Origin of the sequence: Lactococcus hircilactis (genome assembly GCF_009601015.1) — a bacterium.
GTDB classification, from domain to species: domain Bacteria; phylum Bacillota; class Bacilli; order Lactobacillales; family Streptococcaceae; genus Lactococcus; species Lactococcus hircilactis.
Genome location: NZ_WITJ01000001.1, coordinates 1 through 115,343 on the forward strand (window position 1 = coordinate 1; position 115,343 = coordinate 115,343).

The 115,343-nt window shown below is 36.7% G+C and carries 101 protein-coding genes, 1 tRNA gene, 5 pseudogenes and 1 other annotated feature (1 of these 108 running past the window's edge); of the genes and pseudogenes, 18 read left to right on the forward strand and 89 right to left on the reverse strand.

The window, feature by feature from the left end; translation table 11 throughout:
* Both GHI93_RS12785 and GHI93_RS00005 read left to right on the forward strand, forming a co-directional pair.
* A pseudogene (locus GHI93_RS12785) lies at nucleotides 1-1,037 on the forward strand (hypothetical protein); the annotation flags it as partial.
* 844 nt (nucleotides 1,038-1,881) lie between these two features.
* Nucleotides 1,882-2,061, forward strand: a complete 180-nt coding sequence (locus GHI93_RS00005; protein ID WP_170272341.1) for a hypothetical protein — start codon at nucleotides 1,882-1,884, stop codon at nucleotides 2,059-2,061.
* 123 nt (nucleotides 2,062-2,184) lie between these two features.
* Here GHI93_RS00005 and GHI93_RS00010 read toward each other — a convergent pair whose 3' ends face one another.
* The 15 genes from GHI93_RS00010 to GHI93_RS00080 form a co-directional block, all read right to left on the reverse strand.
* A complete protein-coding gene (locus GHI93_RS00010; RefSeq protein WP_153494458.1) occupies nucleotides 2,185-4,194 on the reverse strand; it encodes an ATP-binding protein in 2,010 nt (669 codons plus the stop codon).
* Nucleotides 4,181-5,233, reverse strand: a complete 1,053-nt coding sequence (locus GHI93_RS00015; protein WP_153494459.1) for a DNA cytosine methyltransferase — start codon at nucleotides 5,231-5,233, stop codon at nucleotides 4,181-4,183. Before GHI93_RS00015 ends, GHI93_RS00010 begins: the two co-directional genes overlap by 14 nt.
* Before the next feature lie 591 nt (nucleotides 5,234-5,824).
* Nucleotides 5,825-6,808 (reverse strand): zeta toxin family protein, encoded by a 984-nt coding sequence (locus GHI93_RS00020; RefSeq protein WP_153494460.1) that lies wholly within the window; start codon nucleotides 6,806-6,808, stop codon nucleotides 5,825-5,827.
* Nucleotides 6,808-7,296 carry a helix-turn-helix transcriptional regulator gene (locus tag GHI93_RS00025; protein ID WP_153494461.1) on the reverse strand — a complete coding sequence of 163 codons (489 nt, stop codon included), beginning with the start codon at nucleotides 7,294-7,296 and terminating at the stop codon, nucleotides 6,808-6,810. Before GHI93_RS00025 ends, GHI93_RS00020 begins: the two co-directional genes overlap by 1 nt.
* A gap of 152 nt (nucleotides 7,297-7,448) precedes the next feature.
* Entirely contained in the window at nucleotides 7,449-8,600 is a 1,152-nt protein-coding gene (locus tag GHI93_RS00030) for a transposase (RefSeq protein WP_153494462.1), read from the reverse strand.
* A gap of 140 nt (nucleotides 8,601-8,740) precedes the next feature.
* A complete protein-coding gene (locus GHI93_RS00035) occupies nucleotides 8,741-10,105 on the reverse strand; it encodes a bacteriocin secretion accessory protein (protein WP_153494463.1) in 1,365 nt (454 codons plus the stop codon).
* 2 nt (nucleotides 10,106-10,107) lie between these two features.
* A complete protein-coding gene (locus GHI93_RS00040; RefSeq protein ID WP_153494464.1) occupies nucleotides 10,108-12,255 on the reverse strand; it encodes a peptide cleavage/export ABC transporter in 2,148 nt (715 codons plus the stop codon).
* A 67-nt stretch (nucleotides 12,256-12,322) separates the two neighbouring features.
* Entirely contained in the window at nucleotides 12,323-14,923 is a 2,601-nt protein-coding gene (locus tag GHI93_RS00045) for a DUF4135 domain-containing protein (protein WP_153494465.1), read from the reverse strand.
* Nucleotides 14,923-15,630, reverse strand: coding sequence for an ABC transporter permease (locus GHI93_RS00050; RefSeq protein WP_153494466.1), 708 nt, complete (start codon nucleotides 15,628-15,630; stop codon nucleotides 14,923-14,925). The genes GHI93_RS00045 and GHI93_RS00050 overlap by 1 nt, the downstream gene beginning before the upstream one ends.
* Complete coding sequence (locus GHI93_RS00055; protein ID WP_153494467.1) at nucleotides 15,617-16,441, reverse strand: ABC transporter ATP-binding protein; 825 nt, start codon at nucleotides 16,439-16,441, stop codon at nucleotides 15,617-15,619. Before GHI93_RS00055 ends, GHI93_RS00050 begins: the two co-directional genes overlap by 14 nt.
* A gap of 36 nt (nucleotides 16,442-16,477) precedes the next feature.
* On the reverse strand, nucleotides 16,478-19,345 hold the full coding sequence (gene lanM / locus GHI93_RS00060) for a type 2 lanthipeptide synthetase LanM (RefSeq protein WP_153494468.1): 2,868 nt from the start codon (nucleotides 19,343-19,345) through the stop codon (nucleotides 16,478-16,480).
* A 273-nt stretch (nucleotides 19,346-19,618) separates the two neighbouring features.
* Nucleotides 19,619-19,807, reverse strand: a complete 189-nt coding sequence (locus tag GHI93_RS00065; protein WP_153494469.1) for a plantaricin C family lantibiotic — start codon at nucleotides 19,805-19,807, stop codon at nucleotides 19,619-19,621.
* A gap of 15 nt (nucleotides 19,808-19,822) precedes the next feature.
* A complete protein-coding gene (locus tag GHI93_RS00070; RefSeq protein WP_153494470.1) occupies nucleotides 19,823-20,038 on the reverse strand; it encodes a hypothetical protein in 216 nt (71 codons plus the stop codon).
* A gap of 135 nt (nucleotides 20,039-20,173) precedes the next feature.
* The gene (locus GHI93_RS00075; RefSeq protein WP_153494471.1) at nucleotides 20,174-20,875 is read right to left on the reverse strand and encodes an NAD(P)H-dependent oxidoreductase; all 702 of its coding nucleotides are present in this window, start codon (nucleotides 20,873-20,875) and stop codon (nucleotides 20,174-20,176) included.
* A 515-nt stretch (nucleotides 20,876-21,390) separates the two neighbouring features.
* Nucleotides 21,391-21,972 (reverse strand): TetR/AcrR family transcriptional regulator, encoded by a 582-nt coding sequence (locus tag GHI93_RS00080; RefSeq protein WP_153494473.1) that lies wholly within the window; start codon nucleotides 21,970-21,972, stop codon nucleotides 21,391-21,393.
* A 370-nt stretch (nucleotides 21,973-22,342) separates the two neighbouring features.
* Between GHI93_RS00080 and GHI93_RS00085 the strand changes: the two genes are divergently transcribed.
* Complete coding sequence (locus GHI93_RS00085; RefSeq protein WP_153494475.1) at nucleotides 22,343-23,290, forward strand: Rgg family transcriptional regulator; 948 nt, start codon at nucleotides 22,343-22,345, stop codon at nucleotides 23,288-23,290.
* Nucleotides 23,291-23,296: 6 nt separating this feature from the next.
* Here the strand turns inward: GHI93_RS00085 and GHI93_RS00090 are convergent, their stop codons facing one another.
* From GHI93_RS00090 to GHI93_RS00100, 3 genes are read right to left on the reverse strand one after another with little or no spacing between them, the layout of a single operon-like run.
* Entirely contained in the window at nucleotides 23,297-24,919 is a 1,623-nt protein-coding gene (locus tag GHI93_RS00090; protein ID WP_153494477.1) for a relaxase/mobilization nuclease domain-containing protein, read from the reverse strand.
* Between the two features lie 3 nt (nucleotides 24,920-24,922).
* Nucleotides 24,923-25,288 carry a plasmid mobilization protein gene (locus GHI93_RS00095; RefSeq protein ID WP_153494479.1) on the reverse strand — a complete coding sequence of 122 codons (366 nt, stop codon included), beginning with the start codon at nucleotides 25,286-25,288 and terminating at the stop codon, nucleotides 24,923-24,925.
* A gap of 3 nt (nucleotides 25,289-25,291) precedes the next feature.
* Nucleotides 25,292-25,552 (reverse strand): hypothetical protein, encoded by a 261-nt coding sequence (locus GHI93_RS00100; RefSeq protein WP_153494481.1) that lies wholly within the window; start codon nucleotides 25,550-25,552, stop codon nucleotides 25,292-25,294.
* Between the two features lie 166 nt (nucleotides 25,553-25,718).
* Between GHI93_RS00100 and GHI93_RS00110 the strand changes: the two are divergent.
* The 3 genes and pseudogenes from GHI93_RS00110 to GHI93_RS00120 all read left to right on the forward strand — a co-directional run bounded on the left by GHI93_RS00110 (nucleotide 25,719) and on the right by GHI93_RS00120 (nucleotide 28,630).
* Nucleotides 25,719-26,918, forward strand: a pseudogene (locus tag GHI93_RS00110) (IS3 family transposase).
* A 57-nt stretch (nucleotides 26,919-26,975) separates the two neighbouring features.
* A pseudogene (locus tag GHI93_RS00115) lies at nucleotides 26,976-27,127 on the forward strand (IS3-like element IS1068 family transposase); the annotation flags it as partial.
* Between the two features lie 564 nt (nucleotides 27,128-27,691).
* Nucleotides 27,692-28,630 (forward strand): hypothetical protein, encoded by a 939-nt coding sequence (locus GHI93_RS00120; RefSeq protein ID WP_170272342.1) that lies wholly within the window; start codon nucleotides 27,692-27,694, stop codon nucleotides 28,628-28,630.
* Nucleotides 28,631-28,930: 300 nt separating this feature from the next.
* Here the strand turns inward: GHI93_RS00120 and GHI93_RS00125 are convergent, their stop codons facing one another.
* The gene (locus GHI93_RS00125) at nucleotides 28,931-29,350 is read right to left on the reverse strand and encodes a YjdF family protein (protein ID WP_343030279.1); all 420 of its coding nucleotides are present in this window, start codon (nucleotides 29,348-29,350) and stop codon (nucleotides 28,931-28,933) included.
* A gap of 230 nt (nucleotides 29,351-29,580) precedes the next feature.
* Nucleotides 29,581-30,162, reverse strand: coding sequence for a recombinase family protein (locus GHI93_RS00130; RefSeq protein WP_153494486.1), 582 nt, complete (start codon nucleotides 30,160-30,162; stop codon nucleotides 29,581-29,583).
* Between the two features lie 330 nt (nucleotides 30,163-30,492).
* On the opposite strand from GHI93_RS00130, the gene GHI93_RS00135 reads away from it, so the two are divergent.
* Genes GHI93_RS00135 through GHI93_RS00160 form a run of 6 tightly spaced genes read left to right on the forward strand, consistent with a single transcriptional unit; the run spans nucleotide 30,493 to nucleotide 34,241 of the window.
* Complete coding sequence (locus GHI93_RS00135; RefSeq protein WP_153494487.1) at nucleotides 30,493-30,894, forward strand: hypothetical protein; 402 nt, start codon at nucleotides 30,493-30,495, stop codon at nucleotides 30,892-30,894.
* 56 nt (nucleotides 30,895-30,950) lie between these two features.
* Nucleotides 30,951-31,745, forward strand: a complete 795-nt coding sequence (locus tag GHI93_RS00140; protein WP_153494489.1) for a hypothetical protein — start codon at nucleotides 30,951-30,953, stop codon at nucleotides 31,743-31,745.
* Nucleotides 31,738-32,421 carry a hypothetical protein gene (locus GHI93_RS00145; protein WP_153494491.1) on the forward strand — a complete coding sequence of 228 codons (684 nt, stop codon included), beginning with the start codon at nucleotides 31,738-31,740 and terminating at the stop codon, nucleotides 32,419-32,421. Before GHI93_RS00140 ends, GHI93_RS00145 begins: the two co-directional genes overlap by 8 nt.
* Nucleotides 32,411-33,085 (forward strand): hypothetical protein, encoded by a 675-nt coding sequence (locus tag GHI93_RS00150; protein ID WP_153494493.1) that lies wholly within the window; start codon nucleotides 32,411-32,413, stop codon nucleotides 33,083-33,085. The genes GHI93_RS00145 and GHI93_RS00150 overlap by 11 nt, the downstream gene beginning before the upstream one ends.
* A 9-nt stretch (nucleotides 33,086-33,094) precedes the next feature.
* Nucleotides 33,095-33,736 carry an ABC transporter ATP-binding protein gene (locus tag GHI93_RS00155; protein ID WP_153494495.1) on the forward strand — a complete coding sequence of 214 codons (642 nt, stop codon included), beginning with the start codon at nucleotides 33,095-33,097 and terminating at the stop codon, nucleotides 33,734-33,736.
* A complete protein-coding gene (locus GHI93_RS00160; RefSeq protein WP_170272343.1) occupies nucleotides 33,717-34,241 on the forward strand; it encodes a DUF1307 domain-containing protein in 525 nt (174 codons plus the stop codon). Before GHI93_RS00155 ends, GHI93_RS00160 begins: the two co-directional genes overlap by 20 nt.
* Nucleotides 34,242-34,847: 606 nt before the next feature.
* Here GHI93_RS00160 and GHI93_RS12945 read toward each other — a convergent pair.
* Together GHI93_RS12945 and GHI93_RS12950 are read right to left on the reverse strand one after the other, a co-directional pair.
* Complete coding sequence (locus tag GHI93_RS12945; RefSeq protein ID WP_211368864.1) at nucleotides 34,848-35,324, reverse strand: SDR family NAD(P)-dependent oxidoreductase; 477 nt, start codon at nucleotides 35,322-35,324, stop codon at nucleotides 34,848-34,850.
* Between the two features lie 9 nt (nucleotides 35,325-35,333).
* Entirely contained in the window at nucleotides 35,334-35,768 is a 435-nt protein-coding gene (locus tag GHI93_RS12950) for an SDR family NAD(P)-dependent oxidoreductase (protein WP_211368865.1), read from the reverse strand.
* A gap of 85 nt (nucleotides 35,769-35,853) precedes the next feature.
* Here GHI93_RS12950 and GHI93_RS00170 point away from each other — a divergent pair, with 85 nt between their 5' ends.
* Nucleotides 35,854-36,213, forward strand: a complete 360-nt coding sequence (locus tag GHI93_RS00170) for a MerR family transcriptional regulator (protein WP_153494499.1) — start codon at nucleotides 35,854-35,856, stop codon at nucleotides 36,211-36,213.
* Between the two features lie 175 nt (nucleotides 36,214-36,388).
* Entirely contained in the window at nucleotides 36,389-37,621 is a 1,233-nt protein-coding gene (locus GHI93_RS00175) for an ISL3 family transposase (RefSeq protein ID WP_153494500.1), read from the forward strand.
* 331 nt (nucleotides 37,622-37,952) lie between these two features.
* On the opposite strand, the gene GHI93_RS00180 is transcribed toward GHI93_RS00175, so the two are convergent.
* From GHI93_RS00180 to GHI93_RS00190, 3 genes and pseudogenes are all read right to left on the reverse strand, one after another.
* Nucleotides 37,953-38,483 carry a hypothetical protein gene (locus GHI93_RS00180; protein WP_153494502.1) on the reverse strand — a complete coding sequence of 177 codons (531 nt, stop codon included), beginning with the start codon at nucleotides 38,481-38,483 and terminating at the stop codon, nucleotides 37,953-37,955.
* Nucleotides 38,484-38,721: 238 nt separating this feature from the next.
* Nucleotides 38,722-38,940: pseudogene (gene tnpA / locus GHI93_RS00185) on the reverse strand (IS200/IS605 family transposase); the annotation flags it as partial.
* 248 nt (nucleotides 38,941-39,188) lie between these two features.
* Nucleotides 39,189-39,512, reverse strand: coding sequence for a type II toxin-antitoxin system RelE/ParE family toxin (locus GHI93_RS00190; RefSeq protein WP_343030287.1), 324 nt, complete (start codon nucleotides 39,510-39,512; stop codon nucleotides 39,189-39,191).
* A gap of 632 nt (nucleotides 39,513-40,144) precedes the next feature.
* Here GHI93_RS00190 and GHI93_RS13260 point away from each other — a divergent pair.
* Nucleotides 40,145-41,304, forward strand: a pseudogene (locus GHI93_RS13260) (IS110 family RNA-guided transposase).
* Nucleotides 41,305-41,456: 152 nt separating this feature from the next.
* Here GHI93_RS13260 and GHI93_RS00200 read toward each other — a convergent pair.
* The 33 genes from GHI93_RS00200 to GHI93_RS00360 form a co-directional block, all read right to left on the reverse strand.
* Nucleotides 41,457-41,933, reverse strand: coding sequence for a hypothetical protein (locus GHI93_RS00200; RefSeq protein WP_153494506.1), 477 nt, complete (start codon nucleotides 41,931-41,933; stop codon nucleotides 41,457-41,459).
* Nucleotides 41,920-43,461 (reverse strand): relaxase/mobilization nuclease domain-containing protein, encoded by a 1,542-nt coding sequence (locus tag GHI93_RS00205; RefSeq protein ID WP_153494508.1) that lies wholly within the window; start codon nucleotides 43,459-43,461, stop codon nucleotides 41,920-41,922. Before GHI93_RS00205 ends, GHI93_RS00200 begins: the two co-directional genes overlap by 14 nt.
* On the reverse strand, nucleotides 43,461-43,856 hold the full coding sequence (locus GHI93_RS00210) for a plasmid mobilization protein (protein ID WP_170272344.1): 396 nt from the start codon (nucleotides 43,854-43,856) through the stop codon (nucleotides 43,461-43,463). The genes GHI93_RS00205 and GHI93_RS00210 overlap by 1 nt, the downstream gene beginning before the upstream one ends.
* Nucleotides 43,857-44,107: 251 nt before the next feature.
* On the reverse strand, nucleotides 44,108-44,356 hold the full coding sequence (locus GHI93_RS00215) for a hypothetical protein (protein ID WP_153494512.1): 249 nt from the start codon (nucleotides 44,354-44,356) through the stop codon (nucleotides 44,108-44,110).
* 65 nt (nucleotides 44,357-44,421) lie between these two features.
* Complete coding sequence (locus tag GHI93_RS00220; RefSeq protein WP_170272345.1) at nucleotides 44,422-47,037, reverse strand: toprim domain-containing protein; 2,616 nt, start codon at nucleotides 47,035-47,037, stop codon at nucleotides 44,422-44,424.
* Between the two features lie 20 nt (nucleotides 47,038-47,057).
* Nucleotides 47,058-55,355 (reverse strand): SNF2-related protein, encoded by an 8,298-nt coding sequence (locus tag GHI93_RS00225; protein WP_153494515.1) that lies wholly within the window; start codon nucleotides 55,353-55,355, stop codon nucleotides 47,058-47,060.
* The gene (locus GHI93_RS00230; RefSeq protein WP_153494517.1) at nucleotides 55,355-56,530 is read right to left on the reverse strand and encodes a zinc ribbon domain-containing protein; all 1,176 of its coding nucleotides are present in this window, start codon (nucleotides 56,528-56,530) and stop codon (nucleotides 55,355-55,357) included. The genes GHI93_RS00225 and GHI93_RS00230 overlap by 1 nt, the downstream gene beginning before the upstream one ends.
* Complete coding sequence (locus GHI93_RS00235) at nucleotides 56,505-56,861, reverse strand: hypothetical protein (RefSeq protein ID WP_153494519.1); 357 nt, start codon at nucleotides 56,859-56,861, stop codon at nucleotides 56,505-56,507. The genes GHI93_RS00230 and GHI93_RS00235 overlap by 26 nt, the downstream gene beginning before the upstream one ends.
* Entirely contained in the window at nucleotides 56,848-57,513 is a 666-nt protein-coding gene (locus GHI93_RS00240) for a hypothetical protein (protein WP_153494521.1), read from the reverse strand. The genes GHI93_RS00235 and GHI93_RS00240 overlap by 14 nt, the downstream gene beginning before the upstream one ends.
* Nucleotides 57,514-57,522: 9 nt before the next feature.
* The gene (locus tag GHI93_RS00245) at nucleotides 57,523-59,421 is read right to left on the reverse strand and encodes a CHAP domain-containing protein (protein WP_246176985.1); all 1,899 of its coding nucleotides are present in this window, start codon (nucleotides 59,419-59,421) and stop codon (nucleotides 57,523-57,525) included.
* Between the two features lie 3 nt (nucleotides 59,422-59,424).
* Nucleotides 59,425-61,848 carry a VirB4-like conjugal transfer ATPase, CD1110 family gene (locus GHI93_RS00250; protein WP_170272346.1) on the reverse strand — a complete coding sequence of 808 codons (2,424 nt, stop codon included), beginning with the start codon at nucleotides 61,846-61,848 and terminating at the stop codon, nucleotides 59,425-59,427.
* The gene (locus GHI93_RS00255) at nucleotides 61,763-62,146 is read right to left on the reverse strand and encodes a hypothetical protein (protein WP_153494525.1); all 384 of its coding nucleotides are present in this window, start codon (nucleotides 62,144-62,146) and stop codon (nucleotides 61,763-61,765) included. The genes GHI93_RS00250 and GHI93_RS00255 overlap by 86 nt, the downstream gene beginning before the upstream one ends.
* Nucleotides 62,147-62,150: 4 nt before the next feature.
* A complete protein-coding gene (locus GHI93_RS00260; RefSeq protein ID WP_153494527.1) occupies nucleotides 62,151-62,984 on the reverse strand; it encodes a hypothetical protein in 834 nt (277 codons plus the stop codon).
* Nucleotides 62,985-63,000: 16 nt separating this feature from the next.
* Nucleotides 63,001-63,321: a hypothetical protein gene (locus tag GHI93_RS00265; RefSeq protein WP_153494529.1), complete on the reverse strand. Its 321-nt coding sequence runs from the start codon at nucleotides 63,319-63,321 to the stop codon at nucleotides 63,001-63,003.
* Nucleotides 63,322-63,347: 26 nt separating this feature from the next.
* Nucleotides 63,348-65,153 carry a VirD4-like conjugal transfer protein, CD1115 family gene (locus GHI93_RS00270; protein ID WP_170272347.1) on the reverse strand — a complete coding sequence of 602 codons (1,806 nt, stop codon included), beginning with the start codon at nucleotides 65,151-65,153 and terminating at the stop codon, nucleotides 63,348-63,350.
* Nucleotides 65,154-65,161: 8 nt separating this feature from the next.
* The gene (locus GHI93_RS00275) at nucleotides 65,162-66,139 is read right to left on the reverse strand and encodes a hypothetical protein (RefSeq protein WP_153494533.1); all 978 of its coding nucleotides are present in this window, start codon (nucleotides 66,137-66,139) and stop codon (nucleotides 65,162-65,164) included.
* 122 nt (nucleotides 66,140-66,261) lie between these two features.
* Entirely contained in the window at nucleotides 66,262-66,612 is a 351-nt protein-coding gene (locus GHI93_RS00280) for a hypothetical protein (protein WP_153494535.1), read from the reverse strand.
* The gene (locus GHI93_RS00285; RefSeq protein ID WP_153494537.1) at nucleotides 66,612-66,899 is read right to left on the reverse strand and encodes a hypothetical protein; all 288 of its coding nucleotides are present in this window, start codon (nucleotides 66,897-66,899) and stop codon (nucleotides 66,612-66,614) included. Before GHI93_RS00285 ends, GHI93_RS00280 begins: the two co-directional genes overlap by 1 nt.
* A gap of 232 nt (nucleotides 66,900-67,131) precedes the next feature.
* On the reverse strand, nucleotides 67,132-67,545 hold the full coding sequence (locus GHI93_RS00290; RefSeq protein WP_153494538.1) for a type III secretion system protein PrgE: 414 nt from the start codon (nucleotides 67,543-67,545) through the stop codon (nucleotides 67,132-67,134).
* Nucleotides 67,546-67,618: 73 nt separating this feature from the next.
* A complete protein-coding gene (locus GHI93_RS00295; RefSeq protein WP_153494540.1) occupies nucleotides 67,619-67,777 on the reverse strand; it encodes an ArsC/Spx/MgsR family protein in 159 nt (52 codons plus the stop codon).
* A gap of 12 nt (nucleotides 67,778-67,789) precedes the next feature.
* On the reverse strand, nucleotides 67,790-67,987 hold the full coding sequence (locus GHI93_RS00300; protein ID WP_153494542.1) for a thioredoxin domain-containing protein: 198 nt from the start codon (nucleotides 67,985-67,987) through the stop codon (nucleotides 67,790-67,792).
* A 75-nt stretch (nucleotides 67,988-68,062) separates the two neighbouring features.
* Entirely contained in the window at nucleotides 68,063-70,810 is a 2,748-nt protein-coding gene (locus GHI93_RS00305; protein WP_153494544.1) for a SpaA isopeptide-forming pilin-related protein, read from the reverse strand.
* Nucleotides 70,811-70,918: 108 nt separating this feature from the next.
* Nucleotides 70,919-71,776, reverse strand: coding sequence for a hypothetical protein (locus GHI93_RS00310; RefSeq protein ID WP_153494546.1), 858 nt, complete (start codon nucleotides 71,774-71,776; stop codon nucleotides 70,919-70,921).
* Nucleotides 71,777-71,812: 36 nt separating this feature from the next.
* A complete protein-coding gene (locus GHI93_RS00315; RefSeq protein WP_153494548.1) occupies nucleotides 71,813-72,196 on the reverse strand; it encodes a hypothetical protein in 384 nt (127 codons plus the stop codon).
* On the reverse strand, nucleotides 72,197-72,673 hold the full coding sequence (locus tag GHI93_RS00320; RefSeq protein ID WP_153494550.1) for a hypothetical protein: 477 nt from the start codon (nucleotides 72,671-72,673) through the stop codon (nucleotides 72,197-72,199). It lies immediately after the preceding gene.
* A gap of 1 nt (nucleotide 72,674) precedes the next feature.
* Nucleotides 72,675-73,232: a DUF805 domain-containing protein gene (locus GHI93_RS00325; protein WP_170272348.1), complete on the reverse strand. Its 558-nt coding sequence runs from the start codon at nucleotides 73,230-73,232 to the stop codon at nucleotides 72,675-72,677.
* Nucleotides 73,233-73,315: 83 nt separating this feature from the next.
* Nucleotides 73,316-74,143, reverse strand: a complete 828-nt coding sequence (locus GHI93_RS00330) for a ParA family protein (RefSeq protein ID WP_153494554.1) — start codon at nucleotides 74,141-74,143, stop codon at nucleotides 73,316-73,318.
* Nucleotides 74,140-74,637 carry a hypothetical protein gene (locus GHI93_RS00335; RefSeq protein WP_153494556.1) on the reverse strand — a complete coding sequence of 166 codons (498 nt, stop codon included), beginning with the start codon at nucleotides 74,635-74,637 and terminating at the stop codon, nucleotides 74,140-74,142. Before GHI93_RS00335 ends, GHI93_RS00330 begins: the two co-directional genes overlap by 4 nt.
* A 183-nt stretch (nucleotides 74,638-74,820) precedes the next feature.
* A complete protein-coding gene (locus GHI93_RS00340; protein ID WP_153494558.1) occupies nucleotides 74,821-76,263 on the reverse strand; it encodes a replication initiator protein A in 1,443 nt (480 codons plus the stop codon).
* A 96-nt stretch (nucleotides 76,264-76,359) separates the two neighbouring features.
* Nucleotides 76,360-76,581, reverse strand: a complete 222-nt coding sequence (locus GHI93_RS00345) for a hypothetical protein (protein WP_170272349.1) — start codon at nucleotides 76,579-76,581, stop codon at nucleotides 76,360-76,362.
* Between the two features lie 788 nt (nucleotides 76,582-77,369).
* Nucleotides 77,370-77,454 (reverse strand) — tRNA-OTHER (locus GHI93_RS00350).
* A 167-nt stretch (nucleotides 77,455-77,621) separates the two neighbouring features.
* Complete coding sequence (locus GHI93_RS00355; RefSeq protein ID WP_153494562.1) at nucleotides 77,622-77,876, reverse strand: hypothetical protein; 255 nt, start codon at nucleotides 77,874-77,876, stop codon at nucleotides 77,622-77,624.
* Nucleotides 77,857-78,147: a hypothetical protein gene (locus tag GHI93_RS00360; protein ID WP_153494564.1), complete on the reverse strand. Its 291-nt coding sequence runs from the start codon at nucleotides 78,145-78,147 to the stop codon at nucleotides 77,857-77,859. Before GHI93_RS00360 ends, GHI93_RS00355 begins: the two co-directional genes overlap by 20 nt.
* 842 nt (nucleotides 78,148-78,989) lie before the next feature.
* Between GHI93_RS00360 and GHI93_RS00365 the strand changes: the two genes are divergently transcribed.
* Nucleotides 78,990-79,556, forward strand: a complete 567-nt coding sequence (locus GHI93_RS00365) for a TetR/AcrR family transcriptional regulator (RefSeq protein WP_153494566.1) — start codon at nucleotides 78,990-78,992, stop codon at nucleotides 79,554-79,556.
* A gap of 40 nt (nucleotides 79,557-79,596) precedes the next feature.
* Here GHI93_RS00365 and pnuC read toward each other — a convergent pair whose 3' ends face one another.
* From pnuC to GHI93_RS00405, 7 genes are all read right to left on the reverse strand, one after another.
* Nucleotides 79,597-80,376, reverse strand: a complete 780-nt coding sequence (pnuC, locus tag GHI93_RS00370) for a nicotinamide riboside transporter PnuC (RefSeq protein WP_153494567.1) — start codon at nucleotides 80,374-80,376, stop codon at nucleotides 79,597-79,599.
* A 24-nt stretch (nucleotides 80,377-80,400) separates the two neighbouring features.
* Nucleotides 80,401-81,507 (reverse strand): nicotinamide-nucleotide adenylyltransferase, encoded by a 1,107-nt coding sequence (locus GHI93_RS00375; protein ID WP_153494569.1) that lies wholly within the window; start codon nucleotides 81,505-81,507, stop codon nucleotides 80,401-80,403.
* 135 nt (nucleotides 81,508-81,642) lie between these two features.
* A complete protein-coding gene (locus GHI93_RS00380; protein WP_153494570.1) occupies nucleotides 81,643-82,458 on the reverse strand; it encodes an NUDIX domain-containing protein in 816 nt (271 codons plus the stop codon).
* A 76-nt stretch (nucleotides 82,459-82,534) separates the two neighbouring features.
* The gene (psiE, locus tag GHI93_RS00385) at nucleotides 82,535-82,966 is read right to left on the reverse strand and encodes a phosphate-starvation-inducible protein PsiE (protein ID WP_153494572.1); all 432 of its coding nucleotides are present in this window, start codon (nucleotides 82,964-82,966) and stop codon (nucleotides 82,535-82,537) included.
* Nucleotides 82,967-83,114: 148 nt separating this feature from the next.
* Nucleotides 83,115-83,618, reverse strand: a complete 504-nt coding sequence (locus tag GHI93_RS00395; RefSeq protein WP_170272350.1) for an LURP-one-related/scramblase family protein — start codon at nucleotides 83,616-83,618, stop codon at nucleotides 83,115-83,117.
* Nucleotides 83,619-83,813: 195 nt separating this feature from the next.
* Nucleotides 83,814-84,968, reverse strand: a complete 1,155-nt coding sequence (locus tag GHI93_RS00400; protein ID WP_153494577.1) for an MFS transporter — start codon at nucleotides 84,966-84,968, stop codon at nucleotides 83,814-83,816.
* 81 nt (nucleotides 84,969-85,049) lie between these two features.
* Nucleotides 85,050-85,364: an ArsR/SmtB family transcription factor gene (locus GHI93_RS00405; protein WP_153494579.1), complete on the reverse strand. Its 315-nt coding sequence runs from the start codon at nucleotides 85,362-85,364 to the stop codon at nucleotides 85,050-85,052.
* 116 nt (nucleotides 85,365-85,480) lie between these two features.
* Here GHI93_RS00405 and GHI93_RS00410 point away from each other — a divergent pair, with 116 nt between their 5' ends.
* A complete protein-coding gene (locus GHI93_RS00410) occupies nucleotides 85,481-86,245 on the forward strand; it encodes a hypothetical protein (RefSeq protein WP_153494581.1) in 765 nt (254 codons plus the stop codon).
* Here the strand turns inward: GHI93_RS00410 and GHI93_RS00415 are convergent.
* The 24 genes from GHI93_RS00415 to GHI93_RS00530 form a co-directional block, all read right to left on the reverse strand.
* Nucleotides 86,193-86,438, reverse strand: a complete 246-nt coding sequence (locus GHI93_RS00415; RefSeq protein WP_153494583.1) for a hypothetical protein — start codon at nucleotides 86,436-86,438, stop codon at nucleotides 86,193-86,195. The genes GHI93_RS00410 and GHI93_RS00415 overlap by 53 nt on opposite strands.
* 35 nt (nucleotides 86,439-86,473) lie before the next feature.
* Entirely contained in the window at nucleotides 86,474-88,228 is a 1,755-nt protein-coding gene (lmrA, locus tag GHI93_RS00420; protein ID WP_153494779.1) for a multidrug efflux ABC transporter LmrA, read from the reverse strand.
* Between the two features lie 133 nt (nucleotides 88,229-88,361).
* Nucleotides 88,362-89,036 (reverse strand): SGNH/GDSL hydrolase family protein, encoded by a 675-nt coding sequence (locus GHI93_RS00425; protein ID WP_153494584.1) that lies wholly within the window; start codon nucleotides 89,034-89,036, stop codon nucleotides 88,362-88,364.
* Nucleotides 89,037-89,063: 27 nt separating this feature from the next.
* Nucleotides 89,064-89,555 carry a flavodoxin domain-containing protein gene (locus tag GHI93_RS00430; protein WP_246176986.1) on the reverse strand — a complete coding sequence of 164 codons (492 nt, stop codon included), beginning with the start codon at nucleotides 89,553-89,555 and terminating at the stop codon, nucleotides 89,064-89,066.
* A 23-nt stretch (nucleotides 89,556-89,578) separates the two neighbouring features.
* Nucleotides 89,579-90,442 (reverse strand): MarR family winged helix-turn-helix transcriptional regulator, encoded by an 864-nt coding sequence (locus tag GHI93_RS00435; RefSeq protein WP_153494585.1) that lies wholly within the window; start codon nucleotides 90,440-90,442, stop codon nucleotides 89,579-89,581.
* Nucleotides 90,443-90,810: 368 nt separating this feature from the next.
* The gene (locus GHI93_RS00440) at nucleotides 90,811-91,758 is read right to left on the reverse strand and encodes an ABC transporter ATP-binding protein (protein WP_153494587.1); all 948 of its coding nucleotides are present in this window, start codon (nucleotides 91,756-91,758) and stop codon (nucleotides 90,811-90,813) included.
* An 11-nt stretch (nucleotides 91,759-91,769) separates the two neighbouring features.
* A complete protein-coding gene (locus tag GHI93_RS00445) occupies nucleotides 91,770-93,314 on the reverse strand; it encodes an ABC transporter permease/substrate-binding protein (protein ID WP_153494589.1) in 1,545 nt (514 codons plus the stop codon).
* A 169-nt stretch (nucleotides 93,315-93,483) separates the two neighbouring features.
* Nucleotides 93,484-95,004, reverse strand: a complete 1,521-nt coding sequence (locus GHI93_RS00450; RefSeq protein WP_170272352.1) for an HAL/PAL/TAL family ammonia-lyase — start codon at nucleotides 95,002-95,004, stop codon at nucleotides 93,484-93,486.
* A gap of 45 nt (nucleotides 95,005-95,049) precedes the next feature.
* A complete protein-coding gene (locus GHI93_RS00455) occupies nucleotides 95,050-95,919 on the reverse strand; it encodes a MetQ/NlpA family ABC transporter substrate-binding protein (RefSeq protein ID WP_153494593.1) in 870 nt (289 codons plus the stop codon).
* A gap of 15 nt (nucleotides 95,920-95,934) precedes the next feature.
* On the reverse strand, nucleotides 95,935-97,041 hold the full coding sequence (locus GHI93_RS00460; protein ID WP_153494594.1) for a thiohydantoin desulfurase: 1,107 nt from the start codon (nucleotides 97,039-97,041) through the stop codon (nucleotides 95,935-95,937).
* Between the two features lie 162 nt (nucleotides 97,042-97,203).
* The gene (locus GHI93_RS00465) at nucleotides 97,204-98,487 is read right to left on the reverse strand and encodes an O-acetylhomoserine aminocarboxypropyltransferase/cysteine synthase family protein (RefSeq protein WP_153494596.1); all 1,284 of its coding nucleotides are present in this window, start codon (nucleotides 98,485-98,487) and stop codon (nucleotides 97,204-97,206) included.
* Between the two features lie 308 nt (nucleotides 98,488-98,795).
* Nucleotides 98,796-100,310 carry a urocanate hydratase gene (locus tag GHI93_RS00470; RefSeq protein WP_246176987.1) on the reverse strand — a complete coding sequence of 505 codons (1,515 nt, stop codon included), beginning with the start codon at nucleotides 100,308-100,310 and terminating at the stop codon, nucleotides 98,796-98,798.
* 177 nt (nucleotides 100,311-100,487) lie between these two features.
* Complete coding sequence (gene rplL, locus GHI93_RS00475) at nucleotides 100,488-100,853, reverse strand: 50S ribosomal protein L7/L12 (protein WP_153494598.1); 366 nt, start codon at nucleotides 100,851-100,853, stop codon at nucleotides 100,488-100,490.
* 102 nt (nucleotides 100,854-100,955) lie between these two features.
* A complete protein-coding gene (gene rplJ, locus GHI93_RS00480) occupies nucleotides 100,956-101,465 on the reverse strand; it encodes a 50S ribosomal protein L10 (RefSeq protein ID WP_153494599.1) in 510 nt (169 codons plus the stop codon).
* 29 nt (nucleotides 101,466-101,494) lie between these two features.
* Nucleotides 101,495-101,618, reverse strand: a sequence feature (ribosomal protein L10 leader region).
* A gap of 136 nt (nucleotides 101,619-101,754) precedes the next feature.
* Nucleotides 101,755-102,942, reverse strand: a complete 1,188-nt coding sequence (locus tag GHI93_RS00485; RefSeq protein WP_246176988.1) for a tetratricopeptide repeat protein — start codon at nucleotides 102,940-102,942, stop codon at nucleotides 101,755-101,757.
* Between the two features lie 78 nt (nucleotides 102,943-103,020).
* Nucleotides 103,021-104,202: an AI-2E family transporter gene (locus tag GHI93_RS00490; RefSeq protein ID WP_153494603.1), complete on the reverse strand. Its 1,182-nt coding sequence runs from the start codon at nucleotides 104,200-104,202 to the stop codon at nucleotides 103,021-103,023.
* Nucleotides 104,203-104,281: 79 nt separating this feature from the next.
* Complete coding sequence (locus GHI93_RS00495) at nucleotides 104,282-105,883, reverse strand: NAD(P)/FAD-dependent oxidoreductase (RefSeq protein WP_153494604.1); 1,602 nt, start codon at nucleotides 105,881-105,883, stop codon at nucleotides 104,282-104,284.
* Nucleotides 105,884-105,901: 18 nt separating this feature from the next.
* Nucleotides 105,902-107,266, reverse strand: coding sequence for an aldehyde dehydrogenase (locus tag GHI93_RS00500; RefSeq protein WP_153494606.1), 1,365 nt, complete (start codon nucleotides 107,264-107,266; stop codon nucleotides 105,902-105,904).
* A gap of 36 nt (nucleotides 107,267-107,302) precedes the next feature.
* On the reverse strand, nucleotides 107,303-107,929 hold the full coding sequence (locus GHI93_RS00505) for a class I SAM-dependent methyltransferase (protein WP_153494783.1): 627 nt from the start codon (nucleotides 107,927-107,929) through the stop codon (nucleotides 107,303-107,305).
* Between the two features lie 24 nt (nucleotides 107,930-107,953).
* A complete protein-coding gene (gene rlmD / locus GHI93_RS00510) occupies nucleotides 107,954-109,327 on the reverse strand; it encodes a 23S rRNA (uracil(1939)-C(5))-methyltransferase RlmD (protein ID WP_153494608.1) in 1,374 nt (457 codons plus the stop codon).
* Nucleotides 109,328-109,439: 112 nt separating this feature from the next.
* Complete coding sequence (locus GHI93_RS00515; RefSeq protein ID WP_153494610.1) at nucleotides 109,440-110,018, reverse strand: sugar O-acetyltransferase; 579 nt, start codon at nucleotides 110,016-110,018, stop codon at nucleotides 109,440-109,442.
* Nucleotides 110,019-110,173: 155 nt separating this feature from the next.
* On the reverse strand, nucleotides 110,174-112,570 hold the full coding sequence (locus GHI93_RS00520) for a carbon starvation CstA family protein (protein WP_153494612.1): 2,397 nt from the start codon (nucleotides 112,568-112,570) through the stop codon (nucleotides 110,174-110,176).
* A 303-nt stretch (nucleotides 112,571-112,873) separates the two neighbouring features.
* Nucleotides 112,874-113,695 carry an ABC transporter permease gene (locus GHI93_RS00525; RefSeq protein WP_153494614.1) on the reverse strand — a complete coding sequence of 274 codons (822 nt, stop codon included), beginning with the start codon at nucleotides 113,693-113,695 and terminating at the stop codon, nucleotides 112,874-112,876.
* A gap of 3 nt (nucleotides 113,696-113,698) precedes the next feature.
* Nucleotides 113,699-114,655 carry an ATP-binding cassette domain-containing protein gene (locus GHI93_RS00530; RefSeq protein ID WP_153494616.1) on the reverse strand — a complete coding sequence of 319 codons (957 nt, stop codon included), beginning with the start codon at nucleotides 114,653-114,655 and terminating at the stop codon, nucleotides 113,699-113,701.
* A gap of 177 nt (nucleotides 114,656-114,832) precedes the next feature.
* Here GHI93_RS00530 and GHI93_RS00535 point away from each other — a divergent pair, with 177 nt between their 5' ends.
* Nucleotides 114,833-115,343, forward strand: the 5' portion of a protein-coding gene (locus GHI93_RS00535) for a TetR family transcriptional regulator (protein ID WP_153494618.1). The gene runs 149 nt beyond the window's last position; only the first 511 of its 660 coding nucleotides appear in the window; its start codon is at nucleotides 114,833-114,835; its stop codon lies beyond the right edge, outside the window.

Genomic DNA, 115,343 nt, shown 5'->3' on the forward strand with positions numbered 1-115,343 from the left:
GTAAAACCGAAGAACAATTAAAAAAGATGGGCGGTCAGGATATTAAGAGTAGTCTTACCGTTCTTAAGAACAAATATCAGGTTGCCGCTGATGTGGTTGACAGAAAGCTAACATTTGGAGAAGTAAAACAACAAATTGATAATGGTCAACCTATTGAAATGGATGTGTATGATAAGGATAATGATGCACCACGAGGGACGGGGGACAATTTGGGGCATGCAGTATTAATTGTTGGCTATGTGATTCCTAAAGATGGCGATATTAGTACGCATGCACCTTACTATGAGATTTGGAATCCGTGGTGGGGGAAAACATTTTATGTTTCTTCTAGTGCTTCAATCATTAACTTATGCGGAACGAACTATGAATGGACAAGAACATGGTATAATTGGAGAAAAGTGATCTCAGATGAGACAACAAAAACAGCGCCTGTTATTACTCAACAAAGAGTGGCGAGTGTATCTAATCCAGAAGCCATTAAAGTAAAGACACTTCCTCAATTAAGTCCAAAAGTACCACTTTATAACCCTAGAACTCCTAACCCAACAGATTATCCTTTTCAAGATTCCCCCCTTCCTCTAAACAATGTTTTGAATGAATTATCATCTGAAATGAAACCTCCTGTTCATGCACAAGCATATTTTTTCGGATCAACCTATGGTTACTCAGATAGTTATGATGGTTCAATAATGAAAGTCTATAAAAACAAAGATGGTCGAAAGATTCAAGCTGGACTTGGCTATGATTTTAAAAATGCTGTAAATGATATGAATACTAAGTACTGGGCGGTAGTGGGTTCTGGGGTAACCCTTTCAATCATCGTTGCAGTTGTAGCCCTCTGCCCAGCGGGTGGGGCTGCACTAACATTCTTGGACACCTTAAACTCATTTGCAGGACAATTTTTAGCACAAGTAATTACAGGGATTGTTGGTTTACCAGGCAATTTCAAGGTCGGCCTTCTTGCGTTTTTCATGGGAAATCTGCTTTCCTACCTGTATGACTCTCATAATGTAGCAGAACTATATGATAAATTTTAATTGTTACGATAAAGGAGAACAACTCTGTTTAAGCAAAAACAAGCGATTATAATGACATTAATTAATGTATTATTTATTATCTTTCTAATTTATGCGTTCTTTAAAACGAATTCTAACTATTTTTTAGTATCAATCTTATTTTTTGTATACTTATTAATATCAGATTTAGTTCATTATATAAAACACTGGAATGACTTATAATCAGTACAAAGCAGCGAAGAAAATCAAGCCTCGCCATCCGAAGCATCCTTTTGGTCAGCCAATCGAAGAACGCCCTAAGCCTATCAATAACCGCTCATAAGAGGCCCGCTACGAGATTGACACGTTGTTTCTCACGAGAACCAAAAACAAGGTGCTATTGACACTCACAGAGCGGAAACATAGAACGGAGATTATCCATCTGAGAGATGGGAAATCAGCACAGGCTGTCAATGTCGAGGTACCAAAGCTTAAAAAAGCATTTGATATCACTGAACCCTCTCCCGTTCAGTTGACACAAAATAAAAAGCATCTGTCATAATTATTTATGGAGGTGCTTTTTGCATGGCAAAGAAAGGTCAAAAGTTTCAACAATTCTCTTTTTACGTCCCAAAATCTAATTGAGTTTCTTAATATTGAAGATTACGATAAAAAGTTATCTTTAAAGACCGACGCCCCGATGATTAAGTATTTGACGTTGTCTACTATTTTATTTTCTAGAATTTTTATAGATAATTTAAGACATTTGAGTAGGAAAATAAAAAGTAATGAAATGAAAAACTATTCGTGAAAATTTTAGAAGAATTTTCAAATAATATAAATTCTACTGATCGGAGTACGTTTATTGAGTGCTTCGATAAGAGATATGAAATTACTAGTGAATTCATATGAATTCATAGAAATTCGCCCTAATATCCTAGCTATTGAGAAATATCAGGGGACGTTTGAAAAATACAGTCTGTATAAACCCGTTGAACATTATTATTTTGACAGAAAAACTGTAGAGTGCTTATTGGATAAATTTAAACAAATGAATTACGATTAAGAATAATTAATGTGATTCTATTTTTTCAAGTTCATTGCCAATTGGACTAATGTCAAATAATTAGGCACAAAAATAATCAGTAAAAAAAGAATATGTAAACTCCCTATGACCATGATAAATTCCTTACTCAACCTTTGATAAATTTGGAACAATTTTAGCATCTTGGATCAATTTCAAATGCTCCCTATACATTTTCTTTGACTTACTTACGATGTCATTGTATTTTACGACTTCAATATTTAAGTTCTTAAAAGTTTCTAATTCATAATGTTCAAATTCAATTTTATTTCCTGAACCGACCGCCCCTGCATCTTCAGTTATTATAAATACTGCTTTTATATCAGTATCAGTAACTGGTTTCAATTCTGGGAATTTTTGTTGAATAGCTTTGCGATATTTCTTAATTTGCTCCAACATCGCCGCAAAAGTGACTCTTGCATGTCCAGTTGGCTCATTTTTCTTTAGCTCAACAATAACAGGATAATTTTCTTCCGCAATTCTGATTAAAATATCAAGAAAAGCCTTTTGGAAATCCCCATCTATATCTGTATTCTGATAAACCTGAGTAGATAAGCTATTAGCGCCTTCTATACTATTTTTGTCAATATTCCAGTACGGATTAATCAACCATGGATTTTCCGCAAGATGAAACTCAAATAATTTCTCTAAACTTGAAGAATCTTCCATTAGTTTTTCCAATTGTTCAATTATTTTTACACGAGATTTAATAATTTCCGCATGACTTAAATCTTCCTTTATAGCAATGTTTTTCATTAACTTTGCAAGTAAATCAAAATGATTTGATGAATTTTCCTCACTTTTCAATGTTTGAAGTAGTTCGTCTGTTTCAACATTATTTATAACCGAGGCAATCGCCGTAACCATTGAATCTACTTCTTCTGATTCCTCATTCTCATCATCATCCAACTTTGAAGAAAATAAATTTAATAATTTACCATTCAAGTCTCTTTGTGTGGGACTTAAATTTGAGAGCCAATCCTTATAGCTCTCATTTTCTTTAATACGATTAGGAAGTTTTTCAACCATGTTTCTTTTTCTAAAATCATTCCATTTATTGATAAAATCTCTTCTAATTCCTTCAACATTATCAATAAATGCTTCAACCTCTTCTAAAGAATCATCAAGTCCTTGACGACTTGATGTAATTGGATCGTCTAAATTAGAAAAATAATCAGCCTGAATTTCTCCAACAATATAACTTTTAGCAATACGAGCTTCTTTTTTATTTTTTAAAATATCCTCATCCGCAACTTTTCCATTTGTGTAAACAATAATATTATCTGTATTTTCTTTCAGATCTTTCGGTTTTCCTACAGAGCCAATCCAACCTTTTATATTATTTGCTTCAATAAAATTTAATACTGAACTAACTCCTTTGAACTTCTCTTTTTCAACATTGCTGTCAAAGATATCATTTATTTCCTGTTCTGAATATCCAAAATAAATTAGATATTCTAAATTTTGATAATAAAAATTAGTCTTCAAAGGAATTTCTTCACCATCATATTGAACCGAAAAATTTTCTTGATTTAAATAAAATCTTCTTGATAATTGCAGAACAGTTGAATCTTTAGTCGCCTTAGTCGGATTCTTTCTTAATTTCTTGCAATGAACGATAAAACCTGATTTAAATGTTTGAAATTTAGCTAAATTTTCTGGTAACGACTCTAACATGATTGTATCTGTTTCATGTTGTTCTCCACTTTCAATCATATCTTTATAACTGAGAGTAAAGCTAATCCACTGATTAGAATTTAATGTTTTAGAATAGACACTATATTCTTCCCCAAGACTAAATGCCGCCAATTTTCCAATTCCTTTTTCTCCCATTGGATTTCGTTTAGGAAAATTTCCAAATATTTTCTCCTCTTGTTTCTTGTTGCCAATAGTAACATATTTAGATTCAAATTCTTCAAAACTTAACCCTTTACCGTTATCTGCTATTATCATAGAATTGTCATCACACAAGTCTATGATGACTTGTGTCGCATAGGCATCATAGGAATTTGCCACTAACTCAGCCAGTGCTGGAGGCATTGAAGAATATAAATTTCTTCCAAGATGCGTAACGGCATTATTGGCAATGGAAAATATCAACTTATTTTTTGTCATAGATCCTCTCCAAATGTTTCAAAATACTTCGCCCGATTACTTCTCCTAATTTAGGAGGCACAGCATTTCCAATTTGCATTGCAATTTTATTTATTGCATAATCCTTCTCATCTTCAATAAATTGATAACTCCTAGGAAAGCTCTGCAAAATAGCCCCTTCACGCAAGCTTAATGCTCGATCTTGCTCCGGATGACCAAATCTCCCGTTTCCGTAACCTGGGAATTGTGTTGTGATAGTTGAAGACGGCTTGTCCCATTCTAATCGACCATAAACAGAACCAAAACTTGCTCCACTTTTTTTCTTGTAGCATTCAGGTAATAAATTTTTATCCCAATCACGCCATGTTCCGCCTTGTTTAGAATTTTGGATTCGCTTTAAATTCAATGCTGATAATTTTCTAGCACGATGCAATGGATCTTTTGGATCAACATCTCCTGCAGCTAATTTAGGCAATTTGGAGATTGCGTCACGTACAGTAGGATAATCTTTTTGATCTAATTCTTTTTCAAAACAGATTTCGCCAAATTTAGATGCCAACAACAATAATCGTTTCCGATTCTGAGGAATACCATAAGCAGGAGCAAACGCCACTTTGTATTCTATTTTGTATCCTTCTTGTTTTAATGTTTTGATAAATTTTTCAAAAATAGGCTCTTGAATAAGTTGAGGAACATTTTCCATTGAAACAATATCGGGCTTTACTATTTTTATTTGTTTCCCAAAATAGTCTAGCAAGTCCATCTTTTCTTTTTTAGACTCACTTTCCTTGTATCTGTGACTGTAAGCAGAAAAAGGCTGACAAGGTGCACAACCAATCATTATCTTAATCTCTGTATCTTCAGGATAATATGACAAAAGTTCTCCATCTTTTAGTTCTTTTATATTTTTATGTATAAACTTAGCCTTATTATTTTTCTCGTAAGCGAAACGACAAGAGCTTTCAAAATCAAATCCCGCCACTACGTTTATTCCTGCTTGTTGAATACCATAGGTTAATCCTCCTACACCACAAAACAAGTCAATAGCGTTAATTTTCATTATTTCTGTCCTTTCATACCGTATCTATTATAACAAATTTTTTTGCAGTTGTTGATAAAAAGTTTTTTGAAGCCTTTCATTTAGTTATACACCTATAAATACCACTAGACCTACAACTAAGTCTAGTGGTACTTGAATCATTAGTAATTCAGTTCCTGCTCTTATTCAACCGCATAATCTGAAGTGACATCTCGCATTTGTTGATGATTTCTGTGGCACGTTCAAGTTTTCTTGAAATTCCTGTTCTTTAGGGTAAGGTTGGTCGGCTGTTTGCTCAATTTGAAAAATTGAAGATTTTAGTTGTACAATTTCATAGATGGTATTTTCCTTATCTTTTGCAATTTTTTCATCAATCTTATTGTTTATATAAGTCAGGATTCCTATTGGAACCAGGATATCCACTCTGAGCGAATATTGAAAAGTGACGTTACATCACTTCATCCAACTTTTCTTTATCTATCCGCTTTGCTAAGCGTTCCATTCCATTCAATCTTCTTTTTGTTATATCAAAAAATTTAGAATAATCAGGAATACTCTCCACCATTTATCATTTCCCCTATGAAGTAATTTCAATCATTATTGATTATTTTGCTATAAATGACGCTCCGAGTCTAAATGAGGTCTTTTTGTGCCCCTCTCTTTAGCTTCAATGAGCTTTTCCTCTCTATCTCGTGCTTGAGTCAATTTTTCTTTAAAGGAACGTTCAGAATATGTTTGTTTTGACAAAACATTATTTTCGGGCTTTCTATTAGAAATTTGATGAAGGACCACTGTTATCAAATCGTTCAATTCATTTGTATTGGCATCAGAACGAGCCTTCATTAAGCTCAATGTTTGTTTGACGGAAGCGTGGAACATTTCAATCTCATCAGCCGTCCACTCACTTCCCCAAATATAAGTCAATATTTCAGATGGGAGTTGAGACGGCATCTCGCTTTGACGATAAAGAATATCCATTGACCGACTCATTAAAGTAATATCTGAAAATATACCCGACTTGCTCAATTCATCCAAATTTTTAGGCATTTTTTCAATGATGAGGTCATGGTGTTTTTTCGGCGTACTTCGTGCTGCTTCTGGGTTAATCTTAAGCATTTTCTCATAGCGATGGATAGTACTTAAATAAGATAGTTCCGGTTTGACAGCCATTGCATAAAGCTCTACATTATAACCCTTATCGCTCAGAAGTTTTGCTGTTTCAAACGGTGTCTCAAACGTTCGTAATGTTCCCTCAATGATTAGATTGTATTTTTTATTACTCAATTCTTCAATCAATGCGCCAACCATCTGTCCTGCAAATTGAGCAGTATAGTTCACGTCTGATTTTCCATATTTTTCTGTCAGGAGTTGGGATTGGGGATGTTGTGGTCTAAAAGAATCTCCGTCAATAGTAATATAATCAGCTTCGTAAGTCTGTTCTAAAAACTTGGTAATACTTGATTTCCCTGCTCCACTTTGACCTCCTAATAAAAAGGCATGAGGAATCTGAGAAGGTTGAATTCCTGCAGTTAAATCCCTAATGTTTAATCTAACTTGCTTATTGAAATAATCCTCAGTAAAATCTTCCAACGACATTAAGCAACCTCATTAATTGGCAAATCTGAAAGAGTGGATACAAAACGTTTAATTCCGTCTAGGTAACCTTGAATTTTGTCTAATTCTTGATTTGTTTTTGTGTTGAAAATTTGCTTGTTTTTTACTGCGGAAAGTTCCATGAACAAAACTTGAAGCGGGTCATTGTCTGCTTCAATATCATGTTTTATCAAATACTTACTCAACTCAGCCAAAACAGTTGCAGCATACTCTTTCATAACTTCTTGGTTTAAGGTTAGTTGATACTGTTCGTTAGTCGTCATTTTATTTTTCTCCATTACTAAGTCTTTAAAAGAAAGGTTCAGAACCAGAGCAATTTTTTCAATCGTCTCTAAATCTGGTTCGTATTTTCCACTTTCATAGTTGAGCACTGCTACATGAGATTTTTCAATTTTTGAGCCAAATTCTCGGATGGTTAATCCCATTTTTTCACGTTCAAATTTCATCTTTTGGGAAATAAAGTAAGCCATATTTACCTCCTCTATGGTAATTTTATATTACCATAATCAGACAAAGTTTGTCAAGCAGCTTAGCCCTCACTTTAATGGTTCTTTGTCAAATCCTGTGGGAAAATTCTTCCCCCTCTAAGAGTAAGTCACTGCGGTGGCTTATTTTTGTTTCATCAATTCATCAAAATAATCCGCTTCTTGAAGTTGCTAAAGCGGCGAAACCCGAAGGCGACGCGCTTGAGCGCCTTGATTTTGTTGTTCATGCCCTCCACGCAGCCGTTGGAGTAGGGCGTGTGCAGTGCCAGGCGGATAGAAGCCTTTTTGGAGGCAAGAAATTGGAACTTTTTCACAAAGGTCTCGGGCAATAGCTCTTCTTTCAATTCGTCAATGATCTCGAAAAACTTCTGGTCGTCGTGCTTCCTGAAAGCTGTCAGTGCGGCCTGCAAGACTTCCCACGCCTCGTCGAGCACGGGTGTATAAGCTTTGAGTTGGAGCACCAAATCATGACTCGAAGTCCACTGGCGTAAGCTGCGGGAATAAAAGCGATTTTCAGAGCAGTCGTCAAAATTCTTGAACAAATAGTTCCAATAGTACTTGAGGTGGCGGTACTGCGGGCTGTGCGTGTCGAATTGCTTCATCTCCTGAACTCGCAGCTGGTTAAAAGCGCGGGTCAGTTGCTGGACGACGTGAAATTTGACTTTGAGTCGAACTTGTCTTGGGAACTTGAGAAAATAAGTCACGAGGTGCTCCAAACGACGGTCATCCAGCAAGGAAACCAGCTTGTGGGTCTGTCCGTCCATGGCGATAAAAGCCATTTTTCCCTTGCAATCTCCTGTGGCTTTAAACTCATCAATGCAAAGCACTTCGGTCAGAAAGCTAAAATGATCTTTTGTGGGCATCTGGTTCAAAAGGCGATAAAAGCTATAAGGCGAGACCTTCAAATCTCGCGCTGCTTCTGAGATTGACTGCTTGCTTTTGAGTTTCAAAATAATTTCTTTTTTGAGCAAAACAGAATCTTTGGTGCCTTTGGAGACCAAGCTTTCGGGCAACTCAGGGGTCGACACTTTGCCGCAGAAACAACATTTGTAGCGCTGAATAGCAATGATCAAAAAGCAAGGAAAGCCCAGATATTCTGTGAGCTGCACCTTTCGAGGCATCGTGCCGTGCTTATGAAATTTGCTTTTGTGACAATGCGGACAAGCTTTAAAGGTGGCTTTATAGGTGACCTTGAGCTCATAGCGCTTGCCCTTTTTGAGGGGCATGAGCGTCTCACTTTCCCAATCCTGAGCTTGCAAAAACAATTCCTTCATGATAGAATCAAACATAGCTTATCTCTTCTCTGTGTGTAGTGATGTACTTACAGTTTAGAGGTAAGTTTTTTATTTTACAAGAAAACAAAATCCTATGAGAATGATTTCCCACAGGATTTATTATAGAACCATAATTAATAGGACATCGTTTATTACTAACTCTCGCCCAATATTTTGTCCTTATAGTAATTAAAATAAGTCTTCTTTCCAGTTATAACTACTACACTCCCTTGGAGACCATAACGAATTTTGGACAAGTCATTTGCATGAATTTTTACTTCGGCTTTAATTTCAAACATATTCAATCCATTTTCAACTGATGGTGCACTGTCTATATCTGTAATCTTCCCTGAGAGTATTACGGGAGTAGGCAAATTTTGTTTAACGGAAAGTCGCATCGTTTGTCCAAGCTTTATAGCTGCAATATCACTACTTGATACATAAGTGGTAACGTAAATTTTCGTATTGCTTACCAACTCAGGATATAACTCCGCAATGGGCGTTCCAGTTGCAATCATTTTTAGTCCTAAAACTTTAGGGAGAACATGTAATATCCCTTTGCTAGGGGCGTACAAAGCTCCCTCAGCATCTGCTTGTTTTTGTAAAGAAATTTTTGAACTCAAGTCCGAAATATTTTCAGCAAGACTCTGCATGGACTGATTGGTCTTTTGCAATTCTTGGGCTTTCAATGCTAAAAGTTGAGCTGACAAACTATTGTCATACGCGTTACTTTTTCCTATACTCGCTAATTGAGTGGTTAAGGACTGTACCTGAGCTTGTAGCTGAGTAATATTAGATTGAATCGTGCTTAAGAATTGACTTTTCAGCGATTCCTTCTGTGATAATTGTGCATTCACTTGATTTTGATAGTTGTTAAATTGCGAAATATATTGATTATGGGAATCCACCGTTTTATTGGATGAAACAGCTGTTTGAAGATCTTGATAATCACCAATCTGTTGATTTAGAATGCTAATTTGCTTATTAATTACTGATTGTTCATTTGAAATTGTCGAATTTTGATCATCAACCGTCTGATTGGCTTTATTAACACTATCTGTTATGGTTTGAATTTGGGCAAGATAATTTTGGTACTCTTGGTAATATCCAAAATTATCAGGCTGAGAAAATTTATTTATTCCTGAATCAATACTGTCCTGAAGGAAAGTAAGGGACTTTTGCTGATTTTGAGTTTTTAATAATTGTTGATTTAGGCTTTCTAATTGTATAGCATTGGACTTTCCATTATATTTCAGAAGAAGCGTATTATTAGCCACAATTTTCCCTTCAGCAAGGTTATTTTCCAGAATTGGATTATTACTTGTCGATTGGATTTGAGCAATAACTTTAATTGGCTGAACCGTCCCTACCCCCGTAACCGTTAACTCTTTATTGGCAAAACATAAAAAACCTACCAGGAAAATCACAAAAACAACAACCGGTAATATTATTAAAGTCGCAAAATTCTTATAACGATAGCTATATAACTCTGCACTTTCTAATAATTTTTCATCAAACATTTTTACACCTCGTATAGTTTTGCATAAAATCCTTGTCTTTCAAGAAGCTCTTCATGACTACCCTCTTCGATAATTTGCCCCTTATCAATTACAATCACATGTTGACTTCTTTCAGCAACTGAAAGTCTATGGGCTATAAAAATTATAGTTTTCTCCAGTTTAAAAAGTGAATCTAAAATTTTCTTCTCAGTAATAAGATCCAGATTACTTGTCGCTTCATCCAAGATTAAAACTTTTGCAGGGGAAAGTAAAGCACGAGCTAATGCAATGCGTTGTTTTTGTCCTCCAGATAAGGTTGTAGCATCACTAGAAAGCGCAGTTTGGTAACCTAGACTCATTTTCTCTATATCATAGCGAATTTCTGATAACTCCACCGCTCGCATAATGTCTTCCTGTGAAACGTCTGTTGATGCCCCTAACGTTAGATTTTCTAAAATAGTACCTGTAAAAATATACGGTTCTTGGGGGAGATAATTAATTAAGCGACGAAGTTGTCGTTTATCAAATCCTTGTACATCAATACCTCCAATAGTTACTTTCCCTTCTGTGGGCTCAAAAAAATTTACAAACAATTTAACAAGAGTCGTCTTTCCAGAACCAGACATTCCGACCAATGTAACTTTTTCGTTCTCATGTATAGTGAGACTAATATCAGATAATGTATTTCTCCCCATTCCATATTGGTAAGAAACATTATCAACTTGAAGTGTACAATCGTTGATAATAAGTTCTGCATGATTATTACCAAATTCACTTTCAACCAGATACACTTCATTCAATCGATTGTTAGCAACTCTTGCTTGCTGAATTTGTGTTTGCAGGTTAATAATGTTTGTAAGAGGTGTGGTAAACGAAGTCAATAATGCATTAAAAGTGATGAGCTGTCCTAAAGTAATTTTTTGATGTATTACTAAAACAGCCCCTGTCCAAAGAACAGCAACATTCAAAACAAGTTGAATAATTGCTTTTAAACTGGCTTGAATAGCTGTATTTTTTTGTAATTTAAATGTCTTTTTCAAATAAGCAACAAATTCTTGATCAATCTTTTGGTAACGACTGTCTTCACTAGCAAGGGCTTTTATCGTTTCAATTCCATTAATGTCCTCAATAATTGAAGAACTTAAAATCGCATTAGCCTGCATTGCATCATAATTTTGTTTTTCAAAGATTTTCATGAAAGCAAAAATAACAACAATGTATAAAGGAATTGATACCAAAACTAGAAGAAATAAATTAAGATTTTGAAAACCAAGTACTGTCCCTGTTAATAAAACAATGGTAAGGTCCAAAAATAGAGACATAATTGCAGACGCCAGTGCATTCAGTATGGAATTAGCATCACTAAAGCGACTAATAATTTCTCCAGTGCGTCGTGTCGCAAAAAATGACATTGGAAGTTCAAAGATATGCTTAATGTAAGACAAGACAACATCAATCGCAAGTCTTTGTCCTAGTACATTTAGTAAAAAAGCTTGAGCAAAGGACAAGATTTGTTGGACAAGATATGTAAATATCAAGGCAACCGAAATTATTCCGAGCATATTCATCAATGCGTTAGGAATATAACTATCAACGATGCTTTGAAGATAGTATGAAGCTACTATGTTGATAATTGTAACTAACAATGACGCTAAGATGATATTAGCTATCAATTTTTTCTGTTTAGCTAGAAGTGGAATAAACGCGGTCAGAGAACTGGTTTTGTCTTTAATTGGCTTATAATCAGGGGCAGGTGCTATTAAAATGGCAATTTTACTCCATTCCTCAGCAAACTCTTTTTTAGATATCCGTCTGATTTTAGCCACTGGGTTTGGATCAGCAATTAGTACATCATCGTTCTTTACTCCAGTAACAACATAAAAATGCGGATATTTTTCTTGCATAACAACATGAGCAATAAACGGATAAGCCATATCTGGAATATCAAATATCGTCATTTCAGCGCGCACTATCCTTGCGTCAAATGAGAGACTCTCTGCTGCCTTTTTTATCCCACGTACTGTCGTCCCCTTCATATCCGTATGTGCTAAAAGTCTAAGTGAAGCAAGTGATTTCTCTGTCCCATAAGTTTTCAGTATCATGGACAAGGCAGCAACTCCACAATCCCGCTCATCAAGCTGAGGTGTATAATATTTTTTCTTGAATTTCATCTTAATCTTCACCTACATTCTTTTTTTGAATTCCAGACAAATAATTCTTCATTTATCAGTAAGAGTTTTATTTTTTATGAAAGTTTTTGATATAGTCAACTAGCGCTTTCTCCATACTTGACTTACCACTTAAAATCCAAAGTGTGAAGGTGATGCCCATGGTACCATTAAAAAAGCATGGAGTATATAAGTTATCCAATCCTTGGCATCTCCAACCAGAATCTTGGAGTAAGTTCACTCCCGTGGTAATATAGTTAAATATTCTTTCCTCTAATCCAGTGTCCTCTAAAATTCCCACCTTAACAGTAAAATACAGGACAATTAAAGCTCCAGAATAGCCATTAACCAGCGTATCGTCTACATATTTTTCTCTATTCTTTGATAATATTCCTTCTATTCCTTGCCTAATGTCTGATTCAAGCCTAACTCTTAACTCTACAAACATATCTTCAGTTTTTGGTTGATTCAATAACGAACAAAGTAAAAATAATCTGCTTAAAATTATCCCTGGCCCTCCATAAGATAATGCACTGAGATTTTTTTTCATTCCTTTTCTTGTATCTTTCCAATTTAACGAGTTCTCATCAAAAAAACCATCTTCTTTATATAGACACTCTATAACGTTACCAAGCATTAGATCGAAACTAAAATATTTTCCTAATATGATGTATGTCATAATATCTCCTGAATATCCATGTAGCAGTCCCGTCAAGTTCTCTTGATTGGTTTTTTCAACATAAATTTTCCCGAGAAATTTGATATCAGATAAGTATCTGTCATCTCCTGTATCTTCATACATTTTATCTAATATCAATAACGCCGTGCCATAATTTGAAAAATCAACTATACCATACTCCTCCTTGATAATTTTTTCTGAAGAAATATATTCTTTTTCATTCAGACCAAAAAGATGTTTTAACAACAAATTTGATTGATAGCCTACTAACCCTGAAACTTCCTTATTTATTTTACCTTCCAGTACAGTTTTTACTATCTTATCATTGACTTGTTTTCCATAATTCATCTTGTAAACAAAATACAAAGATAGACCAAACATATATAAATCGTTTCTGTTATCCAAAACCCTATCTTGAACTGACAAGTCAAGACACCCATATCTAAATTTGTCTTGGACAATCGCAAACTTCGAAAATCTTTTTATCTCAGCCTCTATCCTATTATTATGAAAGTGGTTTTTAGGATTACCGAGCTGCAGCTTTTTCCCTGCTTTCCACAAAAATAGGCTTAGATACTCTAATTCTCTAGAAAAAAACGCGCTGTCTTGTTTCTCTAATCGCCTCAGGAAAGATTCTTTTATTTTTTGGGATGAAAGCCCAAAAAAGTCAGTCGTAAAATAAGGAATTATTCCTTTATCCAAACAGTCAATCTCTTCTCTAACAACATCGTTATTCTGCTTACTTTTTTTTACCAGCAAATCCAAAAAATCGTTAAAGGCTTGTCTGTCCTGCATGTGAACAGGCAAGTGTAAGTCATGTATATATTTTCCATAGAATCCAGTATTCCTTAAAATGAACCTATAGCTATAATTTGATATTTTTCCTAGCTCTGCTATCAACCTCTCCTTATTAGTTAAAATTTTTTGATAACCTTCTTTGAAGCCCCGTACAAAATCATTTGCATATTCATAGGGATTAATCCCGTCAAATGGAATATTTTGATCATTCTGTGTTACTGAGATTATGGAAATTGAAATATCATTTGTTCCCTTCCCTGCAATAGAGTACCCCATCTCTGTTGTTCTTCCACCACTAAAAGAACTCAAATCTATATCACCATAGACTTTTTTCTTCTCGTTGCAATTGAATATCAAAGTTTCTTTCAAAAGAGAATAACTACTCGTTTCTTGAGTAATTGGTACTTCCAAATCCAAAAAGGTCGGTTTCTCAGAAGTTGCAATTACATTACCACTATGAAGATCCTTCGCTCCTAGAAATGTAAAGATGGCTCCCATAAATCCAAAATAAAAATAATAGTCTGGTAGATTCTCAATTGGAGTCGGCGAGTAAGGAACAAATTCTTGAATCAGTAAATTTTCAGATAATATTTTTGTTTTTGGTAATTTTAAATTAAAAATTTTATCAAATACATCTAAAATTCTCTCCCCCGTAATTGATCTCTTTTTTATCACTATTTTTTTATCATTTATTTTTACTACTGCTACAAAATGTTCCTTATGGTAATCCCCCATGAAAGCATTAACTACATTAATTTTTTGTTTTTTGGGACCAAAATTACCGAGAAAATCTATAATATCATCTTCATGAGTGGACAAGACTTCAAAAACCTCAGATACTCTTTCAAGGCAGAGGTTAATTATGATATCAAGTTTCTCTTTCACTAAAGGATACCGCAGGTTGAATTCAGTCATCGTTTCTAGATTTTTCCAAGAACTATTCATCAAAGCATACGATAAACTAGTAGCGTTTTTTTTCTTAAAATTATAAAAATCTATAAGTGAATACGCACATACCTCAGAGGCATATTTTAGTATCTCACTGATGATGGTTTTCTTACACTGATCATTACAATAAAATTTGGAGTTTCCAAAATACCGTTGGTAACTCATTGATAATTGTTTTTCTATTTTTTCAATTTGAGGCAAATAATAATTGTCAAAAACCCCTGAAATAGCATCATAATTTTCCATCAGATAAATCCTTTCCTTGTGTATAATACATTTGCAATTATTAACAATATTACCGAATAAATGATTAGACTGATAATTTGTCCGCGATTAAATACTGCAAAAGAAAATGAATTCCTTACGAAGGTAAAGGGAAAATATTTTATAAAAGAGGACAAGAAGTCAATACTCCCAAGGAGTTTTATAAGTAATGGAACGAGAGAAAAAGTAATCAGTATCGTTATAAATGTATAAACAGTTTTCTTTAGTAAGATACCGATGACAATACCAATAGAAAATAGAAATAGACCATATAAAAGATACGCTGTAATGAGACTTCCAAGTAATTTTACAAGGTTTATTTCTTTGCTGAAAACCACATTATACCCAACCATCTGCAGCCATGAAACTCCACCTACTATTACAGTTGCTGATTCCATACATAATAATTTTCTAAAAAGAATCTCTAAAGAACCACGTCCGCTAATTCTAATCAAGTTGATTGTTTTATAATTAAATTCTCTACCGAATAAATCTGATGCAGTGTACATTAGATAAAATTCTGATATCGTTGAAAACATCGCATAAACATTATCAACTCTAAATCCTCCACCTAAATATTCGGAAGAATAGATGATACTTGCTCCAGACAGAAAAGATAAAACAATAAAAATGAATAATCGTAGTCGCATAATGTCTTGTCGAAAGAATATAACATTATTTTTTATCATCAAAATATACCTCACTTAAATTTAATTTTCTTTTTTTAAAGATTAAATTTCTTTCTTGACAAATTCTTTCAATCTCATCCGTTTTCTCAACAATAACATCTCCTGCATCAGTGTATGTATAATCAACTTTCTTTTCTTTAAGAAGTGAAAGCAACGAAACAACACTTATATCTGGTATATATATTTTATATTCCGCCTCACTACTTACATTTTGTCTTAGTTTCCCACTTTCTAAAATTATATAATTATTACAAATCTGATCTAAATTTTGTAGGATATGACTAGAAACAATAAAGGTAATTCCAAAGTCACTTGCTAAAACTTTTATTAAACTTAGTAGCTCCTTTATTCCTCTGGGATCTAATCCATTTGTAGGTTCATCAAGCAAAATAAATTCATTTGATGCAATTAAAGCAATTAGTAAACCAACCCTTTGCCTCATTCCTAACGAAAGTTTTGAGACTTTTTTCTTCAAATAATTATCAACACCAAGTAAATGCTGATATTGTGAGATGTCTTTATACCCTTTTTCATAAAGTTTGCAAAAGAAGGTAATATTCTGCTTGACCGTTCTATCATTGTAAAGGCTTGGATTTTCTATCAGCACTCCCAATTCTGAAAAATTCTTTACTATTTTTCCTTCACTGTTTGGAAAAATACCTGAAATAATTTTCATTAGTGTTGTCTTTCCAGACCCATTTTCCCCCACAAGCCCTAATATATCACCTTTTTCTACCGAAAAACTTATATCATTAATAATATAGTCCTTGGAGTATCTGAATTTTAGATTTTGAACTTCTAAAATAGCCATACTAATCTCCTTTAATCAGCCTCTACCTTTTATAATCTATACTACTTTTAGTATATCTATTAAATTACACGGATTATTGTAATTAGACATACATACACCAATTCCAGCCAATCCATTCATCAGACTTATTGTCTCTGTCCCCCTGATAATTTTGTCTTTTGCTTCAATATAGTATTGAAACTGTTTTTGAAACAGTTTCAATACTATATCATTATTTCTTCCTAACGAAGAATTGACATAACTACAAATGATTAGGTTTCCCAAATCGCCATGACATAGAGTCAAATTTGTTCCCAATGATCTTTCTAAAGTGATTTCGTATAATTTATTGATTTCTTGTAGCAGAACTTCATCTCTATAACCATCATTGAAAAGCTCAATTCTAGATAAGAGTATTCCTGGTATTCCATGACACCATCCCCATGAGTAATTTGTTCTACCATTATCCTTATACCATACACCTAATTTATTATCATAAAATCTTCGTTCAGAGTTTAAAAATTGGCTAACAATCTCTCCCTCATCTCTTCCTAGAATCTTACCTATTTTATAAAGAGCAACGACAATTCCTGATGACCCGTGAGCAAACCCTGTAAAGTACGTTTTTGGACTTTGCTCAACTGGAAAGAAACTTTCGTCTTCCATAACAGCTTCCTGTAATAAATGCTTATAGCAAAAATCTAAAGTTTCTTCTACTTCTCGCCTAAAAAAATTATCCTCTATATACGAATATACTCGAATCAAAGATAATGCTAGTCCAGCAGTACCATCAATAATATCTAACTTTTTATCTTTAGAAATTCCACTTTTTATCTTATCCAATAATGCCCAAGATTTTTTTTCAAGAATATCCTTCGTGATTATATTCGCTTCATATAAATCAACAAAGTACCTAAAATACATTCCTAAGCCTGTGAAAGCACCCAAAGACATATTTGAAATATCACTTTCAAAAATTATTGATAGCTCCTTTTCTATATCTTCTATCAGTTTTTTCGTAAATCCTTCGATTTCACTTATTTTTGATGACAGCAAAGATTTTAGAATTCCAATATTTCCTGCATAATAATTATTCGGAAGATCTGTCAAAATATATTTTTGATTTTCAAGTTGAGGCTCTGTCCAGAAAAGTGTTTCATTTACTGGGTTTATCAACCTTTTATCGAAAATCTCCTTCACTATGACGCTAACATACTTAGTTAATATATCCGATTCTACTCCAATTCTGTCTCTATTTTTGAGGTTTTTAACATCTGATAGCTCTAAAACACTGAATTTATTTGCGGCAAGCTTAAATACCCAGTCAATCATCTTAACTTGCCTCTTGCAATCATTTGGACCTAGAATTTCAATACGCTCTTTTAACAATGTAAGCGGACTTTTAATAAAATATTTAGGAATTTTTACCCCATCCTCTACAATAATATCTGTTGAATCTGCTTCTATCATAAATTGGGGAATATTAAGCCTTAATAATTCCTTCTGCTCAAATTGTTCAACCTTATCTATATAAGCCTCTGCATTGGGCTTTAGTACCTTTGAAGTTACAGCAAATGCATATTTAATATCTAAAAGACAAACAGGGTTAAATAGAAGTCGTTTAATACTCTCATAATTATTCGTGGGTTTGTTTAAGAATCTTAGAGAAAGATGCGAAAACAGCTTATTTAGGTAGTTGTAATAAGACTCGCTATTATTCTGAATTTCTAAATACACGGTTAAAAAGCCCTGTTTTATGAAAGATACTATATTATCCTCCGACGAGGTCATATTTTCTTTTAGTGCATGAAGCTTATCTTTCCTTACTTCGCGTATTCCATCTGCACAAAAGTTTAGTGGACTAATATTATAATACTCTCCTTTTAGTTTCACAAAGTCAGGTAGAATAGCGGTACTCCTAACAGAATTGTACATACAGTTTATAGCATTTTCTTGCAGGTACTTAGAGCTATCCGATTTTACAAAAAACAATCTATTTGTAAGTACAGTTTCTGCATCAATTATCACTGGATACTCACCGTTTGAAATAAGATTCTCATAGTGAATATCATTTCCTTCTAGAATATACATCATTGCTAAAAGCTGACCTAGTCTTACATAATATCTCTTTTCTTCACTTGCAGAGCCTAGCTTTTGGTATTCTATTTTTTCAACCCATGAATATTGTTTACGATTTATAGACTTAGGAAATTTCAAGTCTAATACCGAAGGATTATTTTCTTGAAGAAAATCAGCAAAACTCTTTAATGCTTCATCAACATCTGTATTTCGAGGTTTATAGAAAAAGTTACCACAATCCGTCTCCACTTCTATAACAAATTTTCCGTTGTGAACATCTCCCTTTTGTAAAGAAAAATTATTGACATTGATTTTTCCATAAGTACCGAGTAGACCAACTGATATAGTCCCTCTATCTTCAACTAACTGATTAAGAAATTCCAAGAGAAATTCCTCTGTCCCTTTCAAAAATAATCCCATTACATAAGTCCAGTATGAGAACTTGGAAGATAAATCTCTCAAAAGCTCATAATTTTCAGCAACAAGCTGAAAATATTCCATTTCGGTAAGCGAGAGACGTCTCATTTCAGATTTAAAAATATTATCACTCATTATTGAAATGTTTGTACCAAAAAAATCTTGAATCGCTTTTGTTAAGTTTTCAGAATCTACCCAATCTTTGTTATGCGTTATCTCAGTTATTATAGACCTAGTACTTAGAGTTACCATTGCTCTATAAAAATCTATTAGTCGAATTTCTTCATTATGCTGGATTCTTTTCCAAGTTCCGTAAAGCACCTCTCCAAAGTATTTTCTTTCAGTTACACCGTTGAAATGGAACCCATTTAACATTTCATTGATATTGTTTCTACTGCTAATTTTTTTCAAGTATTCATTTTGAGACATTTTAGTTCAACTCTTTCTTAAATCAATTACTCATTCTGCTGATTTCTAACTGCTTATTATTTTTTTTTATTATTATTTTTTGAAATAAAAATAGTAATCAATCCAGCTACTATGGCTATTCCTATGTAATACCAGATGCTCATGGGTCATTTTCCTCCTTAAATTATGTTTGCCAAATTTCATGTTTCGTACATAAAAAAGTATATCAAAGGATACACCTTGATATACTTTGAATTTTTCCGTCTAAACAAATAATCTAACCAGCTTATTTACTCATTTACAATTTGCTTGACATTCATGAGTCCATGTACATACATAACCATTATTGCCAAGAGCTAAAGTAACTACGCTAGAAAAGACCAAATTCCATGTCCATCCTTCGCCAGACAATTCATTTAACTCATCAATATCCTCAATTAAAGTAATTGATTCACTTTCCAAACCCAATTCTTTGAAATCCATAATTTTTTCCTCCTTTTATGGATGCCAGCAGCTTTTTGAACATGCAGTTGTTATTCCAAAAAGTGCCGAAACGGCCGTTGCAGACGCAACTGTAGCAGAAATAGCTGAAATTATCGGAGTTGAGGCCCCCGTCGGGTCTTCATCCGTCAATACAAGCTCTTCATCCTCAATTAACGTAATCATGTTCCGTTGAAGGTTGCCTTTGTTTTCGTTTAAGAAATCTTGATTCATCGTATATCTCCTTTCTCAATAAAGTTATATTTGTTTAGATTACAAAAAATTCCATCGCTATTGTTTCGAACTTCCTATCAAGAGAAGTTCATTCATGATACCTCGGTAAAACATATAATCATGATTACGTATTTATTATTCGTTAAAATTCTTAGAATTCAAATAGTCAACCAAACTATCATATTTAATCAAATCTTCCCATCTTTTTTGTTTGCCCGATGTTACCCCATTTTTGATTTCATCCAAAACAATCTTTTTAAAAAATATAAACAAATTTTCCTGTTTTCTAGTAATTACAAATTGATTGTTTTTGATTTTTTTACACATCACGGAAACATTCTTCTTCAACTCTTCAATGTCTTCTTCTAACGTGTTTCTAACAAAATAATTATACTGGACAGATATAATTTCTGATCCCATCGAAAGAAATATATCATGGAAGTAGGTTGATAAGTAATCTGCTCCATTTGATTCAGCGTATGTAAATATAACAACTTTTTTCCCTAATAAAGGAAATTCATGAAGCCTGTATGAAAACTTGTCAAAAGAATTTTTTAAGCTTCCAGGCATCTGATGGATATATACAGGACACAGAATGATTATTCCATCATTATTCAGCATCCCATCTTCAAACGCGGTTTTTTCTCCTTTACTAGCATCAAAAAACGGATCCAATTTTCCATTGCATACTGACTCATTTAGAAACTCTGCTTGATCATAAACTGTAAATTCACAATGTAAAGACACTAAAAATTTCTTCAAGTGTTGTAGTACCTGCGCACCAGTCCCATCAGTTGTAGGACTCCCTTTGATAATAAACAATTTCACATCTGACATAATACCACTCTTCTTTCTAAATTTATCAATTACGACTTTTCAAAAGGACTTCAGCTTACTATTACGTTACGCTTTTACTGCCAATAAATTCACAATATTAGTGATTGGTTAGGTAAAGTGTAAAGTAATTAGCTGACTATCAAACTTTAACAAAAGGTAACTCCTCATTCGTATTCCTTTTATCAGCTAGTTTATCTTCGTACTTGCTAAAACGCTTTACCTCTTGTCTATGATTACATTCTATCACAATAAAACAAGCAAGAGAATTTTGCTTAGGTAACACCTTGTGTCCTGTTTTAACGGTAACCAAAATACCCCCTAGATTTATAAAGCTTTACGGGTTTTTGAATTCTGTTTAGGGACACAAGGTGTTACCTTTTTCTTCCTATTTTTTAGTTATTGTGATGACTTTATTCTTGATTTTTCGACTTTTTAGCTCTTTTTGGGAAACATTTGTCTATTTCGCCAAATAAAAAACTTCGGCGCCAATTAGGAGGCTCGAAGTTTTTGTAAAATTATTTGTGATTAGAGTTAGTTAAAATACCGTAGGGGGAGTATTGAAAAACACATAAGAACTTTTCTTTAAAAAGAGAAGCAGGTTCTGGCTGTTCATCAGTTAGCCACGTAGAAATAAGAGCTAAAATTTCTTTAACTGCTACCTCTGCCAAAAACTTATTGGGAATGATATCCTCCTCGCCTATTAGTTCTAAGTAATTTGTTACTATAGGAACATACTTTTTTAGTAAAAATGATTGCCACTCTGCATCAATGTCAGTACTATACATGACTTTTAGCCAATCACGTTTCTCATATAAAAGCGGTAATAATTTATTCGCAATAAAGCTATTAATATCAAATGTTTTTCCATCCACGAATTCCACCGCTTCCTTTTCGAGACCTCCATCAATCAAATAATGAATCCTGTCTCTGATTTCTTCGATATTTTTAAAATGATACCTATAAATGCTCTCCCTTCGCATTCCAACTTTCTTAGCTACCATGTCAAGTGTGATTATTTTCGTATCTGGTTTTTCCTGAAGGATGCGAAAATAAGCGTCAATAATTTTTAGTTGTGTTTCACTGGTAATAACAAGCATATAACCTCTCCTTTATAAAAAATGGAAGTCTTCTTACACTCTATCCAAAAAGAAACAGACTGCATTGTTACTCTTTATTATTAATACTTTTACCCCATAATAAATGCGTATAAGGGTTGAGCTGCGATCAAAACTGATACAGCAACCATGACCAATACAATTGACAATTTTTTATTTTTCATTTTCACGCCTCCTTCCTCTTACAATCATAGTTTAAGTATAATCTATTATATCACAGTATATTTCGAGAGATATCTTTTTCATCTTTAAATCCTATGCTAAATCCGCATATATTATGCCAATCTACATATTTTTTGGCTTGAAATGGTATAATAGAATAATAAAAAATTTATCGTGATTGGAGTAAATTATGGAAAATGAAGCAAAAAAAGAACTTCTCAGAAAGAGCTACGGTGAAGTATTCCAGATCTTACGAGAAACCAAACATATCTCCCAAACTGTAGCAGCAGGTGGTAAAACACTTCAAGGAAATCTCTCACGCTTTGAAAAAGGCGGAAACATCCCCGCCGTAGATACATTTTTCAACTTTCTGCTAAATATCAAGGTAGATCCTGCGGAATATTTTCATGCCCTAAATAACCATCTAGTAAAAAAAGATATTTTTCTTTATGTAGATATGGTCGGAAAGGCCTACACCCTCCAGGATGCTCCTACACTGGAAGAAATAATCAAAAACCTTGAAAATCAAGAAAAAGACAACTCTAATCTTGACAAATTTACACTTGACCGAATTATGGCAGAAGCTGTCCTATCGCTTATCGACCCTGAATTCAAAATTCCTAAAACTGATGCTGACAGGATAAGAGATTATCTCAAAAACACCAGATATTGGGGATACTATGAATTAAGACTCCTCGGTTGGACATCTCGTCTCTTTGATTTTATTCAACTCACAGAAATCTCGGATCGTGTCATCTTCTTTGCCACTAAAAATGAAGTTTCCCCTCACGTTAAACGTCAAATCATCTTGTGTGAACTGAATATTCTTGATAGTCTTTTACTTCAAAAACAATATACAGCTGCAAAAAGTATCATCAAACATTTAGAACAATACGGGATTCCAGAAAATTTTTACTACGAAAAATCAGGTCTTGTTTACCTAAAAGCGAAATGTGACTACCTTACTGGACATACCGAGAGCTTAGAAACCATGAAGGCTCATCTATCAGCCCTTGAACTCTATGGTTGCACAGGAACAGCGGCTATATGCCGTGAAGAAATTGAAGATATGATAAAGCATCCAAATGCAAGGGGGCTAGTTCCATACGACCGAGAAGACGCAAACAAAGAAGAATAAAAAGCTCTATGCTAAAAAAATATTTCCTGAACTTTTTATTTTCTTCTGATTCTCATGATAAGAAATAAGCTCCTGATAAATATTCCCCTCTGATATTGCCTCATCATACCGCTCTTTTAACAAATCACGACTAACCTTAACAGAGTTAATTTGACTTTTGATCTGCTCAAGTGCTTCGTCTTCAACTCCGTCATCATTGCTGACAATCAATTCTTTAGCCGACTCATTCAAGTCTCTGATTTTCTGGTCGAGTTCATTCAATCTATCCTTTGCCTCTTGTACCACTTCAAGCAGTTGCTGCTCTAATCGCACCAACTGCTCGCCACCTTCCGTCACACCGTGACTGGCTAAAAAGTTAATGGCATCGGTCAATTCGTCAATCGTCGAAATCACTTTTTCTTTGGCGAACCGATTATTGACTGCGCCTGCTGTGTCCATGAAGTAAAAATAATCGTTGGTTTTGAGATAAAGATTATAATTACCGTCTTCTAGCAGGTCGGTCTTATAAGCACCGATAAAGATGATGCCACGCTGCGCAATTCCAAAATCCACATTGATGTAAAGCCCCTTTGTTGTAACATGGTCAATTTGCCAAGGTTCAATCGTGACTTGATAATCGAAATCGTTTTTAACGCTTTCGATTTTTTCTTCGTACTGATTGACCACATCCTCCACCGAAAACGTCCCCGTATTCTTTTTCAGGTGTGCTTCAATTCGATCCAGATTATAGCGCTCTGGGTCAGACTTGACCAAATTTCGCCCGCGGGTATTTCTCACTTGTACATCATCTAGTAAGCGATAAGTTGCCCACTTGCCTGAAAAATCCACGGCTAAGTTGAGAGCCTTAGCTTTTGTTTTGAAATCGTCCAAGTCGAGCGAATGCTCCAGTAGAAAATCCAAACGGGACTTAATCCGCGACTTGAAAATATTTTCCGTCTGCCACTTAGTGTACTTGGCATGAGAATTTTTTGGGGAGAACTCAATGATTTTGGCACCTGCTTTTGAGGCAATCCGATCTGAAATTTTTTGAAAGGCTTCATAGGTCATGTCCTTGGTCTTGCCATTTTTTAAGCGGGGCAACTGCCACTCAAACTGTTTACCTGTCATCGCGTTTGTCGAATTAAAAACAATGTGATTATGCAGATGGGCTTTATCGACGTGGGTCGCAATGACAAACTCATACTCCCCACTTGTTAATTCCATAACCGTTTGTCGGCCCAACTCATGAACTTCTTCAGGGCTTAAGCCGTCTTCAGGAGAAAAAGATTGAATCAAGTGATAAGCCAGCACCGCCTGCTTCCCATTTTTTGCGCGCTCCAAACTTTTTAAGGAGAACTCTAAACGCTTGGTTTTTGGATTAAAAACAAAGTGCTCGCCGTTTTCCTTGGCGGCGAGTTGTTTGGTCGCAATGAACTCCTCCGAGGCTTCATAGACATTATGAATCATGTAACCTGACACCAACTGTTTGGAAAAAGTCTTTTCATCATTCATCATATAGGGAAAGATATTATCCAAATGCCCTATCACTTCGGATTTTTCGACCAAGGTCTTTGCGGCATTCTCAATATAATCCTTAGAATTGCGCAAGCGATCAATAGTGTGAATCGCAAAATGTTTGGTATAAACCATCTGCTATAACCGCCTCTCTTCTTTTTTGACTTGCTTTAGTTGCTCACTTACCATAGCTGTTAGATGAATCCTCTGAGCTTGCAACTGTTGAATATCCGCAGGTGAAATTCCCTGAAACTCATGCGCCAGTTTGGTCAACTGATTGATGTTATTCCCAATCCGATTGACCTCAAAGTTGAGCCTTTTGAGTTCTGAGTAATCCGTGAAATGGACTTCCCCTGTGATAAGCAAAATCCGTGCAAAGTTTTGAAAATTATTAAAGGGACTCGCTTCTACTTTGGCATTGATATAGTCATTTTCTTCATCATTAAATCGAATAAGCCGTTGATGAGAACGGGTTCGATTTTCCTGAGTGCTCTTTCCTTTCATTTTTTATCTTATCCTTCCCCCTTTTGTTCCAAAATCGGGCAGGGGAAACCCAGCTTTTCCCCTGCACCCCATTTGGGAGAAACAGCCTTTCTCCCAGACTAAAGGAAAGTCTTTCCTTCTTGCAAGCATAGTGTTTGGATATCCAAACACAAAATTTATAAAAAGCGCCGAAACTCGTTCGACGCTTTCCATAAGTTTTTTGGGGGTCCCCCAATCCCCCAGAGCACTTTTTTCTGAGAAACTTTTCTCTTTATTTTTTCCCATAAGCTACCAAAATATCTTCAATCAAGGTGTTCACTTCTGCCTCTGACAACTGCTGAATCGTTGCTTTGGCCTCACACAACTCTGCAACTGGATATATACTATAAAAATGGACACAAAATAATGTGTTATATTTTGTCTCATAAGACACAAAACAGAAAGGCTTGCTATGACCTATCATCAACGCTACGACGAGGAATTCAAGCAATCCCTCGTCAATCTCTACCAAACTGGCAAACCTCAAGCAGACCTCTGTCGCGATTATGGCGTTTCCTCTTCTACCCTATCAAAGTGGATTAAACAATACTCTGAGGTCAAACTTGAAGATAATACCGTGATGACTGCTAAGCAAATTCAAGACCTTCAGAAACGCTTGGCACAATTAGAAGAGGAGAACCTTATTCTATCTTCGTTTCACTACGCTGTCCATACTCGCTAAGCAGACAGAGTCTGCAAGTCGTATGGCAACAAAAGCAAGTGCCATCTTCATGCAAAACTCAAAATAAGACTTGAAGCCATCTATCGACTGCGATTCGAACACGTGATACAAACGCTGTGTCGCGTGTTACGTGTCAATCGCTCCACCTACTATCAACTTCTTAATCACACCCCCTCAAAACGTGACCTTGAAAATCAAAAGTATCGAAAGCTTATTTTAGAGATTTACATCCAATCAAAGAAAAGACTTGGGACACGTAAAATTAAAGTCATTCTTCTGCGTGATTATGGCGTAAAACTTTCCGAAGGACGAATTTATCGTCTTATGAAAACAATGGCACTTCCTAAAATGTCAACCTTTAAACCGCATAATAATAGGGATAAGCAGAACCCACATCAGTCGCCTAATCTCCTCAAACAGCAGTTCAATCCTAGCGCCCCTAATCAAGTTTGGACAACTGATTTCACTTATATTTCTATTGGTCCTAAGAAATTTGTTTATCTTTGCGCCATTCTTGATTTATTTTCACGAAAAGTGATTGCTTGGAAAATTAGTCCTAAGATTGATGCGCAGTTGGCCATTGAGACGCTTCAACAAGCAATCAAATCAAGAAAACCTACTCAATCTTTGATTTTTCATTCTGACCAGGGCTCACAATTTAAAACCCAAGCATTCAGAAAACTCTTGGATGAAAATAATATTCTAGCTTCCTATTCTAAACCTGGTTACCCCTATGATAATTCTGTCACTGAGGTCTTTTTCAAGTATCTGAAACTTCGGGAAATCAATCGGAAGACTTTTCATTCCATTCAAGAAGTACAACTTTCTTGTTTTGAATACATTGAATGTTTTTACAACAACTACAATCCTCATTCTGCCAACCAAGAATTAACGCCTAACCAGAAAGAAATGGAGTATTTTAAAATTTAATTTCCATTTTTGTGTCTAATTATTTGACATTATTCCAAATTTGTTCTGTTGAAGTGTGCCCAACATAAGATTAAATTGTTAGAGAAAGAAAATCATTATCTTCAGGAGGAACTTGAACTTCTAAAAAAATTCCGGGTCTTCTTGAAGCGAAGCAAGTAAAACGTTTTGAATTTCTCTTGAAACATCATGGGAAGAGAATAAGACTAAAATAAAAAGGACAGTTGTTTTAGTCTGCTATTTTGCTATTAAATATTGATCTAATTAAGGTTCATTCAACGATAGGTTGGAAATATTATTTGCGAATAATATCTATACTCAATTGGAACATTTGTATCTTTATGTCATCTAGACAATAAGATTTTAGGAACAGCTGTTTTATCGTCTATCAGAAAAGCCAGTCTTTTTTCAGCTTGCCTTGCATAGCGCATTGGAGGAGCGATTTACGGATTTTTCTGAAAATTCTTTGTTGAATTTTGAGATTTTAAGAAAAAACACTATATGTAGTGTTTTTTTTAAAAAAAATAGAGAAAAACACCATATATAGGTATTAAGGTAGCGACTTTTATTTTTGAATGTGATATACTGAAGAATGAGGAAAGGGGGTGGTTAAATTGTATGTGGTAAAAATAAAAAACCAAGAAACGCAATTTCTTGGAGTTGTATTATAGATGAGCAATATCTATAAAGATTACTAAGCAAGTATGCAAAATAAAACCTTTAAATTATTCTCGCATAATTTGCTTAAAATTTCAAATCATACGAGAGGTAAATTATTGAAACAACATAATAAAAAAACTGTTTCAAGTTATTTCAACTTGAATAAAACACAGTCAGAACTTGAATTCTTAGATGTAAGATTGGATACAGATGTTAGATTATATATTGATCCAGCAGCATTTATAGCACTAGATAATAATTGGGGACAAAAATGTACGAAAATAATCAAAGATTATTTTCAAAAGGTGATTAATTATATTAAACAAGGCAATAAAAAGAAAGCATCAGATTTACTTTCAGGATTACGGGAACCTAATGAAATTCATTTAGGAAATTCATTAGGTCCCTCGAATGGTAAGGGGGTAGGGGATGATCGAGCTAAGAAATTATATGATGCACTGTCTGAATCAAAAGCGGTGAGTAGTGGTTTATTGGAGGATTTAGAAGATACTGCATTTATGATTGATGGTATTGGGCCAGATATGATTTCAGATATAATCGCAAATATCATTCGAAAAGAATTAATTGAATTTACACAAAAGATGTGTAAAAAATATGACATACCAAAATATGAAGTTAATTCTGGCCCTATACTAAATCTAGAACAAGAATGTTGGGAAAATATAAAAGTCGAATTACCAGGACCTGAATCTCCAAACGGTCGTTATGAAAAACTAATTTTAATCCCTAAAGATATAGTTTGCCGTACCCCCAGTTATGAGGCTAGAAAATTTAATAATGATAACATAATTCCACTTATTGTTGAGAAGGAGTTTGAAAAAGGTTTTGGGCGACTTTTGAATGGTTCTTTAAAGCCTTATACTAAACGAACTATAAAAGATAGACAAAAAGGACGTTCGATAAAATCTATTAATAGGGATTTCATAAAGGAAAATCCTGAAGTACTTTTGGAATATAAGAAGCACAGACATTCTTTTTCCCGCATGTCTGATGAAGAGATTTTTAAGATTATCGATGAATTACCAGCAGTATAATAAAATATGGAATATATCTTTTAAATAAATTAACTTTTAGATATTACAAACTGCTCAAAACAGAGTTTTAAGCAGTTTGTATAAATTGATTTATAAAGGCGGCTTTGTAAAAGAACAAACGTCATTTTGAATAGCACTCTATAGTAATTATTCAAAATGATTGGGAACTATTTTATAAACAGATTATGAAATTCATCTATTTTATAGGGGTTTCCTCCCCTATATGATAGGTGATTTTTTTATTAAGCAAAACCATACGAATTAGTGTCTAAATATTTGACATTAGTACAAGGAAGCAAATTAATGACCTCTGTGTTTTTCATAACGTTTCTTTTGTCTGAGTTCAAATTGTTTCTGCTTTTTAGCCTCTCGTTGTGCACGACTACTTTTCGTGCGTTCCAATTTTCGCTCTTCCTGTTGGACCTTCAGTGCTTGTTGGGCCTTCGTTCCAATACCAACCTCAGAAGCTTGTTTCTTAGCTAATTTCTGTAATCGTTTTGGATTGATTTTCCTATCATTAATCACTTCAGTTTTGATTGCTGGGCTAAATTTCAAGTTATAGTATTGGGTCAAAACAAAATCGTAAACCTCATAATCTTTAGGCTCTTTCCCAAAGATTACTTTAGCGACCTCAATCTTGTCATCATACCTTCTCTCAAAAATACCAACCCAGAATGGTTTTTTGAACAACACCGTCAATGTTGCACCTATCTTCTTCACTGCAATCCCTCCTTTATCTTAAAGCAGAAGAAGGGACAACCAAGGAGGCAGGTTACTGACGACTACTGTCGCTCCCGGACTACCTACCGGGATGTGTTTTTATCTTCTATCTATGATTATATCATAGATTCTCTCATTAAAGTTGATAATCACAAAACAAACAATCCCCTATCACCATAGATGCTTGCTCCATTATCATTCCCACAAATCTTCGTTAACTAAAATACATTTCAACAATCTTTATCAATCGTTTGATTTTTTACCTTTATAAACCTTCTTTTTTGAGTCGCAATGCTGATTCCTGTTTTCCGCTCAATCATTTTATAGGTCATCCCCTGTTGCTTCAATTCATAAGCAAATTGAATTTGTTCTTCCGAGAATTTTTGAGGCCGTCCTTCTTTAAAATTCTTATCATTGAGTTTGGCATAGCGTTTTCCCTCATTTGTCCGTGAGACAATCATGTCCCTTTCAAACTGCGCAAAAGCAGAAAACATCGTAAAAATCAGTTGGCCCGTTGGGGTATTATCAATGATTCCCATATTCAAGATATGGACGTTGATTCCACGCTCAAAAAGTTGTTGAATAATTTCAAGCGCTTCTCGAGTATTTCTTGCAAAACGATCTAATTTTGTGACGATCAGACAATCATCCCTTTGAAGTAAATGAATTAACTTTGTAAATTCGGGGCGATCTGTGGTTGTTCCCGTAAATTTTTCTTGATAAATTGCTTCTGCTCCCGCAGATTTAAGCAATTCGATTTGCGTTTCTAATTTTTGATCATTCGTACTCACGCGTGCATACCCAAGCTTCATTTTTACCTCCACTTATGAGCCCCAGTTGAGAGCTCGCTTTATTCCTTTAATATCAGTATACATTAAAAAAGCTCAAAACTGTTAAGTTATGAGCTAGTTGTGTTCTTATAAAAAATATCAGATATTCCTAAATTTCAATATTTTGAAATGTTTATCGTTAGCAGATTACTTAATATTATTTTTTATTGTTAAATAATATACTAGGATAACATTAAGTTTTATTTAAGAAAGTATTGACAATCTTATTCAAAGGTGTATAATGTAAGGGCAATCATTTATAGTTATGGATTTTCAATACTGAGGATTCATCAGATAAAAAAGGAGATCTTTATGAAAAAAAAGTTGCTTTTATTAATTTCAGGAGTAGCCTGCTTAGCAGTGGCTGCACCCGTTTTAGCAAATGGTCACACAGATAGCAATTGGGGTGATACCGTTCCTTGGGGAAAAGACAATCATTATACTGCCCCCCAGTGGAAGTATGAAACCACACCCGGCTATATTACTTTAAGCTCTGGTTCTCAAGCTGGTGCTGTGAATGCTTGGATGCAACTCCATAATGGTGTGGAGGTGAATTCTCCTAAGACTAAAGTAAATCGTGGAAGTTATGCTAAGGTACACGGAGACGCCCATGAATTATACGGGAATGTTAGAGTTCGTATGGCTATTGAAAATAATGCATGGCGTCCGTATTCTGAAACAGCTTATGGTGTTTGGAGCCCCGATTCTTATTAAAATATTGATGTAAGGAGGAGTTTATCTCCTCTCTTTCATTAACAGAGGAAAAAAATATGAATAAAAACATAATACAATATCATCTAAAAAAAAATTTATTTAGCCTCAGGTTTCTTGCAATTATTGCCATAAGTGTGCTTATATTTTATATTAATGTTTATACTACTAATGATTGGAATCAGTTGGAAAACAGGAATTTTATAAATTATGTGATCACATTTGACGGAATTGGTATCGGAACAGATGTATATTTGTTTTTTATCCCCTTTTTAGCCTCTTTATTAGGAGGAGCACTGTGGGGAAGTGAGGTAAGAGCAAGAAGAAATCTCTTTGTCTTATCTCGCTGTAAAAAGAAAATTTATCAAAACTCACTTTTATTTACTTCATTTTTATTAGGAGGAATTGCAGGGGTTTTTCCTGTTGTTTTAAATCTGATGGTGGCTTGGATTAATTTTCCACATTTCGATAAAATACCAAAGCATTCTGAATATCCTGTTTTTCAAACAGATTTTTGGGGAGATGCACTCTTTAATCGGATGCCAGCGGTAACCATTATATTACTTGTCCTCCTCATTTTTGTTTTCTCGGGATTCTTTTCTCTTCTTAGTCTCTCACTAAGCTTTATTTATCCTAAAGTTGTTATAGAAATGTTAGCTCCTTTTATAGCTTCCTTTATTATTTATCTGGTGACATTTGCCATTGGCTTGAGTAGCTATTCTCTTAATAGTTTCTTAAATTTTTCCTATACATCGAATCGTGGAGTATGGGGCATGCTCGTTTACCTCGTCCTGTTTGTTTTTATCATCGGGGGATTAGTGATCAAACTTGATAGGAGCGACACCCTTGACTAAAATTTCAAAATTTGCTTTACGCTTGATATTAAGAGATAAAATGATTCTACTATTGGTGCCATTGTCCTTTGTATATTGGTTAATCAATTTTAACGCGGAGACGTCTCATATTCTTGTACCTTTGTCTTTCTGCTTGTATTTTTGCTTTGGAACCGCAATCCCTTTTCTTATCACTATTGCTGTTGTGATAAAAAATAATCGTCCAGAGCAACAGATAAGAATCGATAAAACGGCTCAAATGAAGCAAAACTTGTTGATAATCGCTCTATTTTCGATGCTATACACAATATTAAAAATACTTCCATATTTTTTCTCTACTCCTTCAAATGATGCCTTCCCCTCCATGCTACTTATTGAGGGGGCATTACGAGCATTCATGATGTTATTTTTTATTGGTTTGTCTCAATACATTGGATGCATCTATTTTAAAAATAGATATTTATGGATGGGTGAACAATTAATCATACTTTTTGTGGGTGCTGCTCTTCCAGTAGGAAAATTCAACTCAATCAAGTTTGCAATTTTTTCATTTTATTCAAACAAGGACTACATCGGATACGGATTTTCACTGCCCTTGACCATTTTACTTTTTGTTGGTACTTTGCTTGTTTTAATTTATTGGATCACTGTAGCGCTTGAACGCAAAGAATATTATGGGAGAAATTATGAAACTTGAAATAAAATACTTTTTTCAACTATTAAGGAAAAATAATTTAGAAAGACTAATCTTATTTTTCTTCTTTTTGGTCATATTAACTTCTAAATATATTGGCTATCGAAGCATAGCCCCTGTGCTTGAATTTTCTCCCACCATTTTTGCAAATTCTCTCTTGGCTGTAAAAGCTCCAAATGTTATAGCAAATATAATTCAAAATATGTCAAGTATCTTCCTTTACAGTATTGGACTCTTCATCCCTGGTTCTATCTTTTATTTTTACCTCAATAATACACATCTCTTAATTTATATTAGAAGTCATGATTATAAAATTAAAGGTTTGTTTTCATTCCTATTTTCTATCACATATTCTGTGATCTTCATTGGGCTCACTCACGTGATTAGCCATGTTATTGCCTCTTCCCCTATAAGAATAAATCCTTATCAAGTCTTTATTCAAATCTTGTTACTTGAACTTTTGATTTTACTTCTTAACTTATTTGACACTCTAGGGCTACTCTATCTTGGCTACTTTATCGATTTGGTTCTTTTGCTAGGTCTAAGTAATATGATGTATAAAATAGTGAAAATCTCAGAAGTTTGGCAAACAGTATGGTTAGTGCTCTTAATCGCTGGAGTTCATCTCTTCACGCTTCAGTTACTCTACATGAAAGAAATAAAATAAGGAGAAATCATGTATATTGAAATCAATAATATAAATAAAAAAATTAAAGACAAGAATATTTTCCAAGATGTCAGCCTTTCCTTTGAAAAAGGAAGTATTAATGGAGTTATCGGTTCTAACGGATCAGGGAAAACGATGCTTTTTCGAGCGCTTTGTGGATTTATTAAATTAGATTCAGGAAAAATCCAAATTGATTCTAAACCAGTTAAATTTGGAGAACGGCCCCCAGTACCTATCGGACTTATATTAGAAACACCAGGTTTTATACTTAATGATACTGCACTAAATAATCTAAAATATTTAGCAGAAATTAACAATAGTTATGATGAAAGCTATGTTTTGTGGTTATTAGATTTCTTTAGTTTAGCAGAGTATAAGGATAAGAAAGTGAAATCATTTTCTTTAGGAATGAAGCAAAAACTTGGAATCATACAAGCCGTTATGGAACATCAGGAGTTAATTATTCTGGATGAACCTACAAATGGAATTGATAAAAAATCCATTTTAAAATTTAATGAACTTATGAATCAATTGAAAGTTGAAGGAAAAACGATTATTATTGCATCACACAATGATTATGAAATCAAAGAGTTGTGTGATACGATAACGGAAATAGAAAATGGAGCCATTAATGAAACGAAACGTTTATAAAAAATTACTTCAATCATTCGCGATTTTTTCACTGTTTTTCATCGCGATTTTTTCCCTATCTGCGTGTATGCCAGGATCCCGATTTTCTGTAACAAAGCAAGAATATAAAAAAACAACCTCTGATGGAAACAAATCAATCATTATCACATTTCACTCTAAAGAGGACCATGTCATAAAACAAGAAACATTTATTCGGGATGCGATTCCTGATGATTTAAAAGGAATTAACAAAGAAAATTATAAATCAAAATATAATGGTTTATATAAAAAATATCACGGGATTCGTGGCATATCCACAAAAATCGATTATTCAACGGACGACAAAGGAAAGGCCATGATTCGTGAAAACATTCTCTTTGATTATGAGAAAATTAATCCAACGGATATTTCTGATTTAACAGGGGAGTTAAGCCATGGTGATCTATCAAAAGATAAGAAAGTAAGTCTTAAAAAATCAATTGAAACTTTAAAAGCCGACCACTTTGAACACGGCTACGCACCATAAATTTATAGCGGGAGTTTCTCACACTCAAAAAGAGGAGACATCAATAGGATGTCCCCTCTTTTTGAAAACAAATGATACTAATATACAATAAAAACTCAAAACAATTAAGTTATGAGTTGGTTTTTTAGCCTATTTGAACTTGTCTACCTTTAAATTTCCATCTTCATAAATAAACCACCATTTTTGAACAATTTTTTCGTTATTAAAACTATATTTTTTGATCGGGGGAACCAGTGAATCTATGTACTGAGCACTAGTAGGCAAAAGTAAATTGTATCCTTCAGAGCTTCTATTATTGTAACGTATATAATTTAGTGTTATAGAAACAATCAGTGTAAATCCGTTATCCTTTTTTTAAATTTTCTTAATCCATCGACTTTAATTACATCAATTTGCTCCTTTTTTAGTTGTTGGAATTCACCCTCATGATTCTATCTTATGAATTCCTAATTCATAAGATGGGATTGCTTTGTACATGGGTAAACCACTATAGGAAATATGGAGAAATTCCGGAAACTAAAAAAAAGAGGAAAGAAAATAGAAAAGAAAAATCCAAGTATTTCTATTTGGATAAATCATAATATTTTAGGCCTTAAGCCTATTTTCTCATATGAATGATACGTGGGTTAATCTTATAGATAAATTCCATAATTTATCAGCTACTGAATCATCCATAGCTTGTGAGATAATATGAGCTTCTTTAGGATACCCTCTTGTTTCTCTTAATCTAGATGGGCCATAATACGCTCCTTTTTTCACATCCGGTTCAGTCGCCGCAAACAGTGTTGCCCATGCGCCATGGGATGCCGGTTGGAAAAGAATATTTCCTAAGGTGCGTCTTGCTATTCCCGCCAAGCTATTTTTACCAGAACCATTAACAATTAGATTGGTTCTTGAAACACCTGGATGAGCAGAAACAGACGTTATACCCCAACCTTTTTTATCACTTTGCTTTTGCAATTCACGTGTGAACAAGAGCATAGCTAATTTAGATTGAGAATATGCTTTCATTGGTACATATTCTTTTTCTGATTGAAAATCTTCAAAATTTATGTTTCCTTGACGACTCGCTATACTACTCAAATTAACTACTCAAGCTGACTGAGATTTTTTTAATAGAGGCAATAAACCGGCAGTTAAAGCAAATGGTCCCAAATAGTTTGTTCCAGTTTGTAATTCAAAGTTGTCAGCAGTAGTTTTTCGAGTGGGTGGATTCATAATTCCAGCATTATTGACTAATATATCTATTCTGTCTAGTGTTAATTCAATATTTTCACAGAATTGTCTAATAGATGTAAGACTTGCCAAATCTATTTGTCCAAAAGATATTTGTCCATTAGGAACTTGGGAAAGAATGTTTTGCACAGCTTCATCTCCTTTATCAGGATTCCGGCCAGCAAGAATAACTTTAGCTCCTGCTTTAGTCAAACAAAGTGCAACTTCATACCCAATTCCCCCTGTTCCGGTAACGATTGCTATTTTATTACCTAAGTCTCCAATTTTATTCGGTGTCCATTTCTTGTCCATATGACAGTCTCCTCATGTTATAATATTAATATCAAAATAGTATATACGAAGTATAACATACTGACGTAACGTGAGGTCAAATAATATGATGACAATTGGTCAACTTTCACAAAAAACAGGAATGACTATAAGAACTATCCGATATTATGAAGAAAAAGGAATTATTATTCCAGATAGTCACACCCAAAGAGGTGATCGTCTCTTTAAAGAAGAACATTTAAATGGGATTCTCTTTATAAAATATTTACGTAGTGCTGGTTTAAGTATTAAAGAAGTTCAAAATTATGTGGATTTGTTACAAAAAGGGAGTGAAACTCGCGTACAACGTCAAATATTACTGTCTGAAGTAGAAAAAAAAATATTACAAGATATATCTGAAAAACAAAAACAATTAGAACATGTTCGGTGGAAACTAGAACGCTATGAGGACGGTTTTGATTGTTAGTTTGGTTCTGTTGCAAAGATAAAAAAATAAAAAGACTTACGTCTAGTTCATGTGTTTTAGGGTTCTATAATAAATCCTGTGGGAAATCATTCTCATAGGATTTTATTTTCTTGTAAAATAAAAAACTTACCTCTAAACTGTAAGTACATCACTACACACAGAGAAGAGATAAGCTATGTTTGATTCTATCATGAAGGAATTGTTTTTGCAAGCTCAGGATTGGGAAAGCGAGACGCTCATGCCCCTCAAAAAGGGCAAGCGCTATGAGCTCAAGGTCACCTATAAAGCCACCTTTAAAGCTTGTCCGCATTGTCACAAAAGCAAATTTCATAAGCACGGCACGATGCCTCGAAAGGTGCAGCTCACAGAATATCTGGGCTTTCCTTGCTTTTTGATCATTGCTATTCAGCGCTACAAATGTTGTTTCTGCGGCAAAGTGTCGACCCCTGAGTTGCCCGAAAGCTTGGTCTCCAAAGGCACCAAAGATTCTGTTTTGCTCAAAAAAGAAATTATTTTGAAACTCAAAAGCAAGCAGTCAATCTCAGAAGCGGCGCGGGATTTGAAGGTCTCGCCTTATAGCTTTTATCGCCTTTTAAACCAGATGCCCACAAAAGATCATTTTAGCTTTCTGCCCGAAGTGCTTTGCATTGATGAGTTTAAAGCCACAGGAGATTGCAAGGGAAAAATGGCTTTTATTGCCATGGACGGACAGACCCACAAGCTGGTTTCCTTGCTGGATGACCGTCGTTTGGAGCACCTCGTGACTTATTTTCTCAAGTTCCCAAGACAAGTTCGACTCAAAGTCAAAATGCTCGTCATGGATATGAATGCCAATTACGGTGCGCTCATCAAACGCTGTTTTCCCAACGCTCAGCTGGTCACGGACCGCTTTCACGTCGTCCAGCAACTGACCCGCGCTTTTAACCAGCTGCGAGTTCAGGAGATGAAGCAATTCGACACGCACAGCCCGCAGTACCGCCACCTCAAGTACTATTGGAACTATTTGCTCAAGAATTTTGACGACTGCTCTGAAAATCGCTTTTATTCCCGCAGCTTACGCCAGTGGACGTCGAGTCATGATTTGGTGCTCCAACTCAAAGCTTATACACCCGTGCTCGACGAGGCGTGGGAAGTCTTGCAGGCCGCACTGACAGCTTTCAGGAAGCACGACGACCAGAAGTTTTTCGAGATCATTGACGAATTGAAAGAAGAGCTATTGCCCGAGACCTTTGTGAAAAAGTTCCAATTTCTTGCCTCCAAAAAGGCTTCTATCCGCCTGGCACTGCACACGCCCTACTCCAACGGCTGCGTGGAGGGCATGAACAACAAAATCAAGGCGCTCAAGCGCGTCGCCTTCGGGTTTCGCCGCTTTAGCAACTTCAAGAAGCGGATTATTTTGATGAATTGATGAAACAAAAATAAGCCACCGCAGTGACTTACTCTTAGAGGGGGAATAATTTTCCCACAGGATTTGACAAAGAACCTTATAATCTTGCAATTGTAAAATTTTATCAATAGTTTTTTCTTTAATCTTAATGACTATTTATAATAATAAAAGCAACTACAATAGGTAAAATCCCTATTATCAAGCATAGTGGTAATAGTACATATCTGTAAATTTTTACTTTCTTTTGATTGTTTTTATTATTTTTATAATATCTTTTTACTGAATTTATAAGCAACACTAGCATAAGCACATATAATAATATTTTCATAATTTTATTGTATCACATGTAAAATTAACGTGCGGAATACGTGCAATGATCTAAATACATATAAATTTTTCCTGAATTTGGATGTGCATTAATAAGATTAGCAGCCTCAGTAAAACGTCCATGGAATGCAAACGTTCCTACACCAACGATAGCAGCCAAAACAGCATCAATAGGTCCCAATTCGAATCCAGCAGCTGCAAGAGCTGCTGCTACTCCAACTGCCCCTTCAGCCGTAGCGCATTTTCTAAAAGTATTACGCATTATTGTGCCATCTGATTTTGTAGTATATTTCCACAAAATACCTACAATTATTGGACTCGCAGACATAGATTTTGTTTGCGGAATGACCGTATTCGACGTAAATGTAGTTCCATCAGGATTTTTATAGATAATTTGAGCATTGTTACTCTCATTATTCAAAGTTTTGGTTACATCATTTTTTTGTACTGTTGCAGTATCTTGCTTAATAACATCCGCATTAGCTAAAATTGGAGCACATGCAGATAACAAAGTTAATACTGTCATAGCACTTACGATAAGTCTTTTTTTTATCATACAAAGCCTTCTTTCTTAGTAAAAGATATATTTGTTACGAAAACGTTCTCACTATAAATATATCACATTCTGAAAAGCAAAGCAAGAATTTTTTGAAATCGCCACCATCGCTCTTATCTAACTTTTACTCTTGTCGTTCTAATTATACATATCGATGAAAAATAACGAAATTAATAATTTAGGGATTAACATAGGGATTAACACAGGAATAGTAAGGTAATCAGATTCGATATTATTAAAAAATCATGAGTGAACTCTTACCTTTCAAGTACCCAACAAAGCTCGAAACTGAGATTTTTGGAGGTATAGAGACAAGAATATGCACATAATCGGGCATAAGATGTCCTTCAATGATTTCAACACCCTTGTAGCGACACAAAAGCTGAAATATTTCTTTCAAATCGTTCCTGACTTGATTATAAATGACTTTTCGTCTGTACTTAGGCGTGAAGACGATATGATATTTTCACAACCACTTTGTGTGCGAAAGACTGTTTGTTTTGTTTGCCATATGTTCCTTTCTATTTGAGCCTGAACATCTCAATTATACTCGGAAAATTGTGGTATAACCACTTCACTTCCACCCGCATAGCGGGTGGTTTTCTGTTTCACACGCTATGCGCACTCAACTGGCTAAAGCCGTAACGAGAAAACCCAGCGAAATATTCGCTGGGTTTGTCTGCAGTCTGAAATACCTTTATAGTCTTATGTTTTTCTTTTTTTGCGCAACAAATTAACCCAATTCTGTTTCATGCCAAGTACTCTGACAATCGACACGACATTGCCATTGATTTCATAAAATGCAACGTGATTTCCAACAAAAGTAAAATAATAATCTTCAGTCAATTCCACATCTTCATCAACTCGACTGCTAAGCTTTAGGCCACCTTCTGGAAATATTTTCAATTTTTCCAAGCTTGTCATAATCGTATCAACTGTGTTGAGTGCAGCTTGCTCTGAGAGAAAATTTTCTTCGATATAATTTTTTATCCCCATTAAATCTTGTAATGCTGAGTCGGTATAATCAATATTACACGTAAAGTATCAAAATCTTAGTGATACTTCACAGCACAATTGTGTGAATCTAAGTGATGAATAATTGCTTCTTGACAGTTCAGACAAACATTCATATTGTTTTGAGGATATTGTCCATAACAGGGACAATCTTTGGGATTGTCAGTAGCCATTTTGCTCTCCTTTTAAAAAATCCATATAAAAAAGCGCCACAAAAAAGTGACGTTCATTGGTACAGTAAAAAATAATTTCTCAGCGAGAATACTGTGTGTGTATAGAATCATGTGGGTTTGCGTCATTTTGTTCTCCTTCTATGCAAGACTAGATAAATGTTGATAATCTTCACAAAGTTTCTAGAGCTATCGAAATATTTATAAGAATTATTTTACCCCTTATATTTATATTAGTGCAGTTAGCTACTGCCAAAGCTCAAGTGTTAAACTTGAATAAGCACGCTGTGAATTAGTATTTGTACCCAATCGCTAGACGATTTTAGAAAGGCTCTAACCACAGCTTTTTGTATACATTGGTAATGAGTTTGATAACGCAAGAAACAACAGACGTTTTATATCTAATAAGGCTACAAGAACAAAAAGTGCGTGGAGTTATCACAGTGATCTAAATATTAAATACTGAGGAGAACCCTTATGACCCTTTTCGTTGAAATTGATGTATCTAAATACAAACATGACCTCGCAATCCTTGATAAGCAAGGAAACATTATGATTAAAAATTTCCAGTTTGCCAATACCTATAAAGGATTTCAAAATCTAAAAGAATGTTTAGAACAGCTTAAACTTCCAACTTCTGAACTCTGTATCTCACTTGAAGATACTGGGCATTATGCCGATAATCTCGTTGCTTTTCTTCAAAATCTTGGTTATCCAACTTTTACTTATAACCCTTTACTTATCAAGGAGTTTGTTAAATCATTGACGCTTAGAAAGTCTAAAACTGATAAAAAAGACGCTTTATCCATTGCTCGTAAACTGCTTTCTGACCCTCAGCCTGAACGTTATATTGTAGAACCTCAAATGCAAGAACTTAAAGAACTCACTCGCTATCAAAATTGATTAATACATCAACGTTCAAAGAATAAGACGCTTTATGTTCGAGTACTTGATAAAGTTTTCCCTGAACTCGCTAAGATTGTCAAGAACGTCCATAATCAATTTGTTTACGAGCTTCTTTCAAACTATCTACACCTCAAAAAATTAAACGGGCTAATTTTAGTTCTTTACTTAAAATCAAACGCTTAACGGCGGACAAAGCAAACCAAATTCAAGAAGCCGCTTGTTTAACCATAGGAAATGGTGCTTTAGCCTTACAGTTAGAGCTGATACAACTTATTGAGATGATAAGCATTCAATCCAAACAGATTAACCAGGTTCAAGAACAAATCAACGTTCTTATGGCAGAGATAGATTCACCTATCACAAGCATTACAGGAATTGGTGTGCGCTTAGGAGCTGTTATCCTCGCTGAAATTAAGAGCATTCATAACTTCAAAACACCAGGTCAACTTCAAGCTTTTGCAGGACTAGAACCCTCAATCTATCAATCTGGAACAATGGACATCACTGGACATATGGTCAAGCGGGGTTCGTCTTATTTACGCTACGCACTTATCCAAGCAGCCAAGTTACTTGCCAATTACTCCCCTTATTTTAAAGCCTACTTATGGCTCAAAATAAGCCAGGGAAAGCATTATAATGTCGCTGTATCTCATGTGGCTAAGAAATTGATACGTATCATCTACTACCTTCTCAAAACGAATCAAACTTTTGATGAACGTAAGTTAAGATAAGCGGTTCGTTTAGATATTTTTTAAAAACTTGCTTTGGCAAGACTTTTTGCGTACCTTCAAACTCATTAGCTTGACAAAATTTAAAAATCAGTTTTTACTTGACTTTTAATATAGTTTGTCTTTCTTCAGATTTGTAGTTTTCAATTTGCCTTTCAATTTTCATTCAAAATTTTTTGTAAAATCATTTCGATTTCCACTTTTGAATCCACTTGCCAAATTTCTCGAATAAAAGAATTTCCCTTTTCTTTACATTCCAATTTTAAAATAAAAGTATCGCCAATCATCGTTTCTGCTAAATCAAGGTGTCCTTTTGTCGGTTTGTATTTTGCATCACGGTTTCTATAAGTCGTAAATTTTCCTCTACCAAAATAGCCTGATGACAATTCAAAATAAGAAACAAGACTCATCTTTGATCCCCATTCTTTAAAATCCAGTCGTCCCAAACAATAGCCCCTTTCTTTTATTTTGGGATACTCCCAATAAGGAAATCCCAAATCACGTGTTTGATTTAAGGATAAGGCACGGGATTGATTTAAAAAATTGCGCAGCTCGTTAGAGTCCGCATTGTAATAATCTTTTTCGTAAAATTTTTCTTGAATGCGTCGGTTTTCAATTTCATCGTTTAACATTAGTTCTATCCTCCTGATTATTCTTTGGCTGCTGAACTTGAATATTTTTCTGATTAAAGGCTTCCAATTTATCATAAATTTCCAAATCTCGTGTGATTTGCTGATAAGATTGCTCCAATTCTTTACGTTCTACTTGCAGATTTTTTAGTTGGCTCAGTTCTCGGAGATTGTGCTGGTCAAATTTGACGACAGCGGTTTGGCGTGCAATTTTTTCATTTAACTCATCAAGGGCTTGCTCGACTTTTTGCATTTCAGAAATAAAATCTTCTCCCAGGTGCTTGAAAGAATTTTGTCCCGTAATCCCATGACGAGAAAGTAAATTCATCGCATCAAACAGAGTATGCACATTAGTCATTGCTTGATTGTTACGCAAAGGGACTTGTGTATTTTCATTAGAGAGTTGTGCAATGATTTGTCCTCCGTATAGAATACTGCTCTTTGCTGCATCACGTTCATCAAGGAAAATAAATTTTGAAAAAGTGTTGAGATAAAGTCTATATGTTCCATCCTCGGCTTTTTCAAATTGTCGTGCATCACAGCGAATGGTTCCATCACGATGACCGGCTTGCACCCGAATAAAAATTTCACGAGCTGTTTCTTTTTCAATCTGCCAAGGTTCTATGGTAAGTTCAATATTTGTATTTTCAGAAAACCACTTTTGTTGCTTCTCGTATTCTGCCAGACATTCCTTTTCGGATAATACAATTTTATGGGCCGCTTTGTTTTGCTCACAGCGGTTTTTGATTTGCTCCAAAGAAAAAATTCTTTTTTCCGGATGAGCTTCCATTTTTTTCTGGTCTGCTTTTGAAATCAGACTACTATCTCGAATCACAGCTTTTTGGTTTTTATCGAGGAGTTGATAAGTCGCATATTTCTTTGAAAAATCAACTGCCACATTTAATGCACGAGCTTTATTAACAAAATTTTCTACGCTTATCGTATGCTTCATTAAAAATAAAAGACGCTGCCGAAGTTCTGGACGAATAGGATTTTCAGACAGATAGGTTTGGTAACTTCGATGATTATTCGAATAGGGTTTTACTTTTTCTTGCAAAGCTCCATGTTCCAAAGAAATTTTATCCGAAAGCTCACGTGCAATTTGCAAGGTGTCTTTTTTCCATCTGAAATTTTTAAAATCAACGTCCGATGTCGCATTAAAAATAATGTGGTTGTGAATATGTTTTTTATCAATGTGTGTGGCAATAATATATTCATGCTTTCCACCAGTCAATTGGTTTATCCATTCAATACCAATTTGATGAATTTCTTCAGGAGAAAGTCCATCCTCTTCTGGGCGAAAAGATTGGACCAAATGATGAGCCATCACTTGTTTATTTTGTCGTCCAACCATTTGTCGTGCTAAAATTTTTGTGTAATTCATTTCGACATCCGCAAAATTTAAATTGTTAATGTGATAGCCCCCCACCAATACTTGCTCATTCGTTTTCTGCGGATTTAAAATATATTGCACTGATTTGTGCAGATGTTTCTCAGATTTTATTTGTTTAGGCTTTGGGACAACAACCATTAGTTTACCCCCAATTCTTTTAATTTTTGTTCGAAAGAGTGGACGACTTCTCTTTCAAAGTGTTCCATTTTTTTGCGCATCGCTCCCACTTCTTCTTGCAAGAGATAAAAATCCATCGCATCAATCTCATGACTTTCATTTGTGTGCTTTGCGATTTGATTGATATTATTCCCAATCTTATTAAATTCCATTCTCAAGTTTCCAACATCGCCAAGTGCGCCACGCAATGAGGAAAAATCCACTTGAATAATGAAGCCTTGAAGCCCCATTTTGAGCAAATAATTTCCAAGTGTCGCATAACCTGCTTGATGCATATTTTTATTGAGCTGAGATTTTTCCTCTTTTGTTGTCCAAAACTTTATTTGAGAATTTCTAAATCTTTCACTTTCTACCATTTGTAAATTTACCTTTCTATTCATTTGAAAACCAAAAAATTCGGGAAGGCTTGACCTCCCCGAACCTCTCACCAAAAACCAACCCTAACGGGAGAACGAAGTTCTCGCTGGCATAGCAAGTGGGTACCCACTTGCGAAAAAGCAAAAGGTCAGGAAAGGTCAAAATTCGCTGTTTTGCGAATTTCTCCTTTCCTGCCTTTGTTTGATTTGGGGAGTATCCCCAAGCCCCTTTTTATTTTTTGTAAATACCGTCAATTTGAAACCGTTAAAAAGAATTGATTTGCAATTTTTTTCCATTGCTCAAATTCTTCCAAGTCCATCATTTCAATTGTTTCATGTACCTCTGTAAGTTCCCAAAATTCTTTTTCACTTACAAAAAGTTCTATTGCATCAAGTAAATTTTTCAGTTGCCGAACGGCTTTCGATTGAGTTAATTTTCCATGCTTTTTCATGAGAAGTGAAAAAACATAAGCGATATTTTCTTCATTTTGCTCTACCATAATTCCTCCTTATATCGTAGAGGACTTGGACAATTCTTTTTGAAGTGCCGCAAGTTCACTTGCTTTTACATCACTGGGGCTTGATGAGGTGCCCCCTGAACTTTTTTTGAGCCTTCAACCTCTTTTTGTTGTGCCAATAATTGTTTTTCTTTGACTTGTGCTGCAGCCAATTTTTCTTTAAGGGTCATTTTTTCAACGACTTTTTTGGGAACTGGTTTGAGTTGCTTAGTTAAATCAGTTGTAAATTGAACAGTATTTTTCTGAATACTTTTCATCAAATTTTTAAGTTGAGAAAGAGAAAGCTGGTCCAAATGAGCGGTTGGTTCAAATGTTGTTTCAAGTCCAAATCTTCGAAGGGTCACATAGCGAATACTTTCAACCGCTAATTTTTTTAATTCTGGCGAAGGGAAGTCGTCGGAAAAACGTTGAGCAATGATTTCTTGACAAAGAGTTTGCAAAGCCTGTTCCACAGGTAACCCTTTTTGAATGACCAATTCTTGACCAGATTGATTGAACCAAGCATGTTCAAAATGAAAAAGTTTGTCATCTTTTTCAAGTCCTTTTTCAGAAAAATGAATCGAAACTTCTGACATTTTTGATAAATTCTGAAAAAGTTCGAGTCCCTTTTCACGTGGAAAAGTTGTTTTGATAGTCTCAGGAAAGACCGCACCTATCGTTTGACTAATATCAAAAACGGATGCTAGATTTTCATCAACACGAGCAATTTCTGGATTGCCCCGTTTATCAAGAATAATCCGATGTTGTTTATCATAACGTGGAATAGGGTTCGGAACAAAAAGTTTTAATGCTTGGCTTTTTGGTTTTATTCTGGATTTTTTGATTTCAGACCAGGTATTAAAATCTGCGACTTGTTGGATATTCGGATTTTGTGCTAACAACAATCGAATATTTTCTTCTGTTTGTTCAGGCATATAAGTTAAAGCAGAAAGAAAAGTCTTGAATTTTTGTGAGCTTTGATAATCCTTAAGTTGTGCCGATAGAAATTCATGGATAGCTGCAGGCTGCCGCTTTTCCAAAATTTTATCCAACGTTTCTGGCGCTTGTTTTGTAGCTTTTGATTTTGGGGGAGATAATTTTTCTGCGGATAAATTCACAGTCTCTCCATTTTTAGCTTGTCGTAATGCACGAATTTCTTCAAATGTTGGTGTAGTTAAGCTTTCTTTTGCCATGTTGAAAGAGAGAATAAAACGGCTATTTTTAAGTATTTTATCAACACTAAATTTTGCAGCTTGATAAGTAGCTTGCCTTTTTTCAATTGTCAATACGCCAATCACATCTAATGATACTCGTCCACTTTGGTCGGCTTCGAGTCGTGAAAAATCAGTTAATACAGGTAACTCATAAATTTTAGAAAGAGTATAAGGTTTTCCTTTTTCATCAATACGCTGAATTTTTTGCTTAATAAATCTTGACTGGGCTTGTGTCATTTCGACGAATGGCAGAGAAGTTGTAGAGGGTATTTGCGATGAATAACGTGAGACAATAGCTTCAACTTTTTCAATCTCACTTTGAGGACGTGGACGAACTAAAATATTTTTCTGATATTTCAATTCATCATTCCAATCACTTTTTTCTTGTCCCTCTACAAGTGGCGGAAAGTCTAGTTTAACTTTTGAAACCATGTCAGAAAACTCTTCTTTGAAGCGATTAACAAATTTATAACCAGCCGCATCGTTATCGTAAGCAAAAATAATTTCCCCAACATTTGGCTCACTAAGGGCGAGAAAGTTTTGAAAGTTTTGACGAAGTTGTTGAGGTTGTTCCAACTGCTTTTTAATTAAAGACTCTGTATTCCAATCTTTCCATTCTTCGCTAATCAGGGGAGACAATGCCATAATTTCAGCAAGACAACGAAGGATAGCTTCAGGTTTGTAGCCATCACTTGCAATCAAGATAACGTCCTGAAGTTCAGTCTGATGAAGTTCATAATAAGACATTAAATCAATCGGCGCTTCCGCAATAATCACCCGTTTTGGTGTACCAATCGTAATTTTTATTCCAGAGTTGTTTCCAGAATTAGGCAGCACTTTTTTTAGATGTCCGCTTTTATGTTGGTGTCCTTCCCAATCTGGATGTGCTTCAATGCCTTGCGCGCTTCCTCCAATCACATGCTGTTTCGTATCCAAATTCTTAAAAAGGACAACAGGTTCAAAATCAAATCTGCCGTCCTTTTGCTCTGTCCGCCAATTTCCTTGCGCAAGTACGCCTGCTTTTTCAAAGAAATCAATCGTTGCATCAGATAAACCACGTCCTTTTAGATAACGCTTTGCCAGCTCCATGTCTGGTGCCTCTTCAAAAAAATATTGGAAAGCTTTTGGCTTGGGAATCGTTGAAGCATCAAACGTTTTTAAATCCATTTGATTTAAATCAACGACACTTTTTCTGAAATTTTTGTTCAGCTCCTCTTGCGTGTTTGCCCCATATTTAAGCACAGAAACCAAATCAATGACTCCGGTCCATCGCGTGAACCCTTTTCCGTACCATCTGAATTTGTTAATGGTTGGATTGAGACTAAAAGTATTGTGTCCTTGCCATTCGCCCTTGTAAGTTTTCCCCGTTTTTTCTAAGGTCATTCCAAAGGATTGGGCAACGTCCATGATGGACTTCGTATTGGCAATGTCAGTTAAACGTTGCCTGGGAGAATCTTCTTTTATATCCATGATGTGTCCTTTCATTTAATTTAACGAGAGAGTAGCTGTTCTCTTTCGCGTTGCTGTGTTTGTCCGCCATTATTCAATAATCCGCGAAGCTCTGAAACACGTGATTTTATTTCTTGATATTCTTTTTCTTGAGAAAATCCAGCTTCTTGATTCTGCTCAATACTCGAAATGGAAGATTTTAAACGTTCCACTTCTTTTGTTGTGGTTAATTCATCGCCAGCAATCCCCGTTTCGATGAAATTATCAATCCGTGTAAAAATACCGATTGCTGCGTCTGGATTGACCCAAATAGAATATTGCGATGTTCCACTAAGAATAAGCCGTTCTTCTGTTTTCACATCCGAACTTCCTGCCGCATGTAAAATGTCAAATCCTTTGTAGCTTGCAATTTTGACTGTTTTATTTTCGTGTGCAATGCGACTATCCAAACTATTATTTTGAATTTGACGAGCAAAAAAATCAGCAACTTCCGTTTTCTTATCATTTTCTCCAAATGAACGCGTTGACCCTTGATAGAAAATTTCTATTGAAAAAGGATGGTCTTTATTTTGAGTGGCAGTTTCTATATCTTCGTGAATGGCAATTAGCCGCTTTTCAAAATTGGGAAGATATTCTTTTGCGGATTTAAGCTGTCTCAGGTCCGTAATTTTGCTATCAAAAAAGCGTGTCCTTGAACGCTCTAAACCTTGAAGCTTCATCTCAAGCTCCATGTATTCTTTTTGGAGCGGTTTTCCTTCTGCCATTGCTTTATATTCCCCCATATTGATTTGAGCATCGCCAATTTCGTCCATTTCACGAACATCGGAATTTCCATTCATGATTTGATTGATAACTTTCGCTTTATTTTCCAGCGTTTGCCACAGAAAAGCATCCATCGAACCTTTAGTGATGTAGTAATGAATTTGAACATTGTCGTTCTCGTTGCCTTGACGAATCAAACGTCCATTCCGTTGAGTAATATCACTAGGGCGCCACGGCACATCCAAGTGATGGACTGCAATCATCTTATTTTGAACATTAAGACCCGTACCTGCTTTACTAGTGCTCCCAATTAAAATTCGAACTTTACCTGTTCGCATATCACGCATAAGCGCTTCTTTTACCTTATCGTTAGTTGCTTCATGAATGAAACGGATTTCTTGTGCAGGTATGCCCCGTTCAATAAGAGTGCGTTTGATTTCATCATAGGCAGAAAATAGGTTGATGCTATTATCAAAATTGAGAGGTTGACTGTTACGATATTTTACAGGGATAGATAAGTCAGAAAAAATCATTTGTGTTGATTTTTCTTCATCGTGGTCAGTGTAAATTTGAAAAACCTCATCTACAACCTGAGTGAGCTTTTCGGAATCGAAAGCGGAATAACGTTGGTCATCAAGTGCACGCATATCAAGCGTTAATTTACGATTCTCCCCAACGATTTTCAGCATATTGTCTTCCCAAGGTTTAACCACCCCACTTTCAATCGCTTTGGCTCGTGCGACTAGCGCATCAATATAACGTGCTTGTGCGCCTGTAATGGCTGTTTCGTGGGCAATCATCTCTGCATGAGGAACAGGTAAATTTAACATCTCTGCCGTTTGAATATCCCAGGTTTCACGGAACATAGTCATTAACTCAGGAACATTCCCAAATTTAGTAAATCGCCGATTGACTTTAAATGTGCCTGCAGCAGTCAATTCAAAATTATTTTCGATGATACCAAAATATGAGACCCAACTATCAAAACTGGCCGCTCCATATTTTTCTAGTACGTCTGGCTCAATATAATTCATCATCGTATAAAGTTCTACGACCGAATTAGACATTGGCGTCCCAGTTGAAAAGACAACGCGTCGGTTATCGTATAAACTGTGCATATATTCTATTTTCATCTGCAAATCCATTGACTTCTCGGCGCGAGTATTAGAAACACCTTTCACATTTTCAAGTTGTGTGAAAGGCGCAAGATTTTTGAAATTGTGTGCTTCATCGACAAAGAGCATATCAATGCCCAATTCTTCAAATGTAATGAAAGTATCCGTGTCTGTTTTACGCAATTTTTCCAGACGAATTTCGAGACCTTCAATCGCTTTTTCCGTTTGTTTAACAGTAAGTGACTCGCTATCGTCAACGTCTTCTATTGCCTTTCTCGCTTCTATGAGCTGACGTTTAATGTAATGTTCCTGGTATTGTTTACTCATTGCAATTTTCCCAAACTGGGAATCCGCAATGATAATCGCATTGTAGTTGCCTGTGGCAATTCTACTGATGAAACGTTTGCGTCCTGCCTTTTTAAAATCCTCACTATGAGCAACGAGGACTTTACTTTCTGGAAAATATTTATAAATCTCACGGGCAAATTGACTGATTAAGGGCTTTGGAATGACAAATAGCGCATTATGAACCAGCCCCAATTCTTGAAGTTTCATATTAGAAGCGAGCATCGTCAAAGATTTCCCTGAACCCACTTCATGCGCATAACCAGCACGTAAATCCAAGACGGTGCGCATAATTGCGTTTTTTTGGTGTGGACGTGGCTGAAATTGTTTTGCCAACCCACTTATCGTCAGACCACTCCCATCGTATTCTTTTACAACATAGCGATTGAGCTGTTCATTAAAGCGAGTGGCAATTGCTTCTTGACGTTCAACACTGTTTTCCACCCATTGCTTGAACCGCTCCAACAACGCCTTAGCTTTATCTTCAAGCTCCTCAGTCGCATCCTTATCAAGAATCCGTTTTTTATGGTTGGGGTCGTTGGGGTCTGGCATAAAAATTTTACCTGGGCGCTGGTTGAGTAAGGACGTTGCCAGTTTCTGACCGTTGAAACTCCCATGTCCATAAGTATCTGTAACGGGAAAACGGTTCAGATGTTTTAGTTTTACCTCGTAACTATCACTCAACTTGTCATATTTTACAGTTGCCTGAGACTCCATGATTTCTGTTAGAAAGTCTTGATAAAGTTCAATAGGGATAAAACGTGTGCCGTATTTATACGTAATATCAGAAAGCGGTATATCTTTTGGGAGCACTTTTTCCAATGCTTCAATATTTTTCAGCCAGTCTTTATTTTCTATATAAAAATCTTGGTTATTTTTTGCTTTTGCAAGTTTTGTTTTGACATCTCCAGACAAATAATCTTCTTTGCTTTGATATTCGCCGTCCCCAACATAAAAAAGCCTGTCGCCAAGCTCTGCAATGATTTCTTCTTTGGTCAGTCCACACACTGCTTCCATATAATCAAAATCAAGCTGCCCTTTGTGGTTGAGTGAAGCAAGCAGCGCATCTTCTGCAGTACTCACTTGAATACTCTTGGGCTGGGGCTGAATGGTTGGCTCAAAAAATACAGCGCCTTTAATGATTTTAGTTTCTTGTGTGATGTCGTCTTCTACTTCTTCCTCGATTGAGGCTAAAAATTCATAGTAGTCGTCCATTCTCATCAACAAACTGTTAGCTTGATTTGAAATCGGTCCGTATTGCTTCACAAACGCATCATATTGATTATTCAGCCTTTCTCGAATCGTTTCATATTCGGGCTGAGCATACTCTGGGATATGTTGGATATTCAACAAGTCTTGCAAAGTATGACGCATCTCAATCATTAAGCGCATTGCTTTAACATCTTTAGCTGCATAATCAAGTTTATATTGGTATTTGGTGTTGACTGCTTCTTCGATGATGAGTTGACCTTGTTTCCCAGTGAGAAAAGTATAACGAATATCTCCATCTACAACTTCATTTTCTCCATTATTCAATTTTTCGAGGATAGCATGAGGAATTTTAGGAAGTGTTACTACTCCACCGACTTCAGTTGGAATAAAATTGCTCCAACTATCCAAATACCCTGACGAAGTATAGATTTTTTGGTAGCTTGTTGTTTCTTCAAAGATGGTTGATTTATTATTTTCATACCTTGCAAGCTGATTTTTTCGATTTTCCCCTTTGTTCAGCGTAACACTTGACGTTTTTTGATGAGGAGTGACATGCTTTCCGTCAAAATAGTAAGGTTTGTTCCGATAGAGGAAAATGGTATAAGGTGCGCACTTGTTAATGATTTCTTGTGGCACGTTTGAGTTTTCTTGAACAGCTTGTTCAAAAGGTTCGGCTACACTATCATTGACAAAATATTGTGCGGTAGCTTGTTGTGAAAAAGCATCATTGATTTTATCAATCATTTCTTCTTGCGGAAAATCACGAGCAACGGTAAGCATTCCGCCATTACGGGTTTGGATTTCGATTTTCCCTAAGACCAGCTCTGGTTGATTATTGAACAACCGATTAACATGAACACTATTTCCTTTATCATCCATCCGTTGCTCTGTTTTCGTCCATTCGGGACGTGATTGTGGAGTTGAAGTTTTTTGAAAAATTAAAATATCACTCGAAACATCTGTTCCTGCGATTGCCTTAAACGCATCATTCGGAAGTCTAATGGCTGAAACAAGATTAGCCATTTTTGAAATTTCTTCACGAAAACGGCTATCATTTTTATCCATCGTACCTGTTGAGGTAATGACCGCAACTAGTCCCCCCTCATGTACTAAATCTAAAGCTTTCTTGATAAAATAATCATGGATAGCATAGGCACTCTCATATTTTTCATCAGAAACACGAATAACATCACTAAAAGGAACGTTGGTAATGACGAGGTCCATTGCATTGTCGGCAAAATCGGTTGTCTCAAATCCTTTAATTTGAACTTTTGTTTGTTGCTGGAGCTGACTGGCGATAGTCCCTGTTAATTGTTCTAGCTCAACACCGTACAATTCGGACGCTGCTTTCATCTCTCTGGGCATTGTGGCAAAGAAATTCCCAGTCCCCATGCTTGGGTCAAGGATACGACCGCCGCTAAATCCTAAATTTTCTAACTGATGATAAATGGTTTGAATAATTTGAGGGCTTGTATAATAAGCCGTTAGGCTTGATTTTCGCATTCCTGCATATTCCTCTTGACTAACAAGAAATTTGAGTTCTTCACGTTGCTGCGAATACCGTGGATTACTCTCCTCAAAGAAATCGTTGGCAAGACCGCCCCACCCCACATACTTTGCAAGAATTTCTTGTTCTTCTGGAATCGCCCAACGATTTTCTGCAGTTAGCGTTTTTGACAAACGTATAGCAGCAAGATTTGCCATCACTTTTTCACTAGGGGTACGTGGATAGAAGTTGTCAATATCAGGGAATACAAAATCGGTAGGGTTAGTGTTATCTCTACCACTACTTATAGTAGTAGGTGTAGTAGTAAAGATAGCAGTATCATTAGTAGTAGAAATAGATGTATTTTTAACACTAGATATAGTGTCAGAGCTAATACTATCTTTATCATTAGAAATTATTTCATCATCGGGAAAATCATCAAATAGAGAGATTTCTTCAATATTTTTTTCGTCTGACACCGCTTCTTTTGGGAGAGATTTATCAGGCATTTGTTGTAAATACCCTGCTTCCTTTAACTCAGAACGAATGTACCGGAGCAGCTCAGAAGTTTGTTTTTCGTTTTTAAAATCATCGCCTAAAAGGGTAAAGACACCCGTAGTCAAATTCATCTTAATCAATGGAGTTGAACTTCCATTATCCGTCACTCGATAGGCAGTAAAGTTTTGGTACTTCTCCTCGATAGAAACTTGAACATCCACAAATGAAGAGCCAAACGACTCAAACCAATCGCTGTCTCTAGCGATAAAATCAAAAATTCCATCAGAAAGACGAGTTTCAAGCTTCCCTAGCTCAGTTGATGAGCTTTCAGACTGATAAACTTGTTCAATTTCAGCGATGCCTTGCTCTGTTTTTTCTGCAAATTCAAAACTTTGATTTTGTGCTATAGATTTTTCATCCGCTGTTTCAATGAATGGTTCGGGAGCTGAGCCAATATTTGTGATTTCAATATTCGGACTTGCTGCGTTGATTTCGTTTAGTTTGATGATACGGCGCTCAATTGGCGCAGATAACCCATCTTGCGTATAAAAATCATCTCGAAGGTCAAACGCTTCTTGCTTCAACTTATTTTCAAAGTCAACAATCCCCGTCCGTTCTTCAACGTAATCAATCCCATTAAACAAATCCATCTTTCCCTCTAAATTGAGACTTGCAATAGGGAGAGGAGTTCCATTTTGATGATAAATTGCAAGCACAACGTCATTCTTTGATAAATCAGGATAGTCAGGCAAGGAACCAATAGAGAACCACTCTCTTTGATTTTCAGGCAATAATCGGTCTCTTAAAGCCGTAAGGTATTCTATCCTATCTAGCTTTAGTTTTTTATTCGTCTCTTCTGGTTCGGGAGTGATGGTCTCCTCAACCGCAATTGCATTGGAAGATAGTATATTTTGAGCTTCTAACACTTCTTTCAAAGTTTTGTTAAATTCAGCTTCAAAGAAAGGATTATCCGTCAATTTTTGAGCATTGGGTTTGATTTCATAGCTTGCGTTCTGAAACCACTCGACAATAGACTCGTTTAACATCCCACCAAAAGACTCGTTCATGATGGCAAAATCCCCACTTCCAATGGATTTTACTTTGAAATCTTCGGGTAAATCCATTTTATCTCGAACTTGCTGCAGTACTTCTTGAATGGAATGGTGCTGCTCTTTTTTAGGCGCAAGTTCCTCGTAGTAGGCTTGCACATCAATCGGTAGTTCGTTGTCCTGGGCGAGTGCTTGATAATGGGAGAGATTGACCATGAATCCATCCCCAATGTCAAGTCGTCCAAGTGTTGTTGAGACTTTGAAATAGCCTAACGCATCGGATTGTTCTATTTTGATTTCGTCACGAATCATGGCTTGTAAGAGCGAAAGATTAATTGGTACCTGTTCATGTGGTGTATTTAGAAATTCAAAATTTTCGTTAGTACCAGTCTCATTCCACTCGACTTCCACCAATTTACTTCGGTGTTCCTCTTTTAGAATATTACCATGTTCTTCAATTACGTCAACTGAAGGCTTAACAAGAAGCTTGTCAGCTTCTACTTTTTCGAGATTGAGCGAACGAAGTCCTTGCTCAAAAACATCAAAGACACGTGAACGAATAGGCGTACTCATAGGTACCGTATTAAAAGCATCATTATCCGTAGAAATACTAAAAACCACCTTAGAATCGTCATCCGTTCCTCGCTCACGACCAATGTAATGATAGCCAAATTGGACGCTGCCTACAGTCGTTTCAATATCATAAACATCATAAGCACCTGAAACATTGTGTCCTTGTAACTTTAAAGTTTGTTGTTGCTGATAAGAGTCGTAAAGCTGTTTATAGGCACTCAATGCGGCATCATGATAGCCTACAGAATCAGAAATAAGAGCGGATTTCTCATTTGAATGAGAAAGTTTTTCTTGTACTTCTTCAAGTTCATGAATTCCGCTTTCTGCTTCCGTTCTTGCTTTGTCTCGATGGAAAGCCACTCGTTTTTTCTGATGTTCACTTGCTTTTTCTACACTGACTAAGCTTGGGGCAAAGACGCTCAGACGAGGATTAGAGGGCTGCTGCTTTTCAATTATCAGGGGTTCAGATGTAACGGATTCTGTTATATCCTCTTGATTAGAAACAGGTCTATCAAAATCAACATCCGCTGATAGTGCATCAATTTGATGATTTAAGAGGGCTTGATTTTCCATCAAATCCTGAGTGAGTGCCGCAACCATTTCATAGCGTTCATTGATGAGTTTGGTCAGTTGCTTTGAAAAACTATTGGCAAGCGAAAACGTCCGCAAAAGATTTTCTTCTGTCCCTAATTTCCCAATTTCCAAAAGCACCTGATTTTCAAAAGCCGTGTAATCGACTGCACCATCTAAATAAACCCCAAATTCTTCAAGCAAATTATATTTGGCAATCTCAATTGCGACTTCTTGCTGCAGCGCAGAATATCCTGTAAGCCCTGTTTGATAAGGCGCAAGATAATTTTGAACATATTGACCAACTCGAACCATGATTTCTGTCGATGGAGGAATTTCAATAATATAATCTTCATTAGTAAGGTCAGCTAATGTATTAACAAAAGTAGGCGCATCTAAAAGTACCTCATGAAATTCAAACGATTTTTTCAGTGTCGTTTGAGCCAAATCAAACAAAATTTCTTTAGTACGCCCTCGTTCATCAAAGAGGTGCACGCTGGCTTTTTCTTTGAACTTAACGCTCGACTCAACGCTCTTATTTTTCCAGAAATCAAAAGAACCCAAAAGTCGTGTATCTGGGTTCTGAACGTAGATTTGCATAATTTCACGAATAGGACGTTCATGATGATAACGATTAAAATTAAGAAACAAAAGTTGCTCACTTGAGCTAGACGTACCAAAAGCCGCAATAAATTGTTGTACGGCTTGAATCGTTTCTTGATTATTCATTATTCAGACCTCACTTCTGCTTGCTTAGTAAGTTTACCGTTGAGCTGCTCCAATCCTTGTTTGTACCAGCGGGTCAAATACTGTCTGCGAACATCTACACGTTTTTCGACCTCTGTTTTGGCTTCGTCATCAAGTTGAATAAGGGCTTGTGTCTTTTCCTGGGCCAGTTTTTGCTTATAATCTGCTTCAATAGACGCTGCTTGTTCCTCAAAGGATTTGCGCCTTGCATCAAGTTCAGATTGTTTAGCCCGTTCAATAAGCTGTTCAACTTTTTGAAGACGTTCTTCTTTTTTCATTTCAAATTCAAGTGCTACCTCTTTTTCAATTTTGGGGCGAACATTCCAACCATCTTTAAAAGAAAAAAGCTGAGACATATCCATTGGATAGTGTTCTTCCTCTACCAACTCATCCAGTGTTTCAAATTCGGTCTGCTCAATGATGGGCTCTGACTGAGTGTCATCTACCGAGCGCCCACAAGCTGAACAAAATTTTGCCTCCCCACTTAGAGATTGACCGCAAAATGAGCAGCGGTTTCCAAGCATTTCTTTTTCTTCGTCTCTGGTGTCTTCTTGTGGTAAAGTCTCCACATTATTTTCTGAAATCGTCTCAGAATCGCTCTCTCGTGATGTTAAGAGTTGCTCAACTTTAGGCGCATTCTCATTTTCTACATTTTGTGCTATAGGGATAGAATTTTGAGTTTTAAGCTGAGCTTTCAATGCTTCAATTTCTTCTTTTACTGCGAGAAGCTGCTGATTATCTTTCAAAGGTTCAGATGAAACTTCATGAACTGGGGAACTTGAAATTTCTTCTTTTTCCATTACCGGAGGAGTAGAAGGAATGGAAGACTCAATCTGTTTCAACGGAGTGACTTCTGCAGCCCGAGGTTTACTGGTATTAAACTTATCTAGTAAATCATAAAAATCAGTAGAAGCAGGGAGGGGAAGGTTAAGCGTTTTTCCATATAAATCTTGGGTGCTTGATTTTTTGTAAACGGAAAAACTCACTTCACGTTCATCTCTTAAAATGAGTTGATTAAGGCTTTCAATGTTGACTACAAAATCATCAAAAGTTTTAGAAGTCTCAATCCTTGCCTTTTCTTCTTCCAGGAATCCGAATGACGCTCGAACTTCGAACGTCATTTTTTTATCTTTATTCAGCCATTTCATCATTTTCATTACCATATCCTCCTACTTGTTGTGAACCAAAGTCGTGTGATGAACTTGTCTCACTATTTTCTTGTTGCAACCCTTGAAGCAACTCAACGGCTTCAAGCGGAGAAATAGACAATTTCTTGATTTCATTTAGTAAATCAACCGCTTCTTGAGGTGCAGCTTGCGCTGCTTTGAGCGCTGTGCGTAAATTCGCAGTTTCAAGGGAATCAATTTGTTGTTCCAGCTTTTCATATTGTGTCTGAGCTGTTTCCAGTTCTTCTTGCTTTTTCTGCACCTTGAGTGCGAGAATGTCTTTCTTTTTACGCAATTCCTCAATTTTTTTATTTGTTTCCATTAATTTTTCCTTCTGGTACAGATTTTTGACTTAAAAGCGCCAAACTTACGACTTGATTACCATTCATCGTAATATTATATTTTGCTTCAATAGTATAGCCTGTTGTTTGATAGACCGGCGTTTCATAATAATAAAGCTCGACATAGTATTGTCCTTGACTATTAGCGTTCAAATAAAGATTACTTCGCTCATATTGCCGTGAAACAAGTTGTGTCGAATTTGACGTATCAATTTGTTTTGTCTTTTGATACCGTTCTAACAAAAGTTTTAATTGGTCAGCTTCCTCTTTAATGTAGTTACTTTGATAGGCAAGCGGAGCCATCAACGTTTGAAGTGCTTTAGCTCGATTATCAATCGAAGTATTGTTCAATTTCCATGTGGAAAAAGTCTCTAAAAACTGCGTGAGCGTTGCTTTTTGACTCAATTTATCACTCGTTTTTTCAGGGACTTTTTCATCTCCTGAAAGGGTGTTGTTGGAGCTTGATGAGGTTGGGGGCTGCTCACCTTTTTTCACTTGCGTTTGTTGACGTTCATTATTGTGAGCTACTTGTTTCTTTATCGCTTTAGCGGTAAAGAAAACACCCCCTGCAAGTATCACAATAATCACGATTCCGATGAGAACAAATAATCTCAATTTTTTTCTATTTATCACTTTTTCTCCTTATTTTGCTGGGGGATGGATAACCGCCGCAACGCCCGAAGGATTAAAGGTATAATCCCACGTCTTTAGTGGTGTTGGATTTTGGTCATAGATTTTTAATACACCGTTACTTACTATTTGTCCCACCACAGCCACATGACCGTAATCGCTACTGGCGTTCCAATTTCCCATATTTGCACCACGTTTAAAAGTAATGATGTCTCCTGGACGTACATCTTGAAACATCGGGTTATTAACAACTGTCCAGCCCCAAGCTTTCCAGTCATAATCAATTCCAATATTAGCTGCCGCCACTCCATTTTTCAATGTGATAGAGGGATTGATAGAATGCGCATAGTAAGCTGGAACTGCATAACATTGTCCAGTCTCGCCACCATACGTTCCCTGAATGACTTGCCCAAGCATTGCATCAAGTGAGGTAAGCCCTGCTCCACCACTTTGACCTGGGGGACCGTAACCACCTGGCGGGTCTGGTGTCCCTCCATGCTGATTGATGTAAGTGTTAAATGCTTCTTCTATTTTTGCACGGTCTTTACCAGAATTAAGTGCAGTCCAATAAACAGCTTGTCCTGGGGCAAGTGTCCCATCATGATAGGCTTGCGCTCTCGCATCACAAATTGCAAGACTTTTATTTCCAAAACTATCAATTTGCGTAGAACGAAAATCATTAACTGCTCTCGTATTATCCCAAGCAGCACCTTGATTAGGGTCACTATCAACCGCACCATAACCGAAAAGATTGGATTTTGGATAGTCCGCCGCTATACCTGCCGTACCAAATTGGCTTTCAATTTGAGCAAAAGCAACCAGTACCCGAACATCAATTCCAGAAATTTGTTGAAGTCTCAGAAATTCTTCGCCACTTGCCCGACTATCCAAGTTTTTATAGCCCTCGCTTGCAATAAATCCGTCAATTTGTGCGACTGTAATCCCATAACGTTGCGCAAGAAATGATGAATGATAAGCATCATTGCCGTCCCAATTTTTGACATAAAACACACCATCGTTTGTACTACTGTTCGCACTATTGTTATTATTGCCGATGAGATTAACAATAAAGAAAACCAAGAGGAACACAAAAATTGCGAGTAAGCCGGCACCCCCTGCAACAGTCGAAAACTTCACAGCTAGGGCTTTCGGAGAGAGTACTTTGGAAAAAGTCTCACTTGCTCGTTGACTCAGATTTTTCCATGAAAAACCTAAGCTTTGAAAAGTCTCACCTGTATATTTCGTTGTCTCTGCAATTTTTCCAACATCTCTGACAGACTCTTTCGCTCGATTCCCAAAAAACATACTTTGCCGGGCATTTTCTAAAACACCTGAGCCAAAATTCTGCTTTTTTTTCAAGAAATTGAATCCCTTGTGCGATTTTTTGACAAGCGTTTCGCTTGTATCATACGCAGTCTTACTGCTGTCTGTCCAGCTTGTTTGCTCATTACTTTCGCCAAGCTCGCCATTTGATCCAGTAGCACCTGAAAGTGCCACATTCTTTGGCTTTTTTTTGAGTTGATTTTTTAAGAACTCTTGTTTTAAAGACTGCTCAAACACTGATGATTTTTTCTTTTGTGCTACTTTAGAAGATTTCTGCTTGCTCCCCATCACAGTTTCGAAAACTTTCTGCGAACCTTGATTTTTTTGCCGGGTTGCGTTTTGACTCGTGCTGTCTGTGGATTGAAGATTTTTCTTGTCTACAAGGGGTTGAATGGAATGACTTGACACTCGCTTCCATTTCCTGTTAGAGCTTCCATTTTTAAGAACCTTAGTTGATGATGAGGGCATCGGAAATTTTTCAGCTGGCTCAGACAGAGGAGATTTTCGGGTCAGAAGCGAGGATTGAATGGTCTCATTTGCGGATTTTTTTCCTTCGTAAATTCCGAATTCATTGAGTTCATCTCCCATTGATTAACTCGCTTCCTTTTTTTGGGCATCGGTGTTAACCAAATCAAACAGTAAAGTTTGTTTAGGAATAGGATTATTAAAAGGCACAATCGTATCTCCAGCCACGACTAAGCCTGCACCCTTTTCCTCTTTTTTCAGGTACTGTTGAAGCTGCTTTGTTAATTCAAAACGCTCTGCTATCGTTTTTAATGCCATCCCTTTTTGACGGAGAATAACATAGTATTCCGAGTTAAAGAACATACTTTCGCCTTCAGGCGTCGCAAGAATAAGGTTGATATTTTGAGAAATTCCAGTAACGGTTGCACCGTATTTTCGTAACCGCGCCCACATGTCCGCAAACATTTCACGCAAAATAGGGGGAGAAGCTGGTGCTACAACGGTTTGAACTTCATCTGCGTAAACCCAGATTTTAACGCCGCGTCGTCTTGCATCAATCACTCGATTTTGAATTTGGTCTATAATTGCCATATAGCCAAATTTTTTCATTTTTCCTTTAATGAGTTGTTTCACATCATAAATAACCATTCGATTATCCAAGTTAACATTGGTTTCATGAGCAAAAATATCATAACTTCCTGTGACATACAGAGCGAGTTTCGCCCATAAGTTAGAAGCTTCAATCTCAACCTCTGAATCTACTTTAGACGATACTTGTGCTGCTTGCACGCGGTCTCCTAAAACACCATACCAGTCTGTCAAAGTTGGTGCTGAATACTGCTCAAAAGTTTGAGTGGTGACTTCATCCACAATCGTTTCTTGAATCTCTGAGAGACCATTACGAAGTAAATTGCTAAACATTGCGCTTAACAGGTCTGATTTGATTGCGACAGGGTCATCTTCTTCATCCATTTCCTCGACATACTGAGGAAGCTCTAAGACATTGATGTGAGTTTTTGACTTTGGAGCAACTTTTACAACTTGTGCACCGAGCTTTTGACCAATCCCCACATACTCACTTTCAGGGTCAAGAATGATAAATTCGTCATCAGAATTCTGGTAATAGTCCGTCAAAATATTATATTTACAAGTAACCGACTTACCAGAACCCGACACCCCAATAATCCATCCATTAGAGTTTTGAAGTGTGAGGCCACGTCGGTCAATAGAAATGATATTTTTGGATAAGAGATTGATACCAAAATATTTCCCATGTTTATGTTGAAGTTCCACGGAAGTCCACGGAATATTGATGGCAAGATTAGGGGTAATCAAGCCGCGTGTGAAGTTTTTAATTCCTTCAAGGAAATTCTTGCCCAATGGTAAGGTAGATACCAAGCCTTGTTCTTGTAGATAACGGAGCGGCTCAAAACGTACACTATGTTTTTCTTGTACTTCATTCACTTTATCCAGACTATCAATCAATGCTTCACGATTTGAGGCATGGATATAAAGCAACATACTGGATTCAAACTGTTTTGAACCTGTTTTTCGCATATATTGACTTTGTTCATCTAAATCCTCCCATGCTTCTTTCAAGTCTGGAGAGACAAACTCTTGAGAGTATCCCTCGGACGAAGCACGTTTTTGTTGGGGAAGCAAAGCCATTCCGACATTTGTTTTTTGATTTTTTACTTTCTTTGTACTTTCAGCAAACGTATAAGGGCTAGCATGAAGCGTGAATACCCCCTCAACGCCCATTTCACAAATATCTTTTAAAAAGCTGTCAGAAAGTTCGTAGGGAAAATCTTCAACATATAAAAGTTGACCAATGGTATCATCGAGGTGGAGATAAACAGATTCAAAATCCATCTGTTGAGGAGCAATCCAATCTTGTGTACGGTCTCTAAATGGCGGAAATGATTTGGGTTTAAGTTTACCTGGGCGTAAAATAGAACTCATCAATTTTAGACGCTCTAAACCATCTAACTCATGCATATAAACTCCAATTTTATCCATTTCCGTTGTAAATGCACCTTGAGAGCTTTCCAATTTTGCCATTGCACGTCTGCGTTCTGATTGTTTTGTACCAATCGTGACATAACGACCGATACGATAATTATTTTTCCCATCGTCATATTTTGAAGCAATCAAATCATTCAGCTCTTGCCGAATCTCATTACCTCCACTCCTTTCAAGAGGAAAATGATTTTCCTTCATATATTCTTTCTTGCCTACCTTGTTAAACGGAATTGAAAGTTGGAAATGTTCGGTCTGAGAAAGTGAGTTAATCGCATCAAACCATGCTGTAAAGACATTGATTTTATCGTCATGAGCAGCTGTTACGTAATTAGTTGTTCCTAAATCATAAGTTTTTGAATATTCATTATCCGTAACATGCATAGCACCTTTTTGCTCCAAATCAAGATACTGTAAAGAATTTTGAGTGGTCGGAAGCATTTTTTTATTTGTTTTTTTCTTCTCTATCTTTGGTTTTTCTCCAAAGTTTTGGACGACCTGCTGCAGATTTTTTTGTTTTTTCTGTTTCAAGTTGTGTATCCTCCGATTTTCTTTCTATTTTGTAGGTTCGATGATTGATAGTAAGTCTAAACTTTAAGGCTAAATAAAAGAACTGCCAAAGGGGCAGCCCTTTAAATCTTCCGAATGTTGAGATTCCTATGGAAAATATTGCAATTATCGTAAAGGTTTGAACCTCTAAAAAAGGCAGCTTCCACTTAATCAAAGCATAAGCCGAAATAGCGATGACCGCCGCAATTAAAAAACCTGCAATGACAAGCTTTGTCGTCTTTCCTGTTTTAGCTCCATCTTTATAAATACGAATTTCCATTTTTTTAAACTCCTACTCCAAATAAGCGTTTTGAAACACTCAAAGTCTGCCAAATCAGCACAACATAGGCAATCGCATAAACCACACTTCCCATTGCAGCCCCCCAAGCGCTTAATCCTGTAACGATGCCTAATGTTCCGCTCAAATCAATCGTTGGTTTTGCAAAAAAGCTAAAGAGCCACATGACTGCCATAATGACGACAGTTTGAAACGCATAAGCAAAGCCGTGTTTCAAGTAGTTCTTTCCGATAGAATCGAACTCACGTGAAGCAAAGCTGACCATTGGAATTGGAGATAAGAAAGCCATCAAGTAAAGTTGGAAAAACCGAAGATAGATGATAACTGCGACCGAAAGTGCTGCTACAAGCTGTGCAATGAGACAAATGACGTACATCAATACGCCTGTAACTGCAGTAGAGATTAAATCTCCCGGATTAGTGAGCAGTCCAAAAAGCTGCCCTAATGCTGAAAGGGGATTATCTGGCAGCTTGATTTGTGGAATAAAACTGTTAAGCAACGCATCCGTTAGCGTTCCTGATTTATTAAAGAGGTTAATTGCTCCTGTTGAAATCGAAACGATAAAAACAAAGAGTACTACTCCTATCGTGGAAAGCGCCAGTGAAATAAGCCAGCGCATAAAAGCAAAAGAAATATCCTTGAATACTAAACTCTCCCCGGCTTGACTTTTGGGAACGACAACATTGATGACTTCCATCATAAAAAAGAAAAGAGAGAGGTAAAAAGCAACGGGGAGCATAACCTCGTAAGAAGTTTTCAAAACCCAGTCAAAAGCTGCAGGGTTATAATCTGTTATATTCTGAGTAAAACTAAAAAACATCGGCGTGTCCCCTTTCTCATGAACCTGGTGGCGCTGTGATAGCTGCTGCAATCGCAAAGCCAATTCCGACAAGAATAATCCCTCCTACTATAGTAAAAATAGGAGCACGCCGTGCAGCTGGTCCATCATCCCAACTCAAGAAAAGCCAGCCTAGTCCAAGCAATGCAACGATGATGCCTGCAGTGCTGAACCCCCATTTAACATTATCTTGCATTGTTTTCACGGCACTCGCCGTTGTAACATCCGCAAGTGCCGTCATTTTAACTGCGAGCGTACTTGTGAGTGCCGCAAGCCCAAAACTTGTTTTTGAAGCTTGCATTTTAATTTTTTTGTTCATTATTCATCTCCATTTTTTATTATTTGTTAAGCGACATCGCTTAAATCAGCTGTTAAACATTCCATCGTGTCTGGATTTTGTGCAACACTATCTTCTATCATTGATTTGTCATCCACATATCTAACCGCTTCATACCATCTCGCGTCATTAGGAGAGGTTGCCCATTCTTTTGCACGAGGGTGTTTTTTAGAATTATATTTTTTAACCTTGACAATAGGGACATCGCCTGTAATTTTAATTAAAGCATCAAGGCGATTGGATTGTTCAATCTCGTCAATCATATAGACATCACGTCCCAAACTATCCGTGTTTTGAGAGCCACCACCGTGTCCCCCAAATTGTTTACCTTCACTTTTCTTACCAATCGTTTGTTTACCGGAAAGCTCCGTGAACTTTTCTTTCGTCAATTTTGTCGTTGCACCTGCCATATAAACGAGTGAATCACAAGCTCCCAAGATTTCCTCCCAAGTTTCCTTATAAACACGTTTCAACTGGTCAAAGTTCTGAGCGGTAAATTCAAAGCTCATTCCTCGACCACGAAGCACCGCGATTGCTTTTAAGATATTAGGAATTGCTCCAATACTTGGAAATTCTTCAAGAATCAAACGAATAGGGATAGGCAACGCCCCTCCATAGATATTGTCCGCAACATCTTCCGTAATTTGAAAAAGCAAAGTAAAAACCATATTTGACAAGAAATTATAGGTATCTGACAAATCGGATAAACCAATGTATAAAATTTGTTTTTGTGTTCCCATTTTGTCAAGTTCCAACGTATCTCTACTGGTCAACTCTTTCAAACGAGGAAGAGTAAACATTCTGAACCTTGCCGTTGGCATCGAGACAACTGAGGAACGTGTCTCCCCTGAATAATTTTTAAAAGATTGAAAGTCAAGTACAGCTGGACAGTCTGAACCAAAATAATCCTCGAAATCGTCAAACATCATCTCCACAGGGCTTTTAATTTCTGGATCTTTACGTTCAAGATTACGCACTAAATCCCCAATGTCTGCCAAACAGGGCAATTCTCCAGAACCTTCTTTTCCCTCGTAACCTCGGTAATTGTAGTAAAGAAATGAAAATAGAGCAGAAAGCAAAAGCTTTTCGGAATTATCCCAAAAGGGTTCACTTCGTCTTTCATGTTCGCCATCCGTTGATTTGATGATGAGGTTAATCATATCTTGAAGCATTTCTTCACTTTTGACATAGACAAAAGGATTAAATTGGTCTGTATTTTTGAAATTGATAAGGTTTAATACTTTGACCTTAAAACCATTCTCCTCTAGCATCTTTCCTGTTTTGTGATAAATTTCAAGTTTGGGGTCGGTCACTCCAAAAGAAGCATTCATTTGAGAAATATTAGGAATGTTGTAACTTGTTGTTTTCCAAGCGCCAGTACCACCGACAGTAAAAACATTTTTTGCCCGTTGATATTTTGGGTTTTTATATTCATTTTTAACCCACATATAAGCTTGCCAACCCAAAATAATATTCTGATTAAAATTCTCTCCTTTAGGTGCTGCAAAAGGTTTTAAATCTTGAACTGTTCCCTCATGAGATGAACCAAATTCTTTCCTATGACGATAGGTTCTCGTATCCCTCGAAGCTAAAACCAAGAGAAAAATCCCTGCCATGAGTGCCGAAGCAACAAGTGGGCCTGATTGAAAACTGATTGCAAAAGGATTGGCACGAAATTCAGGAATAAATCTCATTTCAAAATTGGGAACTTTATCTCCGTAAAGTGTTCCAGGCGTGTCTGAAAATATTGCGACAGCCCGATTTGCTAGAATCATTAAACTAAGCGCAATCAAGCTGAAGGGAAGGTATTTCATGACTTTCCTCATCTTCTTACCCCCCGACCAATATCTTGTCCCAAATCTTTTGCTTGATGCGCTGCTTTTTTGCTTGCTTCAAGTAACAACTGTTTTTCTTGAACTTTCGCTTTATTCAGAGCTTCTTTCATTGTAGGACGTACTTTCCGAATCAAATCGGGATTTTTTTCGAGAGCTAAAAAAGCAGCTTTGAGTGCTGCTTTTTGTGAACTTAGTTTATCTGAACGCATCAGCAAGTACATTTGCGTTCCACCATTCTTTTGATTCTCAAAAGCCACCGTTAAATCGTAGCTTTTCATGAAAGCAGTCAATTTTTCAATGCTGATTTCATTATCCAAAGGAAAAGGTTGAATCAACGTTTCGGGCAACGGTTGTGTGGGCAGATTGTCGCTTGACCATTCAATTTGACCTTTGGAGTCATAGCTTTGATAAATCCGACTGTCATCACGTTCAAATCCCTCATAATCCTTACCCGATGGAGTCCATCCTAACTTGTTATTCGGAGAAACTCGTTCTTGCTCACTTTGCCAATTTTGAGTGAACCGCTCTTGCTCAGAAAGTTTGTCGTTTTGCTTCAGGGTATCATTCAATGCCTTCTCAAGCGCACGTGTGACTTTGGCTCGGTCTTTAGTGAAATACACCATTTCTTGTGACTGGTCTAATGATGACTCTCGGATACAATACTGGAGCCGTTCGCCGTCTAAATAGCCTTTGAGCCGCTCTAAATCGGTATTAGGGTCTAAGGTATGATAACTGATGTCTCGACCAGAATCTAACATGAACTCGTAAGACTTCTCACCTGGTGTTTTGAGGGATTGACGAAAAGCCTCTGCTTCTTCACGATTGAGCTTTTGTTCGGCATGTGCCGCTCGACGTTCCTTTTCTTGCACACGGTTATGGAAAAAACGGATAGCATTTGTCACGCCCCGTGTTGTGTCTCGGCGCAATTCCTTTACCGTGCGATTAAATTCTGCTTGTTCTTCCATTGTTCCCCTCTATTTCTAACTTAGTTGAACCAAGAGGAGCAATAGAAAAAAGCCAAGAACCAAGAAAGTATAGGCAACATTTTCAATCATTTTATCAAATTTTTTGTTTTCCATTTTTCCTCCTATTTTTTCTCATTATTTAAGTGCTCATTTTCCTTAACCAACTCATAATTTTCTGCCATTAAAAGATTGAAATTTGCTGTTAATTTATCAATCGTTTTTCTTTGCTCGCCGTAGGCTAGACCATTCTTTAAAATCCAAAACCGCTGGCAAAGCAGACTCCACATCTTACCTTCAGATTGTTCAGAAGGTTTATTTTCAAGCTGGTGCAGACGTTCCAAGAGCGCATTATAAGCCAAAATCGTTTCTGCTTCTTCATCGACCAAATCATTGTAGCTCATTCCGTTTTTTAATGGTGTGAAACCATCTGGCTGCTTTAATTTAGGTGTGAGTGCTGTTGGAAATAAATTCATTATTGACCTCCATAAATATGAACAGTTGCGCCTTGTGCTTGATAAGAGGAAGCAATAGAATTTGCCGTCTGTTGTGCTTGCGCGATTGCCGTATTATATTTGTTTTGAGCTTGTGCAAGAGCATCCGCATAAGAAAGGGTTGAGCTTGCAGTATAACCTTTTACTGTTGCTGTATAAACAGTAGGGATTGGGGGGACTAGGTTTTGACTTGTAGTGCTAGTTGTTGAAGCAGTAGAGTTACTACTCTCTCTATTGCTAGAGCTATTATTAGAACTACCACTAGACACCCCACTAGAACTATTACTATCTTTACTACTATTTATAGTAGTAGATTTACTACTAAACCCACTTTCAAAATTTGCAGCTTGATTGCTGGGGGGAGGGGCGGACTAAGAAGATAAACCAAGCCACCCCCAATTATTCCAGCAGCAATCAAAAAGAGACTTCCTAGAATAAAGAAGCCCCTCCTGTTTTTACGTCGCATTCGGTAGAATCGTGTGGAAAATTTCATTTCTTCCCTCACTCATCTTCATAAAGCGCATCGAATTCTTCCTGGTTGAGTACACGCGTAATATTGCCACGCGTTTTCCCCATGTAAATTTTGTTTTTAACCTCAATATACACGGGTTTATTTTTGAGAAAGTCCACCGTTTCTTGATTATAGTCATAATCAATTTCTTCAGGAATATCAAATCCGTTATTCATGATAGAAGTGAGCACAAACATCAACTGTTCCTCGCCCATTTCATCGCCAAATGTGATATTGTAAAATCCACTTTCTTCATTTTCGCCTGTGATCCGCAGCTTTATCATATTTCTCATTCCATCATTGGTACGCGTCATTTGCGCACGGGCAATTGTTGCTTCATGTACCCCTTCTGGAAAGTCTTTGTATTCTGTGGAGCGTTGCTCCGTTTTTACTTCGAATTTCATGTGATATAATCCTCTCTGAATTAGTTTTATGTTTATTGGTATAAAGATTGATGTCCCTTTTCTAACCTGTATGTTATAATTCTGCTCGTCGCACGATGCGCGGTAGAAACTGCTGAATCTCGTTCCCATTGTAGCCTACAAGCAAGTGCTTATCATCAATGCAAATGGGTTCACGCAATATTTCAGGGTGTTCAAGACAATAATCTACAAGCTTGCTTGTCGTCATCTGCATAAAAGAATAAAATCATGCTTTTCCGGTCTCATATCGCGTGATAATCAAATCAGAGAAACCATCACTTAACCGAAGCATTTGCACAAATTCTGTTTTGCTCAACTCAGATAAATGATTGATTTCAAACTCAAGCTGATGTTCTTTCATCCAGCGGACAACCTGTTGAAACGATTTTGAAGTTTCATTGTCTTTGCGATAAATTTTAATCATGAAATGCTTCTCCTTTCTAGACAAGGAGCCTGAAACACCAAGCTCCTTGTTCTTTTTTATGTTTTTTCAACTCTATTATTTTCTGAAGCGATACTGCAAGAAACGCCAAGCTCGATGGATATTTTTCCGAAGCAAGAAGACCAGTCCTGCTCCAACAAGAGCAGTTCCAAGACAAGCAAGAACATTAGTCAGTGTGAGATTTTCTCCGGTTTTTGGCAAGTAAATGTTAAGAATCTTTTGAAGCGGAGTCGATGGAGTCACGTGGAAAGTTTCCTTCTGATCTGCATGGCTTTGATTGGAAACAATCAATCGTCCGGTAGCATCCACTAAATCTTCCAACATGGTCAGATCATCTCCACCCAATCCTGTCGCATTCACCGTAATCGGAACCTTAACAGTCATACTAGTAGACGTAGCCTTAAAGGTGAGAGACCCTGTCGCAGGAACAACCTTTCCTTTTTGTTGATCCCAAGCACCCGTCACCTTCACAGTATAACTTTGACCAACAGTAAGCCCCGTAGCTTGATACGTATCTGTCAGTTTTTGATTGGTCTTAGCTTCAATCGCATTCGTAGAAACTTGGGTATGACCCGTTGGAGAACTAATGGTTTCGGCTTTATCCGTTAAAGCATCATGTTTTGCGGCGGGTGTAGCCGTTTTGGTGTTCGCTCCCGCATCAAATAAGGATTCCGTCCAGACATAAGTGACTGAAGAGCCTTCTGAAACCTGATTATCTTTTGACGTGTCTACCTTCGTTTGTACCTCGTTTTCTTGTGATTTGACGGTCGCGTCATCCACAGTGAAGTTGACCGTCGCAACGACTTTATCGCTGGTCGTTTTGCCTGAGTCATCTGTTACAATCCGGTGGAGTTGCGCCACTTGCTCCTCACCCTTTGTGGCATTCGTAAGCGTTACCTGATCATACATCGGTGTTTTTGTGGAAACTTCATTCGCCTCAACGGTCTGATCACCATCTGCGGTATGCGCCTTTGTTTGAATCGTTGGTACCACAGGAGTGACCGGCTTATCGGTTAATGAGCCGAGATTAACTTTAAACATCAGATCATTATCCGTGAGCGTCTTGGCTTGAATGGTTTGCGTCGTGATCACTTGCCCTGTCCCCGTGTCTTTAAACACGACGGTATAGGATGTTGGATTCCCATTGCTATCCTGATTCGGCGTGCTCGTGATAGAAATGGGATTGATTGGAGACACTCCATCCGGTGTGGTGATTTCGGTTAAAAGATAATCGCCAATTGGAATGCCATCTTGATCCGCATTTCCAGCAGCGTGATTCGCTGCCCCATCAAAAGTCGTCAGACCATTGACGGTATAACCATTGGAGTCCGTTCCTGTTCCAGAAGTGACAACAAGGGCTTTTCCTTTTGTTCCTGTCTGAGGCGTCAAGGTAAATTCTGCACCATTGAGTCCTGTCAAAGAACCATTAACATCTTGGACTTTATCAAACATAAAGGAAAAGACAGCCACTTGATCACTCGCAGTCTCTTTGTCTTCATAGTTGGAAGTGCTGTTGTCAAACGAACTGGAAGCATCAAATGAAACGGCATAGTGCTTGGTTGAGAGACTATAGCCTTCGGGCGCTGTCATTTCCTGCCAATAGTAGGCTTGATCATTCACTAGGTTTTTCACCCCTAATTGAAGATCAGATCCCATTTTCAACACGACAGCCGTGTCATCTGCTTTGGTGCCAGCTGTGGCCGTAATCGGATAGCCGTCTTGACCATCGGACCACTTCACCGCCGAACCGTTTTTGTTAAAGAGCTGATAAACCGCGCCGGATAAGCTGGCCTCTCCTTGTGGTGTAGAAGAGTTCGTGTCCGCATCGGCTTTAGTGAGCGTTGTCTCACCTAAACCAATGATGTTGACGTTAAGAGCAGCACTATTTACTGCAGGATCTTGTGAGGCAATCACCGGTTGACTGACCTCACCGCTGGAATCCCCATTCGTAGAATAAATAAAGAAAGGACGATCACTTGCTCCTAATCCCATATTTGCGAATGTGATTGCATTTTTATTAACTCCCAGGGCGGACGTAATATCAGCATTTAATTTGAGATTGTTTCCAGAAACTGTCTCCGAAAGACCTGACACATTACTTTGGACATAGGGAAAGTTAGAAAGCACGCTGTTTGAATCCGTCACGGTCTTTGAGACACCTTGAATGAGGGACACTGTAGAGCCGGAAAAGCTTGGTTGTTCAGTCAATTGAAGGGCTTGATTCGTCAATTGATTTTGATAAGCCACAATTTGATTTGAAGAAAAGCCGGCATTGAGATCCCCAAACCCAACTACCGAGGTGCTAATTGCACCCCATTTGTCGAGTTCTGCCCAAATCGCTAAGCGAGCGCCCCAATACAATTCCATGTTGTTTGAACTCGCCCCTTGCTTATTAGCCAAATAAGCAATATTATTGATGATTGCTTGTTGGGAATCTGTTAATTGACTCCAAATGGCATTGGTTTCATCCTGCTCAGCTGAGGTGGACGCCGTCGCCAACGGCACACCCGGTGACAAGCAATAAACTGGGGTGCCGTCTCCCAATGTGAGCAAGGTCATCGAATCTGCTTCTCCTGTGGAGAGGGTTACATGACCAATACTCGTCGCTAAGTCCCAATTAACGGTCGTTGATGCCGGTAAAGAAGCATTGCTCTGTTGCGTCGCAAAGACCAAACCACCGCTCCCAAGGGCGATGGTCAATAAACTTCCGCTCACCAGCCAGAACTTTTTGGCTTTTCTGAGGCGAAAATGACTCACTTTTTGTTCGCTTGTGAGTCTTTCCATTGTTTTGTTTTTCTTTTTCATCAAGAAAAACCTCCTTATGATAGATTTTTTTGTACAAAAAAATCTGTCTCACTAAGACAGATTAAAGAGGGGTGCATAGTTTAATGTCATTTCGGACTGATTGTTGAGTTAATTAACTTGAATCGTTGTCATACCATTTCTGATTGAATGACCAGCAAGTGCTAAGCTAACAATTGCTTGCGAATTCATCATTTGATCAGTCCAAGTGTCTCCTGCAGCTACCGTACTAAATATTTTACTGTATTTGACAACTCCATCAATAGAAATCCACTGTTCATACTCATAGGTTGGAGTTGGTGTGGACGGCTGCGTTGTGCCACTTGAAACCTGCGAAGAGCTGGACGTTCCTGAAGAAGCAGAATTGCTTGAGCCCGTATTAGCGGAAGCGACACCCGCTGAAGAAGTCCTACCAGAAACACTTGATCCGTTTGAAGCAGTGGATTGAGAAGCGTTTGAGCCTGAAGATGAGCTATTTAAAGCCGTAGCTACTTTTTGAGCGGCTTGAGCTTGCTCATTTTGTTTACCTGCATCTGTCGCATGAGCCTGATAATCTTTGACTGCTGCTTGCGCTTTTTTGATAAGCGCTAACCGAGCACTGAAAGCTTTAACTGCGTTAGTGTCTTTTACTTTTTCTGATTGATTACTCAATTTTGAAATTGCATCTGTAACTGCTTTAATATCCGAATCTGTTGGATTTTTTGTTGCTGTAGCAAGGAGCGTCGCAACATTTTTTTCAGCTGCAGTTTCTTTATCTTTGGCAAGTCGCTCTGCCTTTTCTTGTGCCGCTTTTGCAGCTGCTTCTTTTTTAGCTTCTGCTTTTTGCTTACTGACTTCTTGTTCGTGCTGAACATTGTTATCGTGGACAGCTGCACCAACTCCTATACCAACTCCTCCTAAAACGAGGATTGTTCCCGCAGCAATCGCAATATTTCGTTGTTTTTTATTCCAATTTTTAGGGTTAATCATGGTTGACTCCTTTTTCTAACGCTATTACTGTTTTGCTCAATTATCGTCGGAAATTTGTTTTTTTCGTTCATCCAGTCTCAGCCGGAATTCCTCTATCACTTCTTCATCATCAATACTTTCAAGTATTGCCTTAAAAACTTGTTGACGTTCTGTTTGAGTCATGTGTTTTTTGATAAAAGAAAGGCTTGAAGCCAGCCATTTTTCATGGTTTCTTCTTGAATTAGAACTGATTTCAGGAAGTTCTAGTAACTGCAAGGCTTCTTCTAACTCTGGATAGTAAGCACGATACTGATTAAGCGTACTTAGTCCCACAGAAAGACGCTTTGCGATATCAGGGATAGACAAACGCTCCTCTCTCCAAACTTTGATTTCACTCAATCTCGGAGCGATATGTGATTCATATTTGGTTGGTTTTGCCATTTATTTTTCACTCAACAAATTATCTTTTTTGAATTTGTCCCAATACTTTGCATAATCACTCATGAGCGAACCTGCCGTTTGCTCGTCCATGTCAGCAATCACAATTTCACGCGGATTATTCTGTGCAGTCAGTTCAGCTTCAATTTGGCTTTTAAAAAGACTTTGACTGAATTGCTCATCATCTCGGCTTATCATTGGCTTTCCATAAGCTTCTCGTTTACAGAGCAGCGTTCCATCCAACATAAAGTAAGCAATGCTTTCCCATTCTTGTTTCACAAGTTCAACCGCATCTATTTCTACTTCTGGGCGATGTGCGTAAGTGGCTTTAAGTGTTCCAGCTGGAATTAGACTTTCGTAAGTCATCAAATCAGTTTTATCAATTCCTTGTACTGCAAGTACATAATAAAAGCGAAAGGACATTAGCTTTTCTTGATTTTCAATCATTACTCGTAAAAGTGTTTCTTTCTCAACAATCATTTTATTCTCCTATCGTTTGACCTTTGAAATAATCAAGGTCTTCTTGTGTCCTCTGCGGACGCTTTGTTTCGGGTAGTGCCATACACAAAATTGGAAGAATGAACCCTCCAAGAGGTACAACTATAACAAATGCAAGTGCCGCATTGCCGATTGAGCGACATCTCCTTACTGTTAGTGTAAGCCAAGGCACTAGCCAATAGAGATTAAGGATAACAATACCCACCATTCCAATAAGTAAGCTCTGTGAAGGCGCAACAATTAGTCTCAATGTTACTTGATTCTGAGTGCTAAACTGTTTAACCCAAATCCAAGCATCATGCCCAAAGTTTTTGTAGAAAACAAAATTGACAAAAACCATGAATACCATCGACCAAAGGTACCCGACAATGTAATCTCTGCGATTTGCCTTTCCCCATGTTTGAGCTGCTTTTCTGAAATAATCGTTAAAGCTCTGTCTCACAGCTTCCAATGGTTGCCACGTTCTTTCAAGCGTGGGAAGATTAAAGAGCTTAGAAAGTCCTTTAAAGATCCAACGAATGATAACAAACGATAAATTCACAAACTGCTTAACACAATAAAGGATTACGCCTAGTAAGAATAGGGCAGCAACGGGGATAAATACGATAAGTCCTGCAATCATTTTTACGCCTCACAAATCTTCTGATAAATCGTTTCTACTTGCTTAATGAACTTGCGATGACTCGCATCTTGATATTTGGCTTGATTTTCCAAATCGAAGATAGACAGGTTATCAATCTTGGTAAGATGAATCATTTCACGGTCCGGAACGAATCCAATAAATAAATCAGGGTGCTGCTTCATCAAATCCTCAAAGTCCTTTTTAAATTGAACATGACTTCTTCCAACATGTTTGACCTTATTTCCTAGCACAAAGATTTTCGCATTAACGAGCGATTCCATCGTCATAGGATTGATTTCGATTTTCTCAATGACATTGATATTCTTCATCACTTCGGGAATTAAATCCATTGCGTCGTTGTCAACGTCCGCTACAATAACCAATTTATCTGCGACCAGTAAAACATTTTGTGTAATCATTGAATTATCATTATGCGGGTCAAAGACCACGTAGTCATATTTTTCTTGAATTTCAGCCATGTGCTTCATTGCCCAGAAAAAGAGATAACGCCGCCCCATTCCTTGTTTCACACGGTCTTCCTCATTACTGAGGTTCATATTTCCTGCAATAAGCCAGATACGTTCATCTACTTGTAGAGGAGTGGGATTGCTATTGTTCTCAAATAAGCTTGTTGCTTCATTCTCTGGTTTTATTTTATCAGAAAGTTCCTTATTTGTAAAAAATCGACGTGTCGCACTTATCGTAGAATAATCCGTGTCAATGATTAATGTGTTTTTCCCTTGCTTTTGCTGATACTTCGCAAAATTTATAACATGAGTTGTAGCTCCTGAGCCGCCTTTTAATTTTACAAAACCAATAAATTCTGTCATGATTGACCTCTCCTCTGATTGATTTTCCAGGCATTGAAATCATTAATAAGGTTTTGGTCAACTAAAAAATCATACGCAGACCAAATTTCCATATCAATCAATTTCTGTAAAAAGGAGCTAGGGTTAGGAACGGGTGTCCCCACTTTGTCCCGGCGAAGCGGAACACGTTGTCCAGCTGCATCTTTCATTATCTCAATCTGACTGGGTAAAAGGGTAAATTGAATATTTTTCTTTGTTTCAGGTAACTTAGCAGTATTCCAAACAACCTTAGTTGCTTTGCCAAGTGCAGTGGTAGGAACTTCTTCTGGAAGTTGCGGTTGTTCTGGTTGTGAAGTTTCCGTAACATCCATTGTCTCATTTTTGGGTTTTACTGGTTTCCATGTTTCTTCGATGAAATCCAGTTCCTCCTCATCTTGTTCGGAATAAGATTTTTTCTTTTGTGGCACAGGTTTTTGTGACTCTGAGAACCCCTCCAATGCATCAAAATTTGCCATTTTTTATTTTTACTCTCCTCTCCTTGACATTTCTTACCAGAATTTACTGTCTTCGCTCATTGTAAGCCATGCTCCGTCCGCCGTACTCATGCTTACGAGGTACTATTCAATTCCTTATGAGATGATTATAGCATAAATAGTTGTCGTCGTCAACTATTTATAATCATCCAAAATCAGTTCAAGCTAAACCCAAGGTCCATCCATTGGAATATAGAAATTTGTAATCCGCGCAGCCGTAGCAGCTGCTTCTGCTCGTTCAATCTCCTGCTTTTCTCGCAAAATTTGAAGATGACCTGTCATATATTGGTCATAGGATTTTGGAAATAAGCAATGCCCCCTTGTGTAATCTTTAGCTGCCCGGAAATTCTCTACGAGATTAGGGACTTTAGCTTCACATTCATCAACAAGCTCTTGCTTTGTGAGTTCGCCTTGCTCTGCATTTTTCAAATTCATCTGGTCTATTTCGTCAAATACCGCAATTAAGGGAACTAATTGTTCATCAATAATTTCTGCTTTGATTTCTGGCTCCAAAACAAATGCAAATCTTCCTTCAAGAATTTCTTTGATTTTTGATTTGAAAAAATGTTTGCCCTTAATTGCTTCATCCTCTTTACTGAAATCAGTATTATTAAAATCAGTTTTACTCGGGGCAGATTTTCTGGTTTGCGCAAACTGGTTTTTCTGGTTTCCAGAAACCAGATTTTCTGGTTTCCCATTTTTTTCTGCATTAAACTGGGCTTTTTCAGGGGGGACCTTTTTCAAATTTTGGGAAACTGGTTTTTCTGGTTTCCCGTTTTTTTGAGCGTCATGTAACATTTCAATCGCTTTTTCATTTTGCTTCATCCAAAGAAATTCAAGTTGCTGGATAAAATCCGAAAGAGTCCAATCTTCTTTTTTTGACTTTAAATTTTTGAAAATGTTTCGGAAAGAATTATCAAATTCTTTTTTCGTTTGGTCCCGAAATTTTGACTTCTCCTTCGTTGACAAAGACAATCGTTTAACCTGACGCATCAGAAAAGCACTGATTTCAAAAAGATGTGCATCCGCAATTCGAAAAAGTAAATCGAATTTGTGAATTTTGAATAATTTAACAACATCTTCCATGCTGCAGTCTTGTTCCTGAGATAGAATAAAACTGATAAACAGAGGTTCTAGCTCCGAAATTTTGAGTATCAGTCCTTGATTTTTAGTTGCTAAAAGAAAGAGATTAAGTAGCTCAATCAGCCGTTTTTTCGTGATAAAATGACGTTCTTTAGCTGTTCCATCTACTTTCTTGAGATAAGATTTTGCGGTTGAACCATTTTGCTTTACGATAATAAGTAGATTATAATGAATCAGTTCGTTGACTTTGTCTCTTACTTTTTCCAAACTCCAATCAAAATAGAAAGCAATTTCTGCCTGTGGAAACAAGAAATAATTATCCCCATTTTCATCTTCCCAACCATTTTTTTCTGAAAGGTTGAGCCGATTGCGATAAAAACCATACAAGATCTTGGCGTCTGATGATAGCTCCTGGTACCGTTCACTATAATAAAACGTTTGCGGTACTCTGAAAAAACGTTCTGTCTTAGTGTCATGGCGATTAAATATCTGTCCTGAATCAGGAAACGGTGGTGGTGTTGACATAAAATTCTCCCTTGTATTTTCTAGTTTCCTGCCAAAGAAACTGTTAATCAATCACAGGGAATCGAACCCTGAGCCAGCCTATCTGATGATTGAGAATTAAATGAGGTGTTTGATTTTGCAGTATTCTTCTAGCATTTGAAATTCCATAAGTTTTTCTAAATCTTTTTCTGCAGGTTCTAAAAATAGTCGCCTAAAAGAATGTGCGGCTTTGAATTTCTCAAATTCCGCAACTTGCTCGTCTGATAAAACGACGGTATGATAACTTCTTCCTGTTTCCGATAAAAATTTGAAAATAAGCAATTTATAATCTCCAATCATTTTTTTCTTTGTAATTGATAATATTAATAAGCAAATTTTGCTATACAGAACGCGGGAATCGAACCCAAATCAGCCTGAATCTGACGTTCTGCGAAATATCGCTTGGCAGTACGATATTTCAAAATTTTATATAACACCTTTGAATAGTTGAACCATTCAATAGACCTTACAGGCTTCGAGCCTGTTGCAATCATACCTAAGTAAAAGATAAGGATAGTTTTTCTGATTGCATCTTCCATTTAGAAAGGTCTGAAACACGCCAGCAACCAACTGGCGTGGAAGGAGTGGCTAAAGCATATCTTTAGCCGGAGAGTTTGGCCGTCCTTACGGACGTTAATAAAATTGTTCGCAGGGTTTCTTGATTACACCCCAAACACCAAGGAATCTTCTAATCTTATTCATACTTCATAGCATAAATGGTTAGAATGTTTTGCGCATTCAGCAACCTTGTTTGTAGCACACCTTTACCTCGCAGGCAGTCGGTTTTTGTCCCAATTTTTGCATCTAGTGATAGTAACCTGTGCCAACTCTCACACTATTGGCTCTCTTCCGACAGTAACCTATCTATACGTGAATTCTTTCACGGTGCATTAACTTGTACATCAGGATAGGACTTTACAGTCCATACTGACGTACACCCTCTTTAGTAGCTACGCTGATAAGGGGGGCGGTAATTCAACTTTTAACACTACATGAGTGTGGTTGAACCCGAATTATTCAGTTTTAAAAGAACAGTTGACGCTCTGCTTGTTGCGCTCTTGTGCTACCGCTCCACAGAGGAGGTCAAATGAGAGATGATGGAATTGAACCACCGATTACAGTCTTTCCGTTTATTGCATGCAACTCTGCGCCTTACCACTTGGCTAATCTCTCTAAAGAATAAGTAAAAAACTTATTCAATTTTCTTTCGTAATGCTAGGCTCACGGGTAAAGTTATTGGTAGCATGATTAAATTTAAAACTAGAATCATGAAACCAGCTCGTGAATCAAGCGGTACGTTTATTGAGGTATTCTTTCCTACAATTTTAAAATATCTTTTTTCATTTTTTAAACATCCTTCTGTTGTAGATTGCTAAATCAGTCTCAATTTGTGTTTCCAACCGATTTTTTTGAATTTTTTCAAAATAGTGCTCAATTTTTAGGTGCTTTTGATATTCCTTTAGGCTCTCGGTTAAAATATCTTGAACCATCGGCGAAAGAATTTTATAAAGAGCTGCTTCATCACTTTGAGCATTTGCAGCAATAAAAGAATCTAAAGCAAAAATTTTCACACGATTAAAATCTTTTATATCCATAGGGTTTCACTCCTTTACCAGTTGTTAGCAAAGCACTCCCGTGACTTCTTCTTTCAGCAATCATGATTTTTCCATTCTCAATTCTTTTGATTTCGTTAAACGCATAGTTAGGTACATCAACAACTGAATGGTCATATCCCTCTTTGCGTTTTATCGAAATCCATGGAAATTCAATGATTCCAATATCGCCGTTAAAAAACACGACACGTTTTTTGTCAAAACGTCGTAAATCTCTAGGTTTTAATGCAAATCCTTTCGAACTAATATCCATCTCTTCTCTCCTTTATTTTTTCTTATTCTCAGCTATTACAGCAAAGAGTAAGTTTTTGGTTGTAAAGCAGAATGAGGGGGTCGAACCCTCCCGTCAAAATGATGAACATAATGACAGACATCCAAATAATCTGCAAATATTTGGTGTTTCTAAGCACCAAATTTAGTATTTAATGTAATCACAGTTTCTCTTTTGTTGCCAACCTTCATTTTTGTATACTTTGATAGATATTTTACTAAGCATAATCTCTCTCCTAAATGTATAAATATGCATATTTTGGATAAATATTTATTTTTTTGAAATTAAAAAACCATGTACCTCAGTACATGGTCATATTTTTTATATTTTCCTTTTTCAAATATGCAAGCTATAATCTTCATAGGAGTGCTTCTTCTGCTCAGAATTTTTGACATCTAACTTAAAATGAAATTACAGTTTTTCGGAAAGATGTTGGTGCAAATTTTATTCTCTCTTTAAAATGCATCACATCCGAATGTTCATCTTGCGAATCTGATAACTTTTTTTGTGCTTATTTTTTATTTTTTGACTTCTTATCCTTATCTTTATGATTTTCATTCTGGAAAATCATGTTCAAAAGCGTTAATTAAATTCATTTCATTAATTAATATGTTCTAAAATAGGATCGGGAAATCATTGATTTTGAATAAATACGCCAACTATTGGCTTTGAATGAGATTAATTTAATGTACCACTTTTTAGAAATGAAAATTTTTTGTGAAAAAAATGAAAAAATTCAATGTAATAAATAAAATTATTAGTTTTTTATGGGAGAGTATGGTATAATCTATCTTAATCTAACGTGAATAAAAAATGGAGTTATAATGTCTAAAGATACGAAGAATATCATCATTCGAACACTTTTTAATATTGCTGCTGAAAATGGAAGTCTTACTGTTGAGGAAATTTCAAAACGATCGTATATCACGCGGACAACGATAAAAAGTAATTTTCCAGATGGAATTCCAGGAATTGTTGAGTTTGCCTACCTCAAAATTGTTCGTGAAGTCAACGAACGTCTTCTTTCTTATCCATGTGAGGAAGTTTCACTTGATGTGTTAGCGGATATTTTGCTTCCAGTGCTTTGGGCACATAAAGAGGAGGCTCACGTGATCTATAGTAGTCAACTTCCTTTTCGTTTAATTGATTCTATTCGTGATGAAACGTGGCATTGGGCTAAAAATAGGTTTAATGCTCTGATTAAAGAACATGGATTAGCAAATTATTTTACTGGAAAAGAGCTTCTTAAATATTTTAATGCTCAACTCGTGGCTGTGCTTACTTTATGGTTAGAAGCTGATATTCCAGTTGATTTAGATTTGTTTAGAGATAAGTTTCTTTTTTTGATGAAAATGTCGGTGCGTGAATTAATTTATTCGGGCATTGAGTGATATAAAAATAACGTGCTTGGACGTTATTTTTTTGTCTGACTTAGAGTAAAGGTTCTTGAGCTTTTGATGCTTTGGAATAGGTTTCTTCTGATGGTTTTGCAAACCAAAGATAAGCACCGTAGCAGGCATTGATGAGCATCAAAATTTGGAGAATGAACATTCCAAATGCGGTATGACCTTGGGTTAAGTAGTTATTATACCAAATTACGACGTTAATGATATCAATAAGAAACCAAACAATCCATTGGCTTCGATAACCAAAAGTCATCAACATTTGTCCAATAATCGCAAGCGGTAAGAGCGTGGCGTCAAGAACAATTTGTTGTCCATTAAGATGAGCAGAGGTCAGTAATACGAGAGCGTAGATGATTGCAAAACCAATAATTGAAATAAGTGTCATTTTTACTGTGATTTTCCTTGGTGCTACTTCTTTTGTGTCTGTTTTGTTGAGTGATTTTTGCCAAGCGTAAGCACCAACAAATTGCATGAGCAAGTAATAAGTCTGACTAAACATATCTCCAAAAAGATGCGAGTGGACTGCAACGATGAGCCAAAAAATAGTGGCTACCGTTCCCCAAGCGTAGTTAGTCAATCTTCCGCGATTAACTAAAATTAAATTAACAATGGTAAAAATGCCGACTATTAATGATAAATTGCTCATTAGATCAAAGGCACCAGAAAGAAAATAAGCGAAGATTTGAACTCCAGTCAGTGTGAACAGTAAAATATAGTCTTTTACGGTCATGGTGAGGAGTTCGTTTACGATTTTTTTTGGATTAAAGGCATCTTCTATCCCTTGAATGAGGAGGTTTGTATTCATTTTTTTCTACTTTCTATTTTTGACTTATTTTAATAATTGATTTACTTCACTGACCGCATGAAGGTAACGAAGGTAAAAACCTTCATATTTATCGTTCCCACGATCATCTAAAATAACGACTTTATCTTTAAACCCATACTTTTTGATGATTTGCAAAAGTGTTTGATGGTAATCCATCTTTGTTGCTTCCCAATCCATATTTCTAAACCCGTCATTCACATATTCTGTAATGGGAGGGATGATAAAAATTAAATCAAAATCTTGTTTATTGATGAACAGATTAAAAATGGATTCTAATTCTTGATTGTCTTTTGGAGAGAGATAAAGTTGCGCGTACGCTCTGGTAACCATCACATCAGTATCAAAGATCGTTAGTCCGTTATTTGATGGACTGATGACTTCTTTATAATTTGCATTCCATTGCCCCATGATGAACTCTGCATAATCGGACGCTTTGAGTTCAGCGTCAGTGACGTTATTTTGTTCTTCGTAAAGTCGTGCATATTCTTCTGAAAAAGGAGCGTTAAACGTGCGTGCGAGGCGCTTGACTAACGTTGATTTTCCTGTTGACGCGGATCCTGCGACGAGTACTTTTTTTGTAAAGTGACGCCGAAAAATTCGATTGATTGAATTCCAGTGTTTTAGTGGGTGTTCACGGATTTCTGTTGCTGTGATTGGAATTAATGTGCGATCTTGCAAGTTGATTTCAAAGTTATGTGGTAATCTTTTTTTTAGTTCATCCACATACTCAGGCTCGCCAACATAAGCTTTGAATTGATGTGAGCCTGAGTCTTTTAAATTATTTTGGATGATATCGTTAAATTTGAGTGTCCAATCATCCCAACCTTCTGGATAACGTGATAAATCGGACTCGTCCAATAGATCAATGCGGAGATTTAATTCATCGTTAAAGGCTTCCCTTAAATATCTAAAACGCTTTTCAAGCGGAAGACCAATCACATCTCCGCGATCTCCTTTGTAACCAGAAACAATCAAAACGACACCATCGTTTTCCATTAGCGCTTTATAAATAATCGCTTGGTGCCCATTGTGTAATGGAGCAAATGTCCCAAATACCACCCCGATTTTTTTTCCTGCAATCTTTTCTTTATTAAGATTTGCTGTTTCCATCTTTTTCATTCCTTTTTATTAAAATTATACTATATCTAAATTGATTTAGATATAGTATATCTTTAATAGTTTGTTTTGTCAACTGATAATTGTTTTTTTTTTCAAAAAAAATCCGAAATTTATATTCCGGAGATTTTAGACATTATTTTCTTGTTCAGGATTAAAACTAAATAGTGTTTTTGGTCGTCCTGAGGATTGTTCATTGATTGTGATTTGTCCTACTTTTTGAAAGATTTCTAGTCGTTTGACGTAAGTCGTGACGATATTTGATGGGTTGTAGGTTTCGTTAAATTTGGGATCAAAATAAAAGAATAGTTTTTTTAATTGATTGCTGGTGAAGGTTGGTCCAAGAACTTTTGCAACATCTGCATTAAACGTGAGCGAAGATTTAATGCGTTTAAATGTTGTTTTGATGATTTGTGCATGATCGAACGCTAAATCTTGATCCAGATGAATGATTTTTTTATCTTGTGTCATAAAATACGGGAGTTGTTTTTTATTTTCAGCAGGAATAATCGAAACCCATTCACAAGCGCTCGCATCATCTCCTGCTTTGGGATCGACAAAAGGATATAAAAAAGTGGTGTGGGCGATGGTGATGGTCCATCCTCTTGGGTCACGAAATGGTGTTGAGAATGCTCCAATTTGCCACATTTGATTTTCACTTTCAATTTTAACGTTTGTTTCTTCAAACGTTTCACGTTTTGCAGCTTCTTTTGCATCTTCATTGGGATTAATAAATCCTCCAGGCAGTGCATATTTATCTTTAAATGGGTGTGCTGCTCGTTTTATGAGCAACAATTTCAATTGATTTTCTTTTTTGTCAAAAGCAAAAATTACATTATCTATCGTAACGGATGGTTTTTCATATTTTTTAATGTCTTGGGTTTTGTACCACTCAAGGAATTCTGATGCTGTGGCTTCTTGTTCGTAATATTGATTTTCTGTCATATTTTCACTCCATTATTATCATTATATCGTATCTTTAAATTTTAATCAAAAGTGAGAAAATTGGGTGCTGTAGGTTTTAGAGATGATCTTCTGTGGTGTCGTTTGGGAAAATAAATTTTTTTAAGATGATAATCCCGATAATCAAGATTAATATTGCACCTGATATGGCTAAAACGCCAAATAATTCATCATGATAAATAAGTAATACTCGAATTAAAGCGGTTACTCCAAGTGATAAAAGAAAGATTAAAGACACGTGTCCTTTATTTCGAATGGAGGTCACAATCAAAGTTAAAAATTCAAAAAGAATAAAGAATGACAAAACACCCTCTAAAATTTTGTAATAGCGCCCTGTGTCTGCAGTTTGAAACACCAACATGAACATGTAATAAACTTCTCTAAATAAGAAAAACGCAATCGCTAAACCAACGAGCATCAGTGAAATGTAACTGATTTTTTCTAAAAATTTTGCGACTTTTAATTCAAAATGATCAAAATATTTTTTCATTTTTCCTCCTGTGAATTGATGATTGAGTAAATTCTTCTCTCATTATCTTATCATGAATCGGACAAGAACAAAAGTCTTAGTGATTAAAAAGCTGTCAGTACTGACAGCTCTCAAAACCTTTTTTGTCAGTACTGACAGAAATTTTTCTTTAGTTTGCAGTGCTGGAAGAACTTTCTTCCATCTTTTTGGCATAATCAATCGCAAGAACAATTCCAAGAACAAGGAGGATATTTTCTTCTGTACTGTCGTCATCAATGACAATCATGTATTTATCCCTAATTGAAAACCATTTTTTATCGACGTGTCCAATAGGCGAATTGGATTTAAGAATCTCAAAATTCATGTCCCAAATATTACCGTTGATTTCAATGTTTTTTGATTCGATATCGTACTTGGGCTTAAAAAGTGAAAACCGTTTTGAAATCGTCATTTGCTCTTTTCCATCAATGCTTAGAAAAAATTTAGGAAGCAATGAAAATACTTTGTGAGTAATGACAGCGCGCTCGTTGCCTAAAACATCATAAATTTGAAAACGTTTTGGAACTTGAAACAAACTTCCTTTGATCTGATAACATTCTCTCTCATTTTCATCAGTGACCCAAAATGAGCCTGATAATGAAAAAAGTTTTTGATTGACGATTAATTTTTTCATCGCATTTTCCTCTAATTTTATTTTTAAATCTATTATATCAAAAAAACTCATACTCTTATCACACTTTTGTGTCCTGTATTCGAAATTTTACGCCAAAGTATTTATCAAACTCGTGTGTTCGCTTATTCTGATGGATATTGTCGTCTTTATTTGCTTGAAATAGAGGGAGGAATCTGTGATTTTTTTATAAAAATGCTAAATCAAATTTAAGCTTCCGCTTTTAAAGTAAAGCGTTGCTGAAATTAAGTACAAGAGGATACACAAACCTGAAATTCCTTGGAAATTTGGGAAATTCGTGATCAAGATTCCACCAATCATTCCGGAAATTGTTGATCCTGCGTACATTGCAGCATTGCCAAGAGAAGACATGGTACTTTTATCTTTTATAGGTGTACTTTGCATTAAGGTCATGAATATTGGAAAAACAAAACCGTTGAGCATCATGATCAGTGTCAAAATTGCTGTTCCCCAAAGACTAGATTTTGAAAATGGAATACTGAGATAAAGTAAAATGAGAATACCAAAACCTAAGAAAAGAGAGGTTTTTGCGCCTATTTGTTTTATCAGTTGACTGCCAAATGTGGTCCCTACAAGATTTCCAAATCCAATGAAAATCATTGCAAAACCTACTCCTGTAATTGACACTGAGAAATCTTTTTCAAGCCAAGTTCCGATAAAATTAAGCACCGTAAAGTTTCCTGTCTGAAAGATAAAGTAAGCAATAATAACAGCAACAGAAACACGATCGTTTATGATGGAGTGGTAAATTTTTATCATGTTGCGTTTTTGCTTTGACTGATTTTGTGGCAAAACATTGGGCAGCAAGAAATTGGCCACGACAGCAACAAGGAGTGATAAAAAAGAGACGACCAAAAAAGGCGTTCTCCACGAAATACTGGCTAAAAAACTCCCGATTGGGACACCTGCGAGCTGTGATACTGAAATTGCAGCTCCAACATATCCCATTGATTTCATGACCTCTTTTTTCTTAACAACGCGTGGAACAGAGGCCCAAATTTGGGGTGCAGCGATTGCCGCAAAAGCACCTGCTAAAAATCTAAAAATAAGCATGAAACTAAAATTAAATGCAAAAGCACATAAAAAGGTCGCTAAGCCAAAACCAGTAAATCCAAAGAGGAGCACCTTCTTTTTATCGCGCTGATCTGAAATTGGTCCTGCAATTATAGCAAACAGCACATAACCTATGGCGTAAGCACTGACAATCCAGCCAGACTGAGTTGTTGGGACATGATAAAGATGTGATAAAAGTGGTAAGAGTGGCGAAACTAAAAACGTATCGGTACCAATCAAAAACATAATTAAAAAGTAAAGTGAAATGGTTTTTTTCATGTGAATTTCTCCAATTTTTTTATTGTAAAACACATCAATATATTTATATGTTTCGATGTATTGCTTAAAAATTTTTCTTTCCTAGAGGAGCTCTAGGAAATTTGGGAAAAATGATTTGAGCAAGTCATGATTAATCGTAACAAACTTTTCTCTTGCTTCTTTTCTCACTGTGATTAATCCAGCTTCCCTGAGCATTTTCATGTGATAAGACATGGTCGGTTGACTCATGTCAATCTGATCATTAAACACATTACAAGCACATTCCCCATAATAATCGTGATTTTTGATGATTCTCAGAATGTCTAAACGCGTTGGATCAGAGAGTGCTTTAAAAATTTTTACGAGCTGTTCATCGCTTAGTGTTGTATTATTGAGCTTTGATTTATTTAAATCCATAAATGTATTTTATCACAGAATTGCTAACGTTGCAAGAAAATGGAACAAAAAATGATAACTTCTGACAATGTAATGTTGATTTTAGTTATCTATGCTATACTTTTTTCGAAAGGAAAATGAGTGATAAGCTTATTTTAGAGGAAAATATGGATTTAACATTTTCAACAGCAGCAATTTTATCTTTTGTACCAGCGATGTCTTTAGTCATAAATGTTCGTTTTAATCATAATGAAAACATCAAAAACACAAAGCGTCATCAAAGAGATGCTTTGCAAAAATATGCCGTTGATCTTATTGGTACCTTGTGGACCTATGCAGATTTACAAGTGCGCTATTTCAATGAACGCTTGATTATTCAACAAAAACAAAAGTCTGGTGAGTCTGTTGATGATGCTCATTCTCGTTTTGTTTATCAAATGAAATCAGAGCTGTTACAGATGGAAACTGAGTTACGACGGAAAGTCTGGAATTCTCAAATTGAAATTTCAAAATATGATTTTCCAAAACTTAGAAATAGAGTGGCGAAAACTTTTTTAGCCATCTCAAATCAAGTCAAAGCATTTGAAATCGAAAATCAAGGAAATTTATATGAAATAAAAATCAAGATTTTGGAAAATTTGATTCGAGATGAAATTAAAGCACTCATCAAAGATTTTGGCCATCAGACTGACCATCTGACACTAGAAATCAAAAATATTAACTTATGGAACGACTGTCGTCAATTTTTCTTGAAAATCATTCATTTCAGATGGACACGAAAAAAAGAAAATCCGCGCAATGATGCAGCGCGACAAATTTTCGGTGAAACCACACGTATCACTCCAATTATCAAAGATCTTGAAGGAAAACGTGATCATAAGAGCGATAAATACTCACGATAATTTCTGTCAGTGCTGACAGAAATAAAAAAACACCAGTGACAATAAAAAACAACACGATAATTTCTGTCAGTGCTGACAGAAATAAAAAAACACCAGTGACGATAAAAAACAACACGATAATTTCTGTCAGTACTGACAGAAATAAAAAAACATCAGTGACGATTAAAAAACAACGTATCTTCGTTGCTCTCAAGAAAAACCCCTGCAAAAATTTGCAAGGGGTTCTTGTTACTGACCAACGGTTAATTGTTCTGATACATATTTTGCATAGAGTGGGTGAGTAGCGACAAGTTCATTATGTTTGCCACTTCCTGTGATTTGACCTTTTTCGATAAAGTAAATCTTATCTGCATCAACAATCGTTGACAGTCTGTGAGCAATGACAAGAGTTGTGCGCCCTTTCATCAAACTATCTAGCGCACGTTGAACCATTGATTCTGACTCACTATCCAAACTTGCCGTTGCTTCATCAAGCATCAGGATTTTTGGATTTCTTAAAAATGCACGCGCAATAGCCAAACGTTGTCTTTGACCGCCTGAGATTTTGACGCCGCGTTCGCCAACTTCGGTGTTGAGTTGATCAGGCATATTTTCAACAAAACTCCGTGCAAAAGCTAAATCAAGCACTTGCCAAAGGTCATCATCAGAAAAATCACCTTCAAGTCCATAAGTTAAATTTTCACGAATGGTTCCAGCCATAATTGCTGAATCTTGACTGACAAAACCAATTTGACTGCGCCAATTTTCAAGAGAAACATTATCAATCGGTTGACCACCAATCGTGATTTCTCCTGCTGTTGGTTGATAGAAACGCTCTAAAAGAGAGAAGATGGTTGATTTACCTCCTCCAGAAGGACCTGCAAAGGCAATGATTGAATTCGGTTGAGCTTCAAAAGAAATGTCATGTAAAATTTGTTCAGAATCATCATAAGCAAAATCAACATGATGCGCGAAGAGCGTTTTTCCTTCCAAATCTAGACGTTCTCCTTGATGAAGCACTTCTTGTTCTTCTTCGAGTAATTCAGTCAAACGAGCCGTTGATCCTGACGCTTTTGCAAGTTCTGTAAAGAAAGTTGCCACAGTTGGCACAGCTCCGATCAAATTCATCAAATACATCATCATTCCAAGCAAAGTCCCAAGACTCATAACCCCTGTTGAGATGAGGTAAATCCCGTAAGCCAGGAGTCCAAAAATCATCAGCATCATGGATAACATCATGACTGGCGACATCAAACCATCGAAAACGGCTTCTTTTACCCCAATTTTATAAAGGGCATTAACATCATTTTCAGCTTTTTTAGACGCTTGTTTTTCAGCATTTGATGATTTGACTAAACGAATTTCTGATAATGATTCACTTGCAATTCCTTGAAAATTTGCCAAAGAATCTTGTCTAGTTCGTCCAATTTTTTGACCAAAAGTCATGATTGGAAACATAATAAGCATGACAATCGGAACCGCAATAATCATCGCGAGCGTCAAGCGCCATTGCATTTGAAGCATGAAGACAATTGAGCCAACCAAAAGTAAAATAGAGGTGAAAGCTTGTGGAATCGCATTTGCAATCAAGTTTTTGACTTGCGTGGTATCGTTGGCTAAACGAGAACTCATTTCTCCTGTTTTAACTTCATCAAAATATTTGACGGGCAGATGAATCATTTTATCCCAAACGCGCGTCCGCAGATTTTTGACGACCGACTCACCAAATATTCCAAGAACAATCGCTGCAATGGCTGAAACAGCTGCTGAAACAATATAAAGTGCGATGACAATGGCTACTTTCCCACCATTGACCCCGTGAGAAAAACTATTGACCAAGGGCTGTACCATTTTTGGAACTTGCAATTGAATCAATGTGCCGACAATTCCTGCCAGAATCCCAATCACAAAGAAGAGATAACGTGGTTTTGCAGCACGAATTAATTTGACGAAATGTTTAATGGATGTTTTGTCAACCGCTTTTCCTTCAACGCGGCTGGCCAGTTGTGAACCTCTTTCCATTTTATGTTACTTCCTTTTTAAGTTTTTTTAGTTGAGTTTTCAGCACATTACTGACATGTGTTCTGTCAGTAATTTTATTGACTTTTGCTTCGTTAATTTTGAGTCAAAGATACAATTATGCTTCCAAATATTTTTTGAGATTTTCAAGAACAATCGCATAACCTGCAGGATTTAGATGTGCGCCATCAATCGTTAATTCTTTTTTAAGATTGCCATTTTCATCTGACAAGCCAGCATTGACATCAATGAAGTGAAAATTGTGTTTTTGCGCAATTTTATCGATTTTATCTGATGCAGTTTGAAATTTTTCATTACTTCTGGTTTCAAACAACGTTTTTTCGTCAGTATCATGACCAAAATCAACCGTATTGATTGGATAATAACGCATGACATAAACTTCTGTATCAGGAAGTTTGTCAGCAATTTCGCTCATGATTTTGTCATAATTTGTCAAAAATTCATCTTCTGGGACTTCAAATCCAATATCATTTGTTCCGATATTGATAAAGATTTTTGACGGCTCAAGATTGAAAATTTGACTATCGATATGCTCGAGTAAAAAAGCTGTCGTCGTTGCTCTTACTGCACGATTATAGATGTAGTGTGAAAACTCGACTTTTCCTTCTTCTTCCCACTTTTCAATAGGAAATATTTCAATCAGTGAGCTGCCGACAAAGAGTGTCTGCCCTTTTTTTACTGACAGATTTGCTGTATCGTATTTCGTCAGTAAATTTTTTTGAAAAGCTTCAAGTTGAGGATTTAGCGTAAGTGATTTTGTTTCTTCTGACATTTTTTCTTCCTTCTTTTAAGTTATTTTTTATATCCAGTTTGCTTTTTTGAGCTGGTCAGTAAATTTTCTCGGCGCGTCAGCTAATAATTCAATCGGATGTTTTTTGCGCTCTATTTGAACCATTGATTTTGCAATCAATTGATCATACCAGCCAAAAACATTGAGATGATTCACTTCTCCACCAAAATTTTCAATGACAACCGCATGGCGACGCAGAGTTTCTGGCATTTCTTTTGAGATGACTTTATCGAAAGTTTCATATTCCACCATCGTTACAAAGCAGGCAAAGGGTTTATTTTCTAAAACATTTTGATAAGTTTTGAGAAAACTTTTTACTGACCGCTCGAATCTATGACTATAAACTGGACTGGCAATGATGACTCCATCAAAATCCGCAGGATCAACTGCTTCCGCATTTAAGTCAACAAGTGTCACATTGTTTAAATGAATCGCCAACGCTCTTGCACATCTTGCTGTAACTCCTGTTCTTCCCGCATAAGCAATAAGGGTTTTCATCATTCACTTCCTAGTCTATTTATTATTTAGAAATCATCCCAATTTTCTGGTTTTTTGGGTTCTTTATTTTTATCAAAACCGGGTTGACTGCGGAAACCTTCACGTTTACGATTAAAATAATCCTCAGCATCAGGACGGTTTTGATGATTTCCACCGTAATGATTTTTCATCTCATCAGAAAAATTTTTCCACTGTTCCTTAAAGTCCGCATCATCCCGTTTACCAAAATTATTTCGGAAACTTTCTTTCATTTGTTTACCAAAAACTTTCCAGTCTTCGCCAAATGGCGCTTGTGAACGCTCATCGCGACGCATTTCACGTTGCCAATTTTGCATTTCACGGCGCATGTGATTGCCAAAAGCATGACGATCATGTGCATTCATCATATTTTCCACAAACGGATTACCGAAAAATTGTGTCATTTTTTGAAAATCTTGATCATCATGTGAATCATTTGATTCAACCAATTTTTCCATCAATTTCACCAATTGTTCTTGTTCTTCATCGGTCAAATTTCCGAAAATCGTTTCTGAAATATCATTGTGCATGGTATCTCGTGTTTCTTGTGCTTCACGTCCTTTTTCTGTCAGAAAGACGCGACTGACGCGCTTGTCATTTTCGTCTTGCTTACGCACAACCATCTCAGCTTCTTCTAATTGTTTGACTTGTGCCGTCACACTTGATGGTTTGATATCAAGCAATTCTGCGAGTTCAGCATTTGTCAATCCGTCTTTATTCCACAACTCAACAAGTAAACCTTGAGCACCATTGCGATTGCCGCGATTTTTCATTTGATTAGAAATCCCATCCGCTCTTAAAGCGAAAAGAACACTTGGATGATGGAGTAATTTTGAAAATAAATGTAATAAGCGATTTGTTTGTTCAGACATCGGTGTTTCTCCTTTAATTTTTAATTTTTATTTTTAATTAAATTTTAGTTGGTCATCAAAAGCATAAGCGAACAGTTCATCTGGGCGCTCAATCAATCGAATGAATCCTTTGAATTTTTGAGCGATGGATTTAATTATTTTTATCATTGACACTCCTTTACACCTCTTGATTTTTTGAAATTTAGTTAGTTTATTATTTATTTACCTAACAAAAATGATTATAAACCATTTAGTTAGTTTTGTCAACAGATAAACTAACTAAATTATAAAAATCAGCCGAAAGACTGATTTTTATTTTTTCTATCTAAACCTTATGTTTCTGTTTGGATACACGAGTCTCTCATGATCATTTAATTTTTCTTCTCCACTCATTGACTGACTGATAAAAATTCAAAGATCTTTTCTTTTGTTAAATTTCCAAGAAATTGATTATTTTCATCAAAAATTGCAAGCTTATCCGCACGGATAAGCGCGTCATAGACTTCTGATAATTCTGTCAGTACTGACAGAATTGTTTCAGCAGGTTTGTCAGTACTGACAAGAACAATTTGATCAAGAACATCACGTAACGTTTTATTTTTAGAAAAATGAGCAGCGCCAAAGAAAGATTTTACAAACTCACTTGCAGGATTATTTTTTATAGCTTCAGGAGTATCCAGTTGAACAATTGATCCATCTGTTACAACCGCAATCCGCGATCCAACTTTCAAAGCTTCATTCATATCATGTGTTACAAATACAATCGTAGTGCCCAATTCATCATGAATATTAAGAATTAAATCTTGTAATGAGGTCCGCGAAATCGGATCAAGTGCCGAAAATGGCTCATCCATCAAAATCAAATCAGGTTCTGCTGCAATTGCTCGCAGAATTCCGATGCGTTGTTGTTCCCCGCCAGAAAGCTCATTGGGATATCGCCCTTTATATTTTTCTGCATCTAATCCCACTTTATTCAATAAATAATCACATCGTTCATGACGTTTAACTTTGTCCCACCCTCGTAATTCTGGAATTAATTCAATATTTTGTTGAACGGTCATATTTGGAAATAAAGCAATTTGTTGCAAAACATATCCAATTTTTAATCGCAAATTCTGTAAATCATAATCTTTGATTTTTTTATCTGCAAAATAGACATCTCCATCAGTAGGTACAACCAAAGCATTTATCATTTTCAAAGTACTTGTTTTTCCTCCACCTGATGGACCAACAAGAACAAAAATCTCACCCTCCTGAATCGAAAAATTGAGTTGACTGACAACTGATTTGTCTCCATAACGCAGCCCAACTTCCTTAAATTCAATAATATTTGCCATTTTTATGTCTCCTATTTAATTAACTTTTCAGATTTAAGAAAATCTAGCGCTACTTTTTCAGCAGTTTTATGCTTCACATCTACCTGATAGTTCATCTCTCTCATTTGTTCATCCGTCAATTTTCCATTCAGCTTATTTAAAATCGTGACAATATCTGAATGCTTATCTGCAAAGCTTTTTTTCATCAAAGGTGCTGCTTGATATTTAGGAAATAGATGTTTATTATCTTCTAATACCGTCAACCCATACCGTTTAATGCCAGAATCCGTCGAATAAACATCAATAATATCTGCCTTACCTGAATTAATTGCAGGATATGCCAACGAATTATCTACCGTAGAAACTTTACTAAAATTTAAATCATAAGTTGATTTTAATCCAAGAAATCCATCACTACGTGCCATAAATTCCGCATCAAAAGCAACTTTAGCCACACCTTCAACTTTTGACAAATCAGCAATTGTTTTTAAATGATATTTTTTAGCAAAATCACGCTTAACTGCAATCGCATAAGTATCTTGAAACTCTGAGGGTTTAGCATACGTCATACCAAATTGACGATTCAACAGGTTTTTAGCATGATCATAAGTCTCCTGAGCGGACAAATCCTTACCTGAAATAGATTTCGGCGTCTTAACCAGTGACTCTAACACTGTTCCAGTAAACTCAGGATAAAGATCGATCTTTCCATCTTTTAAAGCACTAAATAAGAACGTGGTATTTCCCAAATTTTCCTTTAAACTTACTTTAATATTAGGACGATAGCTTTTGATTAAATCCGCATAGATATTATCAAGAATATTAGGTTCCGTACCTAATTTTCCAGAAATGATAACCGTTTCTTTTGTTTTTGAAGATGAATCAAACACTCCAGATTGTGCAAAATTAACCCCACCAATCCCCACTGCAAGCAACACTAAAATTCCTATCGCAATGCGCGGACGCCGCTTAGATAAATATCCTAAAAGACTTGAAAATACAATCGCTAAAAGTGCTGATCCAAGTGCTCCAATCAGAACTAGATTATAATTATAATTTGTCAGTCCTGACAAAATAAAGGTCCCAAGACCGCCAGCCCCAATCAAACCACCAAGTGTCGCCGTCCCAATAATAAAGACAAGCGCCGTACGAACTCCAGAAATAATTACTGGCAAAGCCAGAGGCAATTCTACACGAATCAACCTCTGATACCGTTTCATGCCAAAAGCATCTGCCGCTTCAAGTAAAGCTGGATCAATTTCAGAAAGACCGACATAAGTATTTTGAAAAATAGGCAAAAGCGCGTACACAATCAATGCAATGATTGTCGGAATAACACCAATCCCCACAAATGGGATTAAAAGTCCCAAAATAGCTAAAGAAGGAATCGTTTGAAAAACTCCTGTAATTTGAAGTAAGGCTCCTGCAGCCCTTTTCCGATGAGCCACGAGTATGGCTAGAGGAATTGCAATAAGAACAGCAATAAGTAGCGCAAGTAAAGACATCGATAAATGCTCAAAAATTGCCTGCACTATTTTTCCCTTTTGTTGACTCACGGTTTGTATAAATTGGTTCATAGATCTCCCATCAATGAAATTATGACATATTTTATAAATCGTTGAAATCGTATAAATATCAGCGTTCATTTTTTTTACTGCTATTCACGCGTTTCAATCTGCTCAAAATGTGAAAATATCAAGAAAAGATGAACCATCATTGCATCATTTCTTAATCCTCAACATTTTCTTATAACTGTGCTGCACCAAATGAAGTAGCAATCCCTAAAGTATTTGCAATCAACTCTGAGGCAATTTTTTCAACAAGCTCTGATAGATTGGAATCCTTTTCAAGAAATGGAACCAACGTTCTAAACTGACTATAAAGTTGTTGACTTCCTACACCCAACTGTTTGACCTGACCTAAATCAATTGCTTGCGCAGCTGATAAACCTTCGATTGCTAAAATATAATTAAAATAAGAAATAATTTGAGTATTTTTAGACAAAATCAAAAGTAAATTTGTTGCATAATCTTCAATTCCAGAAGAAATTGGATAAAAATTATTAATTGTTGTATTGGTTAAATCATTAATTTGAACTTCCAAACGAACGGCCGTTTTTTGCAACGTTTGAAAACCAAGCATTTGCTCATTTGCTGCTAGAAATCTTGGTAAATCAGTAAAACTTGAATCTCCTAATTTTATAATCCTAAAAACGCTCATTCTAGCAAGTTGAGACAACGCAGTATTAACCATTTCTAAAGCAAGGGCAACAGAGGTTGTATCGTAGTTACTTGTTGATAAGATCTCTTCTTTTTCTAAATCAACATAAGGATTTTCATCAGATACTGATAAATTCGTTGAAACAATCTTAGAAAGATACGCTAAAGCATCATAAAGACTTGCAACAACATTAGGAAAATTTCTAAATGAAAGCGGATCTTGCATTGATTTTCGAAAATGTTGCTTTAATAAATAAGAATCGGACAAATTCGTCAAAATTTTTTCAGCAGCTAACAGGTATCCACTTCCACTCGGAGCAGTTTTACTAAAATATAAAAATGGAGTAATATTTCCATCAACTGCTTCTAAAGTTAGCGAATAAATTAATTCCATATTTGCCAAAAGACATCTCATCTCATCAATTGCAAAAATAGATAAAGCTTGAGAATAAGCATTAGATGACACAATAGACAATCCATCTTTAACCCCTAAAACAACCGCTTTTAGATTTTCTTTAGCAAAAACCTGTGCCGTTTTACATATTTTACCATGATAATAAACTTCTCCCTCGCCCATTAAAACCAAGCCCAGAAAAGCTAAAGTCCCCAAATCTGCTTCTCCAATCGAAGATGTTGCTTTCATGACCGGTGTAATTCGGCGATTAATGAGTTCTTTTAATAAAAAAATAATCTTCTCAGAAACACCCGAATTTCCTCGTAAAAATGAATGAAGTTTAATCAACAGTACCGCACGTGCCTGAACTTCTGGCACAGCATCACCAATCGCCACTAAATGCGAATAAATTAGGTTACGATTAAATTCTTCAAATGCATCAATCGCAATTCTCTGATCTTTATTTTGTCCCACACCAGTATTGAGACCATAAATTTTTTCAGTTCCCTGAGCTTTTTGCAATACAATTTGCCTTGCTTTTTTAACTTTTTCTAGCGCATGTGAATCAAGATTAACCACTACTTCTTCCCGTGCCAGACGCAAAACATCACTGATTTGGAGATCAAAACCTGTCAATGTTATTTCTTTTTGCATTTCTCCCCTTTCCATTATACTCTTAACTCTATTATAACCTTTTTATTATTTAGAGATTTTGAACTTCCAAGCAGGTAACAATTCTCCCGTTGGATAATTCTTTTTGATTGCATCAACCACTGTTTTAGAATGAATCGCCTCAACCACTTCTTTGAACGTTTTATTGTTTTCGTTTTTCTTTGTTGTAGCGACCAAGCTGACCCATTCTTTAGAGTAAGTAGCTAACGGTTCTGAGAAAATTGCATCTGACAGAGGAATTTTTGCTGTATCAGCGAAATTTCGTGTAATGACAGACGCATCAACAGACCCAAGCGCATGAGCGGTTTGTGCTGCATCCAATTCTTTAATCATCAAGTGCTTTGGATTACTAGAAATGTTGCGTAGTGTTGCTAACGTAGTACCTGAAACATTTAATTTAATTAATCCTGCTGCTTCAAGCAGATAAAGGACATGACTTTCATTTGAAGTGTCGTTTGACACAGCAATCGTTGCTCCATCTTGTAATTCAGAAACTTTTTTAACTTTTTCTGAAAACAAACGTAATGGTGTAATCCACAAATCCCCCAAAGAAACTAAAGTTGAACCATGTTCTTTGTTCCAATTTTCTAAAAAAGCATGGATTTGAAAAGCATCTAAATCAATGCTCCCACTCGATAAAGCTGAATTAGGTTGCGTATAATCTGTAAAGTAAGTAAATTTCAACTGAATCCCGTACTTTTCCCGAGCTTCTTTAGAAATCGCTGCCCAAATTGCATCATCTTTCTTCGTTCCTGCAATTCTCCCAACCTTGACTACTTTGTGAGTTTCAGTCGCTGTGTTTTTTCTATTGTGACCGATAAAGCTGAACGCACCAAGTACAATTACTCCAGTGATTATTATGATCACAATCAATAAATTCCTTTGTTTTGGATTCATTCATGCTCCATTTTTCTATTCTTCTTTTGGAAAAGAAGAGTGATATAGTTCTATTCCTAATGATTTTTCTACATCAGAATATACTCCTCGATCCTTTGCACCAGTTGACAGAGGAAAATGAGATTTATCAATTTTAAATACGACCACTTCTTGTCCTTTTTTTATTTCATTTGTAGAAAGCGCAAAAGCATCTTCAGCCCTAAATACAGTCTGGACATCAGGATAAGTAGAGATTCTTTCTCCATTTTCATTCTCAATTGCCATAAACTCATTTTGGGCATAGAGAGTAAAGCGATGTCCTTTCTCATCTTCAACTACGACAGTACCAATATCAAAAGCTTGATTTGTATATTTCATTCGTTTTGAGACAATCGTTCCCCTAACCACGATTTCTCCACTTGTCTCTTTTACAATTTCGTTAATGACATGAGTGACTCCCTTTTTTTCTGCTGCAATAATCGTGTGTCCCAGATTAATTGCTTTGGACAAACCACCGATTACAGCATTTTCTTTAACATAGCTTACTGGTAAAGGATGTCTTGCCGTCGCAATAAATCCTCCAGCTTGATCGGATGCACTGCGTAAAATTTTTGACGTTGTTTTTGAAGTCCCTGTGGCAATAATCTCGATATATTTTCCTGTTTCTTTTTTACCTCCAACTGCTGCCTGAGTTGTAATGTAATCCGCTTTAGAATTTACACCAATATCTCCCATCTCCCCCGTCGGATGAGCACGAATGTCTCCTGTCACGTCAACAATATATAAACCAAGTGCAGCAGCTGTTATCCAGCCATTAGTTGAAGATGATTTCCCATTTTGGGGTGTCCACAACCCAACGACTTTTTCCGAAATTTGTTCTTGCACAAGTTGAACAGCCTTAATATAATCTTTCCCCTGCATCTGCCAATCCGTTGTTCCAGCTGGAGCACCAATAGCAGTTTGTGTCAAGAGCGTCGCATCATCTGGAAGTTCCTCAATCGAGATTAAATTAACCTCACCAATACTTAATGCTGCATATCCCATCTCTAGTCCATGTTCATAAAATGCTCCTCCGCCAGAAGCGAAAACAGCTCCCCCTTTTACTGCCGCTAAAACATCTGATTTCGTAAGTCTTCTAACCATAAAATTCCCTTCTTTATTTTTGATAGTTATGATTTTATCATGAAGATTTCACTCTCGTGTTTATACTTTATAAATGCCATATTTACTTTTATATAATGTGCGTTAATTCATTGTAACAAAAAAGTGAAGAAATTCTTCACTTTCTATCATGAATATAATAGATTAGATTTTATCTAAAGCTTGTGCTAGATCAGCAATCAAATCCTTCACATCCTCAATCCCGACTGATAAACGAATCGTCCCAGGAGCAATGCCTGCAGCAACCAACTCTTCTTCAGAAAGTTGTTGGTGTGTAGTTGAAGCGGGGTGGATCACAAGTGATTTGGTATCTCCGACATTGGCTAAAAGACTAAAGATTTTTAATTCATCTATAAAATCTCGTGCCTGTTTCGCATTATTATCTTTCAATTCAAATGTAAAAATCGACCCTCCACCTTTTGGATAATATTTAGTGTAAAGATCATGATACTCATTACTTTCTAAGAGAGGATGGTGTACTGTTTTAACTTTTGGATGATGCTCTAAAAATTCAGCAATTGATTTTGCGTTGTCAATATGACGTTGTACCCGAAGACTCAAGGTTTCTAATCCCTGTGCAAACAGCCATGAATGGAATGGAGATAATGTTGCTCCAGTATCGCGTAAAAGAATCGCACGAATACGAACCACAAATGCGACACCCCCCAAATCCGCAAAAGTAATCCCATTATAACTTTCATCTGGTGTAACAAAATCAGGATATTTTCCATTGCCCCAGTTATAATTTCCACCATCAACGATAACACCACCAATAGATGTACCGTGTCCACCAATGAATTTTGTTGCAGAGTGAACCACAACGTTTGCCCCATGCTCAAAAGGTTTAAAAGTATAGGGTGTCGTAAACGTTGCATCAACGATGATAGGTAAATCATGTTTTCTTGCAATTTCAGCGACTGCATCATAATCAATCACATTATTTCCAGGATTTCCTAATGTTTCATAGTAAATCGCCTTTGTATTTTCATCAATCGCAGCTTCAAAATTCTCAGCCTTATCTGGATCTACAAAATGAGTTGTGATCCCGTAGTTGGGTAACGTGCCAGAGAATAAATGATAAGTCCCACCATAAAGTGTGCTAGCAGAAACAATATTATCGCCTGCATGAGCGATATTGAGAATCGCATAGGTAATTGCTGCTGATCCGGAAGCGACACCCAAAGCAGCTGTCCCCCCTTCTAAAGCAGCGATTCTTGTTTCAAAAACGTCATTGGTTGGATTTCCTAATCTGGAATATATAGCCCCTGGATCTTTTAGTGCAAAACGCGCCTCAGCATGATCACTATTATTAAACACAAAAGAAGATGTTTGATAAATTGGAACCGCTCTGGAACCCGTTGCGATATCTGGATTTTCTTGTCCTGCATGGACTTGTAAAGTATCAAAATTAAATGTTGATTCTGTCATAAAGTGTGCTCCTTTAGTATAAAAAATTTTTAATGGTTTTATCTACTCACTGGTACACATTCGTTGATTATTCGTCAGTAACTTTTGTTCAGCCATATCGCCTCCTTAAGACTACATTCTAATTATATTTCTTTTATTGCTCTTTGTCTTTTTAAAAATTAAATCTTCATAATAAAATTTTTTTAATTCTCTAATATCACGCGATGAATCCCCTTTTTTTCTACCTCATCAAGCGATGCATCATAACCTGCATCTGCATAACGAAGCACTCCAAGACTTGTGTCGTTATCTAATGCCAATTTTAAACGTTATGCTGCTGCATCAGTCCCATCTGCCACAATAGTCAATCCTGCTGATTGCATGTATCCAGCATATCCACCACCACCAGCATGTATTGCTACTAAATCAGATTTAGAACTACTTGCAACCATTGCATTAATCAGCGGCCAATCAGAAATAGCATCACTTCCATCTTTTAAATTTTCTGTCATAATATTTGGATGCGTCATTGCCCCGGCATCCAAATGGTCTCTCGTAAAAGCAACAGGTCCTGAAAGTACTCCGTCAGCCACAAATTGATTTACTGCTAAAGCTAATTTTGTTCTCTCTCCATGCCCTAACCAAGCAATCCGAGCAGGAAGTCCTTGTACAGGAACATATTTCGCGGCTAACTTGATCCAGTTATTTACAATTTCGTTTTCGGAAAAAACATCGAGGAGGTAGTGGTCAATAATTTCAATATCATGAGTATCGCCAGACAAAGCAACCCAGCGAAACGGCCCTATGGCTCGCTCAAAAAGTGGTCGTAAAAACGCCTCAGTAAAAATAGGAATATCAAATGCCTTTTCAACTCCAAAAGCTTTCGCTTGTGTTCGAATATTATTTCCGTTGTCAAATACTACCGCCCCCTGCGATTGAAAGTTAAGTAAAGCATTCACTTCTTTTGCTAAACTCTTACCTGCACGCTGTATCACTTGATTAGGATCGTTTTTTCGAAGCTGTTCAAGTTCTAATAATTCAATGTTTTCTGGTACATATCCATACAATAAATCATGTGCTGCCGTCTGATCACTGACGATATCGGGTATAATTCCTCGCTCAAAAAGTTGTGAATAAACACTAGCTGCATTTGCAATTAATCCTACTGAAAGTGGAGTATTTTCCAATTGTGCTTTTTTAATCCAACGAAGTGCTTCATCCAGAAGATGCGTCTTCTTTTGTAAAAATCCTGTGGCAATTCTTTTATCTGCTTTCTTTTCGTCCACTTCAACCGTAAGTATTGCAGCACCCGCCATTACCCCTGCAAGTGGCTGAGAGCCAGACATTCCACCAAGTCCAGCGGTTAAAATGAATTTTCCAGATAATGAACCGTTAAAATATTTTCTAGCAATAGACTGAAAGATTTCGTAAGTTCCTTGAATCACGCCCTGACTTCCTATGTATTGCCAATCTCCTGCAGTCAACCCACCCCACATTGTCAAATTTTTATCATAAAGTTGGTAAAATGTCTCACTATTAGCCCAATGACCTACCAAATTACTCGTTGCCATTATTACAAGTGGTGCATCTTTATGTGTTTTTAATATACCAATTGGTTTTCCTGACTGAATGATTAATGTTTCATCTTCATCAATATTTTTTAAGGATCTAACAATTGCATGATAACTTGGCCAATCACGTGCTACCTTTCCAATTGAACCATAAACGACCAAATTTTCTGGATCCTCAGCATTCTCAAGATTATTTTCCAATAATCTTAATAACGCTTCTTGTCTCCATCCTTTTGTACGAAGTTTATTTCCTCGCTGTGCACTGATTCCCATATCTCTACCTGATTTCTTTTAATTTTCTACCATATTCAAGATTTTAACATGAAAAAAAAAATACAAGACATCATGTTTTTTGAAGTTTGTGATAATTTTTTATTAATAATGGAAAAATAAATAAAAAAAATCTCGCTAAACTCAGTTAGCGAGATTTTTATAAATCAAAAACAGTGATTACTTGAGTTCTACTGAAGCGCCAGCTTCTTCAAGTTTAGCTTTGATTTCTTCAGCTTCTGCAGTTGCAGCGCCTTCTTTGATTGGAGCTGGAGCACCATCAACAAGTGCTTTAGCTTCTTTAAGTCCAAGACCTGTAATTTCACGTACAACTTTGATAACGCCAATTTTCTTGTCGCCAGCTGATGTAAGAATTACGTCGAATGAATCTTTAGCTGCTGCTTCACCAGCACCAGCTGCTGCTACAGCAACAGGAGCTGCTGCTGTTACGTCAAATTTTTCTTCGATTGCTTTTACAAGTTCAGAAAGTTCAAGGATTGTTGCTGTTTCAAGTTCAGCAACGATGTTTTCAATGTTCAATGCCATTTTGATATTCTCCTATTAGAATTTAGTATGCGTCAATCCGCCGATATTGTGGTGTGGGTTTTCCCACAGCTGACCAGTTTAACTTAAAGCCCCAAAAGGAAATTAAGCTGCTGATTCTGCTTTGTCTGCAACAGCTTTGACTGCAAGAGCCACGTTGCGTACAGGTGCTTGAAGCACTGAGAGAAGCATAGAAAGAAGTCCTTCGCGGCTTGGAAGAGCTGCAAGAGCTGCAATTTCTGCTTGAGAAGATACTTTACCTTCGATGATTCCACCTTTAACTTCAAGGTTTTCTGCTGTTTTAGCAAAATCACTCAAAATTTTAGCAGGTGCTACAACATCTTCGTTAGAAAAAGCTACTGCTGAAGGACCAGAAAAATCCATTCCTTCGATTCCAGCTTTTTGTGCTGCACGGCGTAATACTGAATTTTTAACAACTTTAAATTCAATACCAGCTTCACGCAAGTTTTTACGAAGTTGAGTATCTTCATCAACGGTCAAACCACGTGAATCTGCAATAACAACCGATGCTGCTTCAGCAAATTTTTTAGCATAGACGTCAACCAATTCTGCTTTCGCAGCAATCGTTGCTTCATTTACTTTGTAATCGCTCATTTTTTTACCTCCATTTTATTTTGTTGTAGATTTAAAATAAAAAATCTACATCCAAAAGACATAGAGAGTTCAATCATTTTTTAAATGTTTGTCCTCGGTAGGATATTTATGGCTCAAGCCCCCTACTGTCTTCGGTCAGTTCAATAAGAACTTTAAACATTATATCATGATGAAAAAAAAATTGCAAGGATTAAAATTCATGTTTTTCTGTAAAATAAAAAACGAAAAATCATCGATCTATCGCTTTTTGGTTTAAAAAAATTTTTTTAACTGACTCTTGGCATTAATCTTAATCCAGAAGTAAGTTTCTCATTGTTTCGTCATCAGGGTTTATTTCAAGATATTGTTTGATATATTCTTTTGCAGCTTTGATTTGTCCGATTTCACGGAGATAATCAATATAATCACTTAAAAATTCTGGATTTTCAATCAAGGATGTTTCAAGAAGGTCTTGATAAGCTTTATTGGCCTTTTCATCTTCTTCTAATGCACGATAAGATTGTGCAAAAAGCCATTGTGCGAGGAGATGTTGCTCTTCTAAAAGTGGTTCCAAGCGAATGACTGCTTCAAAATCTTCCTGGTTAAAATAAAGGTTAGCTAATAAAAAGACTGTTTCATCGTGCATTTCAGGAAGATTGAGTGCCTGCATTAATTGAGTTTCTGCACCTGAAAAATCTTTTAATTGATAATCAAGCCGCGATAAAAAGTGGAGAAGCATCACTGAATTTGGTGCTTTTTTCAGTCCTTTTTCTGCCATTTTTCTAGCTTCTTGATTTTGTCCATTTTCCTGAAGTGCTTGTGCGTATGCAAGTTCATAATTTATCAGGTCGTTTCCTGTCTGATGGAGTGCTTTAAAAGTTGAAAGTGCGCGAGAAATATTGTTCATCTCTAAATATAAAATCGCAATTTTATATTGTGTTTCATCCGACTTATCAAATTCAAATGACTTTTCAAGAAATGAAACAGCGTTTTCAAAATTACCTAATTGAGCATAGGCTTCTCCGATGCGCTGGTAGATTGAAATTTTGGTGTGATGGAGAATTTTACGCTCAGAGAGTTTAGCGTACTCTGTGATTGCTTTTTGATACTCCGCATGATTAAAATAACTTTCTGCTAAAGCGAATGTAACTAAAGGATCATCAGATAAAGCTTTAGCTTCTTCTAGCTTTGAAATTGATGTTTCAAAATCTCCCTCATATTGATATAAATCCGCAATTTTAACTAATCCTGCGACATAATTTTCGTCGTCTTCAGGAATACGGTACAAATAATCTAGCGCTTTATCAAGTTCACCATCATCTTCAGCAAGTTCTGCAAGATTAATCAAAATTGATGTATCTTCAGGATGAGTGAGTAGTATATGATTGTAAATCTGATGACTTTCTGAATCGAATCCCATCATTTGGAGATATTCAGCAAGATCGGATAAGACAGGTTCGGCATCGTATTGGATGGCATTTTCTAATGCTTTTTTCATACTCACAAAGTCACCTTGATGCAAAAAATCAATTGTTTCTTGGGAATAAGACATGTTTATCTCGTTTCTAATTGGCTTTTATTCTTCAATTTCTTCAGTCAAGAGGACGGCTCGACTGTGATCGGGATAAAGTTCTGAAATTTGTTTGTACCACTCAAAAATATGAACCACAACAACTTTTGCAGCAGCATAGAGTGGAATTCCTAAAAGGACGCCCCAAACTCCCCATATCTTAGCTGAAGTTAAAAGAACAAATAAGATAGTAATAGGATGGATGGCCAGTGATTTTCCAAGAACTAAAGGAGAAACAAGGCGTCCTTCAATGGTTTGTTCAATTGTAAAGACAATGATGACCTTAATGAGCATCAACGGACCACCCGTAACAATCCCGATAATCAAGGCAGGAATTAAGGCAAGGTAAAAACCTAAAAAAGGAATCAAATTAAAGAATCCTGCTAATATGGCAAGAGGAACAGCATATTTAAGGCCAATAATTGGCAAGCCGATTAAAAACATAACCGCAACAGAAAAAGCAACAATGATTTGCCCACGAACGTAATTTGAGAGTTGACTATTAATTTCATGTAAAATCTCTAACGTATCTTTTTGCCAATTCTTTGGGAGAAGATGGGCAATGTAGCCATTTAAACGTTTGCCATCTTTTAAAAGATAAAATAGGACAAATGGAAAAATAATCAAAGAAATGAGTACCCCAGTTGTTTTCCCAATCAAGCCAGTCACAGTGTCAATTGCAGTCGATGAGATGTTTTTTGACCATTCAATTAATTGATTTCCAATTGAATCTGCGATTTTATCCACCTGTGGTTTAAATTGGTCAAAATTTGGATTTTTTAAAAGCGCATTTACTTCCTTTTGAGCACCATTAACGTAAGTCGGAACACTGTTTGCAAAAGATTCAATCCCACTTGAAATATTGGGTACAGCAACAACCACTCCCCAAACAATCAAAGCAGCAATGACTAAAAAGAGAATCGTTATGGAGACGATCCTAGGAATTTTATGTTTTTGTGCATAATCAACAATCGGATTGAGCAGATAATAAAAAACTGCAGCGAGGACGACTGGAAGTCCGATAATCGCTAAAAAATCATTGACTGGTTTGAAAATAAAACTCACTTTACTTAAAATAAACACATTAAGCAACAATAACAAAATGATAGATAAAGCAGTAACTAACTTATTATTTATAATCCATTTTGAAAAAATGGTCGTCGAAAAAGTTTTGGTTTCGTGTTTCATTGATATCCCCTTATTAAAAACTTTAAAAAAACAAGCTTTATGCCTTAATTATAACATAAACCCTGCTAACATTCTGTTCTTATTTCTCGGATGGCGCATAATTTTGAATCAAACTTTCGGCACATTTCAAGCCATCGATAGCTGCAGAAACAATTCCTCCTGCAAATCCTGCTCCTTCTCCGCTTGGATAGATTCCTTGAACGGAAAGCGATTGAAAGTTGTTTTCGTCCCGATTGATACGCACTGGAGAAGAGGAGCGGGATTCCACTCCTGTCATGACGGCGTCGTTCATTGCAAAACCATGAATTTTTTTATCAAAAGCAAGCAAAGCTTCTCGCATTGCGTCAGTCACATAAGTGGGAAAGAGCTGTGTTAAGTCCGTTGGTTTTACACCCAATCCATAGCTTGGATGAACGGTGCCGAGATGAGTTGAGGGCTGGTCCTTAATGAAATCTCCCACAAGCTGAGCGGGTGCATGATAATTTGATCCTCCCAGTTCAAAAGCTTTTTGCTCTAGCTGACGTTGAAATTCTACACCTGCTAATGGATGCGTACTAGGGAAATCTTCTGGAAAAACTTGAACGAGTAAACCACTATTGGCGTTTTCTTCTGCTCTTGCGTGTTCACTCATACCGTTCGTCACAAGACGTCCTTCTTCTGATGCTGCCGCAACGACCAATCCTCCAGGACACATACAAAACGTATAAACTCCTCGGCCGTTTGATGCTTTGTGAGTCAATCGATATTCTGCAGCGCCTAATCGAGGATGTCCAGCAAATTCTTTATATTGTGCAACATTGATGAGACGTTGAGGATGTTCCACACGAACGCCAATGGCAAAGGGTTTTGCAGAGATTTTCACGCCAGATTTGTACAGTTCACCAAAAGTATCTCTAGCGCTATGACCAATAGCCAAAATTGCGTGATGTGTTTTGATCGTAGTCCCATCTTGAAGTTTGAGGGCGATGAGTTTTCCATCTTGAGTCTCAAAAGAAGTCACTTGTGTATCAAAAAAGACTTCTCCACCAAGAGAGATGATCTGTCGGCGAATATTTTTGACGATATCACGTAAGAGATCTGTTCCCACGTGAGGGTGCGCATGATAAAGTATATCTTCTGGCGCTCCAGCGATCACAAATTCTTCAAGAACTTTTCTCCCTCGTAAGTCACGTACACGACTCGTTAATTTTCCATCTGAAAAAGTCCCTGCTCCTCCTTCTCCAAATTGGACATTTGAATGAGGGTCTAATTTTCCATTTTCCCAAAACTGTGCAATGGATTTCACACGATCATCGACTTGTCCCCCTCGTTCTAAAACAATGGGGCGGTACCCTTTTTGTGCGAGTAAGAGAGCAGAAAACATGCCTGCTGGTCCAAAACCAATCACAACAGGGCGATGTTGAAGTGGAGTTGATCCGGTTTTTGGCATTTTATATGACAAATCTGGTGCTTCAGAGACATTTTTAATCCGTTTTTTGAGCAGTTTTGATTCATTTTTTATGGCGATATCTACGGTGTAAATAAAATCAATTTTACCATGATGTCTCGCGTCGATTGATTCTTTGTAAATGTGAAATTCGAGAAGATCAGACGCTTCAAGTCGGAGCTTTTTTAGGACTAGTGTTTTAACTTTGCTGATGTCATCGTTGATTGAGATACGGATTTGAGAAATTCTAAGCATGATATTCTTTCTGATATTTTATAATTTTTTGAGTAATTTGAACCATTTTTCTTTATAAGGTGGATAACGAAACGGGAAATCGATGAGATTTGATTTTTTGAGAATGCTCTTTGCGTGTGAAAATGTATCAAAGCCCTTCTCGCCATGATAAGCTCCCATTCCACTATTTCCTACTCCTCCAAAAGGAAGCGTGGGAGAGGCAACGTGGACAACTGTATCATTGATACATCCCCCTCCAAAAGAGAGTGCATTGAGAAAATAAGTTTCATTAACCTTTGAGGTTGTAAATAGGTAAGTGGCAAGAGGTTTTTCTTTTTGATTTAATTTTTTTACAAGGTCTTCTTTGGAGGAATACGTCAAAATCGGCAAGAGCGGTCCAAAAATTTCCTCTTGCATGATTGGGCTTTCCCAATTGTCAGTAAAAATCAACGTTGGTTCAATTTTTTTAGATGGAGCATCAAAATCTCCTCCGAAAATGACATTCTCGTTACGGATGAGTTGGGTTAAGCGCTTGAAATGTCTGTCATTAATGACAGAAGGATAATCTGGATTGGACAATGCCTTATGATACATAGCTTGGATGTGCTCTTTTAGTACCGTGATGAGCTGAGCGCTGACAGATTCGTGTACAAGAAGATAATCTGGTGCTACACACGTTTGTCCAGCATTTAAAAACTTTCCCCAAACAATTCTTTTGGCAGCTAACGATAATTGAGCAGTCTCATCAATGATACACGGACTTTTCCCACCCAGTTCTAAAGTTACTGGCGTTAAGAACTCACTTGCAGCTTTCATGACCATTTTTCCTACACTGGAACTACCGGTAAAGAAGATCAGATCAAATTGATGCGTTAATAATTGTTTGCTGACTGATACATCTCCAAGAATCACGGCCACATAATCTGGTTTAAAGATACATTCGATCAACGTTTTGATGACTTGACTGGTTGCTGGAGCATCTTCTGATGCTTTTAAAACCGTACAATTTCCAGCAGCAATACTTGCTACAAGAGGATTAATCAAGAGCTGAAAAGGGTAATTCCACGGCGCCATGATTAAGGCACTCCCATAAGGTTCGCGATAAATTCTCCCTTGAGCAGGAAAGTTTTTTAATCCAACAGATCTTCTTTGTGGACTCATCCATTTTTTTAAGTGCTTTTTAGCATACTTGATTTCATCAAGTACCACGCCAAATTCAGTCGCATAACTCTCAAAGGGGGCTTTATTTAAATCTTTTTTTAAAGCAGCAAGAATCAAATGCTCACGATGAATCAGTGCATTTTCAAGATCTGTCAGTGCTGACAGACGAAAATCATAGGATTTGGTCTGTCCAGATTCAAAGAAAAGATGCTGACTTTTGAGTAAATCAAAAAAATCGGACATAAAAACCTCCCTTTCGTCGTTGAATAAAACTGCGCTTTAACGCAGCTTTTTGAGTTCATAATATTGGATTTGATAATGATTGTGATGGATCACAATGTCAAAATCAGATGCTTCAAAAAGCTTTATGAGTTCGTGCTGACCATAAACCTTCACATCTCCTTCTTTTGATTTCGCTGTGATATAGCGATTATAAATGGTTCTTACATCATATAAGGGAATTCGAATCTCGGCAATCACAAGTCTGCCATTGTCTTTTAATACACGTTTTGCTTCCTCTAAAAAAGTGAGTGGATTTGGAAAATGATGAAAACTGGCCGAACAAATCACAAGATCAAATTGCTGATTCTCATAAGGTAGCGCTTGAGCCGATCCAACCTGAAAGTTAAAATCAGGGTGATTTTGCTGTGCGATCTTAATCATTTCAGGAGAAATATCAAGTCCAAAGCCATTGAAATCCCGTGTTTCATGCAGCATAGAAAGCAATGTTCCATTGGCACAGCCGACATCTAAAATGGAATCCGTTTTTTTCCATTGAAGCTTTTTTACAATTTCTTTCTTGAAAAATTGCGAAAGAAAACCGTCCCAGCTATGATTAAATCGCTGTGCGATGTGATCATAGTACACTTTTGATTCAAGTTCATGATTATGATGATGATGTCCCATCATTTGCCTCTTTTCCTATTCTAATTAATGTTTGATGAATTGACCAACAACTTCAATATGATGTGTTTGAGGAAATAAATCCACTGGTTGCGTGAGTTTTAGTTCATAACCTTTTGTTTTGAGGCGTACGACATCTCTTGCAAAAGTTGCTGGATTACATGAAATATAGATCAATGTTCGTGCATTCATTTGCGTTGCAGCCTCAATAAATTGCTCGTCTAATCCTTTTCTTGGAGGATCAACAAAAATGACATCCGGAGAGATTCCATCAGCCAACCAGGCTGCCATCACGTGCTCTGCAGTACCAGTTACATAATTTATATTATGCAAATTATTTAAATTTGCGTTTATTTTTGCATTTTCTACTGCTTCTGATATTACTTCCATCCCATAAACTTGGGACACTTGATCTGCAACACATAAGCCAATTGTTCCTATCCCAGAATAAGCGTCCACAATGTGATCTGTCTTTTTTAATTCAGCAAAATCATAAGCGGTTTGATATAACTTTTCTGCTTGAGCTGTGTTGACTTGATAAAATGCTGGTGCTGAGATTTGGAATTTTTTTCCTAACATCGTATCTTCAATGGTAGCTTGTCCAAAAAGAATTTCCCACTTTTTACCAAAAATATAACTTCCATTTGAAGTATTGATATTCAATTGAATTGATTTTAGTGTGTCAAAATTTTCTGTCAGTACTGACAGAAATTCTGTTTTATCAAAGGGGAACTGTGGGCTTGTCACAACCAATACCAGCATCATTTCACCTGTATGGTGCGCACGTCTAATGACAATATTGCGTAGCCACCCTCTTCTTTTTTCCTCGTCATAGGCAATTTTATTGGCAGATCCTAATTTTCTAAGCTCATCACGGATGAATGCAATAAGTTGATCAATTTCTGGATTCTGAATATAAAAATCTGTAATCGGAATGAGTTGATGTGAATTTTTTCTAAAAAAACCTGTTTCAAGTTGTCCATTTATCGCACGAACAGGAACTTGTGCTTTGTTTCGATATTTTGTAGCTTCAGGTGCAGCGATAATCGGTAAAACGCTAAACTCTTCTTTTGGTGCAATCTTATGAAGCACCTCTACGACTTGTTTTTGCTTAAAACGAAGCTGTGCTTCATAAGTCATGTGTCCAAAATCTGCAATACCTGTTCTCAAATAATCTAGGTCAATATTGTTTTTTCTAAATTCTGAGGGGATAATAATTTTTTCCAACCGCCCATAACCATAGCTTTTTCCAATTTTAGTGACTCGGACCTCAATGGTTTCACCTGGCAAGGCATTTTCAACGAAAAGTGGAAAGCCACCAATTTTTACTACTCCGTATCCCTCGTGCGACAAATCAAGCACTTCTGTTTCAAAAACACGATTTTTTTTCAATTCATTCATAGATTTATTATATCATACCTCAATTAAAAACACCCGACACTGTAGCTGTTGAGTCGGATGTTTGATTTTAAAAACAATTTTTGAAAAGCTTACTTTTCATCTCTTTTGTGTGTCAGATTTTACGAATCACCCGACATGGATTCCCGTAGGCCAGTGTGTTTGATGGGATGTCATGGGTAACGAGACTTCCTGCACCAATTGTAACATTATCTCCAATCGTAACGCCTGGAAGAATAATACTATTGCCCCCAATCCAACAATGTGCACCAATCGTCACAGGAGCAGTTTTTGCTACAGCAAATGGGAAATCAGCATCGTTTTTTGTCACAAAGCGCTCTTGTGCTGAAACAGGGTGAAAAACAGTATAAATTTGAACATTAGGTGCAATCAATGTATAATCACCAATTGAGATTCGATTACAATCCAGAAAAACACAGTTCATATTAATTTCCACTGCTTCTCCGAGTGTGATAAAACGCCCATAATCAACATAAATTGGAGCAGTAATTTGTGTTGATGCACCACGAGCACCCAATAACTCATCCAAAATTTTCGCTTGTCCATCCCGATCATCATAAGGTGTTTGATTGTAGCGTTGCATGAGATTTTTTCCTTTGTACCAGAGTGCCATTAGTTCAGCATCACCACAATCATACAAATCTCCTGCAAGCATTTTTTCCAGCTCAGTCATTTTTTCTCCATTTTGTTATGTCTTTTTTAGATATAGAAGTATTATACCATAGTAATGTGTGAAAAAGCTTTGGTTCAAATAAAATCATTGACTTTATATTAAATTTTTAAAAATAGACTAATGTCGCTACTAAAGTTAACAAGAACAAGGTCATCTTATTTCTTATTTTTTAAAACTTTATGTTCTAGTTTTGTTGCCCAAAAACTAGATGTTTCAAAAAGATGAGATGGAATATATGCAGTTTCAGAAGAAAACTCAGCGCCAACTTGTTTGACACGAACTACAGTAATAACACGGATCACGCATAGTATAAGGAGTAAAGCAACGCAGGCAAGAAAAACAACCGATAAACTGCCTTGTATCAGAGAATTCCGTACTGTTGCTTCAGCATTTGTCAATGAAACACCGCTTAAAGTGCCACTATTGACTGCTTTTTGCGCTGTAGAATAAGCAGCAAAATAGCCGATATTAACATTGCCAGAAAAGATTTTTTCCCAAGAAGCTGTGAAAGTTACCAGCACATCCCAAACAAGTGGAATAGCAGGAATCCAGAGCCATTTGAGATATCCTTTTCTTACGACCATCACGCAGACGATTGCAAGAGCTGCAGCTGCTATAAGCTGGTTTGAAATGCCGAACAATGGATACATGATTCGAATACCGCCATTTGGATCGGACACTCCCATCAAAAGTAATGCTCCCCAAACACCAACAATGATGGCGGTAGTTACAATTTTCCCTGGTAACCAGTTTTCATCCCCAAAACGCTTGATTGCTTTGCGTTTGGAGTTTGATAAGGCATCCGTCAAGAGATAACGTGTGGACTTTGTCGCTGCAGAAACTGCTGAAAGAATAAAGAGTGCTTCAAACATGACGGCAAAATGATACCAAAATCCCATCATTCCTGTACCACCAATAATTGGCACACGTTTCAAGATATTTGACATCGAAACTGCCAGAGTTGGCGCACCACCTGTACGAGAAACGACAGAAATTTCACCGACGTCTTTTGCCACTTGACGTAACGCTGCTTGACCTGTTGTCCCTTCCCAATCAATCGTCATCGGTTTTCCGTTTGGATTCATTGCGATTTTTGGAATAGCAAGTGCTGCATTGCCTTCGGCTGCTATCGCTGCTGATTTGACATTTGTAGTATTTGTTGCATTTGTATTATAAGCTTTTCCAACGAGTTTTTGCATGGAAGCTTGGGGGGTATTCATAGAGTAATAGACACCTGGGTTGAGTGAAATGGCAGCTACCAATGCCATAATTGCCACAAAACTTTCAAACAACATACCACCATAGCCAATCATGCGTGTTTGTGATTCTTTTTTGATTAAATGTGGTGTTGTACCAGAACTCATCATAACGTGGAATCCCGATAAGGCACCACAAGCAATCGTAATAAATAAGAATGGGAAAAGCGAGCCTGCAAAGACTGGTCCGTTTGAATTTCCTGCAAAATTGGTTAAGGCAGGGATTGTTACATCAGGACGTACACCAATCACGGCAACTGCTAAAATCAAAATTGTCCCGATTTTCATGAACATTGACAAATAATCACGTGGTGTCAAGAGAATCCAAGCTGGAATAATCGCAGCCACAAAAGTATATCCCATCACCCACCAAACTAAAGTGCTCTGTGAAAGAGTAAAAATGTGAGCAACAGAAGGGGTTTCAGAGACCCATCTTCCAGCAAAAATAGCAACTAATAAAAGTGCAAAACCTATCAGAGAAACTTCATTGACTCGACCAGGACGTATAAATTTGAGGTAAACGCCCATTATCAAGGCAATCGGAATGGTCATTCCAATCGAAAAGACTGCCCAAGGTGAACCAGCCATTGCTGTGATACAGATGAGTGCTAAGACAGCAAGTACAATCATTGTCATGATAAAGACGATAAAACTCGTCAAACCACCTGCAAACTTACCGACCTCATCACGTGCCATCGCACCAATAGATCTGGCATCACGCCGGTGGGAATACCAAAGCACAAGCATATCTTGCACACCACCGGCAAAGATAACACCAAAAATAATCCAAACGGTGCCAGGTAAATAGCCCATTTGTGCAGCGAGGATTGGCCCCACCAAAGGACCAGCACCAGCGATCGACGCAAAATGGTGTCCAAAGAGCACGACACGATTGGTGGGGTCAAATTCTTGACCATCATTATGGACTTCAGATGGTGTGGCACGACTATCATCAGGTTGCATGATTTTGCGTTGAATGTAAAGGGCGTAAAAACGATAAGCAATGATATAAGAGCAGACCGCCGCAATCACAAACCAAATTGCATTGATTGTTTCCCCTCGTGAAACAGCAATGATGCTCCACGCGATCGCACCAAGCAGTGCAATGATAATCCAAATGATGATAGAGACTGGTTTCATTTTCGGCAAATGAGATTTCCAATCTTTCATCGTTGCCTGAAAATTCGCTTGTCTCAGGTCTTTGATTCCAACAACTTTTCCGTCTTTATTGCGTAGTAGAAAGAGTTCTTCCTCCGTAGTAAAGTCGGAATTTTCGTTATGATTTTTATCTGTCATAACTTCCTCCTTTATTTATAATCAGCAAGTCGCTTGTTTTTGTTAGCGCTTGCATTTTATACGAATAAAACGTAGTTCTAGCTCATGAAGATGGTTTTGACAGTTTTGTCAAAACCTGATATAAGTATTATATCAGGTTTTGACAGTTTTGTCAAAACCTGATATAAGTATTATATCAGCAATTTTTGCAACGTGTATTTTATTACGTTTATTTTTAAGTATGCCGTAATGGTCCGAACAATCAGGAATTTTATAAAAAGTCGCTCAAAAGGCGACTTAATACATTTTTTGATTCAACTATCCTTAACCTTTTTTCTTATAAGTCACATAAGTTAATGGTACAAATGTAAGTAAGAGCACTGCTGCTGCAATCAACGCTGCCCAGAAATTTCCATCAATTGTCCCTTTTTTGAGAATATGACGCACGGCTGATACAGCATAAGACACAGGATTAATGTGGTTTGCAAAGAATTTCAAAGCACTTGGTAAGGTATTTGTTGGGACAAAGGCGTTTGACAGAAAACTTAGTGGAAACATAATCAACATTGCTGTCGTAGAGGCAGCCGTTACTGACTTGACTGACATAGCAAGAAAGCTAAAGAGCCAAGAAAGACACCAAGCAATCATCATCATAAAGAGAATACTGATAATAACCGCTCCAAGTCCTGCTGCAGGACGAAAGCCCAAAATATAGCCCATACCAAAGACAATAATCCCAGCAATTGCATAACGCACGAGGTCAGCCGTCAGCGTCCCCACAAGTGGTGCCATGCGTGAAATCGGCATCGACTTAAAACGATTTGAAATGGATTTATCCGTGTCTTCACGCAGATTTGTCCCTGCTGTTCCTGTTGAAGTCACAAGCGTTTGAATCAGAATTCCAGGAATAATCGTCGGCAAATATGCCTTAATTGATCCCGCAATTGCCCCACCAAAGAGGTAGGTAAAGAGCAAAGTAAACATAATTGGCATGATGGTTATATCCATCCAAGTTTCAGGATTATGAATCGTTTTGAGTAAGGCCCGATAAGTGAAGGTCAGTGCATTTTTTACAGTTAAACTAAAACTGATATGATTTTTTAAATTCCGCTCTGTTGCTGGAATGATTTTTGCTGTTTTTTCCATTTTTTAATTTTCCTCCTTGTTATTGCCGGTTAAGGCAAAAAATACTTCATCAAGACTTGGCTGTTTGACAGAAGTTTCTGTCAATTCAATGGCTGCATCTTTCAGCGCAATCAAAACATCTGTCAATTTATCTGTGTTGTGCATTGGTGCACTCAATCGTGTATTATCTTGAATCTGCACTGTTGCCTGAAGTTCATTTTCAATAATTTTTGTCGCCTGCTCCACTTGGTCAGACTTTTTTAGCGTCAGTTGCAAGCTAGCACTTCCTACGGATTTTTTTAATCCTTCTGGCGTGTCATTAGCAACCACTTTTCCATTATCAATGACGACAATCTGGTCAGCAAGTTGATCAGCTTCGTCCAGATATTGTGTCGTAAGAAGTACTGTCGACCCATTTGCCACTAATCTTCTAATCGTATCCCACATTTGTGTACGTGTCCGAGGATCAAGCCCTGTCGTTGGCTCATCCAAAAAAATCAATGGTGGATTACTAATCAAACTCGCTGCCAAATCGAGACGACGTCGCATTCCACCTGAAAAATTTGCAAGTGATTTTTTCGCCGCATCTGTCAGCCCGAATTCTTCTAATAGATCGGCTGTTTTTTGCTTGGCTGCTGCGTGTGAAAGGCCATGAAGTCGGGCAAAAATTCGAAGGTTTTCTTGTGCTGAGAGACTTTCATCAATTGAAGCAAATTGCCCTGTCAGTCCAATCAACTGACGAACCTTTTGCGCTTCTTTTTGAATGTCATACCCAAAAATTTTAGCCGTCCCTCCGTTTGGCTTTGATAATGTCGCAAGCATATTTATTGTCGTCGTCTTGCCAGCTCCGTTTGGTCCAAGAACGCCACAAATTGTTCCTGTTTTAATCTTCAAATCCACACCATCTACTGCATGATGATTTCCAAAAATCTTTACCAATCCCTGTGCCTCAACAGCGAGAACTTCATTTTTTGTTGTCATATTTTATTCTCCTTAACATTGTTAAATTTATTTACAAAAATCAGTTTAACACTGTTAATTGAAATTGTCAAGTAAAAATTTAACGTTGTTAAATAAAAAAATAAATATTGATAAAAAGGCACTGTTCAATTCAATGAACAGTGTTAAATTTAAACAAAACCGTGTTATAATAGACTTATGGAAAAAATAGAATTTAGCAAACGTCAGCTAGAAATCATCCAGGCAGCCATCGAATTACTTGATGAAAAAGGATACAATGAGCTTTCTTTACGTGATATTGCAAAAAAATTGGACGTCAAAGCTCCAGCTATTTATTGGCATTTTAAAAGTAAAGCGCTTCTTGTTGATTACATTGCGGAGTATCTTTTACAACAGACACTGGGTAATTTAAAAATTCGTCAAAACGATGAAAAATGGCAAGACTGGCTCAAAGAAAATATATTAGAGCTGCGCAATGCGATGTTATCAGTTCGTGATGGAGGTCGGATTATCACTGGCGCACATTTTTATCCAGCGGTGACGCTTGCATATCTGATTGAATATTGTCTTGTCTCTCTTCGCTCGGCTGGAATCTCTAATAAAAGCTCTCGCACGATTGTGATGACTGCGATTCATTATACATTTGGACATGTCATTGAGGAGCAATCAGGTACTGACACACTTGACTCTGACATACCAACCGATTCAT

Bases quoted from the DNA above. Each gene is read 5' to 3' on its own strand.
- GHI93_RS00455 (WP_153494593.1), bottom strand. From the start codon at position 95,919: ATGAATCCAAAACAAAGGAATTTATTGATTGTGATCATAATAATCACT.
- GHI93_RS00515 (WP_153494610.1), bottom strand. From the start codon at position 110,018: ATGACTGAGCTGGAAAAAATGCTTGCAGGAGATTTGTATGATTGTGGT.
- GHI93_RS00450 (WP_170272352.1), bottom strand. From the start codon at position 95,004: ATGCAAAAAGAAATAACATTGACAGGTTTTGATCTCCAAATCAGTGAT.
- GHI93_RS00365 (WP_153494566.1), top strand. From the start codon at position 78,990: ATGTCTAAAGATACGAAGAATATCATCATTCGAACACTTTTTAATATT.
- GHI93_RS00465 (WP_153494596.1), bottom strand. From the start codon at position 98,487: ATGACAGAATCAACATTTAATTTTGATACTTTACAAGTCCATGCAGGA.
- GHI93_RS00500 (WP_153494606.1), bottom strand. From the start codon at position 107,266: ATGTCCGATTTTTTTGATTTACTCAAAAGTCAGCATCTTTTCTTTGAA.
- GHI93_RS00260 (WP_153494527.1), bottom strand. From the start codon at position 62,984: ATGTTTTTTAGTTTTACTCAGAATATAACAGATTATAACCCTGCAGCT.
- GHI93_RS00095 (WP_153494479.1), bottom strand. From the start codon at position 25,288: ATGAAAGGAAAGAGCACTCAGGAAAATCGAACCCGTTCTCATCAACGG.
- GHI93_RS00200 (WP_153494506.1), bottom strand. From the start codon at position 41,933: ATGTTAAACGATGAAATTGAAAACCGACGCATTCAAGAAAAATTTTAC.
- GHI93_RS00270 (WP_170272347.1), bottom strand. From the start codon at position 65,153: ATGAAATACCTTCCCTTCAGCTTGATTGCGCTTAGTTTAATGATTCTA.
- GHI93_RS00400 (WP_153494577.1), bottom strand. From the start codon at position 84,968: ATGAAAAAAACCATTTCACTTTACTTTTTAATTATGTTTTTGATTGGT.
- GHI93_RS00435 (WP_153494585.1), bottom strand. From the start codon at position 90,442: ATGTCTGAACAAACAAATCGCTTATTACATTTATTTTCAAAATTACTC.
- GHI93_RS00175 (WP_153494500.1), top strand. From the start codon at position 36,389: ATGTTTGATTCTATCATGAAGGAATTGTTTTTGCAAGCTCAGGATTGG.
- GHI93_RS00225 (WP_153494515.1), bottom strand. From the start codon at position 55,355: ATGAATAATCAAGAAACGATTCAAGCCGTACAACAATTTATTGCGGCT.
- GHI93_RS00170 (WP_153494499.1), top strand. From the start codon at position 35,854: ATGATGACAATTGGTCAACTTTCACAAAAAACAGGAATGACTATAAGA.
- GHI93_RS00330 (WP_153494554.1), bottom strand. From the start codon at position 74,143: ATGACAGAATTTATTGGTTTTGTAAAATTAAAAGGCGGCTCAGGAGCT.
- GHI93_RS00100 (WP_153494481.1), bottom strand. From the start codon at position 25,552: ATGGGAAAAAATAAAGAGAAAAGTTTCTCAGAAAAAAGTGCTCTGGGG.
- rplJ (WP_153494599.1), bottom strand. From the start codon at position 101,465: ATGAGCGATTACAAAGTAAATGAAGCAACGATTGCTGCGAAAGCAGAA.
- GHI93_RS00520 (WP_153494612.1), bottom strand. From the start codon at position 112,570: ATGACAGATAAAAATCATAACGAAAATTCCGACTTTACTACGGAGGAA.
- GHI93_RS00340 (WP_153494558.1), bottom strand. From the start codon at position 76,263: ATGTCAACACCACCACCGTTTCCTGATTCAGGACAGATATTTAATCGC.
- GHI93_RS00345 (WP_170272349.1), bottom strand. From the start codon at position 76,581: ATGATTGGAGATTATAAATTGCTTATTTTCAAATTTTTATCGGAAACA.
- GHI93_RS00035 (WP_153494463.1), bottom strand. From the start codon at position 10,105: ATGTTTGATGAAAAATTATTAGAAAGTGCAGAGTTATATAGCTATCGT.
- GHI93_RS00470 (WP_246176987.1), bottom strand. From the start codon at position 100,310: ATGGGAATCAGTGCACAGCGAGGAAATAAACTTCGTACAAAAGGATGG.
- GHI93_RS00505 (WP_153494783.1), bottom strand. From the start codon at position 107,929: ATGGGACATCATCATCATAATCATGAACTTGAATCAAAAGTGTACTAT.
- GHI93_RS00210 (WP_170272344.1), bottom strand. From the start codon at position 43,856: ATGGTAGAAAGTGAAAGATTTAGAAATTCTCAAATAAAGTTTTGGACA.
- GHI93_RS00075 (WP_153494471.1), bottom strand. From the start codon at position 20,875: ATGTCAGATGTGAAATTGTTTATTATCAAAGGGAGTCCTACAACTGAT.
- GHI93_RS00310 (WP_153494546.1), bottom strand. From the start codon at position 71,776: ATGATTAACCCTAAAAATTGGAATAAAAAACAACGAAATATTGCGATT.
- GHI93_RS00065 (WP_153494469.1), bottom strand. From the start codon at position 19,807: ATGGATTTCAAAGAATTGGGTTTGGAAAGTGAATCAATTACTTTAATT.
- GHI93_RS00525 (WP_153494614.1), bottom strand. From the start codon at position 113,695: ATGGAAAAAACAGCAAAAATCATTCCAGCAACAGAGCGGAATTTAAAA.
- GHI93_RS00025 (WP_153494461.1), bottom strand. From the start codon at position 7,296: ATGGCTTACTTTATTTCCCAAAAGATGAAATTTGAACGTGAAAAAATG.
- GHI93_RS12950 (WP_211368865.1), bottom strand. From the start codon at position 35,768: ATGGACAAGAAATGGACACCGAATAAAATTGGAGACTTAGGTAATAAA.
- GHI93_RS00295 (WP_153494540.1), bottom strand. From the start codon at position 67,777: ATGCAGATGACGACAAGCAAGCTTGTAGATTATTGTCTTGAACACCCT.
- GHI93_RS00040 (WP_153494464.1), bottom strand. From the start codon at position 12,255: ATGAAATTCAAGAAAAAATATTATACACCTCAGCTTGATGAGCGGGAT.
- lanM (WP_153494468.1), bottom strand. From the start codon at position 19,345: ATGTCTCAAAATGAATACTTGAAAAAAATTAGCAGTAGAAACAATATC.
- GHI93_RS00135 (WP_153494487.1), top strand. From the start codon at position 30,493: ATGAAAAAAAAGTTGCTTTTATTAATTTCAGGAGTAGCCTGCTTAGCA.
- GHI93_RS00380 (WP_153494570.1), bottom strand. From the start codon at position 82,458: ATGACAGAAAATCAATATTACGAACAAGAAGCCACAGCATCAGAATTC.
- GHI93_RS00070 (WP_153494470.1), bottom strand. From the start codon at position 20,038: ATGAATCAAGATTTCTTAAACGAAAACAAAGGCAACCTTCAACGGAAC.
- GHI93_RS00030 (WP_153494462.1), bottom strand. From the start codon at position 8,600: ATGTTTGATTCTATCATGAAGGAATTGTTTTTGCAAGCTCAGGATTGG.
- GHI93_RS00215 (WP_153494512.1), bottom strand. From the start codon at position 44,356: ATGGTAGAGCAAAATGAAGAAAATATCGCTTATGTTTTTTCACTTCTC.
- GHI93_RS00280 (WP_153494535.1), bottom strand. From the start codon at position 66,612: ATGAATTTATTTCCAACAGCACTCACACCTAAATTAAAGCAGCCAGAT.
- GHI93_RS00315 (WP_153494548.1), bottom strand. From the start codon at position 72,196: ATGGCAAAACCAACCAAATATGAATCACATATCGCTCCGAGATTGAGT.
- GHI93_RS00020 (WP_153494460.1), bottom strand. From the start codon at position 6,808: ATGTCGTTGGAAGATTTTACTGAGGATTATTTCAATAAGCAAGTTAGA.
- GHI93_RS00275 (WP_153494533.1), bottom strand. From the start codon at position 66,139: ATGGAAGAACAAGCAGAATTTAATCGCACGGTAAAGGAATTGCGCCGA.
- GHI93_RS00090 (WP_153494477.1), bottom strand. From the start codon at position 24,919: ATGGTTTATACCAAACATTTTGCGATTCACACTATTGATCGCTTGCGC.
- pnuC (WP_153494567.1), bottom strand. From the start codon at position 80,376: ATGAATACAAACCTCCTCATTCAAGGGATAGAAGATGCCTTTAATCCA.
- GHI93_RS00130 (WP_153494486.1), bottom strand. From the start codon at position 30,162: ATGAAGCTTGGGTATGCACGCGTGAGTACGAATGATCAAAAATTAGAA.
- GHI93_RS00290 (WP_153494538.1), bottom strand. From the start codon at position 67,545: ATGAAATTCGAAGTAAAAACGGAGCAACGCTCCACAGAATACAAAGAC.
- GHI93_RS00160 (WP_170272343.1), top strand. From the start codon at position 33,717: ATGAAACGAAACGTTTATAAAAAATTACTTCAATCATTCGCGATTTTT.
- GHI93_RS00255 (WP_153494525.1), bottom strand. From the start codon at position 62,146: ATGGAAATTCGTATTTATAAAGATGGAGCTAAAACAGGAAAGACGACA.
- GHI93_RS00010 (WP_153494458.1), bottom strand. From the start codon at position 4,194: ATGACAAAAAATAAGTTGATATTTTCCATTGCCAATAATGCCGTTACG.
- GHI93_RS00045 (WP_153494465.1), bottom strand. From the start codon at position 14,923: ATGGAAAATTATGATGCTATTTCAGGGGTTTTTGACAATTATTATTTG.
- GHI93_RS00440 (WP_153494587.1), bottom strand. From the start codon at position 91,758: ATGGCAAATATTATTGAATTTAAGGAAGTTGGGCTGCGTTATGGAGAC.
- GHI93_RS00180 (WP_153494502.1), bottom strand. From the start codon at position 38,483: ATGATAAAAAAAAGACTTATCGTAAGTGCTATGACAGTATTAACTTTG.
- GHI93_RS00460 (WP_153494594.1), bottom strand. From the start codon at position 97,041: ATGGTTAGAAGACTTACGAAATCAGATGTTTTAGCGGCAGTAAAAGGG.
- GHI93_RS00055 (WP_153494467.1), bottom strand. From the start codon at position 16,441: ATGGCTATTTTAGAAGTTCAAAATCTAAAATTCAGATACTCCAAGGAC.
- GHI93_RS00430 (WP_246176986.1), bottom strand. From the start codon at position 89,555: ATGATGAAAACCCTTATTGCTTATGCGGGAAGAACAGGAGTTACAGCA.
- GHI93_RS00050 (WP_153494466.1), bottom strand. From the start codon at position 15,630: ATGATAAAAAATAATGTTATATTCTTTCGACAAGACATTATGCGACTA.
- GHI93_RS00335 (WP_153494556.1), bottom strand. From the start codon at position 74,637: ATGGCAAATTTTGATGCATTGGAGGGGTTCTCAGAGTCACAAAAACCT.
- GHI93_RS00005 (WP_170272341.1), top strand. From the start codon at position 1,882: ATGAAATTACTAGTGAATTCATATGAATTCATAGAAATTCGCCCTAAT.
- GHI93_RS00490 (WP_153494603.1), bottom strand. From the start codon at position 104,202: ATGAAACACGAAACCAAAACTTTTTCGACGACCATTTTTTCAAAATGG.
- GHI93_RS00425 (WP_153494584.1), bottom strand. From the start codon at position 89,036: ATGTCAGAAGAAACAAAATCACTTACGCTAAATCCTCAACTTGAAGCT.
- GHI93_RS00205 (WP_153494508.1), bottom strand. From the start codon at position 43,461: ATGGTTGTTGTCCCAAAGCCTAAACAAATAAAATCTGAGAAACATCTG.
- rlmD (WP_153494608.1), bottom strand. From the start codon at position 109,327: ATGAATGAATTGAAAAAAAATCGTGTTTTTGAAACAGAAGTGCTTGAT.
- GHI93_RS00305 (WP_153494544.1), bottom strand. From the start codon at position 70,810: ATGAAAAAGAAAAACAAAACAATGGAAAGACTCACAAGCGAACAAAAA.
- GHI93_RS00220 (WP_170272345.1), bottom strand. From the start codon at position 47,037: ATGGATATAAAAGAAGATTCTCCCAGGCAACGTTTAACTGACATTGCC.
- GHI93_RS00485 (WP_246176988.1), bottom strand. From the start codon at position 102,942: ATGAAAAAAGCATTAGAAAATGCCATCCAATACGATGCCGAACCTGTC.
- GHI93_RS00375 (WP_153494569.1), bottom strand. From the start codon at position 81,507: ATGGAAACAGCAAATCTTAATAAAGAAAAGATTGCAGGAAAAAAAATC.
- rplL (WP_153494598.1), bottom strand. From the start codon at position 100,853: ATGGCATTGAACATTGAAAACATCGTTGCTGAACTTGAAACAGCAACA.
- GHI93_RS00320 (WP_153494550.1), bottom strand. From the start codon at position 72,673: ATGATTGTTGAGAAAGAAACACTTTTACGAGTAATGATTGAAAATCAA.
- GHI93_RS00080 (WP_153494473.1), bottom strand. From the start codon at position 21,972: ATGCTTGTTATTACCAGTGAAACACAACTAAAAATTATTGACGCTTAT.
- psiE (WP_153494572.1), bottom strand. From the start codon at position 82,966: ATGAAAAAATATTTTGATCATTTTGAATTAAAAGTCGCAAAATTTTTA.
- GHI93_RS00230 (WP_153494517.1), bottom strand. From the start codon at position 56,530: ATGAAAATGATGAAATGGCTGAATAAAGATAAAAAAATGACGTTCGAA.
- GHI93_RS00355 (WP_153494562.1), bottom strand. From the start codon at position 77,876: ATGGATATAAAAGATTTTAATCGTGTGAAAATTTTTGCTTTAGATTCT.
- GHI93_RS00085 (WP_153494475.1), top strand. From the start codon at position 22,343: ATGGAAAATGAAGCAAAAAAAGAACTTCTCAGAAAGAGCTACGGTGAA.
- GHI93_RS00015 (WP_153494459.1), bottom strand. From the start codon at position 5,233: ATGAAAATTAACGCTATTGACTTGTTTTGTGGTGTAGGAGGATTAACC.
- GHI93_RS00395 (WP_170272350.1), bottom strand. From the start codon at position 83,618: ATGAAAAAATTAATCGTCAATCAAAAACTTTTTTCATTATCAGGCTCA.
- GHI93_RS00150 (WP_153494493.1), top strand. From the start codon at position 32,411: ATGAAACTTGAAATAAAATACTTTTTTCAACTATTAAGGAAAAATAAT.
- GHI93_RS00245 (WP_246176985.1), bottom strand. From the start codon at position 59,421: ATGGGAGATGAACTCAATGAATTCGGAATTTACGAAGGAAAAAAATCC.
- GHI93_RS00405 (WP_153494579.1), bottom strand. From the start codon at position 85,364: ATGGATTTAAATAAATCAAAGCTCAATAATACAACACTAAGCGATGAA.
- GHI93_RS00140 (WP_153494489.1), top strand. From the start codon at position 30,951: ATGAATAAAAACATAATACAATATCATCTAAAAAAAAATTTATTTAGC.
- GHI93_RS00265 (WP_153494529.1), bottom strand. From the start codon at position 63,321: ATGAACAAAAAAATTAAAATGCAAGCTTCAAAAACAAGTTTTGGGCTT.
- GHI93_RS00495 (WP_153494604.1), bottom strand. From the start codon at position 105,883: ATGCTTAGAATTTCTCAAATCCGTATCTCAATCAACGATGACATCAGC.
- GHI93_RS00235 (WP_153494519.1), bottom strand. From the start codon at position 56,861: ATGGAAACAAATAAAAAAATTGAGGAATTGCGTAAAAAGAAAGACATT.
- GHI93_RS00530 (WP_153494616.1), bottom strand. From the start codon at position 114,655: ATGACAACAAAAAATGAAGTTCTCGCTGTTGAGGCACAGGGATTGGTA.
- GHI93_RS00445 (WP_153494589.1), bottom strand. From the start codon at position 93,314: ATGAACCAATTTATACAAACCGTGAGTCAACAAAAGGGAAAAATAGTG.
- GHI93_RS00410 (WP_153494581.1), top strand. From the start codon at position 85,481: ATGAGTGATAAGCTTATTTTAGAGGAAAATATGGATTTAACATTTTCA.
- GHI93_RS00300 (WP_153494542.1), bottom strand. From the start codon at position 67,987: ATGATTAAAATTTATCGCAAAGACAATGAAACTTCAAAATCGTTTCAA.
- GHI93_RS00155 (WP_153494495.1), top strand. From the start codon at position 33,095: ATGTATATTGAAATCAATAATATAAATAAAAAAATTAAAGACAAGAAT.
- GHI93_RS00360 (WP_153494564.1), bottom strand. From the start codon at position 78,147: ATGGATATTAGTTCGAAAGGATTTGCATTAAAACCTAGAGATTTACGA.